Origin of the sequence: Scytonema hankhaensis NUACC26 (assembly GCF_045865695.1) — a bacterium.
Taxonomy (GTDB): domain Bacteria; phylum Cyanobacteriota; class Cyanobacteriia; order Cyanobacteriales; family Nostocaceae; genus Scytonema.
In genome coordinates this window covers 1-108,635 of record NZ_BAACAP010000232.1, presented here as the reverse complement: position 1 = coordinate 108,635, position 108,635 = coordinate 1, and the positions used below count along the sequence as shown (strand labels likewise).

Sequence of the window (108,635 nt, the reverse complement as noted above, 5' to 3'; positions counted from 1 at the left end):
CAGTTACTTTATCCTAGTACAAATCGTCAAATGACCGACCCGGAACTCAAAGAAGTTTTGCAACAAGTCAACCTGCAAAACTTGCTGGATCGAGTCAAAGGCTTTGATACAGAAGTTCCTTGGGAAAATATATTATCGCTAGGAGAACAACAACGCCTTGCCTTTGCAAGGCTGATAGTGACTCATCCTAGTTTCACTATCTTAGATGAAGCAACAAGTGCCTTGGATTTGAAGAACGAAGGGAATTTATATCAACAGTTACGATTAACGAAAACAACGTTTATTAGTGTTGGACATCGAGAAAGTCTATTTGATTATCATCAATGGGTTCTGGAACTTACACAAGATTCTGGTTGGCAACTTGTAACTGTGCAGGATTATCGGCGACAAAAAGCAAAAGAAATTGTCACTAATACTTCTGAAAATGCTGAAATTACAATAGATAATTCATCTCAAGATAAATCCCAAAATGAGTTAGAAATCAGCACAAGCGAAAGGCTTTCTCATCAGGAAATGAATGCATTAACCCACTATTCCCTTACCACTATTAGAAGTAAGGCAAGCAAAGGGGAGTCTATCACTACTAGGGACGGCTTCACCTATCGCTATGATAAAAATCCTAAGGTGTTGAAATGGGTGAGAGCTAAATGACCACTAATCGATAGCACCTACTCATCAAAGACACCTTGTTCAAATAACTCTAACACCTCTTGTGCCGTGAAACTGCGTTCATGCTGGATGGCAAGGGATTTGATACAAGAGCGCATTTTCTCATATCGCTCTCTTGGTTGGGGTCTTTGCAGTAGGTTTTCAAAAAGGTACTGAAAATTACTTGCTCCACTACCTTTACCAAACCAAACCTCTAGATCGTGATAAGGTAAATCGGAGTAGCTTTTGCGATCGTACAGAAAAGAATTGACATGGATGCCTGACTCTGAGCGTTGAGATGCTCGAGAGTAAGGAGGAGCAGGACGAACCCCCAGTTGCTCCATGTATTCGGTAACGTGGGCGATGGCATCGTAGTCAATCCCTTCTACCTCTATTCCGAAGCGAACCCGTAGACCGTTTAATACCTGTTCTAGAGCTACATTTCCTGCTCGTTCTCCGATACCCAAAAATGTTCCTGAAACCATGGAAGCTCCAGCAATGATTGCCTGGAGGGTATTTTCCAGTGCCATACCCAAGTCGTTGTGGAAGTGAACAGCTAAACGAGCTTCATTGGTGCACTGACGAAGGTCATTAATCCAAATGTATGTCTTCTCTGGGCTAAGAGTTCCTACCGTATCACAAACCATAAAGTGGTCTACATAAGGCTCAAAGGAGCGGATGCATTCAACTAAATAGTCAAAATCAGCTCTTGAAGCATCCTCAGCCGCAAAGTATACTGTCAGTCCTGCTTCACGAGTGGCGTAGCGTAAATTTTCTAGAATTTTGTTAAGCGCGTTTTGGCGTATAGTATTGATGACAGCCTGAGGGATACCATCATCTATCGTTTTCCCTTTAAAGTCTGGAGATTGACGAATTTGGGGATCTCTGAGGAATAGAAGTCGGTCAGAGACAGCATGGAAGAGGGTGAGGCGCTTGACGCCACAAGCTACTGCCTGGTCAATGTACTTTTGACCCATCATTGTTGCCGAGATGATAATGCTACCTAAACCTTCTGATATCAATGCCTGGAGCGCAGATTCTTCAGTTTCGCACATGGCTGGCATGATAACGATGGATTCCACCCCGGCTTTAGCTATGAGGTGAGCCAGGTTTTTTTTATTTGCGTAGGAGAAGAACACTCCAGCTTGTTGTTCCCCATCTCTAAGAGTTTCGTCAGAAATTTTTAAGCAAAGAGTTTGCATAACTAAAGTTATTTGCTATTTGCAAGATTTTATAGGAATCATTTATAATTGGCACCTCCGAACAGGGAGATGCCATGTTTTGAGAAAATTACTCCCCAAAAGCCACCCAATTTGCCCAGAGTGAATGAATTCGGCTATCACCCCATGTTTTGTACTCTAAGTCGAATCCTGTTGGGGTTACATTTACAGGTTTAACTGTGAGACGATGGTTGGAGTCATTATATTCAGGTTTTTTTTGGAACATATTTCCTAATTGTTTAACCCAATTTATTACGGTTGTATGATGTACTTTTTTCACGCGCTCAATTGCACGAAATCCTGAACCATTGAGATACATTTCTAAACATTCTTTTTTCAATTCTTCTGAGTAACCTTGATGTTCGTAAGAATCTATAAATTGACGACCACAGCGAACACATATGTGATGCGTGTTTACCACCTTTTTTCCCGTTCTTACGAATGTGAGTTGATGCACACCTTGGACATTGCATAGCGATCGCCCGAATTCATACTTCTATTATGCAACGCCAAATATTTGCACTTCTTTAATCAAAAAAACACGATTTTATGCGTTGAAGCGCAGTTATAAACAAATTAAGAAATGTAACCACTCTTTTAAAAATATGAAAAATAGGTAGAAATAAGTTGTAAATCTATGGGAGGACAGGCAATAGAAGTACCTGCTAATCCTTTGATGGTTTGACGAGCATCAAATTGTGGTTTTTCAGCACTTATAACTTTGGCTGCATTCAGAAGTTTTGGTAATGGTGCCAGCATATTTTTTTCGCAGTGGTTGCTAGAAGCATAATCCTTTATTTCCATTACCCATTGCTCGTAGGAAACTTCTTTAAGAGAGTAACCTAAAGAGCCAATTAATTCAAGCAGTTTTTTCCAAGAAATAGGCTGAGGATTGACTATATGAAATGCTTTGCCTAAAGAATTTTCTTGTTGGGATAAGCGAACTATTGCCTGACTGCAATAATCGACTGGAACGATGTTTAGTTCTACGTCTAAGGCTGGAAATTTTCCTAATTGGATGCAGGCTTTAACAAACTGGAGAAAGAAGTTGTTGAATTTCCCATAGATTCCAGTTTGGCTGTGCCCCATGATTCTTGTCGGTCGGTAAATACAGGCAGGCAAACCTCTTTCTTGTGCTATTCTTACCAACTGCTCTGCCACCCATTTACTTTGCTTATAGCTATTGTTTAGACCAGCATCAAATACGGGTATATCTGTTTCTTTAACTTGGTCAACTTGAGAATAGGCTTGACTAAAAAAAACGACTACTGTGGAAATGAAATGGACGGGTTTAGTTTGTGTTAAACTAGCCAAACGGAGAATTTCCTGAGTTCCTAAAACATTGGTAGGTTTCACTACGGAGTAGGGAACACTAAAATCTAGATGAGATCCATTGTGGTAAATGACATCGATTTGACTAGCTAATTGGCTAAACTGTTGTTCTACAAGACCAAGCAGCGGTTGAGATAAATCTCCAACTATAGGGATGATACGGGAACTGAAACTGTCCTGCCAGAGGAAGTAAAAGTCTAAATGTTTTTTGAGACGCTCTTTCCCTGCTTCAGCATCGCTACAACGGATTAGACAATAAATATCTGCTGTAGTTTTATGAAGGAGTTCGTCCAGTAAATAGGCACCGATAAAACCAGTTGCTCCGGTTAAGAAAATAGATTTTGGAGCGTTAGAATTTTCGGACAGAGGGTTTTCAAACCTGATAGCAGGATCTAGAACAGCTTCCTCTTCTAAATTTAGGGTGTTAACGGCAGAATTTAACATAATTTTAGGACTATGACCTACTCATCAAAAACACCTTGCTCGAATAACTCCAACACCTCTTGTGCGGTAAAACAGCATTCCTGCTCGATCGCCAGGGATTTGATAACTGAGCGCATTTTCTCATACCTCTGTTTGGGTTGGGGTCTTTGCAGTTGTTTCTCAAAAAGGTACTGGAAATTACTTGCTCCGCTAAATTTGCCAAACAGAACTTCTAATTCTTCATAAGGTAAGCTAGAGTAACTCTTGCGATCGTACACTAAAGAATTGATATGGATGCCTGAAGAGGAACGTTGCGCGGCTTTTGAGTAAGGAGGAGCAGGGCGAACCCCCAGTTGCTCAATGTATTTTGTCACTTGGGCGATCGCATCGTAGTCAATTCCTTCCACCTCCATCCCAAAACGAACTCGCAAACCGTCTAACACCTGCTCGATAGCTACATTTCCCGCTCGTTCTCCAATACCCAAAAAAGTGCCTGAAACCATCGAAGCTCCGGCGGTAATTGCTTGAAGAGTATTTTCCAATGCCATACCCAAATCATTATGGAAGTGGACACCTAAAGGAGCTTCGTCGGTACATTGACGAAGATCGTTGAGCCAAATATACGTCTTCTCTGGACTAAGAATTCCTAGAGTATCACAAAGCATAAAGTGTTGGACATAGGGTCTAAAGGAGCGGATGCATTGAACTAAAAAATCAAAGTTAGCTCTGGAAGCATCTTCAGCTGCGAAATCTACTGTTAGTCCTGCTGTGTGGGTAGCGTAATGTAAAGAATCTAGAATTTTGGCGAGAGCGTTTTGGCGAGTAGTGTCGATAATAGATTGAGGGATGTTATCATCAATTGTCTTACCTTGAAAGTCAAGAGATTGACGAATTTGGGGGTCTCTCAGGAATAAAAGTCGGTCAGAAACAGCATGGAAAAGGATGATGCGCTTGACTCCGTAAGCTTTAGCCTGGTCGATGTATCGCTGACACATCATTGTTGACGAGGTGATGATGCTATCTAAACCCTCTGATACCAATACTTTGACAAGAGATGCTTCAAGGTCGCAAATAGAGGGCATGATAGCCATCGAGTCTACCCCAGTTTTGGCAATCAGGTGAGCCAGGTTTTTTTTGGTTGCGTAAGAGAAGAACACTCCCGCCTGTTGTTCTCCATCTCGCAGGGTTTCATCAGATATTTTCAGTGGAATCTGCATTGTTAAGTTTCAGGTGAGTAAAGACTGGACTATTCACTAACTGCTCTGGATCAGCGACAATTGCTGCTAACAGAGCCTCGAAATTCTTCGCCATGCGAGCGATCGTATCCGCATCAAACAAATCTTTTTTATACTGCCACCTCCCCTCTACAACCGTTCCATTGGAAGTATTTTTTTCCCAGATAAACAGATTTAAATCCGGTCTCATGATTAATTTCTTTTGCGGTAAGGAAGTTATAGTCAAACCTGGTAATTCCAATTGTTCTGGCATTGGCTCTAGTAAGAAGTCCACAATCACTCTAAAAAAGGGTTTTTTCCGCTGGGATTGCGGCTGTAAAGTTTTTGCCAAGTGCTCAAATGGTACATCTTGGTTAGCCATAGCCTCTAGCATCTGTTGTCGGACTCGAGTCAGTAACTCAGTGAAACTTGGATTTCCCCCCAAGTCGATCCGCAACGCCAAGATCCTACTAAAATGCCCAATCAAAGTTTTGAGCTTCCAGTCATCACGATTAGTAGCGGGAATACCCAGCACAATGTCTTCAGTGCCACTGTAGCAGTAGAGAAAGGTGACAAAGGCTGTTAGTATAGTTGTGAACAAAGACACTTGGCGAAGCTGGCTCAAGGCTTTGAGTTTCTCAGTCAATTCCGGGGAAAGCTGATACTCAAAAGTGCCTCCACGGAAAGTTTGAGTGGCAGGAAGTGGTCTGTCGGTAGGAAGTGGCAACAGTGCGGGTTCCTTACTCAACCATTGCTGCCAGTAGTTAAGCTTGGTTTGAAGCACTTCTGGGGTAAGGGATTGTCGCTGCCATTGAGCATAATCGCCATACTGTAAGGGCAATTGGGGCAGAGGCGAGGGTTTGCCTGATGAGAAGGATTCATAGAGTACGACCAACTCTTGGAGAAGTATTTCGAGAGACCCATCATCTACCAGGAGGTGGTGCAGACAAATCAGCAGGATATGAGATTTTTCTGCAAGTCGAATCAGTTTGACGCGCAACCAAGGATCTTTATCAAGAGAAACAGGAATTAGCAGTTCCTCCTCAGTTAATCTTTCTATCTCCTTTAGCTGTTCGGGTTCTGGCAAATGCAATTCCACTACCGACATATTAACAATATTAACAGTGGCAACTGGGGCAATGACCTGCATTAGAGAACCATTCACCTCTTGTAAAGTTGTACGTAAGATGGAATGACGGCGAATAATCTCATTAAAGCTCTTTTGCAGTATTGCTACATCTAGCTGCCCCGTAAGGCGGAAGCTGTAGGGGATATTGTAAGAAACGTTAAGATTTAACTTTTGGTAAAACCAAAATCGCTCTTGAATAAAGGAGAGAGGAAAGTGATTAATCTCTGTATTTAAACTAGTAGCAATTCTTTCAATTTCTAGGGATGAGGATTTTTCGCTTAAAGAAACTGCTAATTTGGCAATAGTTGGCGCGTTAAACAGATCCAGCATTTGGCAAGTTTTGCCTAGTTCCTTTTGCAGTCTGTTCAACAGAACAATGGTTTTAAGGGAATCTCCTCCCAAGCTAAAGAAGTTGTCGTCAACGCCAACTCGCTCGAGATCCAATACTTCTGCCCACACCCGCGCCAATATTTCTTCTTGTGGGGTGCGAGGCGCTACGTAGGTTTTTTCCCATAACAGATAACTATGAGCTGGTAACTGAGCTAATGCCTGACGGTCTACTTTATCATTAGGTGTCAGGGGGAATTCTTTTAAGACTCCAAATGCTGTTGGCAGCATATATTCCGGTAATTTACCTTGCAAGAAACCGCGCAAAGATGGTATCACTTCTTGCTGCATCTGCTCACAAGAACCCAAGTTAGGGACTACGTAAGCAACCAAACGTTTATCCCCAAGCTTATCTTCTTTGGCGATCGCAACTGCTTGTCCAATCGTCGGATGTTGTTCTAAGAGAGCTTCTATTTCACCCAGTTCGATGCGAAAGCCACGAATTTTCACCTGGTTGTCGATGCGACCAAGAAATTCGATATTGCCATCGGGTAAATAACGTCCATAATCTCCGGTTTTATAAAGGCGTTGCGCTTTGTTAAAAGGGTTTTGGATAAATTTTTCGGTTGTTAAATCCGGGCAGTTGAGATAGCCTCTAGCTAGACCGGCACCCCCAATATACAGTTCGCCCCTGACTCCAATCGGTACTGGTTGCAACTCAGTATCAAGAATATAGGTTTGGGTATTGGCAATTGGGCGACCTATGGGAATAGAGGACTGTGTATTTTCTGGGATGTAATTAGATAAGTCAAAGAACATTGCCACTACAGTCGTTTCTGTGGGACCATAGGCATTGAGCAACTGTGGCGGTTCCACTAGCTTCAGGGAGTGCAACATATCCCGTACATACTCTTGCCACAGCTTGACTTTTTCTGGTAGTACTCGTTCTCCGCCGATAAATACCAGTCGTAAAGATGGGGGTAAGCTGTCGTGGGTTCTGGCTAATTCAGTGATTAACTGGTGCCAAAATGCGGTTGGCAGATTGATTAGCGTCAGCTTCCACTCCCAGCACTTTTGCACAAATGTCGAGAGCGAACTCAACATTTGTTGGGTGCGAAGTACCACAGTTCCACCCACACTCCAGCAAGGGTAAATATCTTTTGATACGACATCAAAACTAATAGAGCCAAATTGCAGGACGCGATCGCTACTGTTGATTCCCCATTTTTCGGTTTCTGCCTCTGTAAAATTGACTACAGAGCGATGTTCGATCGTTACCCCTTTTGGCTTGCCTGTTGAGCCTGAGGTATAAATGACATAGGCTAAATTTTCTGGTTTTACCTCCGATGATAGATTATGTTCACTTTTACCAGACCACAACTGCCGATCGCGATCCAAGCATAAGACTTTCGCGTCAGTTCCTGGTAATAAATCTACTAAGTGACGCTGAGTCAGCACTATCGGTACACGAGCATCACTCACCATATATGCTATGCGCTGTTGTGGGTAGTTAGGGTCTATGGGCACATATGCTCCTCCCGCTTTGAGAATGCCTAAAATCCCAACGACCATTTCCAAGGAACGTTCCACACACAGTCCCACTAGCACTTCTGGTTTAACTCCCAATGTATGGAGATAATGCGCTAATTGATTGGCTTTTTGATTGAGTAAGTGATAGGTTAACTCCTGTTCTTCTGAGACTACAGCGAGCGCATTAGGTGTGCGTTCCACTTGTTCTTCAAACAACTGGTGAATACATTTGTCTTGGGGATAATTTCTGGTGGTATTATTAAATTTAAAAATAATTTTTTTTAATTCTATTTCAGAGCTTATTGATTGTTCTTTAAATAACACGTTAGAGCTTAAGTCAATTTCGTTTTGAGATAGTTTTTGTACAGTCATCTTAATTTATGTCCCTTCAGATTTTCGATTTTAATGACCTCAATTCACTAATCCTAAAAACCCGGTTTCTCGGAGTTGATAAGAGCGAAATTTCCATCTTTTACCAGGTAGAAACCGGGTTTTTTATCCTAGCCTCGTTTCTGCTCAACTCAAACAAGGAGTTCCTTTACTGAACGCTCTGGAGAAGCGATAATTGCCTCTAACAGAGTCTCGAAATTCTTTGCCATCTGAGCAATTGTTTGCTTCTCGAACAAATCTTTTTTATACCGCCACCACACCTGTAGACTCGTTCCAGAAGCAGTATTTTCTTGCCATATGAGTAAACCTAGGTCAACCCTCGCCATTAATTCTTGTATAGGCGAGGAAGTTACAGTCAAACCGGATAATTTCAACTCTTCTTTCGGTGCTTCAAGCAAGAAGTCTAGATATACTCTAAAGAAGCGTTGATTGCGCTGACGTTCGAGTTGTAAAGTTTTTGCCAATTGCTCAAACGGCACATCTTGGTTAGCCATAACTGAAAGCATCTCCTGGCGAACCCTATTCAGCAATTCATTAAAACTAGGATTCCCTTTGAGGTTAATACGCGGCACCAACATCAGGCCAAAATCGCCAATCAAAGATTCAAACTTCGGGTGGTTGCGGTTAGTAGTAGGAACGCCAATAACAATGTCTTCAGTACCACTATGGTAGTAGAGTAAGGTAGCAAAAGCTGCTAGTATAGTTGTGAACAGAGTAACTTGTTTTTTCTGACTCAAGGTTTTCAGCTTTACACTCAGATCGGGGGAAAGCTGACACTCAAGAGTATCTGCACGGAAAGTTTGAGTGGCAGGAAGTGGTCTGTCGGTAGGAAGTGGTAACAGTGGGGGTTCCAAGTTCAACCATTGCTGCCAGTAGTTGCGCTTAGCTTGGAGCACCTCTGGGGTGAGAGATCGACGTTGAGTGAGGGCATAATTACCATACTGCAAAGGTAAAGGAGCCAGTGGCGAAGGTTTGTCTGTGAGAAAGGCTTCATAGAGCACGCTCAACTCTTGAAGTAATATGTCTATAGACCTTTCATTTGCAATCAGCATATGCATACAAATTAGCAGAATGTGGGATTGTTCTCCTAGTTTCAGCAGCATAACTCGCAACCAAGGATCTTTATCAAGAGTAACCTGGCGCTGCTTCTCCTGGTCAATCAACTTTTCTACCTCTTTTAGCTGCGTGTGGTCTGGCATACTTTGCAACTGAACTACTGACATATTGACAGTAGCAACTGGAGCAACCACCTGCATGAGGGAACCATTCACCTGTTGTAAAGTTGTACGTAGGATGGAGTGGCGGCGAATGATTTCATTGAAACTCTTTTCGAGTACTGCTACATTAAGTGGTCCTGTGAGGCGGAAGTAGTTATAGAGATGGTAAAAACTACCGAATTTTCGATAAAAATAAAATCGCTCTTGTAGAAAGGAGGGAGGGAAGTAACTATTATCAGTATTTGAACTTTTGGTAATCTCTTCGATTTCGGGCAATGAAGATTTTGCTGTTAAAAAATCTGCGAAGTCGGCAATAGTTGGTGCATTAAACAAATCAACCATTTGAAATGTTTTGCCTAGCTGTTGTTGCACTCTATTCAACAAAACGATCGCCTTAAGAGAATTTCCCCCTAGTTCAAAAAAGTTGTCATGAATTCCAACTTGCTCAATGTCCAACACTTCTGCCCACAAACGCGCCAACATTTCTTCTTCTGGGGTGCGAGGAGCTACATAAGTTTTTTCTGATGATAAATAACTATCAGTAGGTAACTGGGCTAGGGCTTGACGGTCTACTTTATCATTGGGCGTGAGCGGCAATTGTTCTAAGATTTTAAATGCTGTTGGGAGCATATATTCAGGTATTTTACCTTGAAGGAAATCGCGCAAAGATGGTATGATTTCTTGCTGCTCCACTTCATCATAAGATTTGAGATGAGGAACCACGTAAGCGACCAAACGTTTATCCCCTAGTTTATCTTCAACAGCAATAACCACTGCTTGTCCAATCGTTGGATGTTGTTCTAAGAGAGCTTCAATTTCACCTAGTTCGATGCGAAAGCCCCTAATTTTTACTTGGTTATCAATGCGACCTAGAAACTCAATATTACCGTCCGGGAGATAACGAGCATAGTCACCAGTTTTGTAAAGGCGTTGTGAGGTATGGAAAGGGTTTTGGATAAATTTTTCGGTTGTTAAATCCGGGCGGTTGAGATAGCCTCTAGCTAACCCTGCACCGCCAATATGTAGTTCGCCCTTGACCCCAATTGGTACTGGTTGCAACTCAGAGTCGAGGATATAGATTTGTGTATTCGCGATCGCTCTACCAATGGGTACTTCCTTTAATGTTTCTTCTAGCACATAAGCCGACAAGTTGCAATAGGTGGCGTCTACAGTCGCTTCTGTGGGACCGTAGGCGTTAATTAACTGTGGAGGTTCCACCAACTGGTGAGAGTGTAACATCTGTTGCACGTACTCTTGCCACAGCTTAACCTTTTCCAGCAGCACTCGTTCTCCGCCGATAATCACTAGTCGTACCGATGGGGATATGCTCTGTTTTGTTCTCGCTAATTCTGTAATAAGTTGGTGCCAAAATGCTGGCGGTAAGTGCAACACTGTTAATTGCCACTCCTGGCACTTTTGCACAAATGTAGAGATAGAGCTTAACATCTCCTGAGTGCGTAGCACCACAGTACCACCAGAAATTAAGCACGGATGAATTTCTTGTACGGCGACATCAAAACTAATGGAAGCAAATTGCAAGACTCGATCGCGGCTACTCATTCCCCATTCTACCTTCGCCGCTTGTGTGACATTCATGATGGATCGATGTTCGATCGTCACCCCTTTTGGCTCACCTGTCGAGCCTGAGGTGTAGATGACATACGCCAAATTTTCCGGTTTGCTAAGGCTCTTTGGATTCTGTTGGGTTTCACCCGACCATATTTCTAAATCCCTATCCAAGCAGACGACTTTTGCCTCAGTCGCAGGTAATAAGTCTAGTAAGTGCTCCCCAGTTAATATTACCGAAACCTGAGAATCACTCACCATATATGCTATGCGCTCAACTGGATAGTTAGGATCTATGGGCACATACGCTCCCCCTGCTTTGAGAATGCCTAATATGCTAACGATCATTTCTAAGGAACGTTCCACACACAATCCTACCAGTACTTCTGGTTTAACCCCTACTTTTTGCAGATAATGCGCTAATTGATTGGCTTTTTGATTGAGTGAGTGATAGGTTAACTCCTGTTCTTCTGAGACTACAGCGAGCGCATTAGGTGTACGCTCGGCTTGCTCCTCAAACAACTGATGAATACATTTGTCTTGTGAATAATTTCTGGTGGTATCATTAAATTCAAATAAAATTTTCTTTAAGTAAGTGTCGGGTATGATTTGCAATTCTTTGATAGGCACATTAGGGCTACGAAGGATTTCGCCTAACAGAAATTCAAAACACATCTTGAAACGTTCTATTTCATCTGTGGTAAAAATACCCAAGCTAAAATCTAAATCTATCCGAATATTGGCTTGGTTCTCATCTCGCTCGATTAATACAATTAAAGGATATTGTTCGACTCCATTTGTTAGAGGGATAAATTCAACTGGACTCTCTGCAAAAGTTGTCTCCAATTTTAACTCAGAATAACTAAACTCTATATCAAACAGTTGTTGTTGCCTCTCTCCCACAAATTTCCCTTCACCTTTGATATCGCTAATAGAAACGCGCTCGTGCTCCTGCACTTGATGCAATTCCTTCCCAATTGCTTGAGTCAATTCTACAAAACTTAGGTTGGTACTAAAACGGAACCACACCGGAACAACATTCATAAAGAATCCTACCGTTTGTTCAAAAGCTGTTCGGCGATTTTCGGTAGTGATTCCAATGACCAAATCTTCTCTCGAATTGAGTCGGACAAAATAGCAATAAACTATTCCCATTATCATCTGATAAGGAGAGGTATTATTAGCTTTGGCAAAATTAATTATATCTTTGTAAGAGTCCCCTGTAAAATTTAGTGTAATTCTTTGGCTAGGTATGGTTTGTTCTTTGAATTTCTGTGTTTGTTCTCGAACCATCAGTGGCTCTGGCAGTGAGGAGTATTTTTCTAGCCAATAACGTTTATCCTGTACAAACTTTTCCGAGTTCAGATAGATGCGATCTTCTTCAATAAAATCCCGATAAGAATAGCTATTTTGTTCGCTATACGCTTGTCCTGTCAACAAGCAATTATAGACTTCGGCTACGCGCCGAACAATCAGTGATATGGTTCGCGCATCTGCAATCAAATAATGATATTTTTTTAACCAAAAATAACTCTTATCTGAGATTTTGCATAAGGCAAATTGGAAGAAGAGGTTTTCATAGATTTGAAAAGGTTTAACAAACTCCTCTTTCATCCATTGAATTGCCTGATTTTGAGCATTTTCTCGCTCGGAAAAATCATATAAATCCAGAGCGATACTAAGATTTTCAGCAAAGGTTTGCGTGGGTAAACTAACTCCTGTATGAAGAATAATCCGGAGAGCGTCGTTTTCCTGAATAACTCGATTAATGGCTTTGTGAAAAATTGTAAAATCAACAGATCCATCAATTTTGACATAACCACCGACATTATACAGTGGCACATTGGGATATAGTATTTGGTTGAACCAAACTTCTCTTTGTGGGGACGAAAGTGAATAGTGCTGTTCTTCAAATAACTCCTTAGAGCTAGAGTAAATTTCATTTTGAGATGGTTTTTGTGCAGTCATTTTATTTATGTCTCTCCCAATTTTCGATTTTAATGACCTCAACTCACTAATCCTAAAAACCCGGTTTCTCGGAGTTGATAAGAGCAAAATTTCCATCTTTTACCAAGTAGAAACCGGGTTTTTTATCCTAGCCTCGTTTCTGCTCAACTCAAACAAGGAGTTCCTTTACTGAACGCTCTGGAGAAGCGATAATTGCCTCTAACAGAGTCTCGAAATTTTTTGCCATACGAGCAATTGTTTGCTTCTCGAACAAATCTTTTTTATACCGCCACCACACTTGTAGACTCGTTCCAGAAGAAGTATTTTCTTCCCATAAGAGCAAACCCAAGTCTATCCTGGTCAGCGATTCTTCTTGCGGTGGTAAGAAAGTTAGACTCAAATCTGGTAACTGCCATTGTTTTATGGGTGGCTATAATAAGAAGTCTACACATATCTTGAAAAGGAGATGATTGCCTTGGCGTTCGAGTTGTAAGGTTTTTGCCAATTGACCAAAGGGCACATCTTGGTTAGCCATAGCTGAAACCATCTCCTGTCGAACTCGAGTTAGTAACTCATTGAAACTAGGATTTCCCTTCAGGTTAATACGTAGCACCAACATTTTACCAAAATCGCCAATCAGAGATTCGAGCTTCCAATGATTGCGGGTGGTAGCAGGAGCGCCAATAACAATATCTTCACAGCCACTGTAGCAGTAGAGTAAAATGGCAAAGGCTAAGAAATACTTGGGATCTAGTAATAATTCCTCTTCCGCTTTGCGTCGTTGGTTAATTCTTTGTTGCAATTTGCTCTTTTCGACATGACTAGCCGCACGATAGAATTCCACGCAAGTGCAATAAGTTTCTAAAAGCGCTAAATTGCGAATGTCACCAATTAAAATGTGACCGCCACTTTTCACCAACTTGAGTGCCCCTGCCAAGACACGTAACAAGTAACCAGCATTGGGGAAGTATTGCAAAACTGAATTCATGATGATAGTATCAAAGCTGGCTTCTGCCAATCCCCTCAAATCATCTGCTGTGCGTTCTAATAAAGTGACATGGTCTAAGCCTGGAACAATCGGTTGAATTTGGCGAATGTAATCTAGAGCAGATTTTGAATAATCAATCCCCACATACTCTTGACAATTAGGTGCTATTCGCGTCAGCAACAAACCTGTCCCACAACCAATTTCTAACACTTTTTTTGGTTTTAAATCTTGAATGCGAGCTACAGTTTGTTTAACCCATTCGTGCATTTCAGCTTCGGGGAGCGGCTCAAGGGTATAACTGCTATTCCAGCCAAATATGTTAAAGGTAGCATTTTGTTCAGTCGGTGTTTGGCGATCGGGTTGTTCATAGATTGTTTGCCAAAGAGAAATGTATTCCTGCTGCAATCTTTCTGGCTCCGCTCGCTCAAGAGAACCGAAATCAGGGACTACGTAAGCAATCAAGCGTTTATCACTTAGAGAATCTTCTTGAGGGATAACGACTGCTTGTGCAATCGCCGGATGTTGCTCCAAGACAGATTCAATTTCACCCAGTTCGATGCGAAAGCCCCGAATTTTTACTTGGTTATCAATGCGACCTAGAAACTCAATATTACCGTCCGGGAGATAACGAGCATAGTCACCTGTTTTGTAAAGGCGTTGCGAGGTATTGAAAGGGTTTTGGATAAATTTTTCGGTTGTTAAATCCGAGCGGTTGAGATAGCCTCTAGCTAGACCGTCCCCCCCAATATACAGTTCGCCCCTGACTCCAATTGGTACTGGTTGTAATTCAGTATCAAGAATATAGGTTTGGGTATTGGTAATTGGGCGACCTATAGGAATAGAGGACTGTGTATTTTCTGGGATGTAATTAGATAAGTCAAAGAACATTGCCACTACAGTCGTTTCTGTGGGACCATAGGCATTGAGCAACTGTGGCGGTTCCACTAGCTTCAGGGAGTGCAACATATCCCGTACATACTCTTGCCACAGCTTGACTTTTTCTGGTAGTACTCGTTCTCCGCCGATAAATATCAGTCTTAAAGATGGAGGTAAGCTTTCGTGGGTTCTGGCTAATTCAGTCATCAACTGGTGCCAAAATGCGGTTGGCAGATTCATCACCGTCAGCTTCCACTCCCAGCACTTTTGCACAAATGTCGAGAGCGAACTCAACATTTGTTGGGTGCGAAGTACCACAGTTCCACCCACACTCCAGCAAGGGTAAATATCTTTTGATACGACATCAAAACTAATAGAGCCAAATTGCAGGACGCGATCGCTACTGTTGATTCCCCATTTTTCGGTTTCTGCCTCTGTAAAATTGACTACAGAGCGATGTTCGATCGTTACCCCTTTTGGTTTGCCTGTTGAGCCTGAGGTGTAGATGACATATGCTAAATTTTCTGGTTTTACCTCTGATGATGGATTGTGTTGATTTTGACCTGACCACAACTGTCGATCGCGATCCAAGCATAAGACTTTCGCGTCAGTTCCTGGTAATAAATCTACTAAGTGACGCTGAGTTAGCACTATCGGTACACGAGCATCACTCACCATATATGCTATGCGCTGTTGTGGGTAGTTAGGGTCTATGGGCACATATGCTCCTCCTGCTTTGAGAATACCTAAAATCCCAATGACCATTTCCATCGAACGTTCCACACACAGTCCCACCAGCACTTCTGGTTCAACTCCCAATGTTTGGAGATAATGCGCGATTTTGTTTGCCTTTTGATTTAGTGAGTGGTAGGTTAACTCCTGTTCTTCTGAGACTACAGCGAGCGCATCTGGTGTGCGTTCTACTTGTTCTTCAAACAACTGATGAATACATTTGTCTTGGGGATAATTTTTGGTGGTATCATTAAATTCAAAAATAATTTTTTTTAATTCTATTTCAGAGCTTATTGATTGTTCTTTAAATAACACGTTAGAGCTTGAGTCAATTTCGTTTGGAGATGGTTTTTGTGCAGTCATCTTAATTTATGTCCCTTCAGATTTTCGATTTTAATGACCTCAATTCACTAATCCTAAAAACCCGGTTTCTCGGAGTTGATAAGAGCGAAATTTCCATCTTTTACCAAAATGTGCTGTCGATCTACAGCAATACGATGACCGCTAAGAGCGCACTTCTACTCCTTTCTCAGTAGGAGTTTTAACTCTGGCACGATAAATTCCAGATTTGACGTGTTTGCGAGTTTCAACGAACCGGACTAAATCGAAATTTGTTTGAGTCGGCGATTGCCGACTTCAGCTATCAACCTCAGAATAAATTCTTAGGCTTTCCGATCTCGTCTATCTCGATCGATTTCTAAGTAAATATTAAATTGATGGTTAAGTCACATAGAACACATTAACCTATTGTCTCTCCAAAATTAAGCTATGTACCGCTATTTTTTACTTGTATAAAATGCTATTCATTAGAATTACTTATATAAAATTCCTTAACCGAGTAAATCTTTAATGTTCGATTTAATACTTAAAAATAAAGTATTTTTTAGCTATAGAGTATTATGCTACACTAGTATTCCACAACTTAATTGCAGTAAATACTGAAAACTACACTTTTTCGTTATTTGAAATACTAAGTATTATTTAAGTATTAACACTCAAAACTTTTTATTGTATTTAAAAATACGTAAAGCTATCTTTTTTCTGTCAGATAACTTTTTAAAGTACTTGAAAAGTCTTACTACCAAGCATTTGTTCGTAGTATTGTTGTTGTTTTAAGTTATCAGAATAATTAATAAAGAAATAAATTCAGATAAATTATGCTGTAACGTATGTCTTTTCTTTTTTGAGAATTCACTCTAAAAATTTCTTCATAAAACGTAGTATAGGCTAGTGTTGAATCAATTGGCTAGGGGGGAAAGGATAAAGTCTTTTACGTGTACCATAATCCGTTTGAATTTACACTTTTATTTATTATTCTGATGATTCAACAAACAAATAATACAATGACTAAGTCTTTGAAAACAAGTATTTCAAGGATTTTTTTTATAAATATGTATAATACAGAACTTCTAGTTATGGTCATCATAACTAGAAGTTCTTGGTATATTTTTTATTAAACATACGGTTCTATTAAGTATTCATATTTAGAATTTAATATAAAAAATAACAACTATAAATCGATAGATTATTAGGTTTTAACCAAAAACGTATAAGTTAGTTAAATAAGTATCTTGTTATACATTAATAAATTTAAAATATACCTTTAACTTTAGAGACAATCTAGATTATTCTGGTTTCATCAAATGACGACGCCTAATCAAATGTGAGTCAAAATAAGCTCAATCAAACCTGAGGCTTATACAGCACCTACATTGGCGTCTGAACTTTTTATATTTTGGATATATCAGGTGGTTGTTAGAATGCTTTCAAAGCAATTAACAGCTAAAAAGCATACTTAAGTTTAATTATCTTTATTTACGCTGGCTTAATCGCATATACAATTAAATGTTCCTAATTCAAGACAAAGAAACCTTAAATTCATGCAAAGAAAATGTAATTACTGATGGGCAGTTCATATTACACTACCCAGACATTTTTAAAATCTTTGAATGCCTTCAAAAGTTTTTTCCAGAACAATTAATATCGGAGAGCGCGGCAGTAGCACTGGAATGCGAGAATTCTATACCCAGTATAATAGTACTATTATACCTGCTGGAGAAAGGCTACAGTTTTCTACTTTTACCCAAAGAAGTTAAGACATCTCAACAACTAGATTCTCAGCAACCGATTCCCAGATTCTGCCGCTACAGATTGAGGGCTGAAAGTCTCACTGAAGAAGGAAAAGCGGTAAGTTTGGAAGATCCTAATAGCTTTTTGCAAATTCTGAAAAATGAAGAATGGATTGACTGCGATCGGGGAAAAAATTACGCTGGCAAAAAACTTTATATGCGAACATCAGGGAGTACCGGAACACCTAAAATCGCGGTTCACTCGCACGCAAATGTCCTTTCAAACTCACTCAACTGTGTGGAAAGATTAAGCTTGAAGGGCGATGACAGAGTGGCAATTCCCGTACCAATTTATCATATGTATGGTCTAGGTGCAGCGTTTCTTCCTAGTGTGGCAGTTGGAGCATCCATTGACATCCAGAAAGGTGCTAACCTGCTGAGATACCTACAGCGAGAGAAGGAATTTAACCCAAACATTGCTTTTATGACCCCGATTTTTTGCGAAACCTTGTTAAAAGGGCGAAAATCTTCTAGGGCATATAAACTGACGGTAGCAGCAGGCGATCGCATTAGAGAAGATACATTTGGAAAATATGAATCTCATTTCGGTTGTCTGGTAAAATTATACGGCAGTACGGAAATGGGAGTCATCGCGGCTGCTAATCCAGAAGATTCTCTGGAAGTACGCTTGCAAAAAGTCGGTTTACCGATGTCAGGCGTACAAATGCGTGTGGAAGAAAACCAAGCTGAAACCAATGACACTATCGGCGAACTCTGGTGTCACCATAAATATGGTTTCGATGGATATGTCGATGCAGACGGAATGCCAAAACATGAAAACCAAGATAGTCAGGATCGTTGGTTCCGAACAAAAGACTTGGGTCGAATTGGGTTGGACGGTTATATAGAAGTTCTCGGAAGATGCGATCGCAGTGTTAACCGAGATGGTTTATTGACGATCTTCAGTGACGTAGAAAAAGCAATTGAGACTATTGAAGGAATCGAATCCGTGGTAGTAGAATCTCACGGAGAAAGCCAACGAGGCAAAGGACTTATCGCTTACTGCGTCCTTGCCAAAGGCACAAATATTTCTGAAGCGGATATACGCGCATCCTGTTTCAATATTCTGCCCAAACGTGCAATTCCAGATTACGTATTGATTGTCAACTCCTTACCAATGCTACCTAATGGCAAGGTTGATAGACAAAAGCTCATCGCTATGACCGACAAACAAGAGGAAATGAATTTAATCAGGAGATAATAAAATGTTTGATATAGTAAACAATCTAAAAACAATTATTGCTGAGGAGCTAGATGTCAATCTCAAGCCCGAAGAAATTGATGAAAATGTATCTTTGTTTGAGGATGGTCTGGGATTTGACTCTATTGCTACCGTCGAGCTGATCTCTTTAATCGAGAAACATTTTGGTATAGAGTTTTCCGACTCCGAACTGGGAACTGAATCCTTCAGCAGCCTGAAAGTATTAGCTGATTTCATTGCTCAGAAAATGGAATCAAGACAAACACTAACAGCAGGATAAACGAAGAGAAGTATGCAAAAGTGACTCCTGTCTCCTGAGTACTCAACCCCTAACACGCAACACCATGACGTTAACAGTTGAACCCATCACCCTGTCCCCCCAACGAATACCTCTAATTCCTAACTATCCACCCTTTCGGCAATGGAGAAAAGAGGCACTGCAAGAGAAGCTACAAGAACAGCCGATGTGCATCTACGTTCATATCCCCTTCTGTACGCAAAGGTGCGCCTTTTGTTACTACAAAACAGTTGATTTGAAAGAAAGACCGGAAGTAGAAGGATATGTAGCAGATCTTTGTCAAGAAATCAAGATGGCTGCCGATCGCTTTCAGTTGGGTAACAGACCAATTCACGCTGTTTATTTTGGGGGAGGAACGCCAACCCTGCTCTTGGAGCATCACTTCGTACAAATTGTTGAATCCCTCCGGGAGAACTTCAAGTTCTTTGATGACAGAAAGCAGTTTTCCGTTGAAGCTGAACCGCTGACAGTTTCTAAGTCAAAAATGGAAGTTCTCGCTCAACTGGGAGTCAATCGTCTCAGTATGGGTGTACAATCCTTTAACAATAAGATTATCAAACTGAGCGGACGGGGACACGATGAAAAACAAGCTTACAGAGCTATAGATATTGCTCAGAAAGCTGGTCAAGGAAAATGGGCAATTAATATTGATTTGCTCAGTGGATTGGCTGGAGAAACACAAGAAACTTGGAAAGACAGTTTAGAATGCGCCATTAATACAGGAGTAGAGAGCATCACAGTTTATAAGATGGAAGCATTTGCTAACACAGGCGTTTATAAAACTGGAGTTAGAGAAGAAATCATACAACTCCCCGCAGAAGAGGAAGAACTGCAATTCATGCAGTACGCTATGGAGAGGTTTGAGCAGACTAACTACATCCCTTGGAGTTTCTTTACATATACCAAGAATGGAAGCGACAAGAGCGAGTACATTGCCAACATTTGGCGAGGAATGGATTTCTACGGTTTAGGTGTCTCCGCCTTTGGTTGTCTGGGGGATGTGCTGATTCAGAATACCAGCGATCTAGAAAAGTATGCACCTACCATTGAATCCGGGGAGTTACCTTTGTCCCGAGGCTACTGTTATAACAGTTTGGAGCGGATGATTCGAGATGTTTTGTTGGGAATGAAACTGCTAACTTTAGATTTGAAAGCCTTTCAAAAGAAACACGGTTTTAAGCTAGAGTCTATATGCTCTACTCCCTTGAAACAACTCAAATCACAAGACTTCATCTCTGTGTCAGACACAGAAATTAAATTGACGTCAAAGGGCATACTTTATGGGGACTATGTTGGTAAGACTCTGGCAGATTATCTTAAAGAAATGCGATGAAGCTAGACACCGAGTTCTACAAACTTCCCCTGCGCTTAGATATAAAGCGGCTAGAAGAGGAATTCCAATTCAGCGAACAGGATTGGAATGAGTATCCGACAAAGATAACTGGCAAGGCATGGATTATCCTGGTATCGGTAGCGGGTACCCTCAATGATGATTTCGCGATATCTGGTGCCATGCAGCCAACTCCTTTTCTGGAGCGTTGTCCTTACCTTAAACAGGTGATGAAAGCTCTCAATGCTCCCATCTCCCGCAGCTACTTGATGCGAATCACAGGTGGAACACAGACACCAGCGCAAGCAGATGACAACTACCACTGGTTTCGGCGAATGGCTGTTCACATACCCATCGTCACCAATCCTGCTGTACAATTCTTCTGTAATGGAAAAAATGTCCACATGGCAGCTGGGGAAGTTTGGGCATTCGATAATTCTCAGCTTCACTGGATGGTTAATAAGACGAACCAAGACTGCATTCATTTGATTGTGGAAACAAAAGGTTCATCGGCTTTTCAAAGTATGCTGGCGCAAGCTTTGCAACCCTATAAAAGTGACGGAGGCGATCGCCAATCAGATACAATACAAGTTAGCGACATTCCCGAAACCGTAAATGATGATGGTCAGATTCTCTGGGAACCTGACAGTTTTGAGGTATTAACCCCTCAAGAAATTGACAACCTAACTGCCCTTATCCTCAAAGATGCAGAAAACTCTTCTATGCAACAGAGCTTTCAGCGACTGGCTCAGAGTATGGAAGAATTTAGGAGACTGTGGAAAAAGGCTTTTTCTCAGTTTGGACACCACCGCCGTGGAGAGTTAGCTTACCAAGACCTGATTGCACGCTTTGACGATGACATTGCTGCTTCTGGCAACAAATGGCAATCGCAATCAGTTCATGGAAACAATGCCATCAAGGTGATTCGCTCGATGTTACTAACATCGAATCGTCCCCTTCCAAACCAATCCAGCAAGCAGTTGCAATTGGCGAGGAAAAAGCTGAAAGCCAAGCTTATGGTTGATAAAGATTTCCAAACCCCGGAGTTTGAGAAACCAATCTTTATTATCTCCGCACCCAGGGCTGGCAGTACTTTGTTGTTTGAAACCCTATCCCAGTTTCCTGAGTTATGGACAATTGGTGACGAAAGTCACGAAATTATTGAAGGGATTCCAGAACTTCATCCTTCGGCGCACAATTTTAGTTCTAACCGCTTGACTGAAGCAGATGCTCTCCCTCACATCCGCTCGAGTTTGCGAGAACGCTTTGCCAAACAGTTGCAAGATCGTGATGGACGCGAGTCCCTTAGTCTAACTCCCCAAGAACGGCCTCAAAGAGTGCGTTTTCTGGAGAAAACTCCTAAAAATGCCCTGCGGATTCCTTTCTTAAAAGCTGTCTTTCCAGACGCACTCTTTATTTTCCTCTACCGGGAGCATACAGAAAATATCAGTAGCCTCATGGAAGGTTGGCGTTCGGGAAAGTTTCCCTCTTATAAACCACTTCCTGGATGGCCTTATCGGCAGTGGTGTTTTCTGCTAACTCCAGGATGGTCATCTTTGCAGGAGTCTTCGTTAGCCGAAATCGCTGCTGAGCAGTGGAAAATTGCTAATACTTATATCTTAAACGATCTCAAAGCTCTCCCCTCAACTTCTTGGTGTATAATTCGCTATTGCGATCTGATTCAAGAGCCAAAGAAAAGTATTAACAAGATAGCTCAATTCGCCGGAGTTAACTGGGATGAAAAAGTCGAGCAGATTCTGTTTCAATCCCTTCCGATCGCTCGAAGAACCCTTTCAGCACCATCCCGTGACAAATGGCGGAAAAACGAGAGAGAGATTGCCAGAGTATTACCGACCTTAGAACCAATCATTAGTGTTTTGGAGAAAGCAAATATATGTCAGTAGCAGTAACTGCGATGCAAAAAGTTTCAGTGGTTAACAGTCATAATGAGTGGGATACACTGCAAGAAGTCATTGTGGGTCGAGTTGAAGGTGCTACGGTTCCTCGATTTGAAGCTGGTGTTAAGGTTGATGCTGCTCCAAAATACTGGGATTTTTTCCAAAAGTTTGGCGGAACCCTTTTTCCTGACGAACTGGTGGAACCAGCAACCAAAGAACTCAACGAATTCTGTCGCGTCTTGGAAGGGGAAGGCGTTACTGTCCGAAGACCCGATATAGTTGATTTTACCCAAGTCTACAAAACGCCGGATTTTGAATCCTCAGGAATGTACGCCACCATGCCTCGCGACATCCTCATCGTCGTTGGGAATGAAATTATTGAGGCTCCCATGGCATGGCGATCGCGGTTTTTTGAATACCGTGCTTATCGTTCCTTGATGAAGGAGTATCTCCGACAGGGAGCCAAGTGGACAACAGCCCCTAAGCCACTTATGTCAGACGACCTTTATGATTTTGACTTCGCTGCAAAATCTCCTGAAGAACAAGAAGCATTAGTTGAGCAAGGGCGATATGCGATCACAGAATTTGACCCCTGCTTTGATGCAGCAGATATTGTCCGCTTTGGACGCGATCTTTTTGTTCAGCGCAGTCACGTCACTAATCAGCTTGGGATTACTTGGCTCAGACGGCATTTAGGGGATCGGTATCGGGTTCATGTGGTGAAGTTCATGGATTTCAATCCAATGCACATTGATGCGTCGCTTGTGCCACTTCGACCCGGACTAGCCCTGATTAACCCCAGTCGCCCCCCTGTAGACAGTAAATTGTTTAAAAAAGCAGGCTGGGATTTAGTTGAAACCGCACCTCCCGCAGCGCCGGATTACTGGAAGCTACCCATCGCGAGTAAGTGGATTAGTATGAATCTTCTCAGTCTAGACACAGAACGTATTATTGTAGAACGGCAGGAGGAACCCACTCAAAAACTTTTGAAAGATTTAGGCTTTAAAGTCATTCCTGTTGATTTCCGGCACGTTTACACATTCGGAGGTTCATTCCACTGTTTAACCTGTGATATTCGACGAGATGGACAACTCGAAGAATACGGATTTTCCTCTCCCATAGATATGGACGATCGGATTTAAGGAAATAAAAGAAGAAAGGTTTACTAAATTATGCAGACCAAAGAAGTTAATGCTATGGAGACATCTTTCCTAAGACCTGATTTGCAGGAATCTTTGGCACAAAGTCACATTGACCCTTCAAAGCTTAGTAAGTTTCAAAGAGTTATTTTAACAACGGATGGGACATTAACGGAAATATTAGAAGCTTACTTACTGGAAAAGATTCAGATTGTTAAGTTGTCTGAGGAAGTTGTGGCGATCGCACAAGACATTGAACCGTTAGACATCACAGCAGGGTGTGAAACCATTTCACGGAAAATATTACTTCAAGGCAAGATTAGCAGAAGAAACTGGATTTACGCTGAGTCTATTATTGTTCCTGAAAGACTGGATGAATTTTTTAGAGAACGATTGCTCAAAACTCAGGAACCAATTGGTAGGCTTTGGTTGGAACATAAAGTAGAAACCTTTAAGGAAATCATTGATTCAGGTCGGGAGCCATCAGGTGATTTGTCCCACTACTTTAAAATTAAAAGAGAAGATAAGCTTTTTTCTCGCACTTATCGCGTTTTCTCTAACCGTAAGCCCATAATGATGATTACGGAAAAATTTCCCGAACAATTCTTCGTTGATGTTTAAATAAGAAAAAAACACAATAAAGGAGAAATAAGATGAGTGTTATACCTAAAGACCAAACCGAACAAGCCAGTCCGAACAAAACTAAAACTATCAGAGAATTAGGTTCAGTCGATATTTCATTAATTCGAGATGAAATTCTGAATTTACCTCAAGATTTATGGGTAATACAGAACGATGCTAAACCTAACCATTTCAAGCCTTTGGGACGTACAGAACATATTGTTTTTCAATTTGTTCGCGATTACGATAACCACCTTGACATTGTAGATTATCCTATTTGGCAAGAATGGAAGGGTAAGATACAACCCATCCTTGAGGAAGCGGTTAAACCTTATGGATATCAAAATGGCGGCTTTTCCAGAATAATGCTGGCAAAACTACCACCTCAATCCAAAATAGCTTTACATATCGACCCTTATCAATCTTCCAATTATACTCACAAAATTCACATTCCTATCCAAACTAATCTAGATGTTGAATTTTGGGTCGATCGCAAACAGTATCACTTCCTTGAAGGATATGCATATGAGGTGAATAATAAAGCTTTGCATGGTGGGATTAATCGTGGGAATACGGATCGGATTAATTTAATTTTTGAATATTTCGAGAAATAGATGTTATGTTAATTTCTTATAGTCATAAGTTTATTTTTTTCCATGTTACGAAAGCTGCTGGTTCTAGTGTTAAGGAAGCATTGACAGGCTATGGGAGTGAGCCGGAGAAATTTAAAATTAATCGACCCCCAAAAATGTTAGGTGAGAAAGTTAATCCTCTTTACGAAATGTGGAAGTCCTCTCTTTGGCACGCGAAAGCAAGGGATGCAAAGAAGGAATTACCTGAAGAGGTTTATAAGAATTTCTATAAGTTTGCCTTTGTGAGGAATCCTTGGGATTGGCAAGTATCCTATTATCACTTTATTCTTAAGGAGGAAACACATATCAGGCATGAGCTTGTGAAGTCAATGAGAGGTTTTGATGAATATTTGGAGTGGGTGATAAACACAAAAAATCCCTTTCCCAAAGGAGCTACTAAGTTACAGAAGGATATTATCACTGACTCAGATGGAAAGATTATTGTTGACTATGTTGGTAGGTATGAGACACTGGCACAAGATTTTGATTATGTTTGTCAGGTGCTAAAAATTCAAGCGTCTTTGCCATATTTAAATAGTTCAAAACATAAAGATTATAAATCGTACTATACTGAGGACACTAGAAAACTTGTTGAGAAACACTTTAAAGAGGATATTGAGTTATTTGGTTATACTTTTGATGGTTACCACTCTGAAGCTAAACAAATGACAACAATTAGTTCGTAAAGCAAGTACTACATATCATTAATATCTTTAAATCTACTCATTATTATGACTGCACAACCTTTATCTCAAATCAAGCTTCCGTCAAACAATCAAAGCGAACAGAAAACACTAGCGGATTTGATTGTAGATTCTTTAGAAGAGCTTGGAGTGGAATATGTCTTTGGTATACCAGGGGGACACAATAGCGCTTTGTTTGAAGCTTTAGCTCGCGCTGAAAGAAGGGGTGGTATTCGTGCTATCCTTACTTGTCACGAAACTGGAGCCGCTTTCATGGCTCATGGCTATGCTCGTGAAACTGGAAAAATTGGTGTATGCTGTGCTACAACAGGTCCAGGTGCAACAAATTTAATGACAGGCGTGGCTTCGGCTTACGCTGATGGAGTTCCAGTGCTCGCGATTACAGCGCAAACGTTATTGTCTCATTTTAGCTGGGGCGCATTTCAAGAGTCGTCACCTGATACCATCGATACAGTAGCGATGTTCGATCGCTGTACCCGCTACAATACCCTCGTGACTCACCCGAATCAGCTAGCAAGAAAATTGTTCGCTGCACTGACTACTGCGTTGCGATCGCCTCAAGGTCCTGCACATCTTAGCATCCCTGTAGATCTTTTACGCTCTCCAGCTCCAGAATCAATAAGTTATCCTCATTTATCTCAGTTACTAACTCAACCCTCCTCTTTTGTAGATTTAGCAGCATTAGAAGAACTTTGGCAAGCTTTGTATGGGGTATTGAGCCGAGGACGCAAAGTTGTTTTACTTGTAGGTCAAGATTGTGGAGGAGCATCCCAAGAAATTACAACGTTTGCTGAACTGACTAACACACTTATCGTTACGACTCAAGGTGGTAAATCTTGCATCGATCCTTATCACTCACTAGCACGGGGAGTTTTTGGCTTTGCTGGACATAAAACAGCTCGCGAAGCGTTGAGTGATGAATCAGTGGATTTAATCTTAGCTGTTGGGACGACTTTGGGTCACTGGGCAACGTCACAATGGGATAAGGTGTTGTTAAACGACAAATTAGTACATATTCATCCTGCAAATATTTATTTTACACGTTCCCCTATGGCACGTTTGCACGTGCAAGGAACTATCAAAAGAGTTTTTCAAGAGTTAGTGGCGCGTCTTGAGACGATGCAGCAGAACGGAAAACTGTATTTAGATACATCTGTGTCCCTGAGTGTGAGTTCAAAACTATCGTTGAGCGATCGCCACAAGCCGCCCCAGATTGAGGTCAAAGAACCTGAAAGTTATCAACCCTCAGAGACTGATTCCTTTGTTAAACCACAACGCTTAATTAGTTTACTACTTCAACATTTTCCTAAAGAAACTCGGTTCACAGTTGATATTGGTAATTGGCTTTCTTGGAGCATTCATTACCTGTTTCCACCATGTCCAGAAAATTATCGCTTATCTATAGGAACAGCATCTATGGGTTGGGGAATTGGAAGCGCGATCGGTACAGCTTTGGGTGCGCCGAAAACGCCAGTTGTTTGTCTAACGGGCGATGGATGTTTTTTAATGCACGGAAACGAACTCGCCGTAGCAGTTTCTCAGCAATTACCAGTCATTTTTGTCATTCTAAACGACCGATCCTATGGCATGGTGAAACATAGACATCGCCAGACAGGAAAGGAACCTCTAGAATTTGCCCTTCCGTCAGTTGATTTTAGCCTCATAGCTCGGGCTATGGGAGCAAACGGTCATACCATCCGCCATTCTCAAGATTTGGAACAGCTTGATTACCAAGCGATTTACACCCATCCAGGACCAACGGTATTGGATGTACATATTGATTCAGAGCAAGTACCACCTATGGGGATGTATTAAGGAACCGCAGATGAATTTGTACTGTTATTGGATGAGAACCGCTAGTTCTCTAAGAGGAGTCAGAAGCCAGAAGCCAGAATGGTTCAGGCTCCTGACTCCTTGACTTCTTTTTCGTCAATTTTTGAAGATACGTAATCTCATGCCATACACGGAATTTCAAACAGGTAGAGTGCTAATAAATTCTTTACCTAAAAGCGGTACCCATTTGTTAGCCAAAGCGATTGAAGTTTTGGGCTATAAAGAACATTTTGAAAATGGTAGCTCTAGTGATACGCCGATATTTTTGAACTATAGAGAGGTAAAAAATGCTTTGAAAAATGAAAAAATCAGCGATACAGAAGATGTTGGGGAAAAAATGAGTATCGGTGCATTAACACCGTGTTACGTAAAGGCTTCTACTTTTCGGCATTGGCTGGATATAATACCTCAAAAACGGTATATTTTAGGACATATTCCCTGGACACCAGTCTTAAGCCCCATCCTTGCCGATTTAAACTATCATTATGTATTTATTATCCGCGATCCGCGTGCGGTAGTTGCTTCGTCCATGCCTTTCATTTTGGATACGGAAAACATGCCAGCAAGGCATTTTTTAGAAGATGATTTTAAACTAATGTCTCCAATAGAGCGTTTAAATTTTATCTTAGAAGGAGGATATGCCCAGAAAGCTGGTGTAGAAATAAAAAATTTTGCCGAAGTTTATCGCTCAATGCTTGCATGGCGTGATGAACCTGGTTGCTTGTTCGTCCGTTTTGAAGATTTAGTTGGTGAACAAGGCGGAGGAAGCGCTAACAAACAAATGCATGTCATCAAAAATATTGCCTCACACTTGGGGATTGAATTTGATGACAAGATTTCTTCCCAATTAGATGAGATTTATAATCCTTCTTCTCGGACATTTAGAATAGGTCAAATTGATGGATGGAAAAATTCACTAGATGCTGAAAGTCTTGAACGCTTGATTGAATACTGCAAACCCCTTTGCCAGGAAGCCGACTACGGAACATTTTAGCCTGTTCATTTAACAACAAAGGAAAGCACAAATCATGAACATACAGTTATTGAACGAGAACCTTCTAGCGCAATCTGTCGTCAGCCAAAAATATATTTCTTATCATAATATTTACAAAGCAACCCGAGTTATAAAGCACCTCGTAAAAGCATATTGTCCGATTTATGATATATCCCTGGATGATTTTTTTAATTACTACCCGCTTTTAGCTTTTATTGAAGCAATGGTCTATCAAAATGATGTCGAGGTAGAGGCTGCTCAAGCAAACAAAACATCATTGAGTCAAATTTCTCCATGGAATTCTAAAAAAGAAGTTATCCAATCTCTCTTGAAGGAACTTAACCTTGAACATCCCACAATCCTAAATGCTTTGGAAAAAGTGGGAGAGTTTTTTGAGTTAGAGACTCAGCTAATGGCTTCTGATAAGGTAACCCACGCAGATGTAAAGCGTTTAGGTGAATTGCGTTCTTGCGATATACGCACTCTACACTATACCTTAATACATCTGTCAGGCAAAACTTACAGACCAGAAATGTTTGAACTTCTCGCGCCTAGAGAAGTTATCTTTGAAATTATAGATGATATCCATGATTATAGAAAGGATGTAGCAGCAGGTCATTATAATACTTACTGGATGTTTGAAAAGTTGTATGGCGAAGAAGCGCCACATCAGTTGCAGGCAGAAATAAAACGTTACCGAAATCTATTTGAAGAGAGGCTCAAGCTGTTTCCTGAAAACGAGCAAAAGTTTTTTTCAGAAAGATGGTCTCGCGTCTGTCAAAGGAATTCTTTTCTAGAGAGTGCAGATCTCATCCGTAATGTAGCTTTACAGGGTGATTGGAAAAAAGAATAACTTGTTTGTAATTGCGCTTTAGCCCAAAAAAGCCGCGATCTAAAGTGCACTGAAGCACAACTACGAACTATAATTATATTAGAGTTATTATGCTTAATTCTACTACTGATACCTTGAACTTGAAAGCAGAGGCTGTCTTAGATCCCTCCATCCAATTTCAACAACCTCTCTCCAAAAATCTCAAAGCTCCAAAATTTATCTTTTTAACAGGAGCAACAGGCTTTCTCGGTGCTTATTTACTAGACGAACTCCTCCGCAAAACAACAGCAAATATCTATTGTCTGATTCGTTCCAGCGATGCTGAATCAGGCAAACAGCGCCTCAAAAACCATCTCCAATTCTACTCCCTGTGGGAAGAAACCCTCAGTTCCCGTATCATCCCCGTCATCGGAGACTTGTCTCTACCTCTGTTTGGTCTTTCAGAACAACAATTTCATGAATTAGCTGAGCAGATTGATATTATTTATCATAATGGAGCCTGGGTCAACGCTGCTTGTCCTTACTTGACCTTGAAACCTACCAATGTTTTGTCCACTCAAGAAGTCCTTCGCTTAGCGAGTCTCATTCAAACCAAACCCGTCCATTTTATTTCCACCATCGGTGTTTTTTTCAGCGAAGCTTATTCTGCTGTTCAGCAAGTCACAGAAATAGATCTTCCCGAATTTTCCAGTCTTAAAGGTGGCTACAGACAAAGTAAGTGGGTAGCGGAACAATTGGTCATGATAGCACAAGAACGAGGGTTGCCTGCCTGTATTTACCGTCCTTCGCGAATTATGGGACATAGTAAAACCGGAATCAATGGCAATTTCCAAGACGCTTTGTGCTTGTTGCTCAAGGGCTGCATACAATTAAAGAAATTTCCCAGTGTAGAAACAGATATAATCCTTGTTCCCGTGGATTATGTGAGTCAGTCTATTGTTCATTTATCCCTACTAGAAAAATCCCCAGGAAAAGCATTTCACTTAACAAATTCCCAGCCAACTTCGTGGGAAAATCTATTCGACGCAATTTGCTCTGTTGGTTATCCTCTGGAGAAAGTTACTTACAATGAGTTTTTGGTAGCAGTTGAGCATCATGCCTTTAAGCATCCAGAAGATGAGTATAACTCATCTTTACTATTACTTCTAAGTTCTTCTGAAACATTCCCGATCGAGAAACCCAAATTTGATGCTCGTCACACTCAAGCAGGATTAGCTGGCACATCGATCGCCTGTCCTCCTGTGGATGAAAAGCTACTTGCTACCTACTTTTCCTATTTTCAGAAAGTAGGCTATCTTCCATCAGTGCCAAAGAAATTCACTCCTACCACATCCAGCGTCGCTCCTACCAACCAGACCCAGCCAACCAAAAAATCATCCGCTTTTTGGAAATCTATTACCACAAGCATCAAGGCAAAAAATCAAGCATTTGTCATTCAACCCGTCCCGCGCAACGGGAACCTACCTCTTTCCTTTGCTCAGGAACGCCTCTGGTTGCTCGACCAGTTACAGCCAGGAAACCCCGTCCACAATTTACGTGCTGCTTATCGCCTTAAGGGATTACTGAATGTAGAAGCCCTAGAGCAAAGTATACAAGAGATTGTCCGACGTCATGAAGTCCTGCGAACTACATTTCCTGCTGTTAATGGAGAACCTATCCAAGTTATCTCAAACAATCTAACCTTAGAGTTGCAGATAGTCAACTTGGCAGAACTCTCAACACAGCAACGGGAAGCTGAAGTCCGGCGTTTGGCAACTGTTGCAGACCAGGAGCCTTTTGACCTAGCACACGGACCATTGTTGCGGGTCAAACTGTTGTATCTAGCAGAAGATGAATACGTGCTTTTACGCATAATTCATCATATTATTAATGATGTCTGGTCGGACACGGTGTTTATGCGAGAACTGGCAACTCTCTATGCAACCTTCTGTGCGGGCAAGCCCTCTCCGCTCCCGGAACTCCCCATCCAGTATTCAGACTTTGCCCAATCCCAGCGGCAATGGCTACAAGGTGAAGTCCTCAAATCTCAGCTTGACTACTGGAAGCCACAGCTCGGAGATCCGCTTTCTATACTAAAACTTCCTACTGACTACTCGTTGGCAACCTTACCAAGTTATCAGGGCGCATCTCAATTCCTGATTCTATCTCGAAACCTCACTGATTCTCTTAAAGCTCTTGGTCATCAGGAAGGAGTTTCTCTGTTTGTTACAATGCTTGCAGCGTTTAAGACGTTGCTCTATCAATATTCAAGGCAACAAGAGATTATCCTTTGTTCGCCTGTTGCAGGTCGTCAGCAACCCGAAACCAAAAAACTTATCGGCTACTTTAATAATCTCGTTCTTTTGCGTACTAATTTGGGGCAAAATCCCAGTTTTCGGGAGTTAATGAGTCGAGTGAGTCGAGTTACCCTAGAGGCTCAAGAACACCAGTATTTGCCTTTTCAGTACCTAGGGTCGTCGGTGGGTGTACCAGGCACAATTTTGTCTCGAGCCATGTTTACTATGCAAAATGTTCTCAGTCAGCCTCAAGAACTAGCAGGAGTAAGCGTGTCTCTTATGGAGATGGAAGAGGGAATATCTAATTTTGATGTGTCCCTTTCTGTGAAGGAGAAAGGAGAACAACTTATGGGGGTAATGCGCTACAAAACAGACTTGTTTAAGGAATCTACGATCGCGCAGATGCTGGAGAATTTCCAGATTTTGTTGCAAGATATTGTTGCTAATCCACATCGGCGACTTTTAGACTTACCGCTTTTAGGTGAAGCAAAATCTCCTCAATTATTTGACGAACCACAAGCAGCTGCCTATGTAGCGCCTCAAAACGAGATTGAACAAGCGATCGCTACTATTTGGCAAGAGGTTCTCGGTTTAGAAACGGTCAGTATCCATTCCAATTTCTTTGATGTTGGTGGTCGTTCTCTGTCAACGATCCGGGTTTATCACAAAGTGCGGGAAATTTGCGCTCGCCAAATTTCAGTTGCTGAATTGTTCAAATCTCCAACCATCAGCGGAATGGCGCAAGTCTTATCAAATTAACTGACTTTCGCTCGTAGTTGCACTAAGCGTGAAGACAGCGTAACTACAAACCAAAACTAATCCTCTAGGAAATAGTTCCCCTTTCCATAAAAAAACATACTACCCTTTGTCATCTTATGAGTAACATTAAATCCCCAGGTTTTACATGCTGGCTAACTGGATTGTCAGGCGCAGGTAAGTCCACTTTAGCAGTAGAAATAGTGAGAGCCTTGGAACATTTATCAGTTCCATGTGAGTATTTGGATGGTGATATCATCCGCACTAACCTTTCTAAAGGTTTGGGTTTTTCTTGTGAAGATAGAAAGACCAATATTGCGAGAGTTGGCTTTGTTTCCGGGCTTTTAAATAAGCATGGTATCAATACCGTTGTGGCTTTAATTTCTCCTTACCGAGATGCCCGCGAACAACTCAGACTTAATCTCCCCAATTTTATTGAAGTTTATGTTGACGCTCCATTAGAAGTTTGTATGGAAAGAGACGTTAAGGGTTTGTATAAGAAAGCTATTGCTGGAGAAATTCCAGAATTTACTGGCATTTCCTCCCTATATGAACCGCCTTTAAACCCAGATTTAATTCTCAAAACTCATAAAGAAACCATCGCCGAGTGTGTCGAAAAAGTGTTAAGGCATCTTTTCTATAGAGGTTTTATTACTCAAGCGTCCATGGCTATGGCTACTGTCATCAAGTTGTGCTAAACTTCTCTCACTCAAAACTGGGAAAGCTCCTACTCAAAACCTATGCATCGTCTTGCAACTACACCAGGAGGTTGGAATCCGTCTGTAGAAGGCGTAGTATTCATCGAACAGCAAAGAGCACCTATTGTCCTGATTACGGCTGCGGATACGGACATTCAAACTCTATCTGTCGCTGTGACTCAACTCCCCTCTGAATTTCCACAGTTACGGGTGGTCAATTTGCTACAACTCCAGCAACAACTGACAATTGATACTTATGCTGAAGATGTATTAAGTGCATCTGAAATTATTATTTTACGGTTGCTTGGCGGTCGTGCTTATTGGAGTTACGGATTAGAAGTTGTCGAACAAACGGTTCAGCAGACAGGGGCTAAATTAATTGTCTTACCAGGAGACGAACGACCCGACCCAAATTTAATCAGTCACTCTAATGTTTCTTTAATAGAAGCTAATCGGATATGGCAGTATTTCAATGAGGGTGGTACGGAAAACTATCTTAATAGTCTGAAATTTGTCGCGACAACTTTCCTTGGTTGCACCTATACTTTTAATCCACCCCAGCCAGTCCCTCGTGTCGGAATATATTCGCCACGCGATCGCATTATTTACGAGCAACAAGAGAATAATTTCACATCTCCACACAAACTAGATCCACAATCTGGTGTTATTGGCATTATCTTTTATCGAGCGCATTATTTATCTGGAAACACAGCAGCAATTGATGCACTTTGTCAAGCTTTAGCACAAAGAAATCTTACAGCAGTTCCTATTTTTGTCTCTTCTTTGAGAGAGCCTGATGTCCAAGAGGAGTTGTTAAAATATTGCAGTCAAAATACTGACCTCTTATTAAATACAACAAGTTTTTCTCTAGCAAAATTAGAAGCAGAAACACCACAAGTGGAACTTTGGGAACAATTAGATGTCCCAGTGTTACAAGTCATTCTCAGTGGTAGCAGTCGCGAACAGTGGGAATCTGGATCTTCTGGACTCACTCCAAGAGATATAGCGATGAATGTTGCTTTACCGGAAGTAGATGGCAGAATTATTACAAGAGCAGTCTCTTTCAAAGCGGTAAAAACTCAAAACTCTCTACTACAAACTGATATTGTTACCTACGAACCCGTTGCTTCTCGGATTGAATTTGTGGCAGACTTGGCTGCAAATTGGGTAAAATTACGACACACTCCACCACAAAATCGCAAAATTGCCTTGATATTAGCTAATTATCCCAATCGTGATGGACGGTTAGCTAATGGTGTGGGATTGGATACACCAGCAAGTTGTATTGAAATTTTAAAAGCTTTACAGTTGGAGGAATATTATGTGGACAATATTCCCAACACGGGAGAGGAATTAATTCAATTACTAACAACTGGTGTCACTAACGACTTAGAGGGATACCCATTCCGAGAAGTGCGACAATCTTTGTCTTTGCAGAAATATCTAGAGCATTTTCATAGTTTACCTGAAGCAGTACAAGAAGGAATAAAAAATCGTTGGGGTTTCCCTGAAGAGACTGATTCATTCCCCGTTCCTGGTATAGAGTTGGGTAATATATTTGTGGGGATATAACCATCGCGGAGTTACGATCGCGATCCATCTTTGAATTATCACGCACCTGACTTAGAGCCTCCTCACAGCTATTTGGCTTTTTATCACTGGTTGGTTCAAGATTTTGGTGCAAATGCGATCGTTCATGTTGGCAAACATGGTAATTTGGAATGGTTACCAGGCAAAAGTGTAGCACTTTCTGAAAATTGCTATCCCGAAGCAGTCTTGGGAGCAATTCCTCATCTATATCCTTTTATTGTCAACGATCCGGGAGAAGGTTCCCAAGCCAAAAGACGTTCTCAAGCAGTCATTATCGACCATTTAACTCCCCCCATGACTCGTGCGGAATTATATGGCGGTTTAAACTCTTTAGAAGGATTGATTGATGAGTATTATGAAGCTCAAAGTTTAGAGCCATCACGATTACCCGCAATTAGCGATCGCATCACTCAATTGATTGAGCAAGAAAATCTCCATCAAGATTTGGGAATAGATATTTCCTGTTTCGATAAATCTACTCTTTCTTCATTTCTGAATGCGGCTGATGGTTATCTTTGTGAATTAAAAGAAGCCCAAATTCGTGATGGCTTGCATATTTTTGGTCGATGTCCATCAGGAGCACAATTACGAGATTTAATTGTTGCTATTGCCAGAAATCCTGGTGTTAGTAGATTGGGGTTAACGAGAGCGATCGCTCTTGATTGGGAATTGGATTTTGATCCTTTAACTGTAGATTTTAGTCAAAGGTTTGAGATTACCCCACCCCAACCCTCCCCTTGTAAAGGGGAGGGAGTTTCGGAAGTTTCCCCCCTTTACAAGGGGGGATTAAGGGGGGTAAAAAACTGCCGAATCATAGGTGATGTTATTCAAGTCTTTGAAGATTATGCATCAGAGTTAGTGAATTATATTATTGAAACCGAACAAATACCTCAAAGCGGTAAAACAACAGATCGAGAGTTAAAATGGATTCAAAATTATCTCTTAAAAGCACTTAAACAAACAGAGAAAGAGATTATTAATTTATTAAGAGGATTAGATGGTAAATATGTCGCGAGTGGTGCATCTGGTGCGCCAACTAGGGGAAGACCAGAAGTGTTACCCACAGGACGGAATTTTTACTCTGTTGATATTCGTGCTATTCCTACAGAGACTGCTTGGGATGTAGGTCGTCAAGCAGCAGAAACATTAATAGAAAGATATACCCAAGAACACGGAGAATACCCTCAAACATTAGGTTTATCTGTTTGGGGAACCTCTACCATGCGAACTGGAGGAGATGATATTGCGGAAGCTTTGGCACTATTAGGAGTTAAACCTGTTTGGGATGGTATCTCCAGAAGAGTTGTAGATTTTGAAATTTTACCTCCTTCAATTTTAGGTCGTCCGCGTGTGGATGTGACTTTAAGAATTTCCGGTTTTTTCCGCGATGCTTTCCCTAATTTAATGGATTTGTTCGATAGTGCTGTCACTGCTGTTGCTAATTTAGATGAGCCTGAAGATATAAATCCCTTAGCTGCTAAGGTGAAAACAGAAACAGAGTTTTGGCAAACCCAAGGATTAACAGTAGAACAAGCAAAATCGCGATCGCTCTATCGAATTTTTGGTTCAAAACCTAGTGCGTATGGTGCTGGGTTACAAGGTTTAATTGAATCACAAAACTGGACAAATGAAGACGATCTAGCTCGTGCTTATATTAATTGGAGTGCCTATGCTTACACCCGTAAATCTGAGGGAAAATTTGCACCAGAAGCTTTTACCCAACGGTTACATAATATGCAAATTGTCTTACAGAATCAAGATAATCGAGAGCACGATCTCTTAGACTCTGATGATTACTATCAATTTCAAGGTGGTTTAACTGTTGCTGTCAAATCAGTTTCCAGAGAAGCTCCCGTCACTTATTTTGGTGACAATTCTCGTACTCAACAGCCAAAAGTCCGCAAGCTTACAGAAGAAATAACTCGCGTTTATCGCTCCAGAGTTGTGAATCCAAAATGGATTGCAGGAGCCATGCGTCACGGTTATAAAGGAGCCTTTGAAATGGCAGCAACCCTAGATTATTTATTTGCCTTTGATGCTACGACTAACTGTGTTGCTGATTTCATGTATCAAGGAATAGCTGAGGCTTATTTATTTGATGACAAAGTTCAACAATTTATTCAACAAAATAATCCTTGGGTATTGCGGGATATGGCAGAAAGATTATTAGAGGCTCACCAACGAGGTTTGTGGGAGAATGTGTCAGGAGAAATTATTGATAAATTGCGTTGTTTAGTCAATGAAGCAGAAGGGGTAATTGAAAGTCAATTTTAAAGCTTGCTAGAGATTTTGCGGGTTATCTTTAATATGTGTTAGTTAATTTAAGATTCAAGTTTGCAAATAAGTGTTCTATAAATTTTAATCATACCATTTTGCATACAGATAGTTATTAAGAATATTTTGGTCTTTGCTCAGTAATATATTGTTATTGATTAGAGCATTTGCCGTAATAATACGATCGAAAGGATCGCGAGTCCAATTAATTGTCAAAGCCATGTTGATAATATCATTAAATTTTTTATGACATACCTTTAAACCAATTTGAGCAGACAAATTAGAAATAATCATGTCTGTTTCATCTTTAATACGTTTTATTTCGTATAAATACTGTAACTCTAATCTAACAATTTCGGAAATATAAACTTCATTTTCATTAATTAAAGTTTTAGCTATGTCAGTTAACTTATCTGTCAAACCAGAATATAGCCATGCTATTACATGAGTATCAAGATAAATCAATATTAACCTCCTGCTCCCAACTGATATTAACTAAATCATCTGGATTTCCTTGAATAACATCAGGTTTAAAAGTCAAATTTTTAAGTTTATCTTTTTTTTCTGTAGAAATAATTTTTAATGACTTTCAATTTTTGATAATTTCTATCGGAATACCTGTTTCTATTACTTCATCCAATAGACGCTCAATGTCATTGCTCAATTCCGCGATCGTGACCGTTTTCATAATAGTAGTTTTGTTGACTGAGTAGCTTACTAGCTTGACTTTTATTTACTATACTTTCAATTTTACTACATAATATTATCAAAGAAAGCAGAAGGTGCGTTAAACTGAGATTACTCCCTTCCTACCAGAAAATTACCTATGACCGTAGAGTGGGCATTGCTCACCCAACAAGAATCGGTAATTATAGAGCGGGAAGAGAAGAAGACTAAGATCGTTCAGCTAAAATAAGTCAGTGATGAAGCTAACTTTTCCGCCGAATGAACCCATACCTTGAAAATCCTGAGTTGTGGTCAGAAGTAAACTCCTGGCTGATTGTTTTACTGGCGCGAGAGCGAGATCCACTCCTAACACCAAAGTATAGGACAGCTGTTGAAAAATTTGGTAGTGGTAAACATGTAGTGAAGTTTAAACATGCCCCTCGAATAGGTTCACCTTAAGGAAGTGTTTTTCTCGGTTTCGCTGCTCGATTGCGCATCAGTTTACTGGCAGTTCACAAAGTCTTGGTCTGGAGATAGAATGAAAATGTGTTTGCCTCAAACAACCTCTGCTTAAAGGGGTTGGTTAACAGAAAAACTGCAAAAAACTAAAGGGGACTATTAAAGTCCCCTTAGCAATAATCTCCCCTAATTTTACTTAGGGGCAGCGGACAACTCAAACTTAATCAAGTGCCGTATATGGTATATATCATCATAAAATACTATTTATTTCAAAGCAAATTATTTACATATATTAAATTTAACAGCAACATATAGTCATATCATCATATGATTACTCAAGATGAATATACCAGGACTTACGCAACTGGTACAATTGGTCTCGGCACGGCTAAGGCGTGCCATCAACATAAAGGCAGGTTCCAATGCTTAAACTTAAAACGTATTACGATTTTGAATACAAGCGCGCGGTCTGGACATTTAGCGACAAAGGAATTGGCATAGTATATTTTGTCGCTAATATACTCTAAATTAAATAGTTACTACGAGATATAATTCTACTGCATCTCTTAGATTTAATACTTTGTCAAGGTATAACAATGACTACATTTACAGCTTATGCAGCTTTGCAAGCCAAAGAAAAATTTCAACTATGGCAATATGAACCCACTCCTTTAAAAGATAGTGAAATTGAAATTCAGGTCACTCATAATGGTCTTTGCCACACCGATATTCATATGCGAGATAATGACTGGAAAATCAGTAAATTTCCCTTAGTAGCGGGTCATGAAGTAGTTGGATTAGTTACAGAAGTAGGAGAAAATGTAACTAATTTTCAAAAGGGAGATCGCGTTGGTTTGGGTTGGATTCGCAATTCTTGCCGAGTTTGTTATCACTGCTTACAAGGAGAAGAAAATATCTGCAAACAAGGGTATAAAGGGTTAATTGTGGGTAATCATGGTGGATTTGCCGACCGCGTGCGCTCAGGAGCCGATTTTGCCTATAGAATTCCCGATACTTTAGATTCAGCCAGTGCTGCTCCCCTCCTATGTGCGGGTATTACCGTTTACGCTCCTCTACGTACTTACATCAAATATCCAGGGATGAAAGTAGGTATTGTTGGTATTGGTGGTTTAGGACATTTAGCGATTAAGTTTGCTAGGGCGATGGGGGCTGAAGTTATAGTATTATCTTCTTCTGCCGATAAAGCAACTGAAGCTAAGGAATTTGGAGCGCACCATTTTTATAAGTGGGAAAGTGCTGAAGCGAAAAAAGATTTAACTGGCTCTCTTGATTTACTTCTGATTACCTCTTCGGCTGAATTGGATTGGGATTTAGCTTTTAATTTATTGGCTAACAATGGCATTTTATGCTTTCTCGGTATTCCCGTCTCTAGCATCAATGTACCTTTAATCCCTTTAATATTTGGACAAAAATCTGTAGTTGGAAGTATTGTCGGTGGTCGCAGGCTCATGCAAGAAATGTTAGATTTTGCAGCGATTAATCAAATTAAACCGACGGTTCAAACCATGCCCATAAGCCAAATCAATGAGGCAATCGACATAGTTTTGGCTGGTAAACCTCGTTATCGTATCGTCTTAGTTTCTGAAGAAAGATAATGCACATACTATACAACCACTTGGGAAGACAGGACAAAAAATAGCAGAATATGACCATTGGCATCGTACATCTGATGATAAAGGTCGTCCTTATAAATTTATAAACGCTGATACATTGGGAGCTGATTTCTATAATGGGTAGTGCTAATGCAAATTTAGTAACTCAAATTATTTCTTTTTTAACTGTTTAACTTTTGAAGTGTATTTAGCTGACTAATTGATACACCGAGTTTGGATAAATATTACGAATAGATAGTTTAGCTCTAAGGTGTTAATTTTTATGAAGTCCCCAAGTATTTGAAAATTCGACTGGATCAAAACTGATGTCAGCCTCCAGACCTACTTGCCCCAATTGCGGTTCTCAACACACTGTCAAAAATGGCAGTATCCATAATCAAAAACAAAAATACCAGTGTCAAAATTGTCAAAGACAGTTTATAGAAAATCCCACTAATAAAGTTATTAGCCTCGATACTATAAAACTGATTGATAAACTTTTACTTGAGAAGATACCTCTCGCTGGTATTGCTCGCGCTGCTCGTGTTTCCCAGACTTGGTTACAACAGTATGTAAATAATAAATATGCCCAGATACCTCAGAAAATAAATGTTTCAGCAAAATTAAGAGGTAAATTGACTATTGAATGTGATGAGGCTTGGTCATTTGTAGGTCATAAAGGTAATCAACAATGGATTTGGTTAGCTTTGAATACAAAGACTAGAGAAATAGTTGGAGTTTACATTGGTGATCGCAGTGAAAATGGAGCTATCGGATTATGGAATTCGTTACCACCAGTTTATCGTCAATGTGCTGTTTGTTATACAGATTTTTGGGCAGCTTATGCAAAAGTTATTCCTAACAAACGTCATCAGGCGGTTGGTAAGGAAAGTGGCAAAACTAATCATGTTGAACGGTTTAATAATACAATGCGTCAAAAAATTTCTCGTTTAGTTAGAAAGACTTTATCCTTCTCTAAAAAGCTAGATAACCACATTGGTGCTATCTGGTATTTTATTCATCATTATAATTCTTGTTGTCGTGCCTAAATTTATTATCACTACATATTTACCACTACCAATTGTGGAGAATACTATTTAAGTAGTGAAATTACTGAACACGTTCTAGATAGGGCAGAAGTGGCTGTTAATAATGGAGCAGAGGTTGAGATTATTAGATATGCAGCCTAAATTTAATTTAGAAATGTTGGGTTTCGTTCCTCAACCCAACCTACACTCTTCTTGATGTTTACTTTATAAATCATCTCTTATGCTCTCAATCCTGGCATGACTATATTAACTAACTCATCTACAAAATCTTCAGTTAACGATGCGTGTTTTAACAGCAGACGATAAAACAAGGGACTGTAAAGCGCGTCAATGACTGCTTCAATATCAAGATCGGAACGCAATTCCCCTCGTTCTATACCTTTTTTAATGACCTCACTACAATCAAATCGACGTGGTGACAACCAGTTAAGTCGGAACGCCTCAATGACTTCTGGGTCGGTTTGTCCTCCACCAATGAGCGTTGCAATCACCTGTCCTCGTGGAGTGTTCATGATTTTAACTAACTTACGCATTTGCTGTGAAATATCTTCCTTGACCGAACCCGTATCGGGAAAAGAGAGTTCTGGGTTCACTGCTGCTAAAAAAGCGTCCATAACAAGACGCGCTTTACTCGACCACCGCCGATAAATAGTTGGTTTCCCCACAAGAGCGCGTGCTGCAACTCCTTCTATCGTTAACTGAGCATAGCCCACTTCCATCAATAATTCGTAAGCAGCGTGCAGAATGTTTTGATGTGCTTCGTCAGAACGCGGTCGTCCTCTACCTCGGGACTGAACTTTTGCTGTTGTTTTTCCTACTACCTTTTGCATATCCCTCTTCCTCAGGCTTTATTTACGTAACGTCACGTTAATACAATAATAACGCTAAAACCTAGAAAGTGTTAGTATTTCTGGGTTTGACTTTGGTAAGTCGCTCAAAAATTTCTTTTTACCCCTACTTGACACGCTTGATGATTTTGTCTAAATTAAATTACATAACGTAGCGTTACGAAAAAGGGGGGTGAGAGGTCATGGCTCATAGTCAAAAGAGGTTGCGTGGGATAAATCGCTTAATGTACATACTGAAAAAGCACCGTGTGGTTAGAACATATAAGTACATACGGGTAACTCAGCAAAACAAACCACCTCGCTACAAAATATTTTTACTAACCTGGTTGGCAATTTATCCTCTAATTACAGTTATCTTTCTCTTATTTGGGAAACAACTGAATCTTTTACCAATACCAATACGGACACTCTTGCTCACGCTTGTCTTAGTTTATTTAATGACTTATATTGTTATGCCTTGGTTGATGAAAGTCTTTTCCACTTGGCTTTATCTAAATAATAAATAGCAGAATAATATCCAATGAGTACAAGGAGATTGTTATGTCAGCACTTGATATTTCTAGCCGTAATGGTTTGGCTTCTATGCGTATAGACCATATCATGTTAAGTGTGCCTAATTATGAAGAAACAGTGCAATGGTATCAACAAAAGCTTGATGCAACTGTTGAAAAAGAATGGACTGTAGAGCAATTACCAGATTTAAAATTAGCTTATCTCAATGTGAGTGGATTTCGGATTGAGATAGTTGGTACTAGCCAGCCACGCTCTGGAATGCCTAATCCATCTTCTTTTGAAGAAGCTCTACGCACAACAGGGATCGGTCATTTTTGTTTTCGTGTTGATGATGTCGATGCAGCACTCTCGCAATTATCAGAACGCGGTGTGCAGACATTTGTTCAAGCCGCAGATTATCCCAATATTGGTGTACGAGTTGGTTTCATCAAAGACAATAACGGGAATGTTATCGAGTTTTCAGGACCATTGAAATTTATTGAATTTTCTGGTCCCGTTAAAAAATCTTAGTTTGCACTCAAGTCTTTACAGCAAAAAACAATAACAAAGGAGTTTCTCATGTCATCATTTGATTTCATCGTCATTGGTACGGGTTCCGCCGGAGCAGTTATTGCTAATCGTCTCAGTGAACCTGCTGATGTAACTGTACTGGTACTAGAAGCTGGTCGTCTCAATTTACCGCCTGTCCTAGTCAATAATCCAACTATTTGGCCTAGTATGCTCGGTACGGAAATTGACTGGGACTATTCAACTGTACCGCAACCTGGTTTAGATAGTCGTACCGTCAAAGAACCTCACGGTAAAATGCTCGGAGGTACTAGCAGCCTCAACGGCATGATGTACACTCGCGGTCATCGGAGTGACTTCAATGCTTGGGCATATAATGGCGCATTAGGTTGGGCTTACAAAGACGTGTTACCTTACTTCCAGCGAATGGAGAATTTTGTTGATGAAGACGACCCCCAACTGGGGCATGATGGACCACTGTATATTACCAGTACGGGTAAGCATGAAGAAAAACTGAATCCTATTGCCAAGGACTTCGTTGCAGCTAGCGTTAATGCAGGTTATCCTCAGTCAAATAACTTTAACGGTTCTGAAGAAGACGCAATGTTTGGTGTCAGCTACGTGCAAGTTAACATCAAAGATGGTAAGCGCTATGGTACTGCACAAGCATACCTGCTACCTGCTCTTGGTCGCCCAAACCTAACGCTGGAGACAGAAGCACAAGTCACCAAACTGGAATTTGAAGGCACGCGCTGTGTAGGTGTGACCTATGTACAAAATGGCGTCATCAAAACTGTCCGTGCGAGAAAAGAGGTCATTCTCTGTGCGAGTGCTGCTGAGTCACCAAAACTTTTGATGCTTTCTGGAATTGGGAGAGCTTCCCATTTAGAGCAGTTTGGTATTCCCGTGCGGGTGAATCTACCAGGTGTATGTGAAAACTTTCACGACCACGCTTATTTACGTGTTGTTTATAACTTAGCAGCGAAAGCAAGCGATACAGGGCAAATTGCCACTGAAGCTGCGCTGTTTTTACGCTCTTCACCCGATTGGATAACACCAGATTTAGAGTTAATTTTCTTACCTACAACCTTTGAAGCTAGCGGTAACCGCGAACCAGATGGTTTGACGATAGTTGCATCGTTGCAACGTCCGCAATCTAGGGGAAACGTCCGCCTCGCAAGCACCGATCCATTTGCAGCACCTTTGTTGAACCCCAATTTCTTGGCTGTGGAATCTGACGTCGAGCGCATGATACAGGCGGTGCGTCTATCCCGTGAGATTTTTGCAACCGCTCCCCTCTCTAGATGGGTGAAATCAGAAATTACCCCCGGTGCAAATCTTCAATCCGATGCCGATTTGCGTGCAGCCGTTCGAGAACATAGTATCTCGCAGTGGCATATGGTCGGCTCGTGCAAGATGGGGCTGGATGAAATGGCAGTCGTAGACCCGCAATTACGAGTCTATGGTGTTACAGGGTTGCGTATAGCTGATGCCAGTGTCATACCCTCAGTGATTAGCGGACATACACAAGCAGCGATCGTAATGATTGCGGAACGTGCTTCAGACCTGATTAAACAAGCACATGGGCTAGTAACAACTCGGCAAAACCACGAGTTACTCTATGCTTAGAAGCTTCCCAATAAAAAAATCTTCCAGAATTTCTTGTGGTGCGGGCTTCTAGCCCGCCACCAATAAAGGACGGGCGAGGACGCCCGTACCACAAGAACATAGTCCCCTCAAAAAGGTCAAGTCATTCACTAACACAAACAGGAGTAAAAGATTATGACGGACAATACTGTAAAAATTGATGCTACTGTTCCAAGTACTTTTCAAATTGGAGACGAGTTAAACGTTAACCGTCTCGGTTACGGCGCAATGCGATTAACGGGACAACCTGGCAATTTTGGTCCCTATTCGGATTGGGAAGGCGGTCAAAAACTCCTACGTCGTGCAGTGGAACAGGGTATTAATTTTATCGATACAGCCGAAGCTTACGGACCTGGTTTCAATGAAGAATTGATTGCTTCTGCACTGCATCCCTATCCACAAGGTGTAGTCATTGCCACTAAAGGTGGTATCAACAAACCTGCACCGGATGACATTCGCGCTGACGGAAGACCGGAAAATTTGCGACGGGGTTGTGAAGCCAGCTTGCAAAGGTTGCGAGTAGACCAAATAGACCTTTACCAACTGCATCGTCCTGACCCTCAAGTACCTTTTACTGAATCAGTAGGAATGCTAGCAACCTTGAAGTCAGAAGGTAAAATTCGTCATGTAGGGCTATCCAACGTTGCGATCGCGCAAATTGAACAAGCGCGGCGGATAGTTCCAATTGCTTCTGTGCAAAACCGCTTTGGCATCAGCGAACGTGACAATGAAAATGTCTTGGATTACTGCACCAAACACGGGATTGCATTTATCCCCTACGGCTCGCTTGGCGCACATCCCCTCAAGCAAGGCGCACCATTAGCAAATGCACAAGGGATTTTGGCAGAAATTGCCAATCGTCACGGTGTGAAACCAAATCAAATTGCGTTAGCATGGTTGCTACATCGTGCGCCTAATATCATTTTGATACCAGGAACGACAACAATTGCTCACCTTGAAGAAAATATTGTGGCTGCTTCCATCAAACTGACTCCAGACGAAATCGAAGCTTTGAATCAAATGCAAACAGTTTGAATTTATAAACAATGATTGTACGGGGTAAGAATCAAAATGACAAACGTTGGTAAAATGCGTTTTGCACCACACATCGGACTCAGCAAACCATTGGGTGATGGTCTGTTCAAAAATCTTGCGGGTGACGATCCCATCGACCAAATTAAGTTTATTGCTGACCGAGGATTTGCTGGCATCGAAGATAATTTTCTTAAGCTACGTCCAGTTGAGGTACAAGAAAAAATTGGGAAAGAACTAGAACGGCATGGGATGGAAATGGGTTGTTTTGTTAATAATTTAGTCCTTGAATATCCCACATTTGTGAGTAATTCAGAAGAAGCTCGTGAAGTTTTATTGCAGCAGTTGCGCGAAACTATTGAAGTTGCTAAACGGGTTAATGGCAAATATGTGACGACACTTTCTGGTCCACTCGACCCGCGCAACTATAGGGATTATCAAACCACTAATACGATTGAAAATCTCAAGTATTGCGCTGAGCTAGCAGAATCTGCGGGCATCATTCTTGGTATAGAAGCAATTACGGGGAAATGGTGGACGGGAACATTTGTCACAACGATTCCCCATGCTTATCTCATTACTAAAGCTGTCAATAGTCCAGCAGTCAAGCTAATATTTGATATATTCCAAGTACAGATGGAAAGCGGCAATATCATTGAAAATATTGATAGAGTTTGGGATGAAATTGTCTGTTTTCAAATTGCAGATGCTCCTAGAAGAACTGAACCTACAAGCGGTGAGATAAACTACAAAGCCATTTTGAAACATATTTATGCAAAGGGCTACACCGGATTGGTGGAAATGGAACATTCTATCTCACAGCCAGGACCAGAAGGTGAACAAGCAGTGTTGGAGATTTACGATGCTCTGGTTAGTGGCAAGTGCCAGATTTAGCTACTTGTACATTGGTACTGTAGTAACGATAATAGGAGACGAACTGTAGTCGAGTGAGTCATGGTAAAAGACCTATTTAGTGTCGAAAATAAGGTTGTTTGTATCAGCGGTTCGAGTCGGGGATTGGGTAATGCGATCGCTCAAGGATTTGCTGAACGCGGCGCAAAGGTAATTATTTCATCTTGGGATCGCGAAGAACTTGAAAATACTAGGCAGGAATTTAATTCCTACGGTCTAGCGGTTGAATCAGTAGTTTTAGATGTGCGAAATCAAGCTGACTGTCAACACTTTGTCTCAACAGCCCTTGAGCGATATGGAACGCTCGATGTCATGATTTGTAACGCTGGAACTGACATTATTAAACCTGCTGAACAATATGCAGAAAATGAGTGGGACAAAATACTAAATATCAATCTACGCGGCTATTATTTCTGCGCTCAATTTGCTGCACAACATATGCTGAGTTACGGTCGCGGCAGCATTATTATGACTTCCTCGATTGCAGGAAGTGCAGGTATTCCTGGATTAGTTCCATACGCAGCTTCCAAGGGTGGCATCAATCAACTCGTTCGCACAATGGGGGTGGAGTGGGCACAGCGAGGAGTTCGTGTCAATGCTGTAGCTCCTGGCTACATTGAGAACATCATGGCAGATGTCAAGTTTGATGCAGATGCTCCTTACCAGAAGCGTGTTGTGACTTTTACACCAATGGGGCGACGTGGAGCAGTTGATGAATTTTTGGGTGCCTATTTGTTCTTGGCAAGCGAGGCATCTTCTTACATCACGGGTGAGATTTTATATGTGGACGGCGGCTATCATGCTGCATAGTAACTTGATTTTAAACCGTATTGATGGTGGTCAAGAAGCCTACACTTACGGCAAGTCCGAAGTGTAGGTAGTTCATGAGGATTTATTTCTTGGAAATCCGAGCGCACATTTTACTGAATTTTATAGCAATTCTCACTTTTGTAAGGTATGGGAAGAGAGAACTAACCGCAGCCTGTAGCGGATGGACGCTGATAAATTCGTATCTCCGCAAACTAGAAAACGCTATAGTCGTGCGATCGCCAAAGTTGCAAATTCCAAACTAAACGCTTTCAACAGTTATATTTATCACTGTTTCTACTGTTGTATTAGGCTCAGCCTGTAGTAAAGATTCGCCTGTGTTTAGAGCATTACGGGGAGCACTCCAAGGTTCTAAACAGTAAAAATCTTTACCTTTGACAGTCCAAAACACTAGAGTTGAATAATTTTTGTCATAGCTAACAGTTAGTTTGAGATTGCGACTTTGGTCAGTGACGACAGCAGACTGTTTGGACAGATTAATGAAAGCAAAATCGATTTCATCCTGCTCAAAATCAAACTTTCCTGCAAATGATTGAACAGTCTTGTCACCCTTAATTTGATATCGATTGGACGGTAAATCGAAAACCAATTTGCTTTTATCAGGTGCATAAAAGTAAGGATGAATGCCCGTTGCAAAAGGCATAGGTTCTTGAGATAGATTGGTGTGGCGGTATCGCAATTCTAAGTTATTGCCCCGGATTGTATAAATAAAATTTAGCTCGAAGTCGAAAGGATAAACTGCACGGGTTTCTTCACTACTTTTAAGATTGACAGTTAGGCTAGCACCATTGGAATCTGACTGTTCGCTAACTTCCCAAGCAAGATTACGCGCAAAGCCATGCTGTTTGAGTTGATATGTTTTGCCGTTGAGGGTATAGGTGTCATCAACTAAGTTACCACAGATAGGGAAAAGGAGTGGAATGCCGCCTCGTACAGACAGAGTGGGATCGGCAAACCGCTCGGTATCCATGTAAAAAATGTCTTGTTCCCCAAGGAGCCAAGTAGTAATAATACCTCCCCGTTCCGGAACAACGGTGACTTTGCTCCTGGTACTTTCATCTGAGAGAATGTAAGTCTTGTATTGCTGCTGCTCTACTGCGATCGCGCACATAAATTATTGACCAAAAACGTCTGATACCAAGGTCTCACAAAATGGTCTCAGAATTTTGTCGGCTAGAGCACGCCATAGTCTTCTCGTTCCCCAATGCCGCTTTTTGCAAGTGCATTGCGTATACAAAAGATACGAGCATTCGAGCTGCTCTACCAGTTACCAGTCGAATTTCTAGGGAACTGACATTTTTTTGTCATACTTTTCTGCCACAATAGTCAACTACTCATGTATAACAAGTTGGGTGTTAAGGTATTAGGGGAGGACAAAAATCTACTTTTTGAATTTTTCTGGTTAATTATGAATAATCAGGGGAGTTTAAAAGTATATAGAATAAACAAGTTATTCACAAAGCTAACGCACTCATATGCTTACACTAGAACGAGAAGTTACTCAGATCATCTCGAAACTCCCACAAAAAATAAAACTCGAATTCTATTCAGAGTTTGGGTTAGATAACCGAGATCTCGGTGACCAGAGCGTCTATCTTGGGGAACAGCTACCGAAGATAAGTGATGCAATTAGACAGATTGCAGAAAAAATTGAAAACAACTTGAGTAAATATACACAACCAGAAGAACTGGAAAATTCTCGTTATGCGTCAGATGTGATTAAAGAAATAATCAAAGACATTGAAAAACAACTTTTGAAAAAATCTGATATCCAAGCTAAGCAAGGCGAGAGATACATATTCCTTGAACAAGGATTAAGCAGTTTCAAGCAAGCCTTGGAAAAATTGAGCGATGTATTAGACGACACTATTGAGTTTGTGGAGATCGCTTCCGAGATAAAAGAGTTACGTTATAAGCCTCTAGATGCAAGCAAAATTAAAGAAGCAGAGGAGATACTATCTCTTCTCTAAGAGTACCAAAAATCACTTAGAGTTATTTACTGAACAAATGAGGTTAAGATAGCATGAAGGCTTATTTACAAGCAGTTAAAAGTTTTTATTTGTGAAAAGCCAGATGGAAGGAAAAATAAAAGCTGTAATTGACACATCTGTTTACATCGCAGCATTTGGCAGTAAAAGCAAAACTAGTGCCCCCGCGAAAGTGATAGACAACTTACGTGAGGGCAATTTCATAGCAGTAATTAGTCCTCAAATTCTTGCAGAACTCATTGAAGTGTGTGAACGACGCGGAAAATCCAAAGAAGATGTCATAACATTCTTAAAAAGTATAAGAGATAATGTATTTAAAATCTTAGGAGATTATAGCGTAAGCACTTTAGACTTTATAGACCCAAAAGATAATATGCTTCTGGCGGCTGCACTTGAGGCAAAAGCAGACTATTTAGTTAGCTTGGATAAGCAACACGTACAACCATTAAAACACTATATGGGTACGCAAATAGTAGATCCAAACCAGTTTATACATGAGATAGACCTTTATAAAAAAGGAGAGAGAAAAGAAATAAAAACTATGTTTTTCCAATAAATTATTATATTAAGTTTACGCTGATTACACAAAGTGTCGGCATTGTATAATTAAGGGATGAACTGTTCTAATTGTGCATCCACTCATATCCCTAAGAACAGGCGTGGTTATCCTTCATAGTTGGGATGATTACCGTCGTACTTGGCAGCCTTTCATGCAGGAGTTTGCTTATTGGGCTATCCAACCAGAAGGTGAGATTCAGGTAACTGACATTTTTTTGTCATACTTTTCTGCCACAATAGTCAACTAAGCACAGAACCTTTCTTGACTCTATTTGTGGTGCTGTGTCTTACATATCGCGCTTGGGATTATTCGCGATCGCATTTCTTGTAGGTGGTAAGTCTAAGAGTTTTATTACCAAAACCTAGATAACATGAAAACCCTTTCAAATGTAATCTTTTATAAAATTCTTACCCACTCAACCTGTAATTTTGGTTATTTTCCGGCTTCATCCCACCTTAGTAATTTTGAAGGAGTTTGAATACATGAGCTGCTCGAACCCTAAAGATAGTACATTGGAACGGTGCAGAAAGTTTCTCAGTAGAGCTAAGAATTCCTTTAAAGGAAAGTATCACCTTTACACTGGTGAAAAACTGAACTGGTTTCAAGTTGTATTACGGCTTGAAAGTGCAGTGCTTCCACACATTTTCCCTTGGGTACTTTTTTGTGGTCTCTATGGTTTTTTAGTCTCCTTACTACACTATCTTGGCTTGCCAATTGCATTTTCAAGCGGAAATCGTGTCCTTACTAACGCCGTTTTAAGTTTCAATATTGGTTTGACTTTGTTATTGGTTTTTCGGACTAATACAGCTCATGAACGATTTTGGGAAGGTCGCAGACTATGGGGAGCTTTAGTCAATACGGTGCGTAATTTAGCTCAAGGTATTTACATAGTAGTTAAAGAGGAGTCACCAAAAGATCGAGTAGAAAAAAATGTAATACTTCGGCTAGTCGTTGCTTTTACGGTGGCAATGAAGTTACATCTGAGGGCAGAGCCTTTGGATGAACAGTTAGCTTCATTGATGTCCGAATCGCAATATTTGAAGCTGAAAAATACAAATCATCCCCCACTACAAATTGCCTTCTGGATTCGGGATTATTTACAGTATCAGCATGACCGAAATTGTTTAAATATTTATCAGCTGACTTCCTTTCATAAGTTGCTGGATGAAATGATAAATATTTTAGGGGGTTGCGAACGTATTTTGAAAACACCACTGCCTTTGATATATGCTATTAAACTTAGGCAGTTGGTAGTCATTTATTGTCTAGTATTACCGCTTGAAATAGTAACTAGTTTTAATTGGTGGACTGGATTAGTTATGGCTTTCGTAAGTTTCACATTATTAAGTATTGAACATATTGGCTCGGAAATTGAAGAGCCTTTCGGACACGATCCAAATGACCTCCCTTTAAATGTTATTTGCAACACAATGCTTCGTAATGTTGAAGAGTTAATAGAACTTGCTCCTAGCAACACTCGTGACTGGCAAGTATAAAAGCTATTGTTTGGCTTTTTTGAAACTTAATATTACCTCTTGTTGAGGAAGCAACGCAACGCCCGTTCTGGAAGAGAGCGTGCAAATTCTTCATCTAGTGGCAAGTGACCTACTAATAATCGGTAGTAGATTGGACCGTAGAGAATATCCATTGCCAATTCGGGATCGAGGTTCGGATCGAACTCACCGCTTTGAATACCTTTCTCAATAATTGCTCTTGCGCTCAAGCGTCGTGGCAAAAGAAATCTTTTGCGGAAATTCTCTAGAGCTTCCTTATCCCCTTGTCCTTCAGCTATGATTTCTGCCACAATCCGACCGTAGTCCCCACTAAATGCTTTCACTAGAGAGATAACTTGTCCCAAGAGTGCTTGTGCCGCAGAGGATTCTTCAGGAAAAGGGATTTCTGAAATCACTTTTGCCAGAAAGGCATCGATTACCACTGCTGTTTTACTTGGCCACCAACGGTAAATCGTGGTTTTGCCCACACCAGCCTCTCGTGCGATCGCTTCTATTGACAAATCCCGAACCGTACCTTCCTCGAGCAATTTCCAAGTTGCGTTTAAAATCGCCTGTTCTGCCTCCACAGAACGAGGACGCCCCGCCGAGTTCACAACATTACTTTGTTTCATCACAAAAAAACTTTTTGCACTTTCTTTTATTATATATTACGATACGTTTTGTTTATAATTAAAACATTGAGATGCTCCTAGCAACGTTCTCGTCAGTTAATCGTAATTCATGTTTCTAAATCTTTAATTGCCTTTTCAACCTCAATCAAAAGTGAATCTAAATCTTGAGTGATTACTTGCCAAACAATATCTAAATCAACATCAAAATAAGCATGAATAATACGATTTCTCATACCGATAATTGGTCGCCAAGGTATTTGAGAATACTTAGTTTAGCAAGATTCAGAAACATGATTAGCTGCTTCACCCATAATTTCAATTAATCTGACTAGAGCTAAAGACAGGAGGCGATCGCGATCTAAATCTTCTCTATTACGATTATTCACAAAGGACAATGCTTCTTTAGCTGAATCTCTAATGTGTTTTAGCCGAGTTAAATCATCAATTCTGCTCATAAATAATCATGGCTTCTGCTAATACTTGCTCGCGGAAATAACGGCTTAAATCTGCTGGTGTTCTTAAATCTACCTGGCGATTTATTATCTTTGATAACTCATCTTCCATTGTAATAATAGCTAAACCCGGAGTTTTCCCCGGTTCAAATTCTACTAAAATATCAACATCACTTTCTCTGGTAAAATCATCTCTTAATACTGAACCAAATAAAGACAACTTGCGGATCGAGTGACTTTGACAAAATTGTTGAATTTCTTCAAGAGAGAAATTAATAGGAAGAGTTGTTCGTGTCATAGTTAAAACTCCTAATTGATAATTTTTTTGATTTCAGATTTAAGAGGAGTAACTTGAGCCTCCATTGCCTTAATTAAAGCCTCTGCTCGATCTGTTTTATCTTCATGATAACTGGAGTTGCGGTTCAGACAATTAAACTCTTAAAAGAAGTGAACTCCCGAACTTCCTTTTTAGCCAAGCCTAACCTCACAGTCCCTCAGTCTTCAAGTCTTTTCTCATTGCGTCTGGGCGTCCCTCAGTCTCCGCGTTGCACTTCGAACGTGCCATTCGGGGTGACACTCCTCACTTTACCGTCTCTCGTTCCCAGGCAGAGGCTGGGCTGGGAACGAGGTGGGGGGGTTACCCCTCATTCGCCAGCTGCATCCATTAGTGCGGGGTACCTCTAACGTACCTCTAAAGATAGATTTCGCTATTATAAGACGCAGCGTATTGAAATTTTATTTTTGATACGATACGTTATGTATAGATAAGAAACCAAACGGCAAATACAACTACATCAAGGGAAGATTCATAATGAACACATCCAACAGAGTTGAAGAAAATGCAGAAGAAGCTACAATTCGGCAGTTAACTGAGCAATGGTTTAAGAACTGGAGTCCAGAAGATAAAAAGTTTGATATCGAAAAACTGCAACCGCTTTTTGCTCAAGGTGAGGGTGAACTGCTCGTTTTCGATGATATTAGTACTCAGGTGGTTATCCTTCATAGTTGGGATGAGTACCGTCGTACTTGGGAGCCTTTCATGCAGGAGTTTGCTTATTGGGCTATCCGACCAGAAGGTGAGATTCAGGTAATAGTAGAAGGTAATCTTGCGGTGACTACTTTTACTTTCGTGGCACAGGGACGATACTTTGACGGTCGTGAAATTACACCCAAACAACACGCAACCCATGTTTGGCGAAAACAAGCAGGTAGGTGGGTAATTATACACGAACATCTGACTGTTGGTGGAAATTAAGTAAGCGTTGTTATATCAGCATTTTCAAAGTAGTGGAGAGGTAAATATGAACGCAGATCGACTCAAGAAAATTGCACTTGTGACTGGAGCAAACAAAGGTATCGGATTTGAAATTAGTCGTCAGTTGGCTAAGCAAGGTATTACCGTGTTGCTGGGCGCACGAAATGAACAACAAGGAACTGAAGCTGCAACAAAGCTATCTCATGAAGGGCTAGATGTTCGGTTTATCAAGTTTGATGTGACTGATGAAGCTACAATTAGGGAGGCTGCTAAGTTTATCGAAGAGCAGTTTGGCAAGCTGGATATTCTCGTTAACAATGCAGGAGTCAATCTTGAATATGGTGCTTCCGTACCAACTCCGAGCCAAGTTAGTCTTGATACGCTCAGGCAAACTTTTGAAATTAACTTCTTCGGTGCAGTAGCTGCAACACAAATATTGTTGCCCTTAATTCGCAAGAGCGAAGCAGGACGTATCGTGAATGTATCAAGCAATCTAGGTTCGCTCACACTACACAGCGATCCTAGCTTCGACTGGTATGACGTGAAGCAGCTTGCTTACGATTCGTCGAAAACAGCGCTTAATGCTTTCACAGTTCATCTTGCCCATGAACTTAGAGATACCAACATCAAAGTCAATTCTGCTCATCCTGGTTGGGTTAAAACTGATATGGGATCGGATGCGGCGGATTTGACAGTTGAAGAAGGTGCTGACACTCCTGTATGGCTAGCGACTTTGCCAGATGACGGACTAACTGGCGGCTTCTTTTCCAAAAAACAACCCTTGCCTTGGTAGCGAAATCTCCTCGTTAAAACGGAGGGATTCTCACCCTCCCATGCTGTTTTTGATAGAAGGATATCAGTACATGAGTATTCAACCTACTATTCTCGTTCTTGGTGCAACAGGAAAAGTTGGCAATGAAACAGTACGCCAACTCAAAGCCATAGGTGACAGTCGGGTCATAGCTGCTGTTCGTTCACCTGAAAAAGCTACACAATTCAAAGACCAAGGCATTGAAACAGTTATCTTGGATTTAGATAACCCAGAAACCTTACTCCCTGCTCTCCAAGGAGTCGATCGCGCCCTTCTCCTTGCGGGTTATAGCGTTGATATGCTGCGTCAAAGCAAACGATTCATTGATGCAGCTTCAACCACTGGTGTGCGGCACATTGTTCATATTGGTGCATCTGGCGCACCAACCAACGAAGTAGCGCACTGGGGTTGGCATCAGTTAATTGAAGCCTACATTGAACGAAAAGGTTTTAGTTACACGCACCTACGCCCTGAAGCATTTATGCAGAATGTTACTGGACCAGGGTATCGCTGGTTAGATGGTAACGTGATTCGTCACTATGTCGGAAATGCTCGTTGGAGTTGGATTGATTGCAATGACCTTGCCCTTGTTGCCGCACACGCCTTACTTGAAGCAGATAAATACGCAGGGCAAATTATCCCATTGGGTTACGATGCTAAAACCTTTGATGAGATTGCACAAATTCTGTCTGAAGTCGTTGGCAAGCCCTTCTATGCTGAAGCTCGATCACCTGAAGAGTTCTTAGAAAATGCACTCAAAGCTGGTGCGGATGAAGCATATATGACCTGCGTTTATACCCAATTCAAACTCAATATCGCTGGTGCTATTCCCAATGCGGATGCAACATTTGATAACTTTGAGGCAATTACAGGACGGAAGGCAACCACTTGGCGAGAATTTGCTCAAAGGTATAAACAAGAACTTGATTACTAATACTACTTGCAGAGTTTGTTGGGTTTCGTTCCTCAACCCAACCTACGTTGATAAATTTGTTCTTGCCGCATGATATTGAAGAAACCGATACGGAGGCTATTTACCCTTACTTAGCCCAACAACTTTCTTTACTCGATTTAGCGTATTTGCACGTGCAACTACCACTGGTGAACTTTGGCGATCAACCCAACGCACCGTTTGATGTCGCAAAACTGATTCGCCCGCACTTTCGCGGTTCCACGATCGTGGACGGTAGCCTCGATCGCGAACAGGCGATTGCCCGACTTGAAGCCGGAGATGCCGATTTAGTCGCCTTCGGACGTGCCTTTCTCGCCAACCCCGACCTGCCGCAACGCTTGAGTAAAAATGCTCCTCTTAATGAAGTTGATTACAGCACATTTTACACCCCAGGAGCAAAAGGCTACACCGACTATCCCACGCTAGCAGAACTGCAAACAGCTTAATTTTAAACTTCAAAAACTGATTGCAGTTGCTCCTAAATAGGTCGTCACAAAGGGCGCTAACTAGTTAGGAGCGTAACTAGCGTCATTTGTCAATGCACCTCAAAAATTAATGCGACGATAGATTTCAGTCAGTGGAATTTCTACGTTTAAACTGTGCAGAACGATCGCCTGCTCGAGGTGAGAGTGAACTTGCCATAACCAGCGATCGTTACTGTTACGATCCTGTTTGTGATACTGCTCAATATAGGGTTCAGTTTGGCTCACAAGCAGATATTCATCAAAACTGGCAATAGAGCGATATTTTCTGAATTTTTCGCCTCTATCGTAGGCTTCAGTAGAGGGCGATAGAACTTCGACAATCAGTAAAGGATTGAGAATTTCATCATTGCGTTCGGCGCTTCGCCGCAGCGCTTCGCTATCGCCATTGAACTCTGGGAAGCCATTAACAACCATCAAATCGGTATAAGTACCACACTGATATTCAGGAATCCAAACTCGCAAGTCACTGTTATACAAACGAAAATCGGTGTCTCTCAGCAAAAACCCCAAGTAAATTAAAAAGTTGCTGGCAATTGCACTGTGGGCTTCTGAACCTCCCGACATAGTAATAATCTCTCCGTTGTGGTATTCATGGCGTTCTGGGTTGGTTTCTTCCATAGCCCGATACTCGTCTAATGTCAGGCGAGTTGCGATCGCATCTGGGGAACTGGTTTGAGCAAAGACCACAATCAGACCTCTTGAATAATTAGCTCTAAAACTATTATCAGCTTCGGGTTGAAGAATTGCCATTGCGCTCCGGTATGAATATAATAAAATATAGCAAAAACCGAGGTAATGGAGTCTGATAATTTGCCAACTGTAGCACAATCTATTCAATTTGTTATTCTTTGTCAGTAGTTATCTAATGGTTATCAACCTATTAATATTTTTCGTTATGACTCCAAATTAAAAACGATTTATATTCAAGGATGTACTAATGATGAAATCGCGTTAATCATCTATTCTGATGGAAATTGGATGTTTTGCTCGTGACTGATTTAACTCAAATGACAGTAACAGAATTAAAACACTATTTATCGGAAAATCGCAGTGATGATGATAAATTTAGTGAAGCATTAGCAGAATTATTAAAGCGCGCTCCCAATCCTGTAATTTATTCTAAAGATATGCCTTTAGAAGAGCAAGAACGAATCTTTATGGAAAAAATCACAAAACATTAGCTCTTGTAGTGCGCTCGCGGCTTGTGTAACGACAGTCTTAAAAGTCAAGCACTCGCCTGAAAAGTAAAGTGCGCTCGCACTTCTTGTAACCATGCATCAAGAAAACACTCTGATAGAATGTGCGATCCCTCTGTAAACTCAATCTTGCGTAAATGCCTCTTCTAAGAAGCCAGATGTGCTTCTATTGTCACCCGGACGAGAACTTGTCTGAGTCACATAAACCGACACAAACTAAAAGGTGTTCCCTAGCACGGGTTGCTGCAACATAGCGATCGCCACTGTTAACTGCTGCGGTGTACCCTTTATCTGAGAAGGGTCAATAATGAGTTCGACCTGAGTCTGGATTAGCGTTCCTCGATCGTCTTTGAGAAAGTGATTTTTGCCTGTACAACGAACTGCTTCAGTAAAGACGTGGGTTTTGATGTGCCAACTATTTGTATATTCTGAATTATTCCAAATAGAATTTTCTGTCCAATTAAGTAAATCTTCGCTCAGGAAAGCACGCGCTACTGCTGGAATATTCGCACCGCCAGACCACTCATGTACTAGGTATAAAAGTCCATCTTGCTCTTGCCTTGATTTGAACTTAATTTGTCTGACTTTTGGCATATAAGACACAAGTTCCGTTAGCTTGTCTCGATAAGTGGCATAAACCAAAGGACGAGGAAAGGGGATATGGGCATCAATGGAGATCGACATGGAAAATGGTGCTGTAACGAAAGGGGTAGCGTTATTTAGGTTGTAGTTAAGAAAGCTTTCAGTTGCTTCTATCAAAATGGATACTTACCGCCTAAATATCACAGGTGTTACAAGTTTAACAGTATCTGAGAGAACCACGCTCAAAGCTTTAGTGGTAATGCGAAACACCCGCCAAAGGAGATCGCACTACAAGAAATGCAAATGACTCATAATTCGGTAGTTTGCATGGAGATTGTAGCTTTCTAGGTTGATTTGTGTTTCACTTTTCCTGAAACTGCTGTGACTGTACCCACCAGACCAAGAGCTAGAATTCCTAAGATCGAGGATGGTTCAGGGATAGGATTAATTCTGCGAAATTCGATTGGCGTGTTGACAATCAAATTACCGTTAGCGTTAAAAATTTGGTCTAACGAGTTAACACCGTTCTCAAAGAAAGTTACGTTGGAGACTACTTTGCCACCAGTACTCGTTGGGCAACCATTTGGGGCATTAGTGCCTATGTATCGGTTCGGTTCCCACTGGAGTTCGAGGTTACAGCTTATCGTAGCTATATTGCTCGTGTTAATAATTCGTTGTTCCTCTAGTTGATTGCACAACCCACGTAAAGTATCACTGTTGAGAAAGCTACGAACGCTGAGATTGACTCCGGAATTTCCCTCACTAAAAGAATAAAAGCTGATGCGCTCAAAAGCAGTGCTGTTCTGTTCTAGATAAATGTTCTGCGTGTTGGCACTTGGGTTGCCATCGGTTAGTTTCACACTACAGTTGGACATGGTGATAAGTGGAACAGTAGGGTTATTCGCCACCTGTTGAGCATTATCAAAAAAACCCGCAAACCACTGCGCCACTTCCTTAACCTGTGTCGAAAATGGCGGAGCAGAAGCAACAGCACGACTTTGTTGAGGAACTATTAATACGGAAAATAAAAATGTCAGAGAATAGATCTTTAGTTTATTCATATTTCATTGAATGTGTTATGTGCTCCAGTTTACAATCAAATTAATTGAACAAGGCGCTTGCGATCGCTTCTGGAGAAAGGTGTTGGGTAGTGAAGATTTGAGTCAGTACAAGTGGAGACATGATTTCTACTATTCTATTGTCGTAGGCAAGTCTGGTGTTCCGCTCCGATCCCATGTCAGCCAGTATACTTTTGAACGTTTGCCAGCTAATATTTTCAAGTAGGGTTCTAGTTTCTGCAGGTGTTACGGTTGTAACCATAATGAAAGTCTCTCACCTCAATTGTTATTTTTCTTCTTTTCTAATTGATATAGCAATCCTAAATCATTCATAAGAAATTTCCGACTCCTCCAGCGAATATAATTCGCGACTATACAAACCAACTTCACCTACGTGAGCTTTAATACAATAACCTTTGCCCGTCAGATTTTGTCTGTATAGTCGCGATTTCTAATAGCTAAGGCTAAATAAATTTAGACATCGATTTTGTCTAACTTTTCTACGTATTTTCTCACAAAACATTTAGGATTGCTATAGGAATCCTAAATGTTTTATGAAAAACTTTAAGTACTGTTAGGTAGGCAATGCCCACAAGCGCCCTGTCAAGGTGGATCAAAACTTTAGGAAATGAATAGCTTTCTCACCTCTTCCCTGGAGCGTACTCTGCGCCTGGAGTGGTTAAATAAATGACTTTTGAGGTGCAGAGTACGCTCCAGAGCGCGGAGGAAAAAGAGGAGAAATTACCGCCTGAATCAAAATCAACGGCTGTCATTTTTCTGTCATATTCATTCGCGATAATTAAAACAGTGAGATCTAGCAATTCGCATTCCTGGGCGTTACACGCACTTAACAATCGAATAGCAGTGAGGAACAATGACAAAACAGGATAAGCCTGAAAATAGAAAACATAGCGGTGTTACTCGTCGCGGATTTTTCAAAAGGGCAAGTTTCACCGTAGCTAGCGCTGCGATCGTAGATTCTGGTTTGATGGATACCAAAGAAGCTACAGCCGCACCTTCGAGCTTTGTTGGTCCGGGACGCACGCCGATTCAACTCCGCATTAATGGAACGGAGCGTCGTGTGGAAGTCGAACCTCACAACACCCTTGCGGAAGTGTTGCGCTTCAAGCTAGGTTTGACAGGTACAAAAGTAGTGTGCGATCGCGGTTCCTGTTCGGCTTGTACAGTCTGGTTGGATTCAACACCTGTGTGCTCGTGTATGATGCTAGCTGTTGATGTGGGCGATCGCGCCATTACTACTATTGAAGGACTCGCCAAGGGAGAAGACTTACATTCCGTACAAGCAGCATTCATTGAATACGATGCTCAGCAATGCGGTTATTGTACCCCAGGGATGGTAATGAGTTGCGCGGCTCTGCTGGCAAGGAATTCAAACCCCACACTTGAAGACGTACAAGCGGCAACAAGCGGTAATTTGTGTCGCTGCGGTACTTATCCCAAAGTTTTTGAAGCAACCCTCGCTGCCGCCAAGTCCATTCAAAGTGGAAGGAGTTAAAGGTATGGCGTCACTGGTCACTGGTCACTGGTCACTGGTCACTGTTCAAAGTGGAAGGAGTTAACAATATGGCTCCCAATCGTAAGCTTAAGAAAAATAGAAAGCGTTATGTTATTTTTATGGCTTCTGCCATCGCTACAACTGTTGCAGACGCCGCAGCAAAAAGCCATGCTCAATCAAGCTCATCTACCCTAGGAAGGATGACAACTCTTGCTATTGGTATTCCAGGGGTGAACATAAGTCAAGTTCAGAGAGAGATCCCACCGGATGAACCGCCACCACTGCCTCCCAACGCCGAACTTTCCGTAATTGGCAAACGCACTCAGCGTTTGGATGCTCGCCTTAAGGTGACAGGAGCAGCCCGTTACACATCAGATGTGCAGTTGCCCGGTATGCTTTATGGAAAAATGTTGCGATCGCCTTATCCCCACGCCCGTATTCGCTCCATCGATACAAGTGCTGCAGAACGCTATCCTGGAGTACGTGCCGTGCATATCCTGGATAGGGTTGTAGGAGGCGCAACAGAGCGCGATCCCAAACCCGTTACACCCGGACAACTGCCCCTCATTCGCTTTGTCGGTCAGCCCATTGCAGCTGTAGCTGCAACAACACCAGATGCTGCAGAGGAAGCAGTGCGATCGATCCGAGTTGAGTACGAGCAATTGCCCTTTGTTGCAGATATGGAAGCAGCACGCCAGTCCAACGCACCCCTCGTTTTTCAAGGACCAACAGAACAAGCAGGTACGGGTGGCGGTGGTGGAGCACCCAAGGGATTACCCCAACGCGGCAATGTGCGAGGACCAGTCAAAGAAAATTTGTTTGGAGGGTCGCGTGGTGACGTTAAACAAGGGTTTGCTGAAGCAGAGGTGACGGTCGTTGGGGAATTTCGCACGCAAGTACAGACTCATTCTGCCTTGGAAACCCATGGCATTGTAGCCGATTGGAAACCAGAAAGCTTGACAGTTTATATCTCCACCCAAGACACTGCAGGTGTGCGTAACGAGCTTGCAGATGTGTTCGAGTTACCAAAAAGCCAGGTGCGCGTTATTACAGAATTTATGGGTGGTGGCTTTGGAGCTAAATTTGGAATAGGTAATTACGGTGCTGCCGCGACATACCTCTCAAAAAAAGCAGGTGCGCCCGTGCGTTTGATGCTCGATCGCAAGGAGGAGCATCTCGCCGTTGGCAATCGTCCGGGTACAATGCAAAAGCTGCGTATCGGAGCCAAACGGGACGGAACGCTCACCGCCATCAGTCTCAGTGCTTACGGGACGGCGGGTGTTGGATTGGGAGCAGGGGTTGGCAACATCGCCCAAGTCATGTACAAATGCCCAAACTTCGATTCAGAACAGTACGACGTTCTAATCAATGCTGGACCGGGTGCTGCCTTTCGCGCACCGGGCAATCCCCAAGGTGCGTTTGCTCTGGAGCAACTGATTGATGAACTCTCCGAACGGCTCCAAATAGACCCATTAGCGCTGCGTGACAAAATTGATGAAAGTCCCACACGTCGCGAACAACGCCGTATCGGAGCCGATCGCATCGGTTGGAGTCAGCGACACGCACCAGGTGCCGACTCCGGATCGATTAAGCGGGGTATTGGTATGGCACAGTCTTTTTGGCCCCGCATCGTTGAAATGGATTCATCTTGTGAAGTGCGAGTTTTGCGCGATGGCTCAGTTGAGGTGAGGTCAAGTGTCCAGGATATTGGCACTGGCATTCGTACCGTGTTGGCGCAGGTGGTTGCTGAAGAGTTCGGTTTACAAGCAGCAGACATTACCGTGCGAATTGGTGATACCATGTTCCCTGTAGGACCGGGTTCGGGCGGTAGCAAAACCACTGGCTCAATCACACCAGCTGCTCGCAATGCTGCCTATCGCGTCCGACAACAAATGCTACAACAAGTTGCGCCTGCTCTAGGAGTGAATGCGGATGCTTTAACGATGAAAGATGGGCGTATCTTTGTGAGTGCTGCGCCATCGAAAGGGCTATCGTTTCGCGAAGCCGCAAAAAAACTGCCAACTGAGCAAATTGCAGTCACAGCAAACCGCAGTGAAGACTATGGTGGTTTCCAAATCAAAACTCCTTCTGGAGATGGCTTCAGTCATGGGGGATTAGGTGGCGTGCAGTTTGTTGAAGTGTCAGTTGATACGGAAATAGGATTGGTGCGAGTTGAACGTGTCGTAGCCGTCCATGATTGCGGTCGTCCAATCAATCCATTGCAGCTAGAGAGCCAAATTAATGGCGGTATTCTTCAAGGCACATCATGGGCGCTTTACGAGAATCGGCATTTGTGCCAAAAATCCGGGGCGATGGTCAACGCGAACTTCGACCAATATAAAATTCTTGGTTCCCGCGAAACTCCAAAGATAGAAATTCTCTTGTTGGAAGATTATCAGGGACGTAGTTCTACTGATGCAGGTGGTATCGGAGAACCAGCGATTATCCCAACGGCGGCGGCGATCGCCAATGCCATTTATAACGCAACTGGTGTACGCTTGCGGGATTTACCAATGACACCAGAGCGAGTACTAGCGGCTTTAAATGCATCAAGGAGGACATCATGAAGCGCTTTGAATGGACAAATGCCTCTACCATCAATGAGGTCGTAGCGCAAATCAACAGTACGGTTGCTGATGCTACAGTTGCTGCTACTAGCCCTATGGCTGCTACTAAGAACAACCAAACCGCAAATAACACGGTGATTGTCAAAGCAGGAGGCATCGATCTACTAGATTTGTTAAAAGAAGGATTGGTGACACCATCGCGAGTCATCAACATCCGCACCCTTCCCAACATGGATCGCATGAGTGCAGATGCCCAAACTGGGTTACGCATCGGACCTCTAGTCACACTCGCCCAACTGAGCATAGATCCGGCAGTACGTCAAGGTTATACTGCCCTTGCTGAGGCAGCAAGTCATATCGCCACACCACAAATCCGCAACGTTGCTACCATTGGCGGTAACCTCTTACAACGTCCGCGCTGTTGGTATTTCCGCTCCGAACAGTTTCGCTGTTTGAAGCGGGGAGGTAAGGAATGCTTTGCTATTGAAGGGGAACACAAGTATCATGCTATTTTTAATAATGAGGTTTGCCCTTGCGTGCATGCTTCTACAGCTGCAACAGCACTCATTGCTCTGGGTGCTCGATTGGTATTAACGAGTCCAAAAGAAGTACGAGAAGTTGCACTGGAAGAGTTTTTCGTTACACCGGAAAAAGACGTGCTGCGGGAAAACTCACTTCAGCCTAACGAGTTAATTACAGAAATCCGGGTACCTGCACTAGGGGCAAACGTGCGATCGGTGCATCTCAAGCAGGGTGAGAAAGAGTCTTATGATTGGGCGATCGCAGAAACTGCTGTCGCGATCGAGCAGTCTGGTGGACGCTGTACAAAAGCTTCTATTGTGCTGGGTGCAGCTGCTCCCGTACCGTTGCGTGCTCGGACTGCGGAGGCTGTTTTAATTGGCAAACCGATTAATGAAGAGACGGCGCGTGTAGCAGCAAGAGCCGCAGTGCAAGGCGCAAAGCCGCTCTCACAGAATGCGTACAAAGTGCCTATTTTTGAGGTGTTGGTGCGTCGAGCGATTCTGCTTGCAGCCTCAAATGCTGGAGGAACTCGTTGAATGTAGAATATATTGCAGCTACTCCTATTCCGCTTGAAGATTACTTAAGAATCTAGTCAATGGTACACACACGCTTTAAGCATAACTCATAGGTTTTTTGGTGTCATGCTAACAACATTGCCAACCAACGTAACCGTTTCACCAGCGACTACAATCCCATCCCCATCATGACAGCCGTATAGCACTCGTTGCTGGTGGTTGGTATATGCCTGCATACGGGCATAGTTTTCTGGAGTATCTTGTACGTGCGGCACAAAAGCAAAGTCTACTAGACCTAATCCCTGATAGATAGTAAGTGGTGCATACGGCGTATCACCACAGAGTTCTGCTGAGGTTACTTCTTGTGTCATTATAATTGCCCCAGCTGAAATGCCAATTAACACGCCTTGACGGAGAGCATACTCACGCAGCCGAGTCATCAATCCGCGTTGCTGGAGCCAGTACAAGAAGTAATAGGTATTACCACCAGATAAATGAATCGCATCACAGGCGAATAACTCATCAAGAAGGTCGGGTTTGTATGCCACATCAAGTTCAACGTAGATTGCAAGTTCGAAACCATACTGTTGATAGTACTTTTGTTCTGCATTAAAGTACTGTCGTTTTGGATCGCTTGATGAGGAAATGTAGCCAATGCGTGCTGTGGTCGCATCCAAGAGTTGAAGTAGATACCGATCCACCTGCTGATTTGCTGCCATCGCCCGATCGCTGTAGAACACCAATTGTCGCATAAGACTTCCTCGTTTCATGACTCACTTGCTGACATTATTGGATGGTTTACTCACTGTTGCTACTATATTGCACCCAACTGAGAACCGCTATATTTACCATGCAACTGGCAAACGTATCCGCGATTTGCCTATTACCCCAGATAAGTTACTGTTGTTTTTGCATCCGCAGCAACTTAACCATACAATCTTTGATGCCACTGTACTATCACCCAACACTCCAACCCTGGCACTGTCTGAGGTGACAGATGGACTGTGACCAAGATAAAATAAATTTATGTATTGTCAAAATCTAGTTTTTTCCCGTCATGCTATCCAACAAATGTTTTATCGTCGAATAAGTAAAAAGGAAGTAGAAGCTGTGCTCGTTTATGGAGAAGTGATAGAAGAAAATCCTGATGACACACCATTTCCCAGTTATCTAATATTTGATTTTGTAGAAGGTAAACCAATTCATGTTGTATGTTCCTACGATGAATCTACAGATACAGGTTATGTGGTAACAGCTTATATTCCCGATAGGAACATTTGGTCAGATGATTTTAGAACTAGGAGAAAATTATGAAATGTGTTATTTGTAAGAATGGACAACTTCAACCTGGTTTTGTAACTGTGACTTTAGAAAGAGACGAATGTATTGTTGTCATTAAGAAAGTTCCAGCAGAAGTGTGTGATAATTGTGGAGAATACTATTTAAGTGATGAAATTACTGAACAAGTGCTAGACAGGGCAGAAGTTGCTGTTAATAATGGAGCAGAGGTTGAGATTATTAGGTATGCAGCATAGGTTTAATTTGTTAAAGAAAATAATTCTGTAGAACCACAAAATTTTTGTCATTTTTTTTGAACGACAAATGTTTCTCAGTCTTGCTTTTTTGTAATGAAAATCAAGTTCCCTCCCCTTTCCAAGGGGAGGGTTAGGGTGGGGTAAATTTGAAACTAAAACTTGCATCATTATCTAGTTTAGCTTTAAGTTTCAGGTAGTCTTGGAGCAGTGGAGTACCGAGTGCTGTTGCGATCGCAACCGCTCGCTTGCAATTCTCTAATGCTAAATCCAAGTTCCCTATTTGATAATAAAGTTCTGCCAAGTTGTAAAGCTTACAGAGTTAGTCTGTTACTTTCATCCTTTAGCCTTCATACTTCAGCTTTTTTATACTAGGGAGTTGTAGTGGTAATCAATCTTACATGAGAATAAGTAAGAATATTGCCATCATTAGTCATTAAAGGACAGTCATAAGTCCTTGCAGTAGCAACGATAATTCTATCAGCAGGATCTTTATGAAATTCCCCAGGTAAGGAGTAAGATTCAATGGCGATCTCAGGGGTAATAGGAATTAAAAGGATTCCTTCTTCAGCCAAAGCTATAGAAAACCACTCGTTCAATGGCTTAGGAAGAACTAAACGACCTTGATTGACTAATCTTGAAATTTCCAGAAGACTAATCGTTGATATTCCTATCCCATTAGGACGAGAGTTTTCAATAATTTCTTTCTGCAAATTTGTAAGTTGGAGGGAGTCTTGGTTCCACCAAATCCAGATATGGGGATCAAGAATAATCATTCCTTTTCCATATCCCATTCATCAGCAGGGAGTCCTGACTCTTCGGGAGTTCCGTAGAAGACAAAAGGTTCTGTACCAGCCAAAGCAGGCTTACGTTTTGGCTTAGTTTCTGTATCTTTAATAATAGAACTAAGCTTTTCTCTTATGACTTCATTGAGAATTTCGGAAGCCAGATCTTCTACAGATATCTGTTTAAAAGCTGCAGCTTTAATCAAAATCTGTTGAGCCTCCTGACTAAGATGAATATTTGTAGTGAGCATAATTACTATCTCCTAATTGCATGATTCTTGCTCGCACTTATTATTCCGATCTATTAGTCGCGCTTTGTTAAAACAACCACCCTCGTCGTTCTACTTAAAGCGCATTTATTATAGTATACACTAATCTCCCTCGCTCATAACATAAATATTCTTTAGCTTTAACACTGGGAAAATTATTCATGCCAAGATACTTAATGGCTTAACAATTAAATCTTCTTTAGGAATTGGTTGATTATCAGCCCTTAAACTTTCAAGATATAATTCAATAGCTTCTGTAATATTCTCAATGGCTTCTTCAAAAGAATCTCCTTGAGAATGACAACCTTTTAGGGTAGGACAAAAAGCGTGATAACCTCCATCTGATTCTTTTTCCAAAAGAACTGTGTAATTGTAAATTTGTTTATTGTTGTCCATATGTTTTCAACTTGTTTGCGATATACCTACTTTAGCAGACTAGGAAACGTTATAATTAACTACTCTTTTCCCACTTAAAGAATACCTAATTTTTTGGCGTTGCTGAATTTGGATATGAATCACATTTTAGTAAAGCTATTAACATGGTGATATCGTTTTTTTTAGCCCATACCCCAAATCATGACAGACCAACAATTACTAGAACGTATAGTCCTCAATCCAAAAGTACTAGCAGGAAAGCCTGTAATTAGAGGAACCCGCTTAAGCGTTGAGTATATTCTTAACCTGCACAGCGAGTGGTGCAAATTTTGCAGAAATTCTCGAAGAGTACGAAGGGCTGAGTCCCGAAGATGTTCGAGCTTGTATTCTGTTTGCTAGTAAATCACTATCGAATACAACTTTTATGCCATTAGCTGTAGAAAATACTTGGATGCGCTTTCTAGTAGATGAATGTACGGGGTCAGTTGTTGCTCGTTGATTGCGCGACCAAGGTTATGAAGTTTTCTCTATGTATGATGAAGCGCGAGGTATAAGCGATGACAACGTGCTACAAAAAGAATTTGTCGAAAATTGGATTTTAATTACCAACGATAAAGACTTTGGTGAAAAGATATTTCGAGAAAGTAGTTCCCACAGAGGTGTAGTTTTTTTGCGCCTGGAAAATGAACGGGCTGTCAATAAAATCGAAACGCTTAGACGATTACTGGAAAATTATGCAGATAGACTGCCCGAGCAATTTGTGGTTGTCACGGAGAATAGAGTGAGATTTGCATCTGTTTAAATCGCAAGCTTGGATGTGCAGGATGTTGCTTAAATTGGCTGTCATTTTTCTGTCACATTTAGCAATTAAGCTAAGAATCAGCTGTTTTTTTGCAAGTTGCTTGAAATTTGCCTTCCTGAGGTTACATCATTCTATTGAGGTCTAAGGTTAAAAAACCTTACTCAGCGACAAGTCTGCTGTAACAGCAATGTATCCATCACCTTAGGAGAAATCAGACATGAAAACACGAAAACTCGGAACACAAGGATTAGAAGTCTCAGATATCGGACTCGGCTGCATGGGTATGAGTTGGGCATATGGCAGTAGAGATGAAGCTGAGTCAATTCAAACAATTCACCGAGCTATTGAGCTAGGGATTAACTTTTTGGACACCGCTGAGGTTTATGGACCGTTTACCAACGAGCAATTGGTGGGTCGGGCTATCAAAGACCGTAGGGATAAAGTCATCATTGCTACTAAGTTTGGCTTTAAGATTGATGAAAGCGGTAAGATAGCTGGTGTAGACAGCACGCCAGAAAATGTTCGGCACGTTTGCGATGCTTCTTTACAAAGGTTAGGAGTTGACTACATTGACTTGTTCTACCAACACCGGGTTGATAAGACAGTGCCAATTGAAGAAACCGTTGGTGCAATGGCTGAGTTAGTGGAGCAAGGTAAAGTTCGCTACTTAGGATTATCAGAGGCAAGTCCAGAAACTATCCGTCGCGCCCATGCAGTCCACCCCATTAGTGCTTTGCAATCCGAGTACTCTCTTTGGGAACGGAACCCAGAAAAACAAGTTCTGCCAACTGTACGAGACTTGGGAATTGGTTTTGTTCCCTACAGTCCACTCGGACGTGGCTTTCTTACAGGGCAGGTCAAACGGGCTGAAGAGTTTGCTGAAGATGACTATCGTCGGCATGACCCCCGTTTTCAGGGTGAGAATTTTGAATCCAACATGAGAATTGTCGAGCAGGTTAAGCAGATTGCTCAATCCAAGGGGGCGACACCCGGACAAATTGCATTAGCTTGGTTATTGCACCAAGGCAATGATATTGTACCTATCCCCGGTACGAAACGCAAGGCATATGTTGAGGAGAATGCAGCAGCAGCTGAGATTAGCTTGAGTGCCGAGGAATTGGCACAACTCGATCGAGTTGCGCCTGTAGGAGAGACATCGGGCGATCGCTACGCTCCACAAATGATGAGTCTTCTTGATAGATAACTATGGGGGGTGCTTGCCTACAACGCTCTTTATGACAATCCCTCTTCCCTACTCCCCACTCTCTATTCCCTATTTTCCAGATCTACGGTGTACATACAAGTTGGCTTTACCCCCCTTAATCCCCCCTTATAAAGGGGGGAAACTGGAAATCAGTTCCCGGACCTTTGCAAGGTTCCACCTCATCTCCTTCCTCCTAGGCGTCTTGGTGGGTGAAACTGGAAATCAGTTCCCGGACCTTTACAAGGTCTGGGCTAGGGAGGGGTAAAAAAATGCTAAAACCTCGGTCTATTAGTTATTTCATACTTGTGTGTACACCGTAGATTTTCCAGATAGAGCAAAATTGTATCAAAGACAGCAAGAATGAGAAAGACACAGTATCCGTCAAGCTTCTAACATGAAGAATGCTCCTTTGAAAAGAATAGGAGAAATTCGTTTTGAGCGATCGCTTCTCAATACTCGATCAAATCCCTTTACCACATTCAGTACCTGCTGCTCCTACGCCTGTAGTAGGAACTATTTCGGTTAAACTAGATGTTAACGGTACAGAACATACTTTGCAAATCGATCCGCGTGTCACTCTACTTGACGCGCTTCGGGAATATATCGGTTTGACAGGTACGAAAAAGGGCTGCGATCATGGGCAGTGCGGTGCCTGTACTGTGCTAGTTGACGGTCACCGGATCAACTCTTGCCTAGCGCTAGCCGCCTCATACGAGGGCGAGCAAATCGTGACGATTGAGGGGTTAGCTGACGGCGAAGACTTACACCCCATGCAAGCTGCCTTCATTCAGCACGATGGTTTTCAGTGCGGTTACTGCACTCCAGGACAGATTGTGTCTGCTGTGGGATTGCTAGCGGAAGGACACGCCGAAACTGATGCCGATATTCGCGAACAAATGAGTGGTAACATCTGTCGCTGCGGCGCTTACTTGAATATCTTGGCAGCAATCCGTGAAGTACGCGACAATGCCTTAACACATCAAAATAGTGAAGTGAGGTAGCACTGATGCAGCCATTTACTTATGTCCGTGCTGCAAATCAAGATGACGCGATCGCAATCGTCACCCGCGAACCGGGAGCTATGTTTATTGCGGGCGGTACGAATATGCTTGATTTGATGAAGGAAGGCGTACACGCACCCGATCGACTGGTGGACATTCGCAAACTTAGCGCAACGGAAGTTGTGACCAGAAACGATGGTGGCATTCGCATCGGTGCAACTGCACGCAATAGTGATGTCGCGTACCATTCCCTCATTTGCGATCGCTATCCTGTTTTGTCAGAAGCTATTCTCGCTGGAGCTAGCGCCCAACTGAGAAACATGGCAACTGTAGGTGGCAACCTCATGCAACGGACTCGTTGCTCCTACTTTCACGACACTGCCTTCGCCTGCAACAAACGTCAGCCCGGATCGGGGTGTGCTGCACTCAACGGATTTAACCGTATCCACGCAATTCTCGGTGGCAGCGATCGCTGTATTGCCACGCATCCTAGTGATATGTGCGTTGCATTGGCTGCACTTGATGCAGTCGTACAAACGCGATCGACTAGAGGTGAGCGCAGCATTCCTATTGCTGACTTTCACTTGCTACCTGGTGATACGCCTCATCTGGAAACAGTGCTCGAACACGACGAGATAATTACAGCAGTTGATTTGCCTGCCCTTCCATTTGCTTGGCGATCGCATTACTTGAAGGTGCGAGACCGCGCCTCTTATGCCTTTGCCCTCGTGTCAGCTGCCGTAGTACTTGAAATAGAAGGTGAAGTCATTAACAATGCGCGTGTTGCCCTTGGCGGCGTCGGAACTAAACCGTGGCGATCGCCAGAAGCAGAACAAGTGTTAGTTGGTGCAAGAGCCAATGAAGAGACTTTCGCAAGAGCATCTGATGCAGCAACGCAAGCAGCCAGCCCGCGTCGGCACAACCACTTTAAAGTTGAATTAGCAAAGCAAACATTACAGGATGCTTTGAAGACAGTAGCAGCAATGGAAAGAGGTCAACTATGAGTGCAGGTGTTAGTTCGCCTACAGAAGCAAGGGAGCAAGTTGTCGGTAAGCCCATTAACCGCGTTGACGGACGGCTTAAAGTCATGGGAGCAGCTCGTTACTCAGCAGAGTTTCCCTTTGAGAATCTAGCTCATGCTGTATTGCTCCAGAGCACCATCGCTAAAGGTCGTATTGTTAACATCAACACTACGGATGCAGAGAACGCATATGGCGTGCTATGTGTTATTACCCATTTAAATGCCCCAAAGCTCAATGAATTTGAAGGTGGAAACCCGCTCAAAGGCAAGCCTGGTGAAAAATTTGTGCCGCTGCAATCTGACCAAGTTTACTACGATGGGCAAAACATTGGGATTGTCGTTGCTGAAACGTTAGAACAGGCGAAGCACGCCGCCTCACTCGTCACGGTCACTTATGAGGAGGAACAGCCAACTATCGAAATAGAACAGGGGTTATCGCAAGCCTATCAACCCTCTGACTTCTTTGGAGAAGAGTTGCAAGTACAACGGGGCGATGTGAAGACAGCAATAGCTGAGGCAGATGTCACTGTGGAAGCAACTTACACGACTCCCATCGAACATCACAATCCAATGGAACCTAGCGCGTCTACGGCTGTGTGGGATGGCGATTGTCTGACGATTTATGATGCAACACAGTGGGTCTTTGGCACCCAACAGGTGGTCGCTTACGCCCTTGGTATCAAGTGCGAAAACGTGCGTATCATCTCGCATTTCGTTGGTGGTGGGTTTGGTTGTAAAGGATGGACGTGGTGGCATTCGATATTGGCTGCGATCGCGGCACGTAAAACGGGACGTCCAGTCAAACTTGTACTCACACGCCAGCAGACCTTCACCTCCTGCGGTCACCGTCCGCGCACAATTCAGCAGATCGTGCTTGGTGCGAAACCTAATGGAGAACTCACCGCCATCCAGCATATAACAACTTCACAAACATCTGAGGTTGACGAACACGTTGAACCCTGCGGATTGACAACTCGCATACTTTATGCATCTCCCAATCTAGAAGTCAAGCACAATCTCGTCCAAGTCAATACGGGTACACCGACTGCAATGCGGGCACCCGGAGAAGCACCTTGTACGTTTGCGCTGGAATCGGCAATGGACGAGCTAGCCTATGCATTGGAAATCGATCCGGTTCAACTTCGCCTGATTAACCATGCCGATGTGAATCCGCAGACGGGTAAACCTTGGTCAAGCAAGTACCTCAAAGATTGCTACCGCATGGGGGCAGAACGATTCGGCTGGTCGCGCAGAAATCCGACTCCCGGCTCAATGCGCGATGGCGACGAGCTTATCGGTTGGGGAATGGCAACTGCAACCTACCCCGGATACCGCTCTCCTGCGTCGGCAAAAGCGCAACTCTTTGCTGATGGACGGGCTGTGGTATCGAGCGCAACGCATGATATCGGTACAGGCACTTACACCGTCATGACGCAAATTGCTGCTGATGTGCTCGGGCTTCCCGTTGAACGAATTGAGTTCAAACTTGGTGATTCGTCAATGCCGAACGCTCCCCTTGCAGGTGGATCTCAGTCAGCCGCCAGTGTAGGACCTGCGGTAGCCGGAGCAGCAGAAGCAGTGCGGAATCGGGCGATTGAATTGGCAATTGGCGATCGCACCTCCCCTTTGTATGGAGTCGCACAAGCAGACGTTGCGACTGCAAACGGACGAGTCTTTCTTAAAGGCGATTCATCCAGAGGTGAAACCTACGCAGAAATCCTTCAACGCAATAACTTACCAGCGCTCGAAATAGAAGCAACGGCAAACACCGCTTCTATGGAAACCCAACAAGAAGCACGTAACCCAGCTGTTAGAATTTGTGCAGGTAAAGATGAAAATGCCGATTTGCAGCAATATGCGTTTCAATCCTTTGGCGCACAATTTGTGGAGGTGCGCGTTAATCCCCGTTTAGGTCGGGTACGAGTCAGCCGTGTTGTCAGTGCGATCGATGTCGGACGTATTCTTAACTACAAAACGGCACGCAGCCAGATTATGGGCGGAGTCATCTTTGGGATAGGCATGGCGTTGATGGAAGAGACTGTCCTTGACCCGCAAAGCGGTCGCCTTGTTGTACGGAACTTGGCTGATTACCACGTACCCGTTCATGCCGATATTGGAAAGATTGAGGTGCTGTTTGCGGACAAACCCGATCCACATATCAGCTCCTTAGGAATACGTGGTGTTGGCGAAATTGGCATTACTGGTGTTGCAGGTGCGATCGCCAATGCCATATATCACGCAACAGGGAAGCGCATTCGCGACTTGCCAATTACCCCAGATAAGCTGCTATAGGGAGCAACTCACATGAATGGGTCTACAGATAATGCTGTGACAAACTAAAAAAATAAAAATGTGTAGGTTGGGTTGAGGCGAGTGCGAAACCCAACGAAGCCGACAAAATGTTGGGTTTCGTTCCTCAACCCAACCTACTAATATTCGAGAGCCCTTGCAGTATTGGACGTGGGGGATCTTACAGCCCGTATGTATCAACATTAAAGTGAAATGGTATTAGATGGAGTCTCCAACAGGTTACCAACTTAACTCTTCGCGGGATAAACAAATTCATGAGCCAGCCGATTAATTCGCCTCTAGTCAAAATGACGCTGCTCTTTGTCAGCACTCTAGCTGTCATGGCAAGCGCCACAATCGCTCCTTCACTCCCAATCATGCGAGAACATTTCGCTGACGTCGATAATGTAGACTATTGGGTTAGGTTGGTTTTGACCGCGCCATCTCTTTTCGTTGCGATTGGAGCACCCTTTGCAGGTTTCATGATTGATAGCATAGGGCGCAAAACCTTGTTGGCAATTACGTTAATAATGTACGGATTGGCTGGCAGTTCAGGCTTATGGCTGAATTCCATAGGACTCATCTTAGTGGGGCGGGCGCTGTTAGGTTTGAGTGTGGCTGGGATTATGACTACCGCCACGACGCTGATTGCTGATTACTACACAGGTACAACCCGTGCAAAATTTTTGGGGTTGCAAGCGGCGTTCATGGCATTAGGGGGAGTCGTGTTTCTCTCAGGCGGCGGCTTCTTAGCCGAAGTGAACTGGCGCATGCCATTTCTACTTTATTCAGTTGCTTTGCTACTTTTGCCACTTGTTCTGCTGATTTTGCCGGAACCTAGACGTAACAGTCAGTCATCAGGGCAACAAAGTAGTTCTCAAACTCAGGCTGTTAGCTTCCCGTTTGCACTGGTAGTGTTAACTTATACGATCGCGTTTTTAGCTCAAGTGGTCTTTTATATGGTACCTGTGCAGTTACCCTTTTATCTACAAGCTTTAACAAATGCCAGTGCTTCTCAGAGTGGACTAGCTATTGCCCTAGCCACTTTGTTTGCTGCTATCGGCTCTATCTTGTATCAACGCATCAAAGCCCGCTTAAGCTTTATGAGCGTTTACGAGATAGCTTTCTTTGGTATAGGAGTTGGATATGGGCTGATCTGCTTTGCAAACGGCTACGGGATGGTTCTACCGGGACTTGCGATCGCGGGTTTTGGACTTGGCTTGCTGTTACCGAATATGAATCTTTGTCTAACCTCGATCGCACCTGATACTCTACGCGGACGAACTTTAGGCGGATTGACAACCTGCTTTTTCCTTGGTCAATTTATCTCACCACTGCTAAGTCAGCCATTAAGTCAGCTAGTAGGATTGAGAGTAGCTTACGGACTGGCTGGTATTCTGGTAATAGTTCTCGCTTTAGTCACTTTTGTCGTTATGTCTCGGCAGAAAAGATTGGCATAATCAATGTGAAGAAGAATGCAGCTTAGGCAGAACTCAGAATACAGAACACTTGTAAGGGTGAACCAGAACTTCACTGAGTTCTAAGTACTTTTTTCATCAATTAGGGACATGAAAGAACTTCAAAATATTATTGAAACCTTCGAGCAATGCAAGCTAACTGGTCAACGTACTGCGATCGCCACTGTTGTTAAAACTAGTGGTTCAGTATATCGCCGACCGGGCGCACGGATGTTGATTACCGATGACGGTCAAACGATCGGCGCTATAAGTGGTGGGTGTTTGGAGAGCAACGTCTTTGAACGATCGCAACCGTTGATGTTTTACTCAGGCGAGCCGTTAGTTGTACAATATGATACCACATCTAGCGATGATATTGTTTGGGGCTTTGGTCTTGGCTGTAACGGAGTTGTCAATGTCTTAATTGAATCTCTTGCGGATGCATCTGCTAGCAATCAGCTGGAGTTTATCGCTGAGTGTTTTCTTCAACATCAATCAGGAGCGATCGCAACTATCTTTGATGTTAAGGGAGACACCCAAGTAAAAGTTGCCTCTCGGCTGTTCTTAAAACAAGATGGTGCTGTAACTACTAATATTAAAGACCGTGAATTGGCTCAAAAAGTGTTGCAAGATGCTCAAGAGGTTTTTACAAGCGGGCGATCGCGTGTTGAATCTTACTCACTCGTCAACGGATGTGTTGAAGTCCTTCTGGAAGTGATTCAATCACCCCTCCCGTTGCTAGTATTTGGAGCAGGTCATGATGCTATTCCGGTTGTTAACTGTGCCAAACAGCTTGGTTGGCACGTTAAAGTCATTGATAATCGACCCGGTTATACAACTCGCGATCGCTTTCCCAACGCAGATGATATCATTTTTTGCGATCCAGAAAACCTGAAAGCACACCTCAGTTTCAATTCTCATATGGTTGCTGTAGTCATGACCCATAAATACCTGCACGATTTAGAATTGTTAAGAACTTTACTATTGTCTCCCTTAGAGTATATTGGTCTGTTAGGACCGAAAACTCGACGAGAACGATTGCTTCAAGACTTACAAGCCTCTGGATTCATGCCTACACCAGACCAATTGCATCACCTTTACGGTCCGGTTGGTCTCGACATTGGTGCTAATACTCCAGAAGAAATTGCTCTTTCAATTGTGGCAGAAATTCAAGCTGTTGTTGCTTGTCGCAGTGGTAGTTCACTCCGAGAACGCACCAAACCTATTCATTCCCAATATGATGAACTCACACCTCTGGTGTCAATTTAAAAGTCAGGCATGATATGGCTATCAGTTTGGAACGCACAGTATATGACTGTTTCTATCTTGCTCTCGCTATTAGGCAAAGATGCCAATTGGTCACAGCTGACAAAAAATTTTACAATTTGTTTATATTCATCTAGCTTTATTTAGTAACTCACTGCGTCTTCCCCATAAATCAGTGCGTACCACGGCGCACCCTTTCGGTGCATCCGGCTCCCGATATTCTTAGCTTTCGCTTTTGCTCATGTGTATGTAGTCATGGCAACTCTCGTGAATTGCTATTAGGTTTTCCGTTTTCCAGTTGGCGTGTTTTCCGTCCTTATGATGGAGATAAACTCTTTCATCGGACAGAAGTTTAAGCCCGCAGGCTGCACATGTATGGTTTTGCCTTTTTAAGGCTTTAGAGGTTTCTCCACCATCGTAGAGCTTGCTGTTGCGCTCGCTCCAATAGGCGATATCTCCGTCAAATGGTGATTTCTTTCCTTTAACGAGGATGTGATTGTTCTCGGAGTAAGGAACCGAAGGGAACGCTTTGTCTCGCAATTGTTTGCTAGTGTAGCGGTCTTGCTTGGTTTCTTTATTGAATACTCTGACCGCTCTGAGTTGGATGTGGTTTAGTGAGAACCTTGCCCCATCCATTTTGCAGTAACGGTGATAATTCCTCCAACCTCTAACTACGGGTGCTAACCTTGCGGCTTTTTCCGTAGCGCCACTTACGTATATTTAGCAGCCAGCGACAGCAGCTATACTAGTGGTGAACTGATTGAAGTTCACGGTGGGTGGGTTGGTTGGTAAAGAGGTGACGAGCAATGAGTTCAGAGCAAACTTCAGCAAACCGCATCCTACAACTAAACACGTTAGCAGAATCTCCGCAACGGGAACCGCTTGTTGTCGTGAAACGCCGCGCTTGGCAAGGTGTGAGTGTAGAACGCTACCACTTAGTCAACTTCGAGTCACCGGAAATCTCTTACTCTAACCTTGTGGTAGGACTGTCATTAAACGGTAATCTCGTACAAGAAGTCAGCGTAAATGGCAAGCGCCGCCAGTTCGCATATACACGCGGCGATATGACTCTTTACCCAGCTGCTATGCCGCACGCTGGACGTCAAGAAAAAAATGAACCCACTGATTCGGCAAATATATACTTCACACCCGCATTCATTGAGCGCCTTAAGTAAGTGAGGAAATTTATTTATACATTTTAATTACCTCTGGTGCCTCATTCAGTAAGGATATTAGAGTATTTTCCCCCCTTTTTAAGGGGAGCCAGCGCTGCAGGAGGGTCTCCCGACCTAGGCGACTGGCGTGGGCTAGGGGGGATCGTGTATAAAATCTGATACTTTGAGAGACATCCTCTAAGAGTTGCAAGTTAGCTCGGATTTGAGCAGCATCTAGAGCTATGCTTGAGTTAATAATTGGCTCAAAGATAATGTTTTCAGTGTTAAAAAATAATTCCATGTATTGTTATTGTAAATTTGTTTGTTCTAAACGGTAGGGACGCACTAAACACTCAGCTAGAGTGACTGGGGAAGTAACACCTATCAATAAACCGTTCTCAATGCGCTCAAATATTTCTCTGACAATTGGCAAATATTGTAGATTTTCTTCTATGGCATAAATGACTGGTGCGCTATCTAGAAACAAGCGCTTTACATCCTGTAATCTTTCTTCAGTAGTCACTCAAGCTTCCTAGATTCCATTTCTTCAATTTCTAACTCTGGAAACTCTCCCCGTCTCATACGTGTAATATATTCTTGAGCATCCATACCTCCTAAGTGATTGGGTGCAATTCCAATAAATTCAGTGGCTTTGCGGCGTGGTTTGCGTGTAATCTCGCACCCTCTTAGTTTTTCTACTAAATGAGAAATTAGATGCAGTTCCTCATCAGGTGTAAGTGCATCTACTAATCTCATCACCTCAATTAATTCTCCAGACATCTTCAATACTCCCTTGTGGCTGTATTATTTTAATCTTAGAGCAAACTTTTTCTCATACTATAATGAATAGCTTTCATTTTTATTATCTCTAAGTCAGAAACATCAATAGACTCAAAAATGACACCTCGACCAGCAGCAGATGGTGGAAAGAGAAAAAATCGAAGTCTTTTTGGTGAATAAAACAAACGTAGTTCACAGATACCGATCGCCCCATTTTGATAGAAAGGATAGCTGGGTCTAGTTTCTCCAGGTGCTAATCCATTCCACATGACATCTTCATCTTGCCAGAGTGGTACAGGTGTAAGACGACCTTCTGAAGAAATTTCAACCATGTATATGTGAGCTTGAGCTTTAGTAGTATTTTTAATACTAAATTGCATAATACTATCGTACTCAACAAAGTATCCTGTTTTTTCACCAACGTTTTGTTCGTGAGCGAGCGTGAGGTTCTTTTCGCTATCACCAGTGAGAAATGTTACATCAAGAGGAAATTCACGATTGGGAATTGAAAGTGCTGTTTTCCAGCAAGGAAGCTGTTGTTCGAGGTTCCAAAGATCGTTATTAGATAAAGGAATTGTTCCTTCACTAAAATTGAGTTTTGAAAGTATATTTATAATCTCAATAACTCTCTCTATATTATTTTCAAAAAACCTCAATCTATCTTCTAAGTAAAGAGCTTCCGGACTAGATGGTCTAAGAGAAACAACTTGTTCCACAATCTCCCTAAAAACTGTAAATTCACCATTTTGCAATATAGAAAAAGCACGAGCTTTCAGAGCATCAAAACTTTGGTTTCGTAAAGAAATCACCATCTCGCCTCGATCGTCAAGGTGAAATGAACCAAAGTCAGGAGTTTGTTTTGATTCAGATGCTTGACCAACTTTTTGCTGCACAAATAAACCTAGTTCGGAAGAGGTGATAATCCCATTACCATCAAGGTCAGCTTTCCCCCAGTTAAAGCCATCAATGATGGTTCCAGTGAACAAAGAATGACCGGAAATGGAACCCCCATCAAGCGCAGGTTGTTCCCGACGAGCTGATGTGATAACTTTACGACTAATCCGACGGCTCAAGTCTTTTTCGTAGCGCACAGTATCTCGAAATGTTTTCATGGCTTCACCTAAAGCCAAACCGCTATGACAAGAGTCTAAGACAACTAAAATATGTCTTGCAGGAAGTTTGCTAATAGCCTTAAGAAAGGAATCCACTTCGATATAATCTTGCCAGTATTCTTTTGAATCGGGTTTTCGTGCCTTTACAGGAACTATAAAACTTGTCTCTCCGCGTACTTCGCCACCGATTTTATCAACACGAGTGTGTCCGTGACCCGCAAAAAATAGCAAAAGATTGTCATCTTCTTGTAAAACTTCGTGTAATTGTCCTTCAACAATATTGAGAATTGCATCTTTGGTGGCATGACTATCAGTGAGTGGTGATATTGGTACAATAAACCCAAGCTTGTCAACTAAAATCTGCTGAATACCGATAGCATCATTAACTGCATTACGAAGCTGTGACCAGTGCTCATATTTGTCAATACCAATTGTCACAATAATAGAGCGTCCCTTATGAACAGATTCCAGTTCGGAAATGACAACATGAGCCTGACGAAATTCTGCTTCAGAAGTTTGTGTTATTTGTTCAGTCATATTTTTTTCAATCAGTGGTAATTGACATCACGAAAATTATGAAGGAACTTGCCAAAGCCTAATCTCCATATCATCACCACCACTAGCAAGGATATGTCCATCACGGCTAAAAGCAACAGATCGAACTTCGCCTAAATGTCCGGTGAGAGTACTAAGTAGTTCTCCTGTTTGTAAGTTCCAGATTTTGATTGTGTAATCAGCACTAGCGCTAGCAAGTTTTGTTCCATCTGGACTGATAGCAACGCACCAAACTCGACCTGCATGACCGTAAAGTATATGAGGTGGTTTCTTTTCCCCAGTAGCTAAATGCCAAAGCTTAATAGTTCTATCAGCACCGCTACTTACTAAAGTTTGACTATCAGGGCTAATAGCAAGAGATAAAACTTCGCTTAGATGAGCATGCTCGATTTTGTAAAGTAGTTCGTTTGTCCCAGAACCCAAATGCCAAAGTTTGATGTCACCGCTTTTATTGCTACTTGCAAGGCTTTGTCCATCTGGGCTAAAAGTTACGGAAAGAACAGAACTGTTGTGTCCGACAATTGTAGTTTGCTTTTTTCTTGTGTCCAACTTCCATAATTTGATGATTCCTTGGGTGCTCGCACTACCACTAGCAATGATATCTCCATTGGGGCTCATCGAAATAGAATTAAGAGTCGTTGCGGAATTTTGCGATGTATGAATTGTGTATTGGCATTTCCTAGTTTTTCGATCCCATAGTTTGATTTTATTGTCAGCACTACCACTCATGAGGGTCTTTCCATCTGGACTAATACCAACACACTTAATTCGGTTTTCATGACCAATAAGTATATGTACTGGTTGCTTAGTTTCTAAATCCCACAGTCTAACTGTCTCATCGTTACTACCACTGATGAGCGTTTTTCCATCTAAACTAAAAGCTATAGATCTCACCCAGTCAGAATGACCTTTTAATGAACTTAGGTAATTCCAAGTAGTACTTGCACATAGTTGGGGCGAGTCATCTTTGATTGGATTAAGATTTTCTTTCTTCAGCAGAACAGGTTTTAAGTGTTCTAGAATCTCAACTTTGGGTGTTGCACCAACAACTTCTGCTTTGCGAGGAATTGGGTGACTCGAAATCTCAAATTGAATGGCATTACAACCCCATTTGTATGCAGATTCAATGCTTTCTCCCGCTCCCAAAGCATTATAGAAACCAACTGTAAATCCGATCGCTGCATCATCCCGAATCGTGTGACTCATGCCAATCACATAATTAATATGTTCGCCGAGCGCTTGTGCTTGCACTTGGGAATAACAAGCATTGAGCAGAACACACTCAACGCGATCGCTCACCAAGCTAAACAGTTCGGCTAAAGCTTCAGTACTAGCTAAATGCTCTCGCCCATCATCGTCTTCTAGCACCAGACCTTGACTACCAGTGCCATGTCCGCAAAAATGTACAATGTGCGGTTTCACTTCCAACATAGAGCGTCGCAGGTCTTCTGGACGTACAGCTCCTCTTGCTTCCATTTGAAATAAATGGCGGTTATCTGCACGTTTGAGTCCTTCCCGGATATCACGGGTTTCTCGTTCTAGATCTAGAACTGAAGTTCCTTTGGGATTGGATGCCAAAACCAAGATCTTTTTCACCAAAGCATTGCTATTCATAAAATATTTTTGCAGGTAACTATTGTTGTTTTGTCGTAATAGCGATACTTACTGCTTTAGTCGTCCACCCGCGATTGGAGTTGTTGACCTGTGCTTGACGGACAGGAGGTGGTTGGTCAACATCACTCCCCACCGCCGCAAGGAGTTGGTCAAGTAGACTGCTTCCTCTGTAGAGTCCTCTTTCCGCAGCGCGAGGAATTTCTTGGTCAAGAGATGGTAATTCTAGCCAACGGAAGCTAGTACCTCTGGTTGTCGCAAAAACTTTTAAGATGTCTTTACCTTCTTTGTATCCTTCAGGTAAGCTGAATCTCAGAGGAATTAACTCCTCTTGTCCGGGGCTAAAAGGTACAAAGTCTGCACCATCATCTAATATGTCAAGTTGAGAAATACCCCAATCTGACTGTAAATCCAATACAGCAACATTAAGTTCTTGGTTTGACTCATTCTTTATATGTAAATATGTCTGTTCTCCAACTGAGAGTACTTGATACGTTGGGTTAGCCAATGGCTTTCTATCTTTATCAGTCAATTGAACGACTAGCTTATTGGTTAAAGTTGAAGGATTATCTAGTTCTTGGGCGGCTCGGTATTTAGTAAGATGAACCAAACGTTTGACGACACCTTCCGCAGCCCTAGGTTCGTTGACTTTTAGGGATGGTCGCACATTAGGAATCGGTGTTCCATTAGGGTCACAAATTTCATACTCGCTATCTGCATTGATTGCGACTTGGTAGTGTTCTGCTTGCTCATTAGATACCAATTCCACCCAGCCTTTCCCAACGCTATCGATCGCAGTTTTAATTGCTTCAAGTGCTGGAGTCTGAATTTTAATTATCTCTGGCGGTAATACCTGATTTGTTGGTACTTCATTAGTTCCTTTATCCTCTTGTTTCTCAAATAAACGAATTTGTCGTACAAGAGCGACTGGGGCTGAGAGCATAACTGCAACAGATGCTTGCTCTATGGTTGCTCCTTCTTGCAGTGAATCTGGCTCAATTGCAGCCCAAGCGTCTGTTGCACTGATTTGTGCAGTTACTTCTGCGATCGCGATTTGTTTGTCTTGTTGCGTAAAATCTTTTGTACCTGGTGGATAGATAGCAAACCGTGCGCCTTGACCCAATCCTTGTGCTTTACCAGCATTTAATCGCACCTGATTGTTTGCTGCATCCACCTGAATTACATTCACTGTGTAATGCAAGTCACCATAATTGCTGCCAAATACCAGACGCTTCCCTTCACCATCCATACCTCCTAAGTGATTGGCGGTAGCATTCAACTATGTCTTCAAGTTGATATTGCAGAAAACTTGTTTGGGAACAAAACAACCTATGTGCTTGTACAAGCTCATCGGGAACTTTTATGGAATAAAAAGTCTCCTTGACCCCCTGTAGTCGTCAATATCAAATACAATTTCAATGAGCCGATCGACACAACGATTGCGATAATCAGGATCGGTCAGAACTCTATCAGCATCTCCAATAGTGACTATAGGCAATGACATGGATGTATTTTCTTCACGCATCACTTGCTCTAGAGAGTTTTTACCTTTCATACTACGATTAGCTGTTAGCAGAATCATTTGGTTTGCTTGGGCAAATCGCCAAACTATTCTGTCATCACTAGTAACAGATAAGGCAACATCTTCAAAGGTAATAAAGCGAATCGGTAGCAAGTCTAACCAACCAAGGCTAGCAATATTACCAGACAGAAGCAAAGCATGTCCTTCAAGATTGTGGTCTACTAGGAAAATCATGCTTGGGTTTTAAGTTGACTTTGGTGTTTGGCTTTCTGTACTTGAAGTTTTTCCCAAGCAACTTCCATCCCTGGCTTAGGTGGTTTTGCAGAAATTCGGGCAATGAGATCGCGATTTTGTTCTTCGTAGTATTGTCGCAATTCTTCGGCTTCTTGAAGAACAAGTTGATACTCAGCCTGCACCTCAGCACGATGTGCTTCAATGTAAGACAAGGCGGCATTCACTTGCTCATCCGTGAGACTGAGCATGGCACGGATAAACTTTGGTGGATACTGGGCACTCACGTAGTCCATCACGTCATATAGAGTGATGCGAGTACCTGCAACTGTCAGTCCTCGCTCTGTACGAATAATTGCGGCTTGCCCGTTTGCTCCCAGAGTCATATCTATAATATTTGCTATAAACTAATCCCATTTTACTCCATGTAAAATTAGGATCGGAACAGAAGTTGCTGCAATGGCACAACCAAATGGGCGGGGAATTAATTCGCACTGCTGTGCAAAGAACCGCACCTATTGGTGGATTTTTAGGTTGGAAGCCGATGGTGCCAGTGACGCAGTGGATGGTGGTAAAGTTTTGAAAAACTATCAACTATAGCGGTTCTCAGTTGAATCAAGTACAGGTCGATCTGCGTTCATCCGCTACAGGCTGCGGTTCCATAACTTTTTTATGTATTGCACTCAATTGAAAACCGCTATATTGTCCCCCTTAAGTTACTTGAGGTGCGTTCAAACGCAGGATTGTAAATTTATTGTAGATACATAGTTATATATCCGGAGAAGAGCGTTTTCACTGTGTAGTTTTACGTACAAGAAAAACTAATTAATTTTTAATGGCACGCAAAACATCTTGCAATCCAGTTATTTATATTTATTAATTATTTTATTTATGACGCAATCTAGATATGATTTTAAACGTAATTTAGCTGTTATCATTGGTATTAATGAATACTCCAATGGTATCCCGCCCTTAACAACTCCTGTTGCTGATGCCGAAAAACTGGCAAATACTCTTCAAGAAAGCTATCAATATCAAGTTAAAACTCTACTCAATTCACAGGCTACTCTTTCTGGATTACACTCTCTGCTTGCCGATTTCAAAAATAAGAGATTTCCAGTGGGTGATACGACTGTGGAGGTTCAACAGAGCGATCGCATCATATTTTACTTTGCCGGACATGGTATTGTTCCCACAGATGAACTCGAAGATAACAGTCAATGCAGGGGCTATCTCATCCCAACGGATGCAAAAACTGAAAATCTCCTCCAAACACAAAACCTTCTCCTATCCATGCAGGACTTGCATGATGCTCTCATAGAATTGCCATGCCGTCATATGCTGGTAATTTTAGATTGTTGTTTTGCAGGAGCATTTCGTTCGAGTTCCTATCGCAACGCTGTACCTGCACGCAAAGTCTACAAACAACGATACGATCGCTTCATTAGTGAACCCGCATGGCAAGTCATCACCTCTGCTGCTTACAATCAAAAAGCCCTTGATTTCTTTGGTTTTTTTGGTAAGAGAGAAAGCGATCGCACACAAGACCATTCCCCTTTTGCAAGCGCATTATTTGAAGCATTAGAAGGTGACGCCGACACAACTTTTAAAAGAGGCGATGGTATTATCACTGCAACGGAAATTTATTCCTACGTGCGGGATAAAATCGAACAAATGACTGATGAGCGCAACGTCCGCCAAACACCCGGTTTATTTCCCCTACAAAAGCACGACAAAGGCGAGTACATTTTCTTATCACCTGACTTCGACCGGGAAAAGCTCGAAGATGCACCCGTCCTCAAGCTAGAGAACAACCCATACCGAGGACTCAAAAGCTATGAAGAAAAACATTCTTCTCTGTTCTTTGGTAGAGAAGAACTTGTCAAGCAATTGTACACTCATATTAGCGATCGCCGTCACCAACTCACTGTAGTCTTGGGAGTTTCCGGTTCTGGTAAGTCAAGTTTGGTGAAAGCAGGACTGATTCCTTGCTTGCAAAATCACCACGAACAAGAATTTTTTATCTTACCTACCATTCGACCAACAAAGTCCCCCTTTAAAGCACTTGCAGAAGCCGTTTTGCAAAATGCTTCTGTCAATGAAACCGAGAAATCAAAGGAAATTTCTTCCCTCAAACAAAAACTTCAAGAAGCACCCAATCAATTTATTCACCTTATAGAACAGTACGACCGAGTTCGAGCTAACACAAAGTTTTTATTGGTTGTTGACCAATTTGAGGAACTTGTGACAATGTGCAAAGAAGAAACGCGAGCAAGTTTCTTAAATTTTCTGGCACAAGCTTTAGCGACAGACTCTCGCCTCTATATTGTGTTGACTTTGCGCTCTGACTTTGAATCCCGTTTTACAGATTCTCCTCTAAAACCCTATTGGGATGCAGCACGCTTTCAAGTCAAAGCGATGAAATCTCATGAATTGCGTCAAGCCATTGAAAGACCTGCAATGGATAAGATGTTAGACTTCGAGCCACCAACTCTTGTGGATCGTCTCATTGATGATGTTGGGCAAATGCCAGGAGCGCTATCACTCTTATCTTTTACACTGAGCGAACTGTATATAAAATGTATTGCACAAGAAAGACGGACTTTAACTCAAGAAGATTATGATGGTTTGGGAGGAGCGATCGGTTCGTTAAGACAGCGAGCAACAGAGGAATACGACAAGTTTGACTCAGCCGAGCAAGCAACATTGCGGCGAGTCATGTTAAGAATGGTAACAATTGAGGATGGACAAGTCGCAAGGCGAAGAGTCCCTTCATGGGAACTTAAATACCCATCGGAAGAAGAAAACCAACGAGTGGAAAAAATCCTCGACCATTTCGAGCGCCTTCACCTCATTGTTAGGGGACAAGACATTGGGGGAGAACCTTATGCAGAACCCGTTCATGATGCGCTCGTTCGAGAATGGGATAAGTTAGAACAATGGCAGCAACAAGAACGGGAAAACCTGATATTGCAACAACATTTGACATTTGCTGTTAATGATTGGGACAAGTATAAGCGAGCCACAGGGTATCTTTGGATGTACAATCCTCGTCTCAATCGTTTAGCAGAAGTGCTTTTATCTAAAGATGATAACTGGCTCAATCAGCTGGAGATGGAATTTGTTCAAAGTAGTATTGACAAGCAGCAACAGTTTCAGAAGCCACAAGTCACAGCAGAACTGCAACAGAAAGCGTATCTTGTCCAACAACTACTGACGCTGAAACGAGAGGTAAACAGTTTGGCTTTAGCCGTCGTGACAGTAGGAGAGAATTTAGAAGAACTTACGGAAATTCTCAGCCCCGTACAGTCTAGCTTGAGAGCAGCCGTGGAAAATGCTAGAGAACGCGATATTTTGGGTGTCGGAGATGTATCTGCTGTGGCTATTAGCCCTAATAAACAGTACATTGCTTATAGTGTTTCTGATTCTCAAAAATTACGTTTGTGGGATTTTCAAGGAAATTTTATTAATGGTTTTTTAGTTCCCGATTGCGATCGCATTCAATCCATCGTTTTCAGTCCGGATAGTCAGGCGCTCGCAACTGTTAGTGACAATTTCCAGGTACATTTATGGACAATCAATGGCGAGCTTATCTGTGACTTTACAGTTTCCGATGGGAATATTAATTCCCTAGCTTTTAGTTTCGATTGTCAAATAATTTTAACAAGTACTTCTGGCATTGAAGGAAAAATCCAATTATGGAATCTTGATGGCAATTTAATGCAAAGCTTCTCTGTCTCTCAAGAGAAAGTTAACTCAGTGGCTTTGAATGGAAAACACATTGTAACAGCGATCGCTGGAACTCGGTCAAAAGTTCAGTTATGGAATATCAGTGGCAACTTAATCAAAGATTTTTTTGATATAGAGGAAGAAATTAACTCTGTTGCTTTCAGCCCTAACGGTAAATATATCGTGACTGGTAGTACTGGTCGTTTGGGAAAAGTCCAATTATGGAGTTCTCAAGGTGAGTTTATCAAAAATTTTCTACTTAGTGAAGATGAAATTAGTTTGAAAGAGAATGGTATTCAATCAGTTGCTTTTACATCAGATTGTCAGAAAATTATTTGTATCAGTCAATGTAAAACAGCTACACCATCATTTGTGTTAAGATTGTGGAACTTAGAGGGATATCTCATTCAAAAACTAGTATCTCCTGGGAATTACATTTCTATAAGTGCAGATGCTAAATCCGCTCTTACAGGTAGTAGAGGCGATCTTGGTAAAGTCACATTATGGGATTTGCAGGGTGATGAAATTGATATCTTATCAGGACACCAAGCGATTATTAACTCAGTTGCTATTAGTGGTGATGGCAAAATTATTGTCAGTGCGAGTGATGATGGTGCTTGGTTATGGAATCACAGAGATGCTATTCGTCAACCGCTACCACATGAAGAAACTGTTAAGTTAGCTGCTATAAGTACTGATGTTCAAGCGATCGCCACAGGAACTGACAATGGAATTCTACGTTTGTGGAATTCAAAGGGCGATTTATTGAAAGAGTTTCAAGCATATCAAAGTACTATCAATGCAATTGCTATTCACAACGATGGCAAGCACATCATCGCGTGTGGAAGTGATGACATGAATTTTGATAAAATTAAAGTTTGGGATTGTTTTGGTAACTTGCTTGAAGAAAGATTCTTTGAAGGTCAAACAAGCTATCATCGGAAGGTCGCTATTAGTGCTGACAGTAAAACAATTGTGAGTATCAGTGATGTTGTTAACATTCAAATTTGGAATCCCCAAGGTCAACTCATTGCTGAAAATTCCAATGGTCACTCGGCTTACATTAATGCCGTTGCTATTAGTGCTGATGGTAAAACAATTGTCACGAGTAGTGATGATGAGACGTTAGGATTGTGGGACAGTCACGGTAAACCTATCCTCGATCGCCCTTTGTCAGATTCAGTTCCAAATTCCGTTGCCGTGAGTGCAGATGGGCAGTATATTATTAGTGGAACTCGCGACAACAGCGTGCGGCTATGGGATCGCCGAGGTCATCTCCTCGATAGCCTCCTTCCTGGACACAAAGATGTTGTGAGTGCTGTTGCTATCAGCCAAGATGGACTCACAATTGTTAGTGGCAGTTGGGATGGAATGGTGCGTTTGTGGTGGGGTGGAAATTGGAAAAACTGGCTGCAAGTGGCTTGCGATCGCTTGCGCTATCATCCAATACTAGAAGACCTCTCAGATGAGATTGAAAAACAAGCTTGCGAAATTTGTAGAAAACTGGTTTGGGAACAACCTATTGGGTAAGTTTGTAGCGAAAGCGAATTAATTAAGAAAACTCCTTAATCCTCTTTTGTTACTTTGGGAAAATAAAAATAACTGTAGGTTGGGTTGAACAAAGTGAAACCCAACAAAGGCAAGATTTTTGAATGTTGGGTTTCGTTCCTCAAATGCCACATCACTCAACGGGGGAAACCCCCACACTTGAGGCAAGATTTTTGAATGTTGGGTTTCGTTCCTCAACCCAACCTACGCCTAAATTTCTATGTTTAAAGATAATATATATTTATTAATAACAAATAAATCGGTTAAGATAGAGTGAGGTATTATGAGTAGATTAATATTTCCAAATCTTCAGGATAAACAGATGGGGCAAGTTATTGTTACCCTGACCGTCACTAACCGTATCGATCGCGTTTTAGCTGAGAGAGGCTTTATTCCAAACGAAGAAGTTCGCTCCCATATCTTAAATGATGTCATAGTTGATATAGGAGCTACTTTACTGTGTTTGCCTGCCACCGTAATTAGTCAGTTAGGTCTGGTTTTAGGCGGAGAAGCAAATGTGGAGACAAGTGCCGGAGTTCAAAAAGGACGTATTTTTCGAGATGTTGAACTTTGTGTTGAAAATCGTCAGGGAACTTTTGATTGTTTAGAATTGACAGAAGTACCTTATGCTTTGTTAGGTGTGACACCTATGGAGATTTTGGGCTTGGAACCAGATTTGAAGAATCGCAAGTTGCGGATATTACCGATGAATTCCGAGCAAACTTACCTCAGTATTCTTTAAAAACCTCGTTCATCGATTAACCGAATCCATAATAGCTTCTGGGTAGCGCGTTCCTTTTGTAACTCCAATCGGTGCAACATCTTCAATTCGTTGCAAATCGCGATCGCTCAATTCAATTGAAAGCGCCTGTAGATTCTCTTCAAGGCGATCGCGCCGTTTTGTTCCGGGAATCGGTATAATGTCTTCGCCCTGTGCTAGCAACCATGCAAGAGCAAGTTGTGCCGGGGTACAGTTTTTCTCATGTGCAATCTCTTGAATTTTTACCACCAGTTGTAAATTATGTTTAAAATTTTCGCCTTGATAGCGTGGTGAATGACGGCGGAAATCGTCAGGTGCAAAGTCTTCAGGTGTTTGAATTGTTCCTGTCAAAAAGCCACGTCCGAGAGGTGAATAAGCCACTAATCCAATTCCTAATTCTCGGCAAACGGGCAAGACATCTGTTTCTGGTTCTCGCGTCCACAAACTATATTCGGTTTGCAACATAGCGATTGGATGCTCTTTTGCCGCACGGCGCAATGTGTCTGCACCTGCTTCTGATACTCCGGCATATCGGATTTTGCCTTCTTGGATAAGTTCTGCGATCGCGCCAATAGTCTCTTCAATTGGTACATTTGGATCGACTCTGGCTGGATAGTACAGATCTATATAATCTACGCCTAACCGTTGCAGACTATATGCCAAAAAATTACGCACAGCCACAGGGCGATTATCATATCCGATGAAATTACCATCCCAGTTTCGCAAAGCGCCAAATTTTACGGCAATAAAAACGCGATCGCGTGGAACTTCTTTGATGGCTTGGCGAATCAGTTCTTCATTATGTCCGACTCCGTAGAAGTCGCCTGTATCCAGAAAATTGACGCCAAGCTCAATGGCATGACGAATCGTCGCTATGCTTTCAGCGTCGTTAGCTTGCTTTCCACCATAAAAATCTGACATCCCCATGCAACCCAAACCTAACCCTGATACTTGAACGCCCGATTTTCCAAGTTGGCGGTATTTCATAAGCTGAGATTCCTTTGTATTTATTTTTGAAACAAATTACAAATTACAAAATTTGTAATTTGTTTGACAGAATTATCGTATCACACTCATTCATAAATGACAACTTACAAACACTGAAAAATGTCACAAATGTTGTCCTGTCAGATTTTCCCTGCTGCTAGGGATACGGTTAGTAATTTAACGACTGCGATCGCCTGTTCTTCAAGTGGCTCATGAGCAGATTGTCGTATGATGAGAGGGTGGTGAAATTTGATAGTGGCAGCATTCACTGCAGTAGTTGCCAGGGAGATATCGGCGATCTGGAATTCTCCAGTTTCGACTCCACGGGTTAAGATTCCTTGAAGAATGGAAGATAAGACTTGTAAATGATGCTCGACTACGATGCGATCGGCTTCTAGAATAGCGAGATAAGCATCAAAAAGTTCTGGCTCGGCGGCAAGTTTATCGCGTTTTAGCCGATAAAGTCCCAATATATAGTCTTTCAGGCACTCCCCAGCAGAGTCCGATTTTTGAGCAATCTCTTGCAAAGCTTGTTCGATACCGCTAAACCAACGTTCCACAACGGCATCCATCACATCCGCTTTAGTTTTGAAGAAGCGATAAACGTTAGCATGCGACATTTTACAAGCACGGGCAATTTCACTAATTGTCGTGCGGGCGTAGCCATACCGTCGGAGATGGGCTTCAGCTGTTGTCAAAATGAGTTCTTGTGTCTCTCGAGCAGTCCGTTCTGTTTGCGCCATCCCAGTTCTTGTTCGTGAATTCCTAACTAACACATTTTGCCATTTGTCTAGCACATTAGACTTGCTATCTGTGTTATGTTACTTCCATTTTAATTGACGACTACTCCCACTTTCTCGACTTGTAGGAATTCCAGGATTGGGAGGTATACGGGCTTCTAGTTGCTCTTTTTTCAGAATTTTGACGATTCCACTAGGATTTTTGAGAAAATTTAAGAAATAATTTCCTTGTAAATAGTTAGCAGTTACAGATATTATTCCTAATGTTATTAATGAAGTTATACAATATTGTAGTTTCATCGTATTTACCTCGGAAAAACCACTCATAAAGGACTTCCAATATAAAAATATTCAACTTTCTCTTGTGGTGCGGGCGTCTCGCCCGCCATCAGTATAGGACGGGCGAGGACGCCCGTACCACAAGATAGATAATTTATTTTTTGGAAATCCCTAGTACAACTTCACAAGCATTTGCGTGTTTTTCTGAGAAACTATGGAGTTATTTATTCTGTACGAGTAAAGATTTGGTAAAGGATTTAAAGATAAGCTCTATTTTTGACTAGGAGCAAAGCACCCCCCAGGGTACTGTGAGAGTTTAGTGGCATTTTCTAGAGTGAAAATACAAACTTGACTAGCGCAATTAAAACACTAATTTACCAAACACTAATATATCAGGATTCTTCCGATTTATTTGTTGTTAGTGAGTTTTATTAGCCAAGATTCTACTAAATTGACATAAAACTCTCAAAAATTCACTTACATAAGTGTAAAATTAGCGCTTTCTCTTTAACTTTTACAGGAGTTTCACAATGGACGCTATATTGTTTTGGAATGATATTGCCTTAACAGCAGTAGCAAATGACCACACTGGATCGCCAGCACCTCTCGAACAAGGGGGACCAACCAGAACCTCACGAGCATTGGCAATTGTTCATGTCGCCATGTTTGATGCTTTTAATTCAATTGACCGTTCTTACACGCAATATTTAGCTTCTGTATCGTCGTCTAGTAGTGCATCTAAAGAAGCAGCTATTGCTCAAGCTGCGTTTGCAACCTTAGCAGCTTTATACCCAAGACAATTGGAAGTTTTCACTTCTAAGTTCAATGATTTTTTAGCATCAATTCCACCAGGAGAAGATCGCGATGAAGGCATTAATATTGGAGCTGAGGTAGCAGATCGCATTCTTGTCGATCGCCGCCAAGATGGTTCTCAAGCTGATATGCCATATATTGCAGGTATCTTACCAGGACAGCACCGTCCCGATCCGCTAAATCCCAATCAAGGCTTTACAACACCTCGTTGGGGAGGCGTCAAGCCATTTGCTTTACCAAGCGTCGTAGAGTTTCGTTCGGAAGCACCACCAGCACTTAACAGTGCTCGGTATACCCAAGACTTCAACGACGTAAAGGCGAATGGAGCACAGAACTCAACAACTCGCACGGCAGATCAAACCGAAATTGGCATTTTCTGGGCATATGATGGAACTCAAGGAATTGGGACACCACCCCGACTGTATAACCAAGTTGTGCGAGCGATCGCAGTTCAAGAAGGTAACGATCTCAGCGAAAATGCTCGCCTATTTGCATTAGTTAATTTGGCAATGGCTGATGCGGGAATTCAATGCTGGGATACAAAATATTTCTACAGCTTCTGGCGACCTATCCTTGCTGTTCGAGAAGCAGATGCAGGCAATAGCCCTACAGGACAAGGAGATGGTAATGTAAACACAGTCGGAGATCCTCTGTTCGTGCCGTTGGGAGCACCTAATACCAATGCACCACAAGGCAGTATAAACTTTACACCCAACTTCCCATCCTACACATCCGGACACGCTACCTTTGGCGCTTCCTTGTTCCAAACCTTAATACGTTTTTACGAAAGTGATACTATTTCTTTCAAGCTCATATCTGATGAATTTAACGGTATCAATAGAGATGTTGATGGGTCAGTAAGACCAATGCGCGAGCGAACATATGACTCCTTTACAGAGGCAATGTTAGAAAATGCTCGCAGTCGGGTTTATTTGGGAATTCATTACCAATTTGATGCTGATGAAGGAGTGAAAGCAGGAACAAGAATCGCCGATTATGTGTTTGACAATTATCTCAAGCTCGTATAAATGAGTTAGCTTTTTGTTAGTTATTATGTACTATTGAAAAGCATATACAATCGCACTCGAAGTTTTTTAGGCTTACGGGTGCGATCGTAACTTTAGGGACTTCCAAATAAAAAAATATCCAACTTTACTCTTGTGGTGCGGGCTTCTAGCCCGTCCCATGCTAGTGGCGAGCTAGAAGCCCGCACCACATTTTGGGGGAATTTATTTCTTGGACATCCCTTACTCAGAATTTTTATAAAGATTATTGTCAAGAGAAATTCCTTTATTGTTATCAGTGTTAATTTAGTGATTAAAGCTAATTACTTTTTTAACTAAGCATATTAGCTTAGCTTTTGTCATCTTTATCCAGTTTTTCCTTCATTTAGCAGGGAAAAAAGAGCAATGTATTGTATTGGAGATGATAGCTATGGGAATGGTTATATTGGTAGGTTGTTGTTTTTTATGGCTTATTGGCTTATCACTTCTAGCAGAAATCTGGTTTTTTGAAGAAGAACAAAATTTGTAACGAAAATTTAAGGACATTAAGGAAATTATAGATAACAAAAAAGCGCTCCTCTATGAGGAGCGACTTGTCTATCTAAACTTTAATTCAGCATTACTAACAAACTGACCGTGCTACCTAAACTTAACCGTTGATAGCAGGAGCTTCAACTGCTGCTAAGTCGAGAGGGAAGTTGTGAGCGTTGCGCTCGTGCATTACTTCCATACCCAGGTTGGCGCGGTTGAGGATGTCTGCCCAAGTACCGATCGCACGACCTTGTGAGTCAATCACGGACTGGTTGAAGTTGAATCCGTTGAGGTTGAACGCCATGGTGCTGATGCCCAGTGCGGTGAACCAGATTCCAACTACTGGCCATGCTGCCAAGAAGAAGTGCAAGCTCCGGGAGTTGTTGAATGATGCGTATTGGAAGATAAGCCTTCCGAAGTAGCCGTGTGCTGCGACGATGTTGTAGGTCTCTTCTTCTTGTCCGAACTTGTAACCGTAGTTCTGAGACTCGGTTTCGGTTGTTTCACGAACTAAGGAGGAGGTGACCAGAGAACCGTGCATTGCACTGAACAAGCTGCCACCGAAGACACCTGCTACACCTAATTGGTGGAAGGGGTGCATGAGAATGTTGTGCTCTGCTTGGAACACCAACATGAAGTTGAAGGTTCCACTGATTCCCAAAGGCATACCATCACTGAATGAACCTTGTCCGATGGGGTAGATCAAGAACACTGCTGTTGCTGCTGCTACAGGTGCGCTGAATGCTACGCAGATCCAAGGACGCATTCCTAAGCGGTAGGACAATTCCCACTCACGACCTAAGTAGCAGAAGACGCCAATCAGGAAGTGGAAAACAACTAACTGGTAAGGACCACCGTTGTACAACCACTCATCCAAGGAAGCTGCTTCCCAAATGGGGTAGAAGTGAAGACCGATGGCGTTGGAACTTGGAACAACTGCACCGGAGATGATGTTGTTGCCGTAGAGTAATGAACCTGCAACAGGTTCGCGGATACCATCGATGTCTACTGGTGGTGCTGCGATGAATGCGATGATGAAGCAGATAGCTGCGGAAAGCAGTGTAGGAATCATCAATACGCCGAACCAGCCGATGTAGAGGCGGTTTTCAGTGGAGGTGATCCACTCACAGAAGCGCTCCCACACATTTGCGCTTTGGCGCACCTGGAAGGTTGCTGTCATGATTTTATAATTGCGGTTGTTTTTTATGAATGAATCAGGCTTTTTGTGCGCCTGTCACTTTACTTTACAATCATTTACTGAACTTTACAATACCCCTCTATTTATTAGAAGTGATTTGAAATATTAGCTTGAGTTATGATTCATGAGTTGGCTGAGGCAGAGACAGATATCGCGTCCAAGTAGCACCCAAACAGGAATGTATCTACTTAAAGGGGACAACTACTTAATGCCCTGCGTCGGGGAGAGATTGCGTCCTTGCGGATTTGGTTTGATGCTATCTAATTCAAATTCGATTCTCAAAACCTTGGGCATACTAGTTTGGATACGACTCGCATCTACACGTTAGCCCCGATAGAAGGTTTTAATTAAACTATGGAAATCAACTGGCAAAGATTAAACCTAGACAATATCCCCGCAGTTTCTGGTATATACGCTTTCAAGTATAGTGAACGCTGGCTTTATATCGGCAAGGCTAATAATCTTTTAAAAAGACTGGGCACTCAGCACTTACCACTCCAATTTGCCTGCAAACACTTCCCAGACACCGAGTTTCTTTACTGTCTTTCAGACTCCCCATTAAGGCTGGAACGACAGTTACATAAAGAACTAAGTCCTGAATGGAACGGGGGCACATCCTTTGAGACTGTTTTATGGGAACAAATGTATGCGGCAACTGGGCTGCACTGCCAAAGCGGATACAATTTTCAGACCATCAAAGATGAACAAGCGTTCTGGCAAAATTTAGCTATTTATCACCCTGAACGGTTTGAAGCTTATTCTTCCAGACACTTGGAAGTGTTAGCTCAAGCAATCCGGGGACAGTATCACACGGGAAATAATCTCGAGAGCACTCAACTCCATGCGAAAGCAGCAATAAATTCACTGTGACGGCACTTCGTCTTGAGAGATGGTTAGCTAGCGGTGCTTACTCCACGGGGAAATTTCATCGGGGGTGTAAATCCTTGCCTCTCCCTGTTTTTTCCCACTCGCAATTATACAGTAAATATACTTATCTCCTACCTGAGTCACTTCCAAATACCTGCCTTTGTCTGGATGACTGTCGCGGGTTACTGTCACCTTTTGCCCTACCTCAAACCCGTGGATTGGGAGTGTTTCATTTGAGGGGAGAGGGGAACTGGTAGCGTTCTCCCCAACGGGTGCCTTTTGATCGCTCGAAGAGTTATCTATTTCGGGTGTGTAGACCTGTGTATTTAACTGCGTAGACCTCAAATCCTTGTCCTGAGAGGATTGTGTAGGAGTGTAGACCTGATGAGGGGGGACATCATCACCACAACTTTTTGATGTTTGTGCTGATGAGTCAACTTCTATTGGTGCTCTTGAAGATGTTTGATGAAAATTTTCTGCCCGCGATAAAGGGGGGGTTAAGCCTACACAGTCTACACTCTCCTTATCAGGTAAGGGTTTCCGGTCTACACAGGGGTCTACAGAGGGTCTACACACCCGAAACTCTTCTACATTCCCTCCTAAGCGATCGCTAATTCGGGGTGCAAGGTCATCTGAGTGTCTGAAACTGACGCCGTAAATTCGCCAGCCGTTGCCTTGTCTCACTGCCCTGACTCCGGACCAGCCAATTTCTCTACAAAGTTCTAAAAAGTGTCCTCGGAAGTTGTTACGAGAGAAGGGGGATTTTGAATTGTTGTCCGAGCACATCTGGAGGTAAGCACCATAGAGAGTGCTTCGATTGTTGCCTTCTCCGCCCAACGTGATGAAATCATTGGCGCTCTCAACCAAACATTCCTCCAGAAAAAGAGCTACCGAATCATTCTCGGTTTTGTGCAACCACTGCTGCCGTTTAAAATCTGGAATAGCTGCGTCACCAGTTCCCCGAATCAAATCCGTTACCTGTTGGTCTGGCATTGAGAGCGCTAGAGCCATGATTGCCCCTACCTCAGATTGCATTTTTTGCTCTATGCTTGTGTCCCTAGTGGGTAGTGCCACAGGAAAATCTACCAAGCACTCACGCCGAGCAATACCTGTTGTGTCTCCATAGAATTGATAGGAGTTACCTAGTATGACGATGCTGCCATAAAACTTACCGTTTGCTTGTGGCTTGTAAATTGGGCGATAGGGGATGCTATCACCTCCTGTGAGACTGAGCAACCCAGAGTAATCGCTCGCTTGTTTCTTCTCGTCAGGACAGATGACCAACTGCTTGTCGATGATTGCGGCAATGACGTTATCCTCTCCTAGCTTGTTAAGCTTGGCACTAGCACAATTGGGTTTGCCTACCATTGACTCCAGCAGCCGTGCGAATGCCCCTTTGCCCGCTCCAGGAACACCAATCAACAACACAAACATTTGCAAGTCGAAGAATCTGAATTTTAAAACTCCGTTGCAAATTGCCAACAGTTTGAGAACTTTTAGCGGGTCTCCTTGCTGGGAATGCATCGCCCAACTATAAAAGGTAGGGGAATTGATTCTCAGTTGTTCCAGCAGTGTAGATGTGGGGTCAATCGCCACCAGCTTGGGGTAATTGTGTTCCAAGCAGTTTGTAAAACCGAAGCCGGGGGAGTGAGAGTGAGTTTTACCCGTCTTTACCTCCAGCACGCAGTCATTAAAAGCAATCCACTCCATGCGGTTGAAGGTCATCCACTCCCGTTCTAGCAGTTCTACCTTGAGGAACTTCACCACGTTCTCAACATAAGAGAAAGTGCCATAATCAACGTTGGGCAACGCTTCCAAATCTCGGTAGACGGCTTGAGTAAACACTTCATCAGGAGCCGCCCTCCACACCTTATCCCAATGTCGCCACGTTTGGCGTTCTAGGTCATACTTCCACTGTTGCCGATAGCGTTCTACAAGTTCTTTGGCTGCACGCCTGGGGGGAAGTTTTTTCTGTAACTCTTGCTTGTCGCCGCGTGAAAACTGCCTTGACAGTTTGGCTACAGCCTCCTGATATACTGCGTCAAGAGCACCACTGCCATTGTTTACCACTAGGTCGTCAATTCCCTTCCCTGCTTCTGGGTTCCATACAATATCAGCTGTCTTACACCCAATTGATGTTAAAACTGTCCGTCGCCTTTTGTTGCCAGAAGCTACCGCTAATTTAGCTTTGTGCTTTTCATCTTGGTCGAATGCGGATAACCAGATACTACCGGGAAAGGCGAATTGCTCTAAGTCGGGGATTAAGCTCTTGACTATATTATCCCCGTCCTCATCTTTAGTCTTGACACCACAGCTACAACCATAAAGAGCGATGCCAACATATCCATTCGACAAAAGACATAGCCCTTTCTTGCCTCCTTCTGTGGTGACTCTTGGGATGTCGGTTTCTCTCAACCATTCCCAAAAACTCCCCTCAAGAGGAACTTCTATACCATATCGAGTAGCTATCCGCTTCCTAATATTTTCTGGTATTGGGGGCAGGAATGCGCGATCGCCTATGCCCTTGGGAGCTAAATAAGTGTAAGGGCGTTGTTTGCCCTCATCCCAAACACCGACAACGGCTTGCCAGATAGATCCGTCTTCATTTTTCAGAAGAGCAGCGTAGAATGGCTCGTTGGCTTGATGCCTAAAGCGCTTGTAATCCCAGTCGAGCGCTTCATGAATTGGGGCAACGACTTCTCCCCCATAGTCGCACTCGATATCTTGGTGAAATTCTACGCACGCTTCAAACAATTCGGGGTCAATGGCGCTACCTTCAATAAACATGGAGCGAACGAATTCTTGGAAGTCTTCAAAGCTCTCAAACCGATTGCGAGTGATTTGAGTTGTTTCAATTGCTACTACCATCTCTACCGCCCTCCCCTGAAAACAATGGCTTGACTTGTACCCGGAGCGATCGCGCCCAAAAGTTCTTCAACACGGGGCGAAACTTTCACACTCTCGACAGATTGACAGTGAACGTTGCACCACCTCGGGTCAAGTAAGCGCTTCTGGAATAGTTCTTTTCTGTGATGCGTGTCTTTCTGATGGGTTTTGGGCGCGATCGGGTTGCCAACGGTGGCATCTGACGCGATCGGGTCGAGCTTGGGTAATTGTGGTTGTAGCGTGTGGTCAGAGTTTCTTGAATTGTCAAGTGGGAAATTCATTTTTAGCTCCATTGCTTGAAATCGAGGCAATGTAGCGGGTTTGTGCGTCTTAATCTCTGGTATCTACTGCAAGATTGTCCTTTATCTCAGATTTCTTCTACAAGTTGCGATATTTTAAGTCATTTTAAAAAATCAAACGATGTGCGAAGAACAATATCACTTTCTTTCCAAAAAAATGGCAGCAGAAAGCGACAAGATTGACAGAACCTTGTAAGATAGTTTTAGGGATTATAAGCCCGCACAAATTCGCGAGGGACACTTTAGGCTAACCCGCAAGGAAGCCTTAAAGGGAAAAACCCCCACTCCGCAGGGCACCCGCCTCAGGAATACGGGATTCAGCTTACTTCCTGGAAAATCCTAACAGTACTCGGTTTCCGACTCCACTGACTGATTGGGTAACAGAAGAAGATTGAAAGCCCGTTTCTTGATTTGGTTGTAAAGAATATCATATCAGCGAAATAGCCGCCTTTTGTAAAAGGTGGCTATTTTAGCTGGAATTTTTTTTTGTTTGCTGTATTTCATGGCACTCACCTCCCGATTTAAGTTCGCTTCTATCTTTTAGCCAATCGATCCTATGCCATTAGTGTAGAAAATGGCATCTAGCACGGACGCCTGATTTTTTCAGGCAAAAAATCAGTATCAATCAATTGAGAAATAAAATTCCATTTCGTCAGCCATAGATTTCATCCTTAAAACTGGTTTGTTTGCCTTCAAAAACACAATCGTAGGGCAGTTCCTTGACTCCAGTTGGTTCAAAGTTTGTGTAGGGTGTGTAGACCTGTGTATTTAGCTGTGTAGACCTCAAATCCTTGTCCAGACTGGATTGTGTAGGAGTGTAGACCTGATGGGGGGGGACATCATCACCACAACTTTTTGATGTTTGTGCTGATGAGTCAACTTCTATTGGTGCTCTTGAAGATGTTTGATGAAAATTTTCTGCCCGCGATAAAGGGGGGTTAAGCCTACACACCCTACACTCTCCAAGTCTGGTAAGGGTTTCAGGTCTACACAGGGGTCTACAGAGGGTCTACACACCCTACACTCGCGATCGCTAATTCGGGGTTAGGGAGAACCAAGCAGGAAAAGCGAAGCAACAAAGTAGTATAATAACGTTGGTACGGCAAAGCGAAATTTCGTGGAGGCACGACCATTTACAGCAATTATCTATTGAGAAATTGCTAGTTTTCCTGGGGTTTCCGTAGACAAAAGTTTCTACGACTCATTGAGGACGCCAGTATGCCTGGGAACGTTGTGGAGCCTTTGGGTTTCATGGCGCAAGATTCCCCAACCATAATCTCCGATTTGGTTGGGGTGCGTTCAAGCGAGGGATGCTTTAGGCTAATCCGTAAGGAAGCCTTAAAGGAAACACCCCACTCCGAAGAGCACCCGCCCCCAAGAATACGGGATTCAGCTTACTTCTCGGAAAACCCTAGTGACCTCCCAATCTCCAAAGAAAGCTGTGAGTGCTAGCGCCAGGAAACTTCGGGTCAACAAATGGTTCAATCCGGTGGTACTCCCTCAATCTATAGCCCGGTTGAGGGATTGGGCGTTCTGACGAATCAAAATCTCAGCAGAACCTTTTTTGATACACTAGGAACTAACCCGCTTTCAACCAACAGTATCAAGCAGATTCCGCAATGTGGCTACAATACGGGGTAAGTGAAGATGGAGCGCTTGTTTTCATTGATGACGTGCCAAAGGGCAAGACTCAACTGCACTGTCCGTACTGTGGGGGCGATCTCACTGCCAAAAAAGGCACTCGAAAAGAACACCACTTCGCTCACTCAGGGGAAACCTGTCGGGAAGTTTCGCGCTCAACTGACATACATACACTACCACTCTTCGATAAATTTCACCTAGAACTTACAGGCAAAGAACTCGAGCAGTTGGAGAAGTTTTGGAAAAAAGGTTACTGCTCGATGATCCGCACTTTAGAAAGCCAAAAATTACTGCAACGGAACGAGTACGCGGGTAAATTTGGGAGATACGAGTTAACCAAGCTAGGCAAAATCCCCTTGGGTCAATTGTCGCTGCAACTGTTCAACGAAATCCAAGAACCGTTGATTGAAAAAAAACTCCGTGACTTACAGAGATCGGTACTTGATGCCTATGATGCCGATTCTCCACTGCTTGTTGAAAAACTAACCGACCTCAAAATCTACAGAGCACAGCTTCAACGCATACTCGCCAATACCCTCTACTTTCTGTTGATACAAGCTTCGGGAGAAACTTTCTACAAAATAGGAGTGACTCGCCGCCCGGTTCAAGAGCGAGTTACAGAGATACAAAACCAGTTGCGCTCTCAATTTCAACAAGTCACTATCAAAACCTTGGGGACTTGGGAACACAGAGGTAATGTGGAACTCTATTTCAAACACAGATACCGAGATTTCAACTATATACACGGCACGTCAACTGAGTACTACAAGTTTGATGAGGCGACGAGTGTATTGATGGACTTGCGGCGGATGAAACCCAAAGTCCTGACTGAAGTGGAGACGGGCATTCTCAACGGCGAACCGGATCAAGTGGAAGTCGGAATCCAAGCCGACCAGAAAGCAACCCAACGTTCCCAGGCAATTAGGACGGGGATGAGCAGGGCAAAACTTTGGGGAACTCATGTCGGTCGCCCAACTGAGACAGATGAAGATTTCTTGCAAAAACCCTCTTCTCAAAAAGTCATCTCTGCACTTTATGAAGGACTGTCTTTGAGGAAAGCAGCCGAGAGAACAGGTGTTGCCCTGAATACGGTTCAAAAGGTCAAGAAGCTGCTCCTAGAGCAAACCGGAGTAAACCACAAGCCATTTTGAGAGAGCTTCATCCAAGCCAATCGCTTTGTTGAAGGTGCTTCTTGAATTTACTGGCTGATAGGATGATACAAACCATCATCCTTATACCGCCAACCCGTTTTACTTGTATCCCGACCTCGAGACCACTTCTCAAACTCGACTTCGCTCAAACTTTTCCTTTGTTTGATTAGGGTGGATACATCAACTGCCAATCGGCGAGCTAAATTTTCTTCAGTAAAGGGCTGAAGTTCGAGAGCTTGCGGTACGTAGGGATTATTGTACGGTGTTCTGTATCCCTTTCTTTGACCGTACTGTTTCTGCACAACGGCTGATTCCAGTATGGTGAGCTTGAGTGTAACGGCTTCGAGTTTCTGTTCCAAACTGCCCAAGGATTTCTCTAACTTTGCTATCGATTTGCTGTCAGTCGAGCGATAGCGAAGCGCTGCTGCCGGAGGCAGATCGCTGTCAGCCAATCGGGATTCCAATTCTTCTACCCTTTCGACTAACTGTCTTACTGCTTCACTATCAGTCCCAAAATCGATATCACTATTGCTATCAAGATTTGCTATCAAATCCTGTAACCCTTGAAGCAGGGCTTTGGTATGACCTTCCCGGTGCAGTCGAGCCAACTCCTTCACCACCGGAATCAGCACGGTGGGGACGCGGAGCATTTGACTGGGTGGGAACTGTTTCTCTTGAGATTTCAACGCTGACCTACCTTGATAGCATTGTTGCTTGCAATCATGCTATCAGAATAGGGCTACCAAAATTCAAACCATTGTTGAGTCACCAGCTTCTATCCGTACCAACCTCATGGGCATCTACCTTAATAAAGCGGTAGTCCATATCCGCCTAGTAGTTTGAACTCGAACCCTCGAATAATATTTAAAATTTTTTATATTTTTCTGCACACAAATCGTTAATTGTTAGTTACTATTATAAAAAATTCAATTTTTAGGATAGTAAATCGTGGTCAGACTCGATCTACCCACACTTGAGCAAATTTCTGCGGGTCTAATCAAGGTTCAAGCGCAGCGAGGGAAACTTTATCCTTACCCTCAAGACTTGCAACTGGGTTACGACAGAGTAGTTTTGGCGTTTCTAGTGGGTGGTAAAGCTCTTGATGTACCGAAGAGTGTTCCGGAGTTTTACGAGCTCTGCGAACAGCCCTTTGAAGAATGGGGAGTGGAAATTGACGACGAAATAGACTCAAGCGACTCTTTGCTTTTTTTGGGAGAACCTACAGAATTAACGATTGAATTAGCAGAAGCTTTTGGCGGGAGTGTACTGAGCCAAGAGCAAACGAAAATTGCAACAGCATTACTGCAACACTGTCAGTCACACCCACAAGGGGTACAAATTTACACCAAATTCCGAAGGTTTATTATAGAGCATCCCGTTTTGTCGAACCAGGAGTTTGTAGAAGCAAAAGGGTATTTTGGACTGGGGGTTGGGTTGTCGGATTTGTTAGATGAGTGCTACGAACCTGTACCCAACTGCTACGAGTTAGAGGGAAACTTCTATGCCTGCCCGTACTGTCATGCGCTGGCTGGAGTAAATTCGCAATCCGCTGTCATTGCAAACTCTAGCTGTAACCGTTGTCCACCCGGACGCAGGCTTAAGCGCAAAGTAAAATTACCAAGTGACTGCCTAAAACTCAAGCGTGGCATCGAACGCTTTTGGTTTTACCCCGGACGTGCGGAAATTCAACTCTTTAATAAGTTAGTAGACTTGGGGTTGAAAGTTGAACTTTATCCAGAGTGCGATCGCTATGATTTGAGAATTACGTTTACTGATGGCGAGGTATGGGCACTTGATTTGAAGGATTACTCTAATCCCTATCTATTAGTAAGGAATTTAGGTGATGAACCAATACCGAGCGAACCATCTTGGGATGTTGCGTATATTGTCATCCCTGCGGAGCGGAAAAAAGACCGTCCTGCTTATTTGAAAGAACTAAAATCACGATGGCGGTGGGAGAATGTTAAACCCGTCTTCGACGATGCAGTTTTTGCACTAGCCAGGAAAAAAGCGGGTGTGGTGAGAGAGGACGTGCAAGCCAGCGACACTAGCGCTCTCAGTGATACAAATCTTACGGATAGTAATCAAAGCGACACTGGTGAAGAGGGCGATACACGTCCTACTAAAAGTAAACGGGGTGAGGAGAAAAGTACGAAGCGCAGTAAAAGTCCCACTAAAAATAAGGGAAGAAAGACATGAGAGAAACAAGGTCTTGGCGCTACAAAGCTACAAAATCCCTGCAAAAACAAACAGATTTACATAAAGACCAAATTGAAGCGTTGCTCGATTTGGAACTATGCCTGTTTGCTATCGAAAAGTTAGGTGTTACTTCAGAACTTGAAACAGCAATTTCTGTATGGCTACTAATATCCAATCGATTTTATCTGTTTCCGCGATTAGCTTCGTTGATACAGACAACAGAAGCGAAGAGAACACTATTTAATCTTAGGCAATTGGTTCCCTACTTGACCAACCAAGATGTCACAGAACAGTTGATAAAAGTATACAGCCAACTTCCCTCAAAGTACCGAGCCTACGATGTTGATGATAAGACTTACCGGTTCTCCCGAAAATCCATGCCTTCTATCTGGGGCAACCGTTTTGAGGTTTTTGAAGACTTGCTTGGTAATAAACTAAAATATCGCCAGCGAACTGTTAAATATGCCGAGCCAGGTAAAGAATATCGCTTTCGCTCTGGAGAAAACACTTACAGCGTCAGAATTCCAGAGGATTTGCCCTTATGCCAAGGCAAGATTATATCAGTACACCGCGAGAATAATAAAGCAATCTCTGTCACACGTCTTGAAATGGAGTCAGCTGCAAATCTTTTAGATAAATGCTGCGGGAAAAACCATAAAGGGCGTTTGCAGGATATCATCCTTGAGCATTTTCAAGGCATGGGTTTTGTAAAAAGTGACACAATAGTGTTCGACGGAGTGAAAAACTTAGTTGGGCTGCTAAATGCAGGTAAATCGACACTAATTGATATTTTGACTGTAGCGGTAGCAAAAAAAGGACACCGAGTTGGCATTGTTTTTAACGAAGTTGTGACCTGCCTAAGAATGGCTTGTCTGCTTAAAAAAGTCGGTTTACGAGTATCGGTAGTCATTGGTCAAAGGAGTCGAAAAGTTCATCTTGAGAACTGGCATAGTGTAGATGGTGGAATGGATGGCTTCACGCACTTATCTACAGCTTGTCCCTTAAGCCAATACTTTCAGCCCTCAAATCCTCCTTCCCCTCCATGCTTCGATTTAAGAGAAGTAAAAAATTCGGACGACAGTGATAACAGTACCAGCAATACTAATAGTGATGGTGGTAGCACCAGTAATAGCAACGGTAATGATAATGGGGATGGTGTAAGAGTTTGTCCTCTGATTGGGCAGTGTCCTCGACACCAAGACGCTAACGAACTGGCAGACTCAGATGTCATTTTGACTACAGTAGCTGCAGCGATATTTACTCGTCCGCTACCGCACGTAAGTCCGCAATCAATTACTTACTATGAACTGATGTACCGCACTTGCAGCGTCGTGTTTTTCGACGAATGCGACAAGGTGCAATCTAACCTCGACTCAACATTTTTACCCGCAATCAAACTAATTGAGAGGGGGAGTAATGGATTTCTCGACCAAGTAGTAACATGGACGAGAGCAACTAAGCTGCGTAATTCCAGAAACGACCTACGGCAGCTGACTTTTGGGCAGTTCAATCATGCTCTGCAAAATGCTGATGCGCTTGTTGATAATATCTGCACGCAATTGCAACTGTCCCCAGAAGAAAGTGAGTGGCTAGCAGAGAAATTCTTTACCTGTTCGTCTCTAGCTAGATATTTTGTATTAAAAATTGCCAAAGCTGAGGGCATAGATACTGAGTCATCTACTTTCATTCTTGATAAAAATCCTATTTATCAGGAGTTAGCTGATTTCCTGCTAGGCGATTGGAAAAACTCCTGGCTTGCTGAGTATGCAATGAGACTAAAGAGTGAAAACTACCAAGAACAGCAGGAAACAATTGCAAAGATACAAAATGAACTTACTAAAAAAGGCTGGCTGAAGGCAATTAAAGATAAGTGGGAATTTTGTAGCAAGTTTGCATTGTTCCTAAAATTAGTCCTTTTCGTGTCATTTTTTCAACAAGCAATCAAAACTGCATACGGGCTTGAACAACAAGTAGACGGAGCCGACGAAATCGTTTTCTTCAACCGCATTCCACGGGACTTTTACGGGCTAATACCGGGGCTAGCATCCGGTTTAGTTTGCGGGTTCAAGCTGGAACGGCAGGAGAATCAATTGACACTTTGGTACTTCCAAGCACTGGGGCAAGGGCGCTGGCTGTTGGAGAATTTTTCCCATGTATTTGCCCTAGAAGGTACCCAAGGAGCGCACGCTTTGTTACTAAGCGGTACAAGTTGGGCGGGGCTAAGTCCTGAATATCATGTCGAACGCCAAGTTGATTACTTGCTACGTCCAAAGGTTAAGAAGGCTATAGAGGCGATTTCTGAAAGTAGTTTTCACTTCTCCCCTTGTTTTTATCCTGATGGTCAACCCGTGCGCGTTTCTGGGGCAATAGGGGCAACAAGTAAGGAAGAGGGGTTGTTGCAAATAGTACGTTCCTTACTTCGTCAAACCGACATTTTGCAACGTGATTTTGATGCGCTACCTGAAGGTAGGAAGCGTTTAATTTGGTATGTCAATAGTTACGAGCAAGTTGATTTCGTTTACAAGATTATTCCAAGTATTGATACTAGCTCGTATTGGAAAGAGCGGGTAGCAGCTTTAATTTCGCGATCGCCACTTGAGGAAATTGACGAATCTTTGATTTCTCGCAGTAATGTTGAAAATTTTGCTGATACTAATCGAGCGATTTTGATTGCACCGATAGCAGCGATTGGGCGGGGTAAGAATATTTTAAACGAGGAAGGGCTGAGTGCATTTGGAGGAGCATATTTTCTGGTTCGTCCGCATCCCGCACCCGATGACCTCGATTATAAATTTCGACTGGCATTGTGGAGAGAAAGAAAAGCTATAGCAAAAGAGAGGGAAGGAAACTTTATTGAGGTTTGCGACTCTTGGCGTAGCGAAGGCTATGGCATCTTTCTCAAAAGTCTTGACACAGAGTTGCGGTATTCCTACAAGGGGCTATCCAAAGAAGTACGCGAAGGACTGATTTGGAGTTTGATGGTGCTTACCTGGCAAGCTATTGCCCGAACAATTCGCGGCAACCAGCCAACCTTAGTTCGTTTTATCGATACAGCATGGGCACCAAACCTTGCTGATAAAAAGCCTGAAACTGAACAAGATTCCTTACTTAAAGGATTTAAGTACGTTCTGCAACCGTACTTTGCCAAAACCAGAACAGGCTTTGATGCTCGCGACATCGCGCTAGTGCGATCGCTTTACGAACCGTTTTACCGTGCTTTGGAGAAAATAGATGGCATCTAAACCTAATTCGATACAATTGTTTGCTCTGCAAGTTCCGGCACAGATATCACTGCCGTTTAAGTTATACTCACTAATCGTTCCACAAGATTGGAAAAAATTACTTAACAAATTGCAACAACGGAAGAATGGGAAAAGTTACATTTCGCTACCAGTAGAGTGCCTTAATCATGCACTTCAACTTTTATTAGACGATGAAATTTTATTCCCTTCTAAAAATGCATTTAAGTTGACATCAAATGCTAATTGGCTGTATACCAAAACTGACAATGTGTCCACTAACTACATTGCAAATGTTGTCAAAACATGGTTACGAATTTCTCTTCAAAATGCTAAAGATTTGACAGAAGCTGATATTGCAGAAATTAATTCACTATCTGGTGATGATTTGCACTTTGAGGAAGTACAACTTCCGGAAAAAGTGTGGGAGCTTGAGGATGGTCAGTTAAAAATTAACCCGTTATACTACAATCTGATCCCGTATCTTTTAGCTAGTGCAATAGCATCTGAACCCCTCAAACTCATTGATCCCACGACTGGCAAGGTATTCAAAGAAGTAGTTTTTCGCTCTTGTGCTGTTGATAATGGTGACGTTGCAGAACTTATTAGCTGGGCACCGGAATTAGAAATTAAAGAGGTGACAAATAAAGAGACGAGTAAAAAGAACAAGACAACGCATAATTACTCTTACCTTATAAACTTTGCGCTTCACTATACCGCCGATGGAAAACCATACGTAAGTTGTAATTATGGTATACGGCGTTGGGTAAATTGGGAATTAGGCTTTTTATCTTCGCGTGTAACAGTTTATGTCAGTCCAACAAATTCTACAAGATTTGCACCCTGTCAATTAAAATTCGTGAAAAAGAAAAAGGATGCTCATGATAAGAAAAATGGTGACAAGAAAAAAAATATTGATTTTGAAGGGCATCTCGCACGTTTAATCAGCGAACTTAACTTCCGAGATAAGTTTACAGCTTTAGAAGTAATAAATAATCCCTGCAAACAAGATGACCTCGCCTGGGGGATAGTATACAACAACACCATGTCTCATTCGCACAATGCTGGGGCTGGATTATTTCCTCAAGACATTGAGATATTTTATAACTGTTGCAGAGAGAAAATACAAAAATTTTTTGGGGACGCATTTCCCACTATAGAAACTTACACACGTTGCGATAACAAGCAAGCTGTCGAAAAAACTAGCACTGAATATAAAGCATTAGGAAAGTTCATCAAATCACATTTTGCTGTTGAAAGCGAAGATATTCCATTCTATATCCCGCCAGATTTGAGACTTATTTTATTATCACAAACTACTGCTTCCAATAAATTAATTCACGCACTCGCATCCAAATACAGCATCAATATGATTTGAATCATAAAATGAACTTTTAACTCACAATATGCTTCAGAAAGTATCAACCATTTTATGCTTCATAAATCAGCGTCAAAGTAGAACACATCTTCCATGTAATACACGGTCAGGGATAAACTAACGGTGTATTACACGGTAGAGTTTATGCTCAGACCGGATATTCAAGGGACGTTTGCGCTTAAAAACGATGATTCCACCGAAGCTCTGGGCATAGCGGCAGAGTGCTTCGGGTGTACCCGAGCAGACTACGAGTAAGAAATAGTAAAAAATCACCTTTCACCATGTATTACACGGAGGGAGAACTGAAAAGTCCGAATGGTTTTCCATGTATTACACGGTAGGGGGAGGATTTTATAGCTCTTTCCAATGAATTTTTCGATGTTCACTGTTGTCCTACAGTATCTCGTTTGGGTTTGCGTTGTCCGACACGCCCCGAAGACTTTTTAGGCGTTGGCTGTTGAGAGGGCGTTTCATCTGTCTTCTGTGCATCCGTGGGAGGTGAGGTAAGATTTGTTTCCAGTGGTGTCTCAGTAATGGAAGAATCAGCTTGTTTTGTCTTCTTACGAGTTTGTTTTTTCTTAGGTGCTGGCTCTATGGAAATTTCACTTGGTGTCGCTTTATCTGTTTCATCATCGCTCTCCTTGGCAGACTTTTTACGAGTCCGTTTCGCTGCTTGCGCTTGTTTGTCAGATTTCTTTGGCGATGCCGCCGCTTTTGGTACAGATGTCGAACCCATACCTATCTGTAGTAAATGCCACAAATGTTCACGGCGACTTTCCATGTAAGAGAGTTTTTGTTCTCCCTCAGTGGTATCCAAAGCCATGCGCTCACATTGGGCTAGTGTGAGCGTATGTTCATGCAGTCGTTCTAAACTCAGAGTATCATGACCATCATGCAATGCTGCTGCCACAGCCCGGATGAGCCAGTCCTTGAGTACCCCAACACAACCAATGGAACGCTCATAAAAATAAAGCCAATGCTGCATTAGCTCCTTGACATCAACATTCATAGGTACTTGC

At 42.4% G+C, this 108,635-nt stretch carries 92 protein-coding genes and 10 pseudogenes; 61 read left to right on the top strand and 41 right to left on the bottom strand.

Going from position 1 to position 108,635, the window contains the following annotated elements; genetic code table 11:
* On the top strand, nucleotides 1–651 hold a 651-nt coding region (locus tag ACKTT2_RS36125), incomplete at its 5' end, for an ATP-binding cassette domain-containing protein (protein ID WP_407895799.1).
* Between the two features lie 17 nt (nucleotides 652–668).
* Here the strand turns inward: ACKTT2_RS36125 and ACKTT2_RS36120 are convergent.
* The 9 genes and pseudogenes from ACKTT2_RS36120 to ACKTT2_RS36080 all read right to left on the bottom strand — a co-directional run.
* On the bottom strand, nucleotides 669–1,850 hold the full coding sequence (locus tag ACKTT2_RS36120) for a LeuA family protein (protein ID WP_407895798.1): 1,182 nt from the start codon (nucleotides 1,848–1,850) through the stop codon (nucleotides 669–671).
* 88 nt (nucleotides 1,851–1,938) lie between these two features.
* Nucleotides 1,939–2,094 (bottom strand): H-type lectin domain-containing protein, encoded by a 156-nt coding sequence (locus ACKTT2_RS36115; protein ID WP_407895802.1) that lies wholly within the window; start codon nucleotides 2,092–2,094, stop codon nucleotides 1,939–1,941.
* 2 nt (nucleotides 2,095–2,096) lie between these two features.
* Nucleotides 2,097–2,341: pseudogene (locus ACKTT2_RS36110) on the bottom strand (IS1/IS1595 family N-terminal zinc-binding domain-containing protein); the annotation flags it as partial.
* Nucleotides 2,342–2,465: 124 nt separating this feature from the next.
* Nucleotides 2,466–3,644: an SDR family oxidoreductase gene (locus ACKTT2_RS36105; protein WP_407895797.1), complete on the bottom strand. Its 1,179-nt coding sequence runs from the start codon at nucleotides 3,642–3,644 to the stop codon at nucleotides 2,466–2,468.
* Between the two features lie 17 nt (nucleotides 3,645–3,661).
* Nucleotides 3,662–4,840 carry a hydroxymethylglutaryl-CoA lyase-like TIM-barrel protein gene (locus tag ACKTT2_RS36100; protein WP_407895796.1) on the bottom strand — a complete coding sequence of 393 codons (1,179 nt, stop codon included), beginning with the start codon at nucleotides 4,838–4,840 and terminating at the stop codon, nucleotides 3,662–3,664.
* On the bottom strand, nucleotides 4,815–8,195 hold the full coding sequence (locus ACKTT2_RS36095; RefSeq protein ID WP_407895795.1) for a non-ribosomal peptide synthetase: 3,381 nt from the start codon (nucleotides 8,193–8,195) through the stop codon (nucleotides 4,815–4,817). The genes ACKTT2_RS36100 and ACKTT2_RS36095 overlap by 26 nt, the downstream gene beginning before the upstream one ends.
* Nucleotides 8,196–8,344: 149 nt before the next feature.
* On the bottom strand, nucleotides 8,345–12,964 hold the full coding sequence (locus ACKTT2_RS36090; RefSeq protein WP_407895794.1) for a non-ribosomal peptide synthetase: 4,620 nt from the start codon (nucleotides 12,962–12,964) through the stop codon (nucleotides 8,345–8,347).
* 148 nt (nucleotides 12,965–13,112) lie between these two features.
* Nucleotides 13,113–13,343, bottom strand: coding sequence for a hypothetical protein (locus ACKTT2_RS36085; protein WP_407895793.1), 231 nt, complete (start codon nucleotides 13,341–13,343; stop codon nucleotides 13,113–13,115).
* Nucleotides 13,344–13,373: 30 nt separating this feature from the next.
* Nucleotides 13,374–15,809 (bottom strand): annotated as a pseudogene (locus ACKTT2_RS36080) (amino acid adenylation domain-containing protein); the annotation flags it as partial.
* Nucleotides 15,810–17,384: 1,575 nt separating this feature from the next.
* On the opposite strand from ACKTT2_RS36080, the gene ACKTT2_RS36075 reads away from it, so the two are divergent.
* From ACKTT2_RS36075 to cobN, 14 genes and pseudogenes are all read left to right on the top strand, one after another.
* A complete protein-coding gene (locus ACKTT2_RS36075) occupies nucleotides 17,385–18,869 on the top strand; it encodes a class I adenylate-forming enzyme family protein (protein ID WP_407895791.1) in 1,485 nt (494 codons plus the stop codon).
* A gap of 4 nt (nucleotides 18,870–18,873) precedes the next feature.
* Complete coding sequence (locus ACKTT2_RS36070; protein ID WP_407895790.1) at nucleotides 18,874–19,149, top strand: acyl carrier protein; 276 nt, start codon at nucleotides 18,874–18,876, stop codon at nucleotides 19,147–19,149.
* A 64-nt stretch (nucleotides 19,150–19,213) separates the two neighbouring features.
* On the top strand, nucleotides 19,214–20,500 hold the full coding sequence (gene hemW, locus ACKTT2_RS36065) for a radical SAM family heme chaperone HemW (protein ID WP_407895789.1): 1,287 nt from the start codon (nucleotides 19,214–19,216) through the stop codon (nucleotides 20,498–20,500).
* Entirely contained in the window at nucleotides 20,497–22,401 is a 1,905-nt protein-coding gene (locus ACKTT2_RS36060; protein WP_407895788.1) for a sulfotransferase, read from the top strand. The genes hemW and ACKTT2_RS36060 overlap by 4 nt, the downstream gene beginning before the upstream one ends.
* A complete protein-coding gene (locus ACKTT2_RS36055) occupies nucleotides 22,392–23,537 on the top strand; it encodes an amidinotransferase (RefSeq protein ID WP_407895787.1) in 1,146 nt (381 codons plus the stop codon). Before ACKTT2_RS36060 ends, ACKTT2_RS36055 begins: the two co-directional genes overlap by 10 nt.
* A 30-nt stretch (nucleotides 23,538–23,567) precedes the next feature.
* Nucleotides 23,568–24,155 carry a chorismate--pyruvate lyase family protein gene (locus ACKTT2_RS36050; RefSeq protein WP_407895786.1) on the top strand — a complete coding sequence of 196 codons (588 nt, stop codon included), beginning with the start codon at nucleotides 23,568–23,570 and terminating at the stop codon, nucleotides 24,153–24,155.
* Between the two features lie 32 nt (nucleotides 24,156–24,187).
* On the top strand, nucleotides 24,188–24,769 hold the full coding sequence (locus tag ACKTT2_RS36045) for an aspartyl/asparaginyl beta-hydroxylase domain-containing protein (protein ID WP_407895785.1): 582 nt from the start codon (nucleotides 24,188–24,190) through the stop codon (nucleotides 24,767–24,769).
* 5 nt (nucleotides 24,770–24,774) lie between these two features.
* Nucleotides 24,775–25,473, top strand: coding sequence for a sulfotransferase family 2 domain-containing protein (locus tag ACKTT2_RS36040; protein WP_407895784.1), 699 nt, complete (start codon nucleotides 24,775–24,777; stop codon nucleotides 25,471–25,473).
* 45 nt (nucleotides 25,474–25,518) lie between these two features.
* Nucleotides 25,519–27,306 carry a thiamine pyrophosphate-binding protein gene (locus ACKTT2_RS36035; protein ID WP_407895783.1) on the top strand — a complete coding sequence of 596 codons (1,788 nt, stop codon included), beginning with the start codon at nucleotides 25,519–25,521 and terminating at the stop codon, nucleotides 27,304–27,306.
* 139 nt (nucleotides 27,307–27,445) lie between these two features.
* Nucleotides 27,446–28,318 carry a sulfotransferase domain-containing protein gene (locus tag ACKTT2_RS36030; RefSeq protein ID WP_407895782.1) on the top strand — a complete coding sequence of 291 codons (873 nt, stop codon included), beginning with the start codon at nucleotides 27,446–27,448 and terminating at the stop codon, nucleotides 28,316–28,318.
* Nucleotides 28,319–28,352: 34 nt separating this feature from the next.
* Nucleotides 28,353–29,171: a hypothetical protein gene (locus ACKTT2_RS36025; protein ID WP_407895781.1), complete on the top strand. Its 819-nt coding sequence runs from the start codon at nucleotides 28,353–28,355 to the stop codon at nucleotides 29,169–29,171.
* A gap of 89 nt (nucleotides 29,172–29,260) precedes the next feature.
* Nucleotides 29,261–32,185 carry a thioester reductase domain-containing protein gene (locus ACKTT2_RS36020; protein ID WP_407895780.1) on the top strand — a complete coding sequence of 975 codons (2,925 nt, stop codon included), beginning with the start codon at nucleotides 29,261–29,263 and terminating at the stop codon, nucleotides 32,183–32,185.
* Nucleotides 32,186–32,301: 116 nt separating this feature from the next.
* The gene (gene cysC / locus ACKTT2_RS36015) at nucleotides 32,302–32,880 is read left to right on the top strand and encodes an adenylyl-sulfate kinase (protein ID WP_407895779.1); all 579 of its coding nucleotides are present in this window, start codon (nucleotides 32,302–32,304) and stop codon (nucleotides 32,878–32,880) included.
* Nucleotides 32,881–32,922: 42 nt separating this feature from the next.
* Nucleotides 32,923–36,744, top strand: a pseudogene (gene cobN, locus ACKTT2_RS36010) (cobaltochelatase subunit CobN).
* An 84-nt stretch (nucleotides 36,745–36,828) separates the two neighbouring features.
* Here cobN and ACKTT2_RS36005 read toward each other — a convergent pair.
* Nucleotides 36,829–37,209: a type II toxin-antitoxin system VapC family toxin gene (locus ACKTT2_RS36005; protein ID WP_407895778.1), complete on the bottom strand. Its 381-nt coding sequence runs from the start codon at nucleotides 37,207–37,209 to the stop codon at nucleotides 36,829–36,831.
* A gap of 480 nt (nucleotides 37,210–37,689) precedes the next feature.
* Here ACKTT2_RS36005 and ACKTT2_RS36000 point away from each other — a divergent pair, with 480 nt between their 5' ends.
* From ACKTT2_RS36000 to ACKTT2_RS35990, 3 genes are all read left to right on the top strand, one after another.
* A complete protein-coding gene (locus tag ACKTT2_RS36000) occupies nucleotides 37,690–37,869 on the top strand; it encodes a DUF4058 family protein (RefSeq protein WP_407895777.1) in 180 nt (59 codons plus the stop codon).
* 596 nt (nucleotides 37,870–38,465) lie between these two features.
* On the top strand, nucleotides 38,466–39,485 hold the full coding sequence (locus ACKTT2_RS35995; RefSeq protein WP_407895776.1) for an NAD(P)-dependent alcohol dehydrogenase: 1,020 nt from the start codon (nucleotides 38,466–38,468) through the stop codon (nucleotides 39,483–39,485).
* A 323-nt stretch (nucleotides 39,486–39,808) separates the two neighbouring features.
* Entirely contained in the window at nucleotides 39,809–40,531 is a 723-nt protein-coding gene (locus tag ACKTT2_RS35990) for an IS1 family transposase (RefSeq protein WP_407895775.1), read from the top strand.
* Between the two features lie 218 nt (nucleotides 40,532–40,749).
* Here ACKTT2_RS35990 and ACKTT2_RS35985 read toward each other — a convergent pair whose 3' ends face one another.
* Entirely contained in the window at nucleotides 40,750–41,361 is a 612-nt protein-coding gene (locus ACKTT2_RS35985) for a TetR/AcrR family transcriptional regulator (protein ID WP_407895774.1), read from the bottom strand.
* A 200-nt stretch (nucleotides 41,362–41,561) separates the two neighbouring features.
* On the opposite strand from ACKTT2_RS35985, the gene ACKTT2_RS35980 reads away from it, so the two are divergent.
* The 7 genes from ACKTT2_RS35980 (at nucleotide 41,562) to ACKTT2_RS35950 (ending at nucleotide 47,063) form a co-directional block, all read left to right on the top strand.
* Complete coding sequence (locus ACKTT2_RS35980) at nucleotides 41,562–41,885, top strand: putative antibiotic biosynthesis monooxygenase (protein ID WP_407895773.1); 324 nt, start codon at nucleotides 41,562–41,564, stop codon at nucleotides 41,883–41,885.
* A 34-nt stretch (nucleotides 41,886–41,919) separates the two neighbouring features.
* Nucleotides 41,920–42,402, top strand: coding sequence for a VOC family protein (locus ACKTT2_RS35975; protein WP_407895772.1), 483 nt, complete (start codon nucleotides 41,920–41,922; stop codon nucleotides 42,400–42,402).
* Nucleotides 42,403–42,450: 48 nt separating this feature from the next.
* Nucleotides 42,451–44,028, top strand: coding sequence for a GMC family oxidoreductase (locus ACKTT2_RS35970; protein ID WP_407895771.1), 1,578 nt, complete (start codon nucleotides 42,451–42,453; stop codon nucleotides 44,026–44,028).
* A 153-nt stretch (nucleotides 44,029–44,181) separates the two neighbouring features.
* Nucleotides 44,182–45,081 carry an aldo/keto reductase gene (locus ACKTT2_RS35965; RefSeq protein WP_407895770.1) on the top strand — a complete coding sequence of 300 codons (900 nt, stop codon included), beginning with the start codon at nucleotides 44,182–44,184 and terminating at the stop codon, nucleotides 45,079–45,081.
* Nucleotides 45,082–45,117: 36 nt separating this feature from the next.
* Nucleotides 45,118–45,972 carry a TIM barrel protein gene (locus ACKTT2_RS35960; protein WP_407895769.1) on the top strand — a complete coding sequence of 285 codons (855 nt, stop codon included), beginning with the start codon at nucleotides 45,118–45,120 and terminating at the stop codon, nucleotides 45,970–45,972.
* Between the two features lie 60 nt (nucleotides 45,973–46,032).
* On the top strand, nucleotides 46,033–46,800 hold the full coding sequence (locus ACKTT2_RS35955; RefSeq protein WP_407895768.1) for an SDR family NAD(P)-dependent oxidoreductase: 768 nt from the start codon (nucleotides 46,033–46,035) through the stop codon (nucleotides 46,798–46,800).
* A 74-nt stretch (nucleotides 46,801–46,874) separates the two neighbouring features.
* Entirely contained in the window at nucleotides 46,875–47,063 is a 189-nt protein-coding gene (locus ACKTT2_RS35950; RefSeq protein WP_407895767.1) for a hypothetical protein, read from the top strand.
* Here the strand turns inward: ACKTT2_RS35950 and ACKTT2_RS35945 are convergent.
* Nucleotides 47,060–47,929 carry an aldose epimerase family protein gene (locus ACKTT2_RS35945; RefSeq protein WP_407895766.1) on the bottom strand — a complete coding sequence of 290 codons (870 nt, stop codon included), beginning with the start codon at nucleotides 47,927–47,929 and terminating at the stop codon, nucleotides 47,060–47,062. The two genes, ACKTT2_RS35950 and ACKTT2_RS35945, sit on opposite strands and share 4 nt — an antisense overlap.
* Nucleotides 47,930–48,293: 364 nt before the next feature.
* On the opposite strand from ACKTT2_RS35945, the gene ACKTT2_RS35940 reads away from it, so the two are divergent.
* The 4 genes from ACKTT2_RS35940 (at nucleotide 48,294) to ACKTT2_RS35925 (ending at nucleotide 50,861) form a co-directional block, all read left to right on the top strand.
* Nucleotides 48,294–48,788, top strand: a complete 495-nt coding sequence (locus ACKTT2_RS35940; protein ID WP_407895765.1) for a hypothetical protein — start codon at nucleotides 48,294–48,296, stop codon at nucleotides 48,786–48,788.
* 103 nt (nucleotides 48,789–48,891) lie between these two features.
* Nucleotides 48,892–49,362, top strand: coding sequence for a putative toxin-antitoxin system toxin component, PIN family (locus ACKTT2_RS35935; protein WP_407895764.1), 471 nt, complete (start codon nucleotides 48,892–48,894; stop codon nucleotides 49,360–49,362).
* Between the two features lie 103 nt (nucleotides 49,363–49,465).
* Nucleotides 49,466–49,612 carry a hypothetical protein gene (locus tag ACKTT2_RS35930; protein ID WP_407895763.1) on the top strand — a complete coding sequence of 49 codons (147 nt, stop codon included), beginning with the start codon at nucleotides 49,466–49,468 and terminating at the stop codon, nucleotides 49,610–49,612.
* Between the two features lie 235 nt (nucleotides 49,613–49,847).
* Nucleotides 49,848–50,861 carry a bestrophin family protein gene (locus ACKTT2_RS35925; protein WP_407895762.1) on the top strand — a complete coding sequence of 338 codons (1,014 nt, stop codon included), beginning with the start codon at nucleotides 49,848–49,850 and terminating at the stop codon, nucleotides 50,859–50,861.
* A gap of 32 nt (nucleotides 50,862–50,893) precedes the next feature.
* On the opposite strand, the gene ACKTT2_RS35920 is transcribed toward ACKTT2_RS35925, so the two are convergent.
* The 3 genes and pseudogenes from ACKTT2_RS35920 to ACKTT2_RS35910 all read right to left on the bottom strand — a co-directional run bounded on the left by ACKTT2_RS35920 (nucleotide 50,894) and on the right by ACKTT2_RS35910 (nucleotide 52,240).
* Complete coding sequence (locus tag ACKTT2_RS35920) at nucleotides 50,894–51,490, bottom strand: TetR/AcrR family transcriptional regulator (RefSeq protein WP_407895761.1); 597 nt, start codon at nucleotides 51,488–51,490, stop codon at nucleotides 50,894–50,896.
* Between the two features lie 107 nt (nucleotides 51,491–51,597).
* Nucleotides 51,598–51,945, bottom strand: a pseudogene (locus ACKTT2_RS35915) (HepT-like ribonuclease domain-containing protein).
* The gene (locus ACKTT2_RS35910; RefSeq protein WP_407895760.1) at nucleotides 51,932–52,240 is read right to left on the bottom strand and encodes a nucleotidyltransferase family protein; all 309 of its coding nucleotides are present in this window, start codon (nucleotides 52,238–52,240) and stop codon (nucleotides 51,932–51,934) included. The pseudogene ACKTT2_RS35915 and the gene ACKTT2_RS35910 overlap by 14 nt, the downstream one beginning before the upstream one ends.
* 513 nt (nucleotides 52,241–52,753) lie before the next feature.
* Here ACKTT2_RS35910 and ACKTT2_RS35905 point away from each other — a divergent pair.
* From ACKTT2_RS35905 to ACKTT2_RS35890, 4 genes are all read left to right on the top strand, one after another.
* Nucleotides 52,754–53,197, top strand: coding sequence for a YybH family protein (locus ACKTT2_RS35905; RefSeq protein WP_407895759.1), 444 nt, complete (start codon nucleotides 52,754–52,756; stop codon nucleotides 53,195–53,197).
* Between the two features lie 46 nt (nucleotides 53,198–53,243).
* A complete protein-coding gene (locus ACKTT2_RS35900) occupies nucleotides 53,244–53,990 on the top strand; it encodes an SDR family oxidoreductase (protein ID WP_407895758.1) in 747 nt (248 codons plus the stop codon).
* 70 nt (nucleotides 53,991–54,060) lie between these two features.
* Nucleotides 54,061–54,942 (top strand): NmrA family NAD(P)-binding protein, encoded by an 882-nt coding sequence (locus ACKTT2_RS35895; protein ID WP_407895757.1) that lies wholly within the window; start codon nucleotides 54,061–54,063, stop codon nucleotides 54,940–54,942.
* A 62-nt stretch (nucleotides 54,943–55,004) separates the two neighbouring features.
* The gene (locus ACKTT2_RS35890) at nucleotides 55,005–55,406 is read left to right on the top strand and encodes an oxidoreductase (RefSeq protein ID WP_407895756.1); all 402 of its coding nucleotides are present in this window, start codon (nucleotides 55,005–55,007) and stop codon (nucleotides 55,404–55,406) included.
* 99 nt (nucleotides 55,407–55,505) lie between these two features.
* On the opposite strand, the gene ACKTT2_RS35885 is transcribed toward ACKTT2_RS35890, so the two are convergent.
* A complete protein-coding gene (locus ACKTT2_RS35885; RefSeq protein ID WP_407895801.1) occupies nucleotides 55,506–56,132 on the bottom strand; it encodes a Uma2 family endonuclease in 627 nt (208 codons plus the stop codon).
* A 183-nt stretch (nucleotides 56,133–56,315) separates the two neighbouring features.
* On the opposite strand from ACKTT2_RS35885, the pseudogene ACKTT2_RS35880 reads away from it, so the two are divergent.
* Both ACKTT2_RS35880 and ACKTT2_RS35875 read left to right on the top strand, forming a co-directional pair.
* A pseudogene (locus ACKTT2_RS35880) lies at nucleotides 56,316–56,438 on the top strand (DUF6888 family protein); the annotation flags it as partial.
* Complete coding sequence (locus ACKTT2_RS35875; protein WP_407895755.1) at nucleotides 56,435–56,626, top strand: DUF6887 family protein; 192 nt, start codon at nucleotides 56,435–56,437, stop codon at nucleotides 56,624–56,626. The pseudogene ACKTT2_RS35880 and the gene ACKTT2_RS35875, both read left to right, overlap by 4 nt.
* A gap of 231 nt (nucleotides 56,627–56,857) precedes the next feature.
* On the opposite strand, the gene ACKTT2_RS35870 is transcribed toward ACKTT2_RS35875, so the two are convergent.
* The 3 genes and pseudogenes from ACKTT2_RS35870 to ACKTT2_RS35860 form a co-directional block, all read right to left on the bottom strand.
* Complete coding sequence (locus tag ACKTT2_RS35870) at nucleotides 56,858–57,400, bottom strand: hypothetical protein (protein ID WP_407895754.1); 543 nt, start codon at nucleotides 57,398–57,400, stop codon at nucleotides 56,858–56,860.
* 167 nt (nucleotides 57,401–57,567) lie between these two features.
* On the bottom strand, nucleotides 57,568–58,284 hold the full coding sequence (locus ACKTT2_RS35865; RefSeq protein ID WP_407895753.1) for a chromophore lyase CpcT/CpeT: 717 nt from the start codon (nucleotides 58,282–58,284) through the stop codon (nucleotides 57,568–57,570).
* Between the two features lie 106 nt (nucleotides 58,285–58,390).
* Nucleotides 58,391–58,543, bottom strand: a pseudogene (locus tag ACKTT2_RS35860) (Uma2 family endonuclease); the annotation flags it as partial.
* Between the two features lie 612 nt (nucleotides 58,544–59,155).
* On the opposite strand from ACKTT2_RS35860, the gene ACKTT2_RS35855 reads away from it, so the two are divergent.
* The 3 genes from ACKTT2_RS35855 (at nucleotide 59,156) to ACKTT2_RS35845 (ending at nucleotide 63,422) form a co-directional block, all read left to right on the top strand.
* Nucleotides 59,156–59,797 carry a (2Fe-2S)-binding protein gene (locus tag ACKTT2_RS35855; RefSeq protein WP_407895752.1) on the top strand — a complete coding sequence of 214 codons (642 nt, stop codon included), beginning with the start codon at nucleotides 59,156–59,158 and terminating at the stop codon, nucleotides 59,795–59,797.
* Between the two features lie 68 nt (nucleotides 59,798–59,865).
* Entirely contained in the window at nucleotides 59,866–62,364 is a 2,499-nt protein-coding gene (locus tag ACKTT2_RS35850; protein WP_407895751.1) for a xanthine dehydrogenase family protein molybdopterin-binding subunit, read from the top strand.
* Nucleotides 62,361–63,422 carry an FAD binding domain-containing protein gene (locus ACKTT2_RS35845; protein ID WP_407895750.1) on the top strand — a complete coding sequence of 354 codons (1,062 nt, stop codon included), beginning with the start codon at nucleotides 62,361–62,363 and terminating at the stop codon, nucleotides 63,420–63,422. Before ACKTT2_RS35850 ends, ACKTT2_RS35845 begins: the two co-directional genes overlap by 4 nt.
* Before the next feature lie 86 nt (nucleotides 63,423–63,508).
* On the opposite strand, the gene ACKTT2_RS35840 is transcribed toward ACKTT2_RS35845, so the two are convergent.
* A complete protein-coding gene (locus ACKTT2_RS35840; RefSeq protein ID WP_407895749.1) occupies nucleotides 63,509–64,171 on the bottom strand; it encodes a Type 1 glutamine amidotransferase-like domain-containing protein in 663 nt (220 codons plus the stop codon).
* Here ACKTT2_RS35840 and ACKTT2_RS35835 point away from each other — a divergent pair.
* The 3 genes from ACKTT2_RS35835 to ACKTT2_RS35825 are packed head-to-tail and all read left to right on the top strand — an operon-like array spanning nucleotide 64,170 to nucleotide 64,936.
* Nucleotides 64,170–64,409: a hypothetical protein gene (locus ACKTT2_RS35835; RefSeq protein WP_407895748.1), complete on the top strand. Its 240-nt coding sequence runs from the start codon at nucleotides 64,170–64,172 to the stop codon at nucleotides 64,407–64,409. The two genes, ACKTT2_RS35840 and ACKTT2_RS35835, sit on opposite strands and share 2 nt — an antisense overlap.
* Before the next feature lie 18 nt (nucleotides 64,410–64,427).
* Nucleotides 64,428–64,715 (top strand): DUF4258 domain-containing protein, encoded by a 288-nt coding sequence (locus ACKTT2_RS35830; protein ID WP_407895747.1) that lies wholly within the window; start codon nucleotides 64,428–64,430, stop codon nucleotides 64,713–64,715.
* Complete coding sequence (locus ACKTT2_RS35825) at nucleotides 64,712–64,936, top strand: type II toxin-antitoxin system MqsA family antitoxin (RefSeq protein WP_407895746.1); 225 nt, start codon at nucleotides 64,712–64,714, stop codon at nucleotides 64,934–64,936. The genes ACKTT2_RS35830 and ACKTT2_RS35825 overlap by 4 nt, the downstream gene beginning before the upstream one ends.
* A gap of 130 nt (nucleotides 64,937–65,066) precedes the next feature.
* Here ACKTT2_RS35825 and ACKTT2_RS35820 read toward each other — a convergent pair whose 3' ends face one another.
* From ACKTT2_RS35820 to ACKTT2_RS35805, 4 genes are all read right to left on the bottom strand, one after another.
* The gene (locus ACKTT2_RS35820) at nucleotides 65,067–65,237 is read right to left on the bottom strand and encodes a hypothetical protein (RefSeq protein ID WP_407895745.1); all 171 of its coding nucleotides are present in this window, start codon (nucleotides 65,235–65,237) and stop codon (nucleotides 65,067–65,069) included.
* A 67-nt stretch (nucleotides 65,238–65,304) separates the two neighbouring features.
* Complete coding sequence (locus tag ACKTT2_RS35815; RefSeq protein WP_407895744.1) at nucleotides 65,305–65,709, bottom strand: type II toxin-antitoxin system VapC family toxin; 405 nt, start codon at nucleotides 65,707–65,709, stop codon at nucleotides 65,305–65,307.
* On the bottom strand, nucleotides 65,706–65,969 hold the full coding sequence (locus ACKTT2_RS35810) for a hypothetical protein (protein ID WP_407895743.1): 264 nt from the start codon (nucleotides 65,967–65,969) through the stop codon (nucleotides 65,706–65,708). Before ACKTT2_RS35810 ends, ACKTT2_RS35815 begins: the two co-directional genes overlap by 4 nt.
* 177 nt (nucleotides 65,970–66,146) lie before the next feature.
* A complete protein-coding gene (locus tag ACKTT2_RS35805; RefSeq protein WP_407895742.1) occupies nucleotides 66,147–66,383 on the bottom strand; it encodes a type II toxin-antitoxin system HicB family antitoxin in 237 nt (78 codons plus the stop codon).
* Between the two features lie 180 nt (nucleotides 66,384–66,563).
* On the opposite strand from ACKTT2_RS35805, the pseudogene ACKTT2_RS35800 reads away from it, so the two are divergent.
* The 10 genes and pseudogenes from ACKTT2_RS35800 to ACKTT2_RS35755 all read left to right on the top strand — a co-directional run.
* A pseudogene (locus ACKTT2_RS35800) lies at nucleotides 66,564–66,635 on the top strand (DUF433 domain-containing protein); the annotation flags it as partial.
* A 16-nt stretch (nucleotides 66,636–66,651) separates the two neighbouring features.
* Nucleotides 66,652–66,861: a DUF433 domain-containing protein gene (locus ACKTT2_RS35795; RefSeq protein WP_407895741.1), complete on the top strand. Its 210-nt coding sequence runs from the start codon at nucleotides 66,652–66,654 to the stop codon at nucleotides 66,859–66,861.
* A complete protein-coding gene (locus tag ACKTT2_RS35790) occupies nucleotides 66,862–67,164 on the top strand; it encodes a DUF5615 family PIN-like protein (protein WP_407895740.1) in 303 nt (100 codons plus the stop codon).
* A 217-nt stretch (nucleotides 67,165–67,381) separates the two neighbouring features.
* Entirely contained in the window at nucleotides 67,382–68,368 is a 987-nt protein-coding gene (locus tag ACKTT2_RS35785; protein WP_407895739.1) for an aldo/keto reductase, read from the top strand.
* A gap of 464 nt (nucleotides 68,369–68,832) precedes the next feature.
* Nucleotides 68,833–69,369, top strand: a complete 537-nt coding sequence (locus ACKTT2_RS35780) for a (2Fe-2S)-binding protein (protein ID WP_407895800.1) — start codon at nucleotides 68,833–68,835, stop codon at nucleotides 69,367–69,369.
* A gap of 5 nt (nucleotides 69,370–69,374) precedes the next feature.
* The gene (locus ACKTT2_RS35775) at nucleotides 69,375–70,373 is read left to right on the top strand and encodes an FAD binding domain-containing protein (RefSeq protein ID WP_407895738.1); all 999 of its coding nucleotides are present in this window, start codon (nucleotides 69,375–69,377) and stop codon (nucleotides 70,371–70,373) included.
* Nucleotides 70,370–72,682 (top strand): xanthine dehydrogenase family protein molybdopterin-binding subunit, encoded by a 2,313-nt coding sequence (locus ACKTT2_RS35770; RefSeq protein WP_407895737.1) that lies wholly within the window; start codon nucleotides 70,370–70,372, stop codon nucleotides 72,680–72,682. The genes ACKTT2_RS35775 and ACKTT2_RS35770 overlap by 4 nt, the downstream gene beginning before the upstream one ends.
* Before the next feature lie 272 nt (nucleotides 72,683–72,954).
* A complete protein-coding gene (locus tag ACKTT2_RS35765; protein WP_407895736.1) occupies nucleotides 72,955–74,139 on the top strand; it encodes an MFS transporter in 1,185 nt (394 codons plus the stop codon).
* Between the two features lie 108 nt (nucleotides 74,140–74,247).
* Nucleotides 74,248–75,405: an XdhC family protein gene (locus tag ACKTT2_RS35760; RefSeq protein ID WP_407895735.1), complete on the top strand. Its 1,158-nt coding sequence runs from the start codon at nucleotides 74,248–74,250 to the stop codon at nucleotides 75,403–75,405.
* Between the two features lie 14 nt (nucleotides 75,406–75,419).
* Nucleotides 75,420–75,539 (top strand): type II toxin-antitoxin system VapC family toxin, encoded by a 120-nt coding sequence (locus ACKTT2_RS35755; RefSeq protein WP_407895734.1) that lies wholly within the window; start codon nucleotides 75,420–75,422, stop codon nucleotides 75,537–75,539.
* Nucleotides 75,540–75,624: 85 nt separating this feature from the next.
* Here ACKTT2_RS35755 and ACKTT2_RS35750 read toward each other — a convergent pair.
* Nucleotides 75,625–76,110 (bottom strand): annotated as a pseudogene (locus tag ACKTT2_RS35750) (HNH endonuclease); the annotation flags it as partial.
* Between the two features lie 98 nt (nucleotides 76,111–76,208).
* Here ACKTT2_RS35750 and ACKTT2_RS35745 point away from each other — a divergent pair.
* Nucleotides 76,209–76,577 carry an AraC family ligand binding domain-containing protein gene (locus ACKTT2_RS35745; RefSeq protein WP_407895733.1) on the top strand — a complete coding sequence of 123 codons (369 nt, stop codon included), beginning with the start codon at nucleotides 76,209–76,211 and terminating at the stop codon, nucleotides 76,575–76,577.
* Nucleotides 76,578–76,863: 286 nt separating this feature from the next.
* Here the strand turns inward: ACKTT2_RS35745 and ACKTT2_RS35740 are convergent, their stop codons facing one another.
* From ACKTT2_RS35740 to ACKTT2_RS35710, 7 genes are all read right to left on the bottom strand, one after another.
* Nucleotides 76,864–77,079, bottom strand: a complete 216-nt coding sequence (locus ACKTT2_RS35740) for a type II toxin-antitoxin system VapC family toxin (RefSeq protein WP_407895732.1) — start codon at nucleotides 77,077–77,079, stop codon at nucleotides 76,864–76,866.
* Nucleotides 77,076–77,336: a hypothetical protein gene (locus ACKTT2_RS35735; protein WP_407895731.1), complete on the bottom strand. Its 261-nt coding sequence runs from the start codon at nucleotides 77,334–77,336 to the stop codon at nucleotides 77,076–77,078. The genes ACKTT2_RS35740 and ACKTT2_RS35735 overlap by 4 nt, the downstream gene beginning before the upstream one ends.
* A 35-nt stretch (nucleotides 77,337–77,371) precedes the next feature.
* Nucleotides 77,372–78,985 carry a caspase family protein gene (locus tag ACKTT2_RS35730; protein ID WP_407895730.1) on the bottom strand — a complete coding sequence of 538 codons (1,614 nt, stop codon included), beginning with the start codon at nucleotides 78,983–78,985 and terminating at the stop codon, nucleotides 77,372–77,374.
* Nucleotides 78,986–79,021: 36 nt separating this feature from the next.
* Nucleotides 79,022–80,617: a WD40 domain-containing protein gene (locus tag ACKTT2_RS35725; RefSeq protein ID WP_407895729.1), complete on the bottom strand. Its 1,596-nt coding sequence runs from the start codon at nucleotides 80,615–80,617 to the stop codon at nucleotides 79,022–79,024.
* 19 nt (nucleotides 80,618–80,636) lie between these two features.
* On the bottom strand, nucleotides 80,637–81,893 hold the full coding sequence (locus ACKTT2_RS35720; protein WP_407895728.1) for a hypothetical protein: 1,257 nt from the start codon (nucleotides 81,891–81,893) through the stop codon (nucleotides 80,637–80,639).
* 81 nt (nucleotides 81,894–81,974) lie between these two features.
* A complete protein-coding gene (locus ACKTT2_RS35715) occupies nucleotides 81,975–82,370 on the bottom strand; it encodes an ACP S-malonyltransferase (protein WP_407895727.1) in 396 nt (131 codons plus the stop codon).
* The gene (locus ACKTT2_RS35710; RefSeq protein ID WP_407895726.1) at nucleotides 82,367–82,753 is read right to left on the bottom strand and encodes a DUF433 domain-containing protein; all 387 of its coding nucleotides are present in this window, start codon (nucleotides 82,751–82,753) and stop codon (nucleotides 82,367–82,369) included. Before ACKTT2_RS35710 ends, ACKTT2_RS35715 begins: the two co-directional genes overlap by 4 nt.
* A gap of 41 nt (nucleotides 82,754–82,794) precedes the next feature.
* Here ACKTT2_RS35710 and ACKTT2_RS35705 point away from each other — a divergent pair.
* From ACKTT2_RS35705 to ACKTT2_RS35695, 3 genes and pseudogenes are all read left to right on the top strand, one after another.
* Nucleotides 82,795–82,950, top strand: a pseudogene (locus ACKTT2_RS35705) (cobalamin biosynthesis bifunctional protein CbiET); the annotation flags it as partial.
* A 308-nt stretch (nucleotides 82,951–83,258) separates the two neighbouring features.
* Nucleotides 83,259–87,626 carry an nSTAND1 domain-containing NTPase gene (locus tag ACKTT2_RS35700; protein WP_407895725.1) on the top strand — a complete coding sequence of 1,456 codons (4,368 nt, stop codon included), beginning with the start codon at nucleotides 83,259–83,261 and terminating at the stop codon, nucleotides 87,624–87,626.
* Between the two features lie 301 nt (nucleotides 87,627–87,927).
* Nucleotides 87,928–88,386 (top strand): aspartyl protease, encoded by a 459-nt coding sequence (locus ACKTT2_RS35695; protein ID WP_407895724.1) that lies wholly within the window; start codon nucleotides 87,928–87,930, stop codon nucleotides 88,384–88,386.
* Between the two features lie 9 nt (nucleotides 88,387–88,395).
* On the opposite strand, the gene ACKTT2_RS35690 is transcribed toward ACKTT2_RS35695, so the two are convergent.
* The 3 genes from ACKTT2_RS35690 to ACKTT2_RS35680 all read right to left on the bottom strand — a co-directional run bounded on the left by ACKTT2_RS35690 (nucleotide 88,396) and on the right by ACKTT2_RS35680 (nucleotide 90,431).
* On the bottom strand, nucleotides 88,396–89,391 hold the full coding sequence (locus ACKTT2_RS35690) for an aldo/keto reductase (RefSeq protein WP_407895723.1): 996 nt from the start codon (nucleotides 89,389–89,391) through the stop codon (nucleotides 88,396–88,398).
* Nucleotides 89,392–89,531: 140 nt separating this feature from the next.
* Nucleotides 89,532–90,134, bottom strand: coding sequence for a TetR/AcrR family transcriptional regulator (locus ACKTT2_RS35685; RefSeq protein WP_407895722.1), 603 nt, complete (start codon nucleotides 90,132–90,134; stop codon nucleotides 89,532–89,534).
* 78 nt (nucleotides 90,135–90,212) lie between these two features.
* Nucleotides 90,213–90,431 carry a hypothetical protein gene (locus tag ACKTT2_RS35680; protein WP_407895721.1) on the bottom strand — a complete coding sequence of 73 codons (219 nt, stop codon included), beginning with the start codon at nucleotides 90,429–90,431 and terminating at the stop codon, nucleotides 90,213–90,215.
* Between the two features lie 509 nt (nucleotides 90,432–90,940).
* Between ACKTT2_RS35680 and ACKTT2_RS35675 the strand changes: the two genes are divergently transcribed.
* Nucleotides 90,941–92,251, top strand: a complete 1,311-nt coding sequence (locus ACKTT2_RS35675; RefSeq protein WP_407895720.1) for a vanadium-dependent haloperoxidase — start codon at nucleotides 90,941–90,943, stop codon at nucleotides 92,249–92,251.
* 625 nt (nucleotides 92,252–92,876) lie between these two features.
* On the opposite strand, the gene psbA is transcribed toward ACKTT2_RS35675, so the two are convergent.
* Entirely contained in the window at nucleotides 92,877–93,938 is a 1,062-nt protein-coding gene (gene psbA, locus ACKTT2_RS35670) for a photosystem II q(b) protein (protein WP_407895719.1), read from the bottom strand.
* Nucleotides 93,939–94,310: 372 nt separating this feature from the next.
* On the opposite strand from psbA, the gene ACKTT2_RS35665 reads away from it, so the two are divergent.
* Nucleotides 94,311–94,826: a GIY-YIG nuclease family protein gene (locus ACKTT2_RS35665; RefSeq protein ID WP_407895718.1), complete on the top strand. Its 516-nt coding sequence runs from the start codon at nucleotides 94,311–94,313 to the stop codon at nucleotides 94,824–94,826.
* Between the two features lie 27 nt (nucleotides 94,827–94,853).
* On the opposite strand, the gene ACKTT2_RS35660 is transcribed toward ACKTT2_RS35665, so the two are convergent.
* From ACKTT2_RS35660 to ACKTT2_RS35650, 3 genes are all read right to left on the bottom strand, one after another.
* A complete protein-coding gene (locus ACKTT2_RS35660) occupies nucleotides 94,854–97,691 on the bottom strand; it encodes a DUF3854 domain-containing protein (protein ID WP_407895717.1) in 2,838 nt (945 codons plus the stop codon).
* Nucleotides 97,692–97,693: 2 nt separating this feature from the next.
* Nucleotides 97,694–97,990 carry a hypothetical protein gene (locus ACKTT2_RS35655; RefSeq protein WP_407895716.1) on the bottom strand — a complete coding sequence of 99 codons (297 nt, stop codon included), beginning with the start codon at nucleotides 97,988–97,990 and terminating at the stop codon, nucleotides 97,694–97,696.
* A 670-nt stretch (nucleotides 97,991–98,660) separates the two neighbouring features.
* Nucleotides 98,661–98,960, bottom strand: coding sequence for a hypothetical protein (locus tag ACKTT2_RS35650; protein ID WP_407895715.1), 300 nt, complete (start codon nucleotides 98,958–98,960; stop codon nucleotides 98,661–98,663).
* Nucleotides 98,961–99,627: 667 nt separating this feature from the next.
* Here ACKTT2_RS35650 and ACKTT2_RS35645 point away from each other — a divergent pair.
* The gene (locus ACKTT2_RS35645; protein ID WP_407895714.1) at nucleotides 99,628–100,800 is read left to right on the top strand and encodes a competence protein CoiA family protein; all 1,173 of its coding nucleotides are present in this window, start codon (nucleotides 99,628–99,630) and stop codon (nucleotides 100,798–100,800) included.
* Nucleotides 100,801–100,847: 47 nt separating this feature from the next.
* Here the strand turns inward: ACKTT2_RS35645 and ACKTT2_RS35640 are convergent, their stop codons facing one another.
* On the bottom strand, nucleotides 100,848–101,486 hold the full coding sequence (locus tag ACKTT2_RS35640; protein WP_407895713.1) for a hypothetical protein: 639 nt from the start codon (nucleotides 101,484–101,486) through the stop codon (nucleotides 100,848–100,850).
* Nucleotides 101,487–101,748: 262 nt separating this feature from the next.
* Between ACKTT2_RS35640 and ACKTT2_RS35635 the strand changes: the two genes are divergently transcribed.
* From ACKTT2_RS35635 to ACKTT2_RS35625, 3 genes are read left to right on the top strand one after another with little or no spacing between them, the layout of a single operon-like run.
* The gene (locus ACKTT2_RS35635) at nucleotides 101,749–102,999 is read left to right on the top strand and encodes a restriction endonuclease-related protein (RefSeq protein WP_407895712.1); all 1,251 of its coding nucleotides are present in this window, start codon (nucleotides 101,749–101,751) and stop codon (nucleotides 102,997–102,999) included.
* Nucleotides 102,996–106,241: a pPIWI_RE_Z domain-containing protein gene (locus tag ACKTT2_RS35630; protein ID WP_407895711.1), complete on the top strand. Its 3,246-nt coding sequence runs from the start codon at nucleotides 102,996–102,998 to the stop codon at nucleotides 106,239–106,241. The genes ACKTT2_RS35635 and ACKTT2_RS35630 overlap by 4 nt, the downstream gene beginning before the upstream one ends.
* On the top strand, nucleotides 106,231–107,616 hold the full coding sequence (locus ACKTT2_RS35625; protein ID WP_407895710.1) for a pPIWI_RE module domain-containing protein: 1,386 nt from the start codon (nucleotides 106,231–106,233) through the stop codon (nucleotides 107,614–107,616). Before ACKTT2_RS35630 ends, ACKTT2_RS35625 begins: the two co-directional genes overlap by 11 nt.
* Before the next feature lie 382 nt (nucleotides 107,617–107,998).
* Here the strand turns inward: ACKTT2_RS35625 and ACKTT2_RS35620 are convergent.
* A pseudogene (locus tag ACKTT2_RS35620) lies at nucleotides 107,999–108,635 on the bottom strand (ATP-binding protein); the annotation flags it as partial.

Excerpts from the sequence above, each read along its gene's own strand:
- ACKTT2_RS36120 (WP_407895798.1), bottom strand. The coding sequence starts at position 1,850 with ATGCAAACTCTTTGCTTAAAAATTTCTGACGAAACTCTTAGAGATGGG.
- ACKTT2_RS36115 (WP_407895802.1), bottom strand. The coding sequence starts at position 2,094 with ATGTTCCAAAAAAAACCTGAATATAATGACTCCAACCATCGTCTCACA.
- ACKTT2_RS36105 (WP_407895797.1), bottom strand. The coding sequence starts at position 3,644 with ATGTTAAATTCTGCCGTTAACACCCTAAATTTAGAAGAGGAAGCTGTT.
- ACKTT2_RS36100 (WP_407895796.1), bottom strand. The coding sequence starts at position 4,840 with ATGCAGATTCCACTGAAAATATCTGATGAAACCCTGCGAGATGGAGAA.
- ACKTT2_RS36095 (WP_407895795.1), bottom strand. The coding sequence starts at position 8,195 with ATGACTGTACAAAAACTATCTCAAAACGAAATTGACTTAAGCTCTAAC.
- ACKTT2_RS36090 (WP_407895794.1), bottom strand. The coding sequence starts at position 12,964 with ATGACTGCACAAAAACCATCTCAAAATGAAATTTACTCTAGCTCTAAG.
- ACKTT2_RS36075 (WP_407895791.1), top strand. The coding sequence starts at position 17,385 with ATGTTCCTAATTCAAGACAAAGAAACCTTAAATTCATGCAAAGAAAAT.
- ACKTT2_RS36070 (WP_407895790.1), top strand. The coding sequence starts at position 18,874 with ATGTTTGATATAGTAAACAATCTAAAAACAATTATTGCTGAGGAGCTA.
- hemW (WP_407895789.1), top strand. The coding sequence starts at position 19,214 with ATGACGTTAACAGTTGAACCCATCACCCTGTCCCCCCAACGAATACCT.
- ACKTT2_RS36060 (WP_407895788.1), top strand. The coding sequence starts at position 20,497 with ATGAAGCTAGACACCGAGTTCTACAAACTTCCCCTGCGCTTAGATATA.
- ACKTT2_RS36055 (WP_407895787.1), top strand. The coding sequence starts at position 22,392 with ATGTCAGTAGCAGTAACTGCGATGCAAAAAGTTTCAGTGGTTAACAGT.
- ACKTT2_RS36050 (WP_407895786.1), top strand. The coding sequence starts at position 23,568 with ATGCAGACCAAAGAAGTTAATGCTATGGAGACATCTTTCCTAAGACCT.
- ACKTT2_RS36045 (WP_407895785.1), top strand. The coding sequence starts at position 24,188 with ATGAGTGTTATACCTAAAGACCAAACCGAACAAGCCAGTCCGAACAAA.
- ACKTT2_RS36040 (WP_407895784.1), top strand. The coding sequence starts at position 24,775 with ATGTTAATTTCTTATAGTCATAAGTTTATTTTTTTCCATGTTACGAAA.
- ACKTT2_RS36035 (WP_407895783.1), top strand. The coding sequence starts at position 25,519 with ATGACTGCACAACCTTTATCTCAAATCAAGCTTCCGTCAAACAATCAA.
- ACKTT2_RS36030 (WP_407895782.1), top strand. The coding sequence starts at position 27,446 with ATGCCATACACGGAATTTCAAACAGGTAGAGTGCTAATAAATTCTTTA.
- ACKTT2_RS36025 (WP_407895781.1), top strand. The coding sequence starts at position 28,353 with ATGAACATACAGTTATTGAACGAGAACCTTCTAGCGCAATCTGTCGTC.
- ACKTT2_RS36020 (WP_407895780.1), top strand. The coding sequence starts at position 29,261 with ATGCTTAATTCTACTACTGATACCTTGAACTTGAAAGCAGAGGCTGTC.
- cysC (WP_407895779.1), top strand. The coding sequence starts at position 32,302 with ATGAGTAACATTAAATCCCCAGGTTTTACATGCTGGCTAACTGGATTG.
- ACKTT2_RS36000 (WP_407895777.1), top strand. The coding sequence starts at position 37,690 with ATGAACCCATACCTTGAAAATCCTGAGTTGTGGTCAGAAGTAAACTCC.
- ACKTT2_RS35995 (WP_407895776.1), top strand. The coding sequence starts at position 38,466 with ATGACTACATTTACAGCTTATGCAGCTTTGCAAGCCAAAGAAAAATTT.
- ACKTT2_RS35990 (WP_407895775.1), top strand. The coding sequence starts at position 39,809 with ATGTCAGCCTCCAGACCTACTTGCCCCAATTGCGGTTCTCAACACACT.
- ACKTT2_RS35985 (WP_407895774.1), bottom strand. The coding sequence starts at position 41,361 with ATGCAAAAGGTAGTAGGAAAAACAACAGCAAAAGTTCAGTCCCGAGGT.
- ACKTT2_RS35980 (WP_407895773.1), top strand. The coding sequence starts at position 41,562 with ATGGCTCATAGTCAAAAGAGGTTGCGTGGGATAAATCGCTTAATGTAC.
- ACKTT2_RS35975 (WP_407895772.1), top strand. The coding sequence starts at position 41,920 with ATGTCAGCACTTGATATTTCTAGCCGTAATGGTTTGGCTTCTATGCGT.
- ACKTT2_RS35970 (WP_407895771.1), top strand. The coding sequence starts at position 42,451 with ATGTCATCATTTGATTTCATCGTCATTGGTACGGGTTCCGCCGGAGCA.
- ACKTT2_RS35965 (WP_407895770.1), top strand. The coding sequence starts at position 44,182 with ATGACGGACAATACTGTAAAAATTGATGCTACTGTTCCAAGTACTTTT.
- ACKTT2_RS35960 (WP_407895769.1), top strand. The coding sequence starts at position 45,118 with ATGACAAACGTTGGTAAAATGCGTTTTGCACCACACATCGGACTCAGC.
- ACKTT2_RS35955 (WP_407895768.1), top strand. The coding sequence starts at position 46,033 with ATGGTAAAAGACCTATTTAGTGTCGAAAATAAGGTTGTTTGTATCAGC.
- ACKTT2_RS35950 (WP_407895767.1), top strand. The coding sequence starts at position 46,875 with ATGAGGATTTATTTCTTGGAAATCCGAGCGCACATTTTACTGAATTTT.
- ACKTT2_RS35945 (WP_407895766.1), bottom strand. The coding sequence starts at position 47,929 with ATGTGCGCGATCGCAGTAGAGCAGCAGCAATACAAGACTTACATTCTC.
- ACKTT2_RS35940 (WP_407895765.1), top strand. The coding sequence starts at position 48,294 with ATGCTTACACTAGAACGAGAAGTTACTCAGATCATCTCGAAACTCCCA.
- ACKTT2_RS35935 (WP_407895764.1), top strand. The coding sequence starts at position 48,892 with ATGGAAGGAAAAATAAAAGCTGTAATTGACACATCTGTTTACATCGCA.
- ACKTT2_RS35925 (WP_407895762.1), top strand. The coding sequence starts at position 49,848 with ATGAGCTGCTCGAACCCTAAAGATAGTACATTGGAACGGTGCAGAAAG.
- ACKTT2_RS35920 (WP_407895761.1), bottom strand. The coding sequence starts at position 51,490 with ATGAAACAAAGTAATGTTGTGAACTCGGCGGGGCGTCCTCGTTCTGTG.
- ACKTT2_RS35910 (WP_407895760.1), bottom strand. The coding sequence starts at position 52,240 with ATGACACGAACAACTCTTCCTATTAATTTCTCTCTTGAAGAAATTCAA.
- ACKTT2_RS35905 (WP_407895759.1), top strand. The coding sequence starts at position 52,754 with ATGAACACATCCAACAGAGTTGAAGAAAATGCAGAAGAAGCTACAATT.
- ACKTT2_RS35900 (WP_407895758.1), top strand. The coding sequence starts at position 53,244 with ATGAACGCAGATCGACTCAAGAAAATTGCACTTGTGACTGGAGCAAAC.
- ACKTT2_RS35895 (WP_407895757.1), top strand. The coding sequence starts at position 54,061 with ATGAGTATTCAACCTACTATTCTCGTTCTTGGTGCAACAGGAAAAGTT.
- ACKTT2_RS35865 (WP_407895753.1), bottom strand. The coding sequence starts at position 58,284 with ATGAATAAACTAAAGATCTATTCTCTGACATTTTTATTTTCCGTATTA.
- ACKTT2_RS35855 (WP_407895752.1), top strand. The coding sequence starts at position 59,156 with ATGACAAAACAGGATAAGCCTGAAAATAGAAAACATAGCGGTGTTACT.
- ACKTT2_RS35850 (WP_407895751.1), top strand. The coding sequence starts at position 59,866 with ATGGCTCCCAATCGTAAGCTTAAGAAAAATAGAAAGCGTTATGTTATT.
- ACKTT2_RS35845 (WP_407895750.1), top strand. The coding sequence starts at position 62,361 with ATGAAGCGCTTTGAATGGACAAATGCCTCTACCATCAATGAGGTCGTA.
- ACKTT2_RS35835 (WP_407895748.1), top strand. The coding sequence starts at position 64,170 with ATGACTCACTTGCTGACATTATTGGATGGTTTACTCACTGTTGCTACT.
- ACKTT2_RS35840 (WP_407895749.1), bottom strand. The coding sequence starts at position 64,171 with ATGAAACGAGGAAGTCTTATGCGACAATTGGTGTTCTACAGCGATCGG.
- ACKTT2_RS35830 (WP_407895747.1), top strand. The coding sequence starts at position 64,428 with ATGTATTGTCAAAATCTAGTTTTTTCCCGTCATGCTATCCAACAAATG.
- ACKTT2_RS35825 (WP_407895746.1), top strand. The coding sequence starts at position 64,712 with ATGAAATGTGTTATTTGTAAGAATGGACAACTTCAACCTGGTTTTGTA.
- ACKTT2_RS35815 (WP_407895744.1), bottom strand. The coding sequence starts at position 65,709 with ATGATTATTCTTGATCCCCATATCTGGATTTGGTGGAACCAAGACTCC.
- ACKTT2_RS35810 (WP_407895743.1), bottom strand. The coding sequence starts at position 65,969 with ATGCTCACTACAAATATTCATCTTAGTCAGGAGGCTCAACAGATTTTG.
- ACKTT2_RS35805 (WP_407895742.1), bottom strand. The coding sequence starts at position 66,383 with ATGGACAACAATAAACAAATTTACAATTACACAGTTCTTTTGGAAAAA.
- ACKTT2_RS35785 (WP_407895739.1), top strand. The coding sequence starts at position 67,382 with ATGAAAACACGAAAACTCGGAACACAAGGATTAGAAGTCTCAGATATC.
- ACKTT2_RS35775 (WP_407895738.1), top strand. The coding sequence starts at position 69,375 with ATGCAGCCATTTACTTATGTCCGTGCTGCAAATCAAGATGACGCGATC.
- ACKTT2_RS35770 (WP_407895737.1), top strand. The coding sequence starts at position 70,370 with ATGAGTGCAGGTGTTAGTTCGCCTACAGAAGCAAGGGAGCAAGTTGTC.
- ACKTT2_RS35765 (WP_407895736.1), top strand. The coding sequence starts at position 72,955 with ATGAGCCAGCCGATTAATTCGCCTCTAGTCAAAATGACGCTGCTCTTT.
- ACKTT2_RS35760 (WP_407895735.1), top strand. The coding sequence starts at position 74,248 with ATGAAAGAACTTCAAAATATTATTGAAACCTTCGAGCAATGCAAGCTA.
- ACKTT2_RS35755 (WP_407895734.1), top strand. The coding sequence starts at position 75,420 with ATGGCTATCAGTTTGGAACGCACAGTATATGACTGTTTCTATCTTGCT.
- ACKTT2_RS35745 (WP_407895733.1), top strand. The coding sequence starts at position 76,209 with ATGAGTTCAGAGCAAACTTCAGCAAACCGCATCCTACAACTAAACACG.
- ACKTT2_RS35735 (WP_407895731.1), bottom strand. The coding sequence starts at position 77,336 with ATGTCTGGAGAATTAATTGAGGTGATGAGATTAGTAGATGCACTTACA.
- ACKTT2_RS35730 (WP_407895730.1), bottom strand. The coding sequence starts at position 78,985 with ATGACTGAACAAATAACACAAACTTCTGAAGCAGAATTTCGTCAGGCT.
- ACKTT2_RS35725 (WP_407895729.1), bottom strand. The coding sequence starts at position 80,617 with ATGAATAGCAATGCTTTGGTGAAAAAGATCTTGGTTTTGGCATCCAAT.
- ACKTT2_RS35715 (WP_407895727.1), bottom strand. The coding sequence starts at position 82,370 with ATGATTTTCCTAGTAGACCACAATCTTGAAGGACATGCTTTGCTTCTG.
- ACKTT2_RS35710 (WP_407895726.1), bottom strand. The coding sequence starts at position 82,753 with ATGACTCTGGGAGCAAACGGGCAAGCCGCAATTATTCGTACAGAGCGA.
- ACKTT2_RS35700 (WP_407895725.1), top strand. The coding sequence starts at position 83,259 with ATGACGCAATCTAGATATGATTTTAAACGTAATTTAGCTGTTATCATT.
- ACKTT2_RS35695 (WP_407895724.1), top strand. The coding sequence starts at position 87,928 with ATGAGTAGATTAATATTTCCAAATCTTCAGGATAAACAGATGGGGCAA.
- ACKTT2_RS35690 (WP_407895723.1), bottom strand. The coding sequence starts at position 89,391 with ATGAAATACCGCCAACTTGGAAAATCGGGCGTTCAAGTATCAGGGTTA.
- ACKTT2_RS35685 (WP_407895722.1), bottom strand. The coding sequence starts at position 90,134 with ATGGCGCAAACAGAACGGACTGCTCGAGAGACACAAGAACTCATTTTG.
- ACKTT2_RS35680 (WP_407895721.1), bottom strand. The coding sequence starts at position 90,431 with ATGAAACTACAATATTGTATAACTTCATTAATAACATTAGGAATAATA.
- ACKTT2_RS35675 (WP_407895720.1), top strand. The coding sequence starts at position 90,941 with ATGGACGCTATATTGTTTTGGAATGATATTGCCTTAACAGCAGTAGCA.
- psbA (WP_407895719.1), bottom strand. The coding sequence starts at position 93,938 with ATGACAGCAACCTTCCAGGTGCGCCAAAGCGCAAATGTGTGGGAGCGC.
- ACKTT2_RS35665 (WP_407895718.1), top strand. The coding sequence starts at position 94,311 with ATGGAAATCAACTGGCAAAGATTAAACCTAGACAATATCCCCGCAGTT.
- ACKTT2_RS35660 (WP_407895717.1), bottom strand. The coding sequence starts at position 97,691 with ATGGTAGTAGCAATTGAAACAACTCAAATCACTCGCAATCGGTTTGAG.
- ACKTT2_RS35655 (WP_407895716.1), bottom strand. The coding sequence starts at position 97,990 with ATGAATTTCCCACTTGACAATTCAAGAAACTCTGACCACACGCTACAA.
- ACKTT2_RS35645 (WP_407895714.1), top strand. The coding sequence starts at position 99,628 with ATGTGGCTACAATACGGGGTAAGTGAAGATGGAGCGCTTGTTTTCATT.
- ACKTT2_RS35630 (WP_407895711.1), top strand. The coding sequence starts at position 102,996 with ATGAGAGAAACAAGGTCTTGGCGCTACAAAGCTACAAAATCCCTGCAA.
- ACKTT2_RS35625 (WP_407895710.1), top strand. The coding sequence starts at position 106,231 with ATGGCATCTAAACCTAATTCGATACAATTGTTTGCTCTGCAAGTTCCG.